General features: G+C 63.2%; 97 protein-coding genes and 2 riboswitches (1 of these 99 only partly in view). Of the genes, 56 read left to right on the top strand and 41 right to left on the bottom strand.

Annotated elements, in window-relative coordinates:
* Positions 1–2,286, bottom strand: the 5' portion of a protein-coding gene (gene polA, locus AADW18_RS13335; protein WP_337343882.1) for a DNA polymerase I. The gene continues 489 nt to the left of window position 1, outside the view; only the first 2,286 of its 2,775 coding nucleotides appear in the window; it begins with the start codon at positions 2,284–2,286; the stop codon falls past the left edge of the window.
* Between the two features lie 98 nt (positions 2,287–2,384).
* On the opposite strand from polA, the gene AADW18_RS13330 reads away from it, so the two are divergent.
* Positions 2,385–2,696, top strand: coding sequence for a DUF2782 domain-containing protein (locus AADW18_RS13330; protein ID WP_337343881.1), 312 nt, complete (start codon positions 2,385–2,387; stop codon positions 2,694–2,696).
* 196 nt (positions 2,697–2,892) lie between these two features.
* Here AADW18_RS13330 and uvrD read toward each other — a convergent pair whose 3' ends face one another.
* On the bottom strand, positions 2,893–5,085 hold the full coding sequence (uvrD, locus tag AADW18_RS13325) for a DNA helicase II (protein ID WP_337343880.1): 2,193 nt from the start codon (positions 5,083–5,085) through the stop codon (positions 2,893–2,895).
* A 223-nt stretch (positions 5,086–5,308) separates the two neighbouring features.
* Positions 5,309–5,923: a TIGR00645 family protein gene (locus AADW18_RS13320; RefSeq protein ID WP_337343879.1), complete on the bottom strand. Its 615-nt coding sequence runs from the start codon at positions 5,921–5,923 to the stop codon at positions 5,309–5,311.
* Positions 5,924–6,033: 110 nt separating this feature from the next.
* Here AADW18_RS13320 and AADW18_RS13315 point away from each other — a divergent pair, with 110 nt between their 5' ends.
* From AADW18_RS13315 to AADW18_RS13300, 4 genes are all read left to right on the top strand, one after another.
* Positions 6,034–6,735 (top strand): glutathione binding-like protein, encoded by a 702-nt coding sequence (locus tag AADW18_RS13315; protein WP_337343878.1) that lies wholly within the window; start codon positions 6,034–6,036, stop codon positions 6,733–6,735.
* 101 nt (positions 6,736–6,836) lie between these two features.
* Positions 6,837–9,080, top strand: a complete 2,244-nt coding sequence (locus tag AADW18_RS13310; RefSeq protein WP_337343877.1) for a S9 family peptidase — start codon at positions 6,837–6,839, stop codon at positions 9,078–9,080.
* Positions 9,081–9,096: 16 nt separating this feature from the next.
* Positions 9,097–9,546 carry a cytochrome c oxidase assembly factor Coa1 family protein gene (locus AADW18_RS13305; RefSeq protein WP_337343876.1) on the top strand — a complete coding sequence of 150 codons (450 nt, stop codon included), beginning with the start codon at positions 9,097–9,099 and terminating at the stop codon, positions 9,544–9,546.
* A 303-nt stretch (positions 9,547–9,849) separates the two neighbouring features.
* Positions 9,850–11,652 carry a DUF885 domain-containing protein gene (locus AADW18_RS13300; RefSeq protein ID WP_337343875.1) on the top strand — a complete coding sequence of 601 codons (1,803 nt, stop codon included), beginning with the start codon at positions 9,850–9,852 and terminating at the stop codon, positions 11,650–11,652.
* Between the two features lie 119 nt (positions 11,653–11,771).
* Here AADW18_RS13300 and AADW18_RS13295 read toward each other — a convergent pair whose 3' ends face one another.
* Positions 11,772–12,242, bottom strand: a complete 471-nt coding sequence (locus tag AADW18_RS13295; protein WP_337343874.1) for a hypothetical protein — start codon at positions 12,240–12,242, stop codon at positions 11,772–11,774.
* A 360-nt stretch (positions 12,243–12,602) separates the two neighbouring features.
* On the opposite strand from AADW18_RS13295, the gene AADW18_RS13290 reads away from it, so the two are divergent.
* The 3 genes from AADW18_RS13290 to hemB all read left to right on the top strand — a co-directional run bounded on the left by AADW18_RS13290 (position 12,603) and on the right by hemB (position 15,054).
* Entirely contained in the window at positions 12,603–13,622 is a 1,020-nt protein-coding gene (locus AADW18_RS13290; protein WP_337343873.1) for a pteridine-dependent deoxygenase, read from the top strand.
* Positions 13,623–13,691: 69 nt separating this feature from the next.
* Entirely contained in the window at positions 13,692–13,940 is a 249-nt protein-coding gene (locus AADW18_RS13285) for a hypothetical protein (protein WP_337343872.1), read from the top strand.
* Between the two features lie 124 nt (positions 13,941–14,064).
* Positions 14,065–15,054, top strand: a complete 990-nt coding sequence (gene hemB, locus AADW18_RS13280; protein WP_337343871.1) for a porphobilinogen synthase — start codon at positions 14,065–14,067, stop codon at positions 15,052–15,054.
* A gap of 239 nt (positions 15,055–15,293) precedes the next feature.
* On the opposite strand, the gene AADW18_RS13275 is transcribed toward hemB, so the two are convergent.
* Both AADW18_RS13275 and AADW18_RS13270 read right to left on the bottom strand, forming a co-directional pair.
* Complete coding sequence (locus AADW18_RS13275) at positions 15,294–16,001, bottom strand: outer membrane beta-barrel protein (RefSeq protein ID WP_337343870.1); 708 nt, start codon at positions 15,999–16,001, stop codon at positions 15,294–15,296.
* A gap of 376 nt (positions 16,002–16,377) precedes the next feature.
* Entirely contained in the window at positions 16,378–17,283 is a 906-nt protein-coding gene (locus tag AADW18_RS13270) for a TolB-like protein (RefSeq protein WP_337343869.1), read from the bottom strand.
* Positions 17,284–17,337: 54 nt separating this feature from the next.
* Here AADW18_RS13270 and aroE point away from each other — a divergent pair, with 54 nt between their 5' ends.
* The 3 genes from aroE to AADW18_RS13255 all read left to right on the top strand — a co-directional run bounded on the left by aroE (position 17,338) and on the right by AADW18_RS13255 (position 19,444).
* A complete protein-coding gene (gene aroE, locus AADW18_RS13265; protein WP_337343868.1) occupies positions 17,338–18,186 on the top strand; it encodes a shikimate dehydrogenase in 849 nt (282 codons plus the stop codon).
* A 13-nt stretch (positions 18,187–18,199) separates the two neighbouring features.
* Complete coding sequence (locus AADW18_RS13260; protein WP_337343867.1) at positions 18,200–18,562, top strand: hypothetical protein; 363 nt, start codon at positions 18,200–18,202, stop codon at positions 18,560–18,562.
* Between the two features lie 114 nt (positions 18,563–18,676).
* Complete coding sequence (locus AADW18_RS13255) at positions 18,677–19,444, top strand: ThuA domain-containing protein (protein ID WP_337343866.1); 768 nt, start codon at positions 18,677–18,679, stop codon at positions 19,442–19,444.
* A gap of 201 nt (positions 19,445–19,645) precedes the next feature.
* On the opposite strand, the gene AADW18_RS13250 is transcribed toward AADW18_RS13255, so the two are convergent.
* The 7 genes from AADW18_RS13250 to AADW18_RS13220 form a co-directional block, all read right to left on the bottom strand.
* Positions 19,646–20,695, bottom strand: a complete 1,050-nt coding sequence (locus AADW18_RS13250) for a DUF4380 domain-containing protein (protein ID WP_337343865.1) — start codon at positions 20,693–20,695, stop codon at positions 19,646–19,648.
* A 136-nt stretch (positions 20,696–20,831) separates the two neighbouring features.
* On the bottom strand, positions 20,832–22,130 hold the full coding sequence (locus AADW18_RS13245) for a DUF58 domain-containing protein (RefSeq protein ID WP_337343864.1): 1,299 nt from the start codon (positions 22,128–22,130) through the stop codon (positions 20,832–20,834).
* A 133-nt stretch (positions 22,131–22,263) separates the two neighbouring features.
* Positions 22,264–23,247, bottom strand: a complete 984-nt coding sequence (locus AADW18_RS13240) for a MoxR family ATPase (protein WP_337343863.1) — start codon at positions 23,245–23,247, stop codon at positions 22,264–22,266.
* Positions 23,244–24,422 carry a DUF4350 domain-containing protein gene (locus AADW18_RS13235; RefSeq protein ID WP_337343862.1) on the bottom strand — a complete coding sequence of 393 codons (1,179 nt, stop codon included), beginning with the start codon at positions 24,420–24,422 and terminating at the stop codon, positions 23,244–23,246. The genes AADW18_RS13240 and AADW18_RS13235 overlap by 4 nt, the downstream gene beginning before the upstream one ends.
* Positions 24,419–25,987, bottom strand: coding sequence for a DUF4129 domain-containing protein (locus tag AADW18_RS13230; protein WP_337343861.1), 1,569 nt, complete (start codon positions 25,985–25,987; stop codon positions 24,419–24,421). Before AADW18_RS13230 ends, AADW18_RS13235 begins: the two co-directional genes overlap by 4 nt.
* Positions 25,977–26,978 carry a stage II sporulation protein M gene (locus AADW18_RS13225; RefSeq protein ID WP_337343860.1) on the bottom strand — a complete coding sequence of 334 codons (1,002 nt, stop codon included), beginning with the start codon at positions 26,976–26,978 and terminating at the stop codon, positions 25,977–25,979. The genes AADW18_RS13230 and AADW18_RS13225 overlap by 11 nt, the downstream gene beginning before the upstream one ends.
* On the bottom strand, positions 26,975–27,655 hold the full coding sequence (locus AADW18_RS13220; RefSeq protein ID WP_337343997.1) for an RDD family protein: 681 nt from the start codon (positions 27,653–27,655) through the stop codon (positions 26,975–26,977). The genes AADW18_RS13225 and AADW18_RS13220 overlap by 4 nt, the downstream gene beginning before the upstream one ends.
* Positions 27,656–27,924: 269 nt before the next feature.
* On the opposite strand from AADW18_RS13220, the gene AADW18_RS13215 reads away from it, so the two are divergent.
* Positions 27,925–28,194: a YkgJ family cysteine cluster protein gene (locus tag AADW18_RS13215; RefSeq protein ID WP_337343859.1), complete on the top strand. Its 270-nt coding sequence runs from the start codon at positions 27,925–27,927 to the stop codon at positions 28,192–28,194.
* A 129-nt stretch (positions 28,195–28,323) separates the two neighbouring features.
* Here the strand turns inward: AADW18_RS13215 and AADW18_RS13210 are convergent, their stop codons facing one another.
* The 3 genes from AADW18_RS13210 to AADW18_RS13200 all read right to left on the bottom strand — a co-directional run bounded on the left by AADW18_RS13210 (position 28,324) and on the right by AADW18_RS13200 (position 30,234).
* The gene (locus AADW18_RS13210; protein WP_337343858.1) at positions 28,324–28,662 is read right to left on the bottom strand and encodes a hypothetical protein; all 339 of its coding nucleotides are present in this window, start codon (positions 28,660–28,662) and stop codon (positions 28,324–28,326) included.
* A 70-nt stretch (positions 28,663–28,732) separates the two neighbouring features.
* Complete coding sequence (locus AADW18_RS13205) at positions 28,733–29,617, bottom strand: DUF2167 domain-containing protein (RefSeq protein WP_337343857.1); 885 nt, start codon at positions 29,615–29,617, stop codon at positions 28,733–28,735.
* Positions 29,618–29,694: 77 nt separating this feature from the next.
* Entirely contained in the window at positions 29,695–30,234 is a 540-nt protein-coding gene (locus AADW18_RS13200; RefSeq protein ID WP_337343856.1) for a gamma carbonic anhydrase family protein, read from the bottom strand.
* Between the two features lie 56 nt (positions 30,235–30,290).
* On the opposite strand from AADW18_RS13200, the gene AADW18_RS13195 reads away from it, so the two are divergent.
* Positions 30,291–31,694 (top strand): coniferyl aldehyde dehydrogenase, encoded by a 1,404-nt coding sequence (locus tag AADW18_RS13195; RefSeq protein WP_337343855.1) that lies wholly within the window; start codon positions 30,291–30,293, stop codon positions 31,692–31,694.
* A gap of 125 nt (positions 31,695–31,819) precedes the next feature.
* Positions 31,820–32,587 (top strand): exodeoxyribonuclease III, encoded by a 768-nt coding sequence (xth, locus tag AADW18_RS13190; RefSeq protein ID WP_337343854.1) that lies wholly within the window; start codon positions 31,820–31,822, stop codon positions 32,585–32,587.
* A 114-nt stretch (positions 32,588–32,701) separates the two neighbouring features.
* Here xth and AADW18_RS13185 read toward each other — a convergent pair whose 3' ends face one another.
* Positions 32,702–32,959, bottom strand: a complete 258-nt coding sequence (locus AADW18_RS13185; RefSeq protein ID WP_337343853.1) for a GlsB/YeaQ/YmgE family stress response membrane protein — start codon at positions 32,957–32,959, stop codon at positions 32,702–32,704.
* Between the two features lie 210 nt (positions 32,960–33,169).
* Between AADW18_RS13185 and AADW18_RS13180 the strand changes: the two genes are divergently transcribed.
* The 10 genes from AADW18_RS13180 (at position 33,170) to AADW18_RS13135 (ending at position 42,474) form a co-directional block, all read left to right on the top strand.
* The gene (locus tag AADW18_RS13180; RefSeq protein WP_337343852.1) at positions 33,170–33,766 is read left to right on the top strand and encodes a 4'-phosphopantetheinyl transferase superfamily protein; all 597 of its coding nucleotides are present in this window, start codon (positions 33,170–33,172) and stop codon (positions 33,764–33,766) included.
* 244 nt (positions 33,767–34,010) lie between these two features.
* Positions 34,011–34,658, top strand: coding sequence for a 16S rRNA (guanine(527)-N(7))-methyltransferase RsmG (gene rsmG / locus AADW18_RS13175; RefSeq protein WP_337343851.1), 648 nt, complete (start codon positions 34,011–34,013; stop codon positions 34,656–34,658).
* Positions 34,659–34,851: 193 nt separating this feature from the next.
* On the top strand, positions 34,852–35,649 hold the full coding sequence (locus AADW18_RS13170) for an AAA family ATPase (protein ID WP_337343850.1): 798 nt from the start codon (positions 34,852–34,854) through the stop codon (positions 35,647–35,649).
* Entirely contained in the window at positions 35,649–36,548 is a 900-nt protein-coding gene (locus AADW18_RS13165; protein WP_337343849.1) for a ParB/RepB/Spo0J family partition protein, read from the top strand. Before AADW18_RS13170 ends, AADW18_RS13165 begins: the two co-directional genes overlap by 1 nt.
* 206 nt (positions 36,549–36,754) lie before the next feature.
* Entirely contained in the window at positions 36,755–37,480 is a 726-nt protein-coding gene (locus AADW18_RS13160; RefSeq protein WP_337343848.1) for a glycosyltransferase family 2 protein, read from the top strand.
* A gap of 1 nt (position 37,481) precedes the next feature.
* On the top strand, positions 37,482–37,823 hold the full coding sequence (locus AADW18_RS13155) for a lipid-A-disaccharide synthase N-terminal domain-containing protein (protein WP_337343847.1): 342 nt from the start codon (positions 37,482–37,484) through the stop codon (positions 37,821–37,823).
* Between the two features lie 190 nt (positions 37,824–38,013).
* Entirely contained in the window at positions 38,014–39,765 is a 1,752-nt protein-coding gene (locus tag AADW18_RS13150; RefSeq protein WP_337343996.1) for a DUF885 family protein, read from the top strand.
* A 352-nt stretch (positions 39,766–40,117) separates the two neighbouring features.
* A complete protein-coding gene (rpmB, locus tag AADW18_RS13145) occupies positions 40,118–40,354 on the top strand; it encodes a 50S ribosomal protein L28 (RefSeq protein WP_145704052.1) in 237 nt (78 codons plus the stop codon).
* Between the two features lie 13 nt (positions 40,355–40,367).
* Positions 40,368–40,532, top strand: a complete 165-nt coding sequence (gene rpmG / locus AADW18_RS13140; protein WP_027070918.1) for a 50S ribosomal protein L33 — start codon at positions 40,368–40,370, stop codon at positions 40,530–40,532.
* Positions 40,533–41,058: 526 nt separating this feature from the next.
* Entirely contained in the window at positions 41,059–42,474 is a 1,416-nt protein-coding gene (locus AADW18_RS13135) for an FAD/NAD(P)-binding protein (protein ID WP_337343846.1), read from the top strand.
* Here the strand turns inward: AADW18_RS13135 and AADW18_RS13130 are convergent.
* Genes AADW18_RS13130 through AADW18_RS13120 form a run of 3 tightly spaced genes read right to left on the bottom strand, consistent with a single transcriptional unit; the run spans position 42,420 to position 46,665 of the window.
* Positions 42,420–43,001 carry a gluconokinase, GntK/IdnK-type gene (locus tag AADW18_RS13130; RefSeq protein ID WP_337343845.1) on the bottom strand — a complete coding sequence of 194 codons (582 nt, stop codon included), beginning with the start codon at positions 42,999–43,001 and terminating at the stop codon, positions 42,420–42,422. The genes AADW18_RS13135 and AADW18_RS13130 overlap by 55 nt on opposite strands.
* Positions 42,998–45,373 carry a glycosyl hydrolase family 65 protein gene (locus AADW18_RS13125; RefSeq protein WP_337343844.1) on the bottom strand — a complete coding sequence of 792 codons (2,376 nt, stop codon included), beginning with the start codon at positions 45,371–45,373 and terminating at the stop codon, positions 42,998–43,000. Before AADW18_RS13125 ends, AADW18_RS13130 begins: the two co-directional genes overlap by 4 nt.
* Positions 45,370–46,665 carry an MFS transporter gene (locus AADW18_RS13120; protein ID WP_337343995.1) on the bottom strand — a complete coding sequence of 432 codons (1,296 nt, stop codon included), beginning with the start codon at positions 46,663–46,665 and terminating at the stop codon, positions 45,370–45,372. Before AADW18_RS13120 ends, AADW18_RS13125 begins: the two co-directional genes overlap by 4 nt.
* 250 nt (positions 46,666–46,915) lie before the next feature.
* On the opposite strand from AADW18_RS13120, the gene AADW18_RS13115 reads away from it, so the two are divergent.
* Positions 46,916–50,371: a PAS domain-containing hybrid sensor histidine kinase/response regulator gene (locus tag AADW18_RS13115; RefSeq protein ID WP_337343843.1), complete on the top strand. Its 3,456-nt coding sequence runs from the start codon at positions 46,916–46,918 to the stop codon at positions 50,369–50,371.
* 15 nt (positions 50,372–50,386) lie between these two features.
* Here the strand turns inward: AADW18_RS13115 and AADW18_RS13110 are convergent, their stop codons facing one another.
* On the bottom strand, positions 50,387–51,055 hold the full coding sequence (locus AADW18_RS13110; RefSeq protein WP_337343842.1) for a response regulator transcription factor: 669 nt from the start codon (positions 51,053–51,055) through the stop codon (positions 50,387–50,389).
* A 98-nt stretch (positions 51,056–51,153) separates the two neighbouring features.
* On the opposite strand from AADW18_RS13110, the gene AADW18_RS13105 reads away from it, so the two are divergent.
* The gene (locus AADW18_RS13105) at positions 51,154–51,603 is read left to right on the top strand and encodes an endonuclease domain-containing protein (RefSeq protein ID WP_346842730.1); all 450 of its coding nucleotides are present in this window, start codon (positions 51,154–51,156) and stop codon (positions 51,601–51,603) included.
* Positions 51,604–51,785: 182 nt separating this feature from the next.
* Here the strand turns inward: AADW18_RS13105 and acs are convergent, their stop codons facing one another.
* Positions 51,786–53,729, bottom strand: a complete 1,944-nt coding sequence (gene acs / locus AADW18_RS13100) for an acetate--CoA ligase (protein WP_337343841.1) — start codon at positions 53,727–53,729, stop codon at positions 51,786–51,788.
* Between the two features lie 423 nt (positions 53,730–54,152).
* Between acs and AADW18_RS13095 the strand changes: the two genes are divergently transcribed.
* From AADW18_RS13095 to AADW18_RS13085, 3 genes are all read left to right on the top strand, one after another.
* On the top strand, positions 54,153–55,538 hold the full coding sequence (locus tag AADW18_RS13095; RefSeq protein WP_337343840.1) for a DcaP family trimeric outer membrane transporter: 1,386 nt from the start codon (positions 54,153–54,155) through the stop codon (positions 55,536–55,538).
* Positions 55,539–55,551: 13 nt separating this feature from the next.
* The gene (locus tag AADW18_RS13090; RefSeq protein ID WP_337343839.1) at positions 55,552–57,225 is read left to right on the top strand and encodes an MFS transporter; all 1,674 of its coding nucleotides are present in this window, start codon (positions 55,552–55,554) and stop codon (positions 57,223–57,225) included.
* 236 nt (positions 57,226–57,461) lie between these two features.
* Positions 57,462–58,292, top strand: a complete 831-nt coding sequence (locus AADW18_RS13085) for an META and DUF4377 domain-containing protein (RefSeq protein ID WP_337343838.1) — start codon at positions 57,462–57,464, stop codon at positions 58,290–58,292.
* Between the two features lie 226 nt (positions 58,293–58,518).
* On the opposite strand, the gene AADW18_RS13080 is transcribed toward AADW18_RS13085, so the two are convergent.
* From AADW18_RS13080 to AADW18_RS13040, 9 genes are all read right to left on the bottom strand, one after another.
* Positions 58,519–59,133 (bottom strand): YbhB/YbcL family Raf kinase inhibitor-like protein, encoded by a 615-nt coding sequence (locus AADW18_RS13080; RefSeq protein WP_337343837.1) that lies wholly within the window; start codon positions 59,131–59,133, stop codon positions 58,519–58,521.
* A gap of 303 nt (positions 59,134–59,436) precedes the next feature.
* Positions 59,437–61,506 (bottom strand): tetratricopeptide repeat protein, encoded by a 2,070-nt coding sequence (locus tag AADW18_RS13075; RefSeq protein WP_337343836.1) that lies wholly within the window; start codon positions 61,504–61,506, stop codon positions 59,437–59,439.
* Between the two features lie 117 nt (positions 61,507–61,623).
* The gene (locus AADW18_RS13070) at positions 61,624–62,664 is read right to left on the bottom strand and encodes an alpha/beta fold hydrolase (RefSeq protein WP_337343993.1); all 1,041 of its coding nucleotides are present in this window, start codon (positions 62,662–62,664) and stop codon (positions 61,624–61,626) included.
* Between the two features lie 123 nt (positions 62,665–62,787).
* The gene (locus tag AADW18_RS13065; protein WP_337343835.1) at positions 62,788–63,582 is read right to left on the bottom strand and encodes a lysophospholipid acyltransferase family protein; all 795 of its coding nucleotides are present in this window, start codon (positions 63,580–63,582) and stop codon (positions 62,788–62,790) included.
* A 234-nt stretch (positions 63,583–63,816) separates the two neighbouring features.
* Positions 63,817–64,251: a hotdog fold thioesterase gene (locus AADW18_RS13060; RefSeq protein WP_337343834.1), complete on the bottom strand. Its 435-nt coding sequence runs from the start codon at positions 64,249–64,251 to the stop codon at positions 63,817–63,819.
* A gap of 130 nt (positions 64,252–64,381) precedes the next feature.
* Entirely contained in the window at positions 64,382–66,319 is a 1,938-nt protein-coding gene (locus AADW18_RS13055; RefSeq protein ID WP_337343833.1) for a phospholipase D family protein, read from the bottom strand.
* Positions 66,316–66,888 (bottom strand): YceI family protein, encoded by a 573-nt coding sequence (locus tag AADW18_RS13050; RefSeq protein WP_337343832.1) that lies wholly within the window; start codon positions 66,886–66,888, stop codon positions 66,316–66,318. The genes AADW18_RS13055 and AADW18_RS13050 overlap by 4 nt, the downstream gene beginning before the upstream one ends.
* Complete coding sequence (locus AADW18_RS13045) at positions 66,885–67,361, bottom strand: histidine phosphatase family protein (RefSeq protein ID WP_337343831.1); 477 nt, start codon at positions 67,359–67,361, stop codon at positions 66,885–66,887. Before AADW18_RS13045 ends, AADW18_RS13050 begins: the two co-directional genes overlap by 4 nt.
* Positions 67,362–67,432: 71 nt before the next feature.
* On the bottom strand, positions 67,433–68,065 hold the full coding sequence (locus AADW18_RS13040; protein WP_337343830.1) for a ParA family protein: 633 nt from the start codon (positions 68,063–68,065) through the stop codon (positions 67,433–67,435).
* 250 nt (positions 68,066–68,315) lie between these two features.
* Here AADW18_RS13040 and AADW18_RS13035 point away from each other — a divergent pair, with 250 nt between their 5' ends.
* Positions 68,316–69,797, top strand: coding sequence for an AAA family ATPase (locus tag AADW18_RS13035; protein WP_337343829.1), 1,482 nt, complete (start codon positions 68,316–68,318; stop codon positions 69,795–69,797).
* 109 nt (positions 69,798–69,906) lie between these two features.
* Here the strand turns inward: AADW18_RS13035 and AADW18_RS13030 are convergent, their stop codons facing one another.
* Entirely contained in the window at positions 69,907–71,085 is a 1,179-nt protein-coding gene (locus AADW18_RS13030) for an MFS transporter (protein WP_337343828.1), read from the bottom strand.
* Between the two features lie 258 nt (positions 71,086–71,343).
* On the opposite strand from AADW18_RS13030, the gene AADW18_RS13025 reads away from it, so the two are divergent.
* The 3 genes from AADW18_RS13025 to AADW18_RS13015 all read left to right on the top strand — a co-directional run bounded on the left by AADW18_RS13025 (position 71,344) and on the right by AADW18_RS13015 (position 74,018).
* Positions 71,344–72,006 carry an alpha/beta family hydrolase gene (locus tag AADW18_RS13025; protein WP_337343827.1) on the top strand — a complete coding sequence of 221 codons (663 nt, stop codon included), beginning with the start codon at positions 71,344–71,346 and terminating at the stop codon, positions 72,004–72,006.
* A 14-nt stretch (positions 72,007–72,020) separates the two neighbouring features.
* Positions 72,021–73,181 carry a cell division protein ZapE gene (zapE, locus tag AADW18_RS13020; RefSeq protein ID WP_337343826.1) on the top strand — a complete coding sequence of 387 codons (1,161 nt, stop codon included), beginning with the start codon at positions 72,021–72,023 and terminating at the stop codon, positions 73,179–73,181.
* A gap of 66 nt (positions 73,182–73,247) precedes the next feature.
* Positions 73,248–74,018: an NAD-dependent deacylase gene (locus AADW18_RS13015; RefSeq protein WP_337343825.1), complete on the top strand. Its 771-nt coding sequence runs from the start codon at positions 73,248–73,250 to the stop codon at positions 74,016–74,018.
* Between the two features lie 74 nt (positions 74,019–74,092).
* Here AADW18_RS13015 and AADW18_RS13010 read toward each other — a convergent pair whose 3' ends face one another.
* On the bottom strand, positions 74,093–74,905 hold the full coding sequence (locus AADW18_RS13010; RefSeq protein WP_337343824.1) for a fructosamine kinase family protein: 813 nt from the start codon (positions 74,903–74,905) through the stop codon (positions 74,093–74,095).
* A 304-nt stretch (positions 74,906–75,209) separates the two neighbouring features.
* Between AADW18_RS13010 and AADW18_RS13005 the strand changes: the two genes are divergently transcribed.
* The 4 genes from AADW18_RS13005 to AADW18_RS12990 all read left to right on the top strand — a co-directional run bounded on the left by AADW18_RS13005 (position 75,210) and on the right by AADW18_RS12990 (position 80,638).
* Positions 75,210–76,052 carry a response regulator transcription factor gene (locus AADW18_RS13005; protein ID WP_337343823.1) on the top strand — a complete coding sequence of 281 codons (843 nt, stop codon included), beginning with the start codon at positions 75,210–75,212 and terminating at the stop codon, positions 76,050–76,052.
* Positions 76,053–76,311: 259 nt separating this feature from the next.
* Positions 76,312–76,533, top strand: a riboswitch (cobalamin riboswitch).
* A 287-nt stretch (positions 76,534–76,820) separates the two neighbouring features.
* Entirely contained in the window at positions 76,821–79,172 is a 2,352-nt protein-coding gene (locus tag AADW18_RS13000; protein ID WP_337343992.1) for a ribonucleoside-diphosphate reductase subunit alpha, read from the top strand.
* Positions 79,173–79,195: 23 nt separating this feature from the next.
* Entirely contained in the window at positions 79,196–79,417 is a 222-nt protein-coding gene (locus tag AADW18_RS12995) for a hypothetical protein (protein WP_337343822.1), read from the top strand.
* Positions 79,418–79,618: 201 nt separating this feature from the next.
* Entirely contained in the window at positions 79,619–80,638 is a 1,020-nt protein-coding gene (locus tag AADW18_RS12990; RefSeq protein ID WP_337343821.1) for a ribonucleotide-diphosphate reductase subunit beta, read from the top strand.
* A gap of 139 nt (positions 80,639–80,777) precedes the next feature.
* Here the strand turns inward: AADW18_RS12990 and metE are convergent, their stop codons facing one another.
* On the bottom strand, positions 80,778–83,054 hold the full coding sequence (gene metE / locus AADW18_RS12985; protein WP_337343820.1) for a 5-methyltetrahydropteroyltriglutamate--homocysteine S-methyltransferase: 2,277 nt from the start codon (positions 83,052–83,054) through the stop codon (positions 80,778–80,780).
* 192 nt (positions 83,055–83,246) lie between these two features.
* Positions 83,247–83,491: riboswitch (cobalamin riboswitch) on the bottom strand.
* 295 nt (positions 83,492–83,786) lie between these two features.
* On the opposite strand from metE, the gene AADW18_RS12980 reads away from it, so the two are divergent.
* From AADW18_RS12980 to AADW18_RS12950, 7 genes are all read left to right on the top strand, one after another.
* On the top strand, positions 83,787–85,331 hold the full coding sequence (locus tag AADW18_RS12980) for an FAD-dependent oxidoreductase (protein WP_346842729.1): 1,545 nt from the start codon (positions 83,787–83,789) through the stop codon (positions 85,329–85,331).
* Entirely contained in the window at positions 85,328–85,879 is a 552-nt protein-coding gene (locus AADW18_RS12975) for a hypothetical protein (protein WP_337343818.1), read from the top strand. The genes AADW18_RS12980 and AADW18_RS12975 overlap by 4 nt, the downstream gene beginning before the upstream one ends.
* A 305-nt stretch (positions 85,880–86,184) precedes the next feature.
* Positions 86,185–86,373, top strand: coding sequence for a hypothetical protein (locus AADW18_RS12970; RefSeq protein ID WP_337343817.1), 189 nt, complete (start codon positions 86,185–86,187; stop codon positions 86,371–86,373).
* A complete protein-coding gene (locus AADW18_RS12965; protein WP_337343816.1) occupies positions 86,358–87,695 on the top strand; it encodes an SDR family oxidoreductase in 1,338 nt (445 codons plus the stop codon). Before AADW18_RS12970 ends, AADW18_RS12965 begins: the two co-directional genes overlap by 16 nt.
* Positions 87,676–88,152 (top strand): DUF2269 domain-containing protein, encoded by a 477-nt coding sequence (locus AADW18_RS12960; protein WP_337343815.1) that lies wholly within the window; start codon positions 87,676–87,678, stop codon positions 88,150–88,152. Before AADW18_RS12965 ends, AADW18_RS12960 begins: the two co-directional genes overlap by 20 nt.
* A 1,006-nt stretch (positions 88,153–89,158) precedes the next feature.
* The gene (locus AADW18_RS12955) at positions 89,159–89,833 is read left to right on the top strand and encodes a UdgX family uracil-DNA binding protein (protein ID WP_337343814.1); all 675 of its coding nucleotides are present in this window, start codon (positions 89,159–89,161) and stop codon (positions 89,831–89,833) included.
* A gap of 166 nt (positions 89,834–89,999) precedes the next feature.
* The gene (locus AADW18_RS12950) at positions 90,000–91,601 is read left to right on the top strand and encodes an alpha-amylase family protein (protein WP_337343813.1); all 1,602 of its coding nucleotides are present in this window, start codon (positions 90,000–90,002) and stop codon (positions 91,599–91,601) included.
* Between the two features lie 98 nt (positions 91,602–91,699).
* Here the strand turns inward: AADW18_RS12950 and AADW18_RS12945 are convergent, their stop codons facing one another.
* Positions 91,700–92,665 (bottom strand): TIGR03885 family FMN-dependent LLM class oxidoreductase, encoded by a 966-nt coding sequence (locus AADW18_RS12945; RefSeq protein ID WP_337343812.1) that lies wholly within the window; start codon positions 92,663–92,665, stop codon positions 91,700–91,702.
* 122 nt (positions 92,666–92,787) lie between these two features.
* Between AADW18_RS12945 and AADW18_RS12940 the strand changes: the two genes are divergently transcribed.
* From AADW18_RS12940 to AADW18_RS12920, 5 genes are all read left to right on the top strand, one after another.
* Positions 92,788–93,165, top strand: a complete 378-nt coding sequence (locus AADW18_RS12940; RefSeq protein ID WP_337343811.1) for a sensory rhodopsin transducer — start codon at positions 92,788–92,790, stop codon at positions 93,163–93,165.
* An 8-nt stretch (positions 93,166–93,173) separates the two neighbouring features.
* Positions 93,174–94,376, top strand: coding sequence for a D-arabinono-1,4-lactone oxidase (locus AADW18_RS12935; RefSeq protein WP_337343810.1), 1,203 nt, complete (start codon positions 93,174–93,176; stop codon positions 94,374–94,376).
* Positions 94,373–94,786 (top strand): sensory rhodopsin transducer, encoded by a 414-nt coding sequence (locus AADW18_RS12930; RefSeq protein ID WP_337343809.1) that lies wholly within the window; start codon positions 94,373–94,375, stop codon positions 94,784–94,786. Before AADW18_RS12935 ends, AADW18_RS12930 begins: the two co-directional genes overlap by 4 nt.
* Positions 94,787–95,269: 483 nt before the next feature.
* Positions 95,270–97,102, top strand: coding sequence for a YbhB/YbcL family Raf kinase inhibitor-like protein (locus AADW18_RS12925; RefSeq protein WP_337343808.1), 1,833 nt, complete (start codon positions 95,270–95,272; stop codon positions 97,100–97,102).
* 127 nt (positions 97,103–97,229) lie between these two features.
* Complete coding sequence (locus AADW18_RS12920; protein WP_337343807.1) at positions 97,230–98,078, top strand: universal stress protein; 849 nt, start codon at positions 97,230–97,232, stop codon at positions 98,076–98,078.
* Between the two features lie 148 nt (positions 98,079–98,226).
* On the opposite strand, the gene AADW18_RS12915 is transcribed toward AADW18_RS12920, so the two are convergent.
* Entirely contained in the window at positions 98,227–99,012 is a 786-nt protein-coding gene (locus AADW18_RS12915) for a TSUP family transporter (RefSeq protein WP_337343806.1), read from the bottom strand.
* Between the two features lie 177 nt (positions 99,013–99,189).
* Between AADW18_RS12915 and AADW18_RS12910 the strand changes: the two genes are divergently transcribed.
* Positions 99,190–100,476 (top strand): M20 family metallopeptidase, encoded by a 1,287-nt coding sequence (locus AADW18_RS12910; RefSeq protein ID WP_337343991.1) that lies wholly within the window; start codon positions 99,190–99,192, stop codon positions 100,474–100,476.
* A 125-nt stretch (positions 100,477–100,601) separates the two neighbouring features.
* On the opposite strand, the gene AADW18_RS12905 is transcribed toward AADW18_RS12910, so the two are convergent.
* The 5 genes from AADW18_RS12905 to recC form a co-directional block, all read right to left on the bottom strand.
* Complete coding sequence (locus AADW18_RS12905) at positions 100,602–101,000, bottom strand: YchJ family metal-binding protein (RefSeq protein ID WP_337343805.1); 399 nt, start codon at positions 100,998–101,000, stop codon at positions 100,602–100,604.
* Positions 101,001–101,167: 167 nt separating this feature from the next.
* Positions 101,168–101,776, bottom strand: a complete 609-nt coding sequence (gene folE, locus AADW18_RS12900; protein ID WP_337343804.1) for a GTP cyclohydrolase I FolE — start codon at positions 101,774–101,776, stop codon at positions 101,168–101,170.
* A 68-nt stretch (positions 101,777–101,844) separates the two neighbouring features.
* Positions 101,845–103,788, bottom strand: coding sequence for an exodeoxyribonuclease V subunit alpha (recD, locus tag AADW18_RS12895; protein ID WP_337343990.1), 1,944 nt, complete (start codon positions 103,786–103,788; stop codon positions 101,845–101,847).
* A 5-nt stretch (positions 103,789–103,793) separates the two neighbouring features.
* Entirely contained in the window at positions 103,794–107,378 is a 3,585-nt protein-coding gene (recB, locus tag AADW18_RS12890; RefSeq protein WP_337343803.1) for an exodeoxyribonuclease V subunit beta, read from the bottom strand.
* Positions 107,375–110,809 carry an exodeoxyribonuclease V subunit gamma gene (gene recC, locus AADW18_RS12885; RefSeq protein WP_337343802.1) on the bottom strand — a complete coding sequence of 1,145 codons (3,435 nt, stop codon included), beginning with the start codon at positions 110,807–110,809 and terminating at the stop codon, positions 107,375–107,377. The genes recB and recC overlap by 4 nt, the downstream gene beginning before the upstream one ends.
* A 210-nt stretch (positions 110,810–111,019) precedes the next feature.
* On the opposite strand from recC, the gene AADW18_RS12880 reads away from it, so the two are divergent.
* The 6 genes from AADW18_RS12880 to AADW18_RS12855 all read left to right on the top strand — a co-directional run bounded on the left by AADW18_RS12880 (position 111,020) and on the right by AADW18_RS12855 (position 115,302).
* A complete protein-coding gene (locus tag AADW18_RS12880) occupies positions 111,020–111,808 on the top strand; it encodes an ATP-binding cassette domain-containing protein (protein ID WP_337343801.1) in 789 nt (262 codons plus the stop codon).
* Positions 111,809–111,977: 169 nt separating this feature from the next.
* Positions 111,978–112,730: an MlaE family lipid ABC transporter permease subunit gene (locus AADW18_RS12875; RefSeq protein ID WP_337343800.1), complete on the top strand. Its 753-nt coding sequence runs from the start codon at positions 111,978–111,980 to the stop codon at positions 112,728–112,730.
* A gap of 4 nt (positions 112,731–112,734) precedes the next feature.
* Positions 112,735–113,259: an outer membrane lipid asymmetry maintenance protein MlaD gene (gene mlaD / locus AADW18_RS12870; protein ID WP_337343799.1), complete on the top strand. Its 525-nt coding sequence runs from the start codon at positions 112,735–112,737 to the stop codon at positions 113,257–113,259.
* A gap of 8 nt (positions 113,260–113,267) precedes the next feature.
* On the top strand, positions 113,268–113,921 hold the full coding sequence (locus AADW18_RS12865) for an ABC transporter substrate-binding protein (protein ID WP_337343798.1): 654 nt from the start codon (positions 113,268–113,270) through the stop codon (positions 113,919–113,921).
* Positions 113,905–114,207, top strand: coding sequence for an STAS domain-containing protein (locus AADW18_RS12860; protein ID WP_337343797.1), 303 nt, complete (start codon positions 113,905–113,907; stop codon positions 114,205–114,207). The genes AADW18_RS12865 and AADW18_RS12860 overlap by 17 nt, the downstream gene beginning before the upstream one ends.
* A 33-nt stretch (positions 114,208–114,240) precedes the next feature.
* Positions 114,241–115,302, top strand: a complete 1,062-nt coding sequence (locus AADW18_RS12855; protein WP_337343796.1) for a VacJ family lipoprotein — start codon at positions 114,241–114,243, stop codon at positions 115,300–115,302.
* Positions 115,303–115,343: the final 41 nt, after the last annotated feature.

Here is a 115,343-nt window from a genome sequence, read left to right as displayed (position 1 = left end):
ATACATCAGGCCGAAATTGATCGCCTTGGCCGCACGCCGTTCGTTGGATGTGACGTCTTCCATCTTGCGGCCGAACACTTCCGCGGCGGTAGCTTTGTGGATGTCGGCACCGGATTCGAAGGCGCGCACCAGGCCGGGATCTTCGGACAAGTGAGCCATGATGCGTAGCTCGATCTGCGAGTAATCGCAGGCGATCAGCTTGCGGCCTGGCGGCGCGACGAACGCTTTGCGAATGCGCCGCCCGTCCTCGGTACGGATGGGGATGTTCTGCAGATTGGGATCGGTGGACGACAGCCGGCCGGTGGCGGCGCCCGCCTGGTGATAACTGGTGTGCACACGGCCGGTCGTTGGGTTGACCATCTCCGGCAGCTTGTCGGTGTACGTACTGCGCAGCTTCGCCAGACCTCGGTATTCCAGAATGACTCGTGGCAGCTCGTGCTGATCGGCGATGGCTTCCAGCGCTTCTTCGTTGGTGCTGGGTTGCCCGGTCGGAGTCTTCAGCACCGCTGGCAATTTCAACTCGTCGAACAACAGCGCCTGCAGCTGCTTGGGGGAGTCCAGATTGAAGCTGCGACCTGCCAGTTCGGTGGCTTTCTGTTGCGCCGCCAGCATCCGCTTGGACAGGTCGGCGCTCTGCCGCCGCAATTCGTCGCCGTCGATCATGACGCCGTTGGCTTCGATCGAAGCCAGCACCGGCACCAGCGGCATTTCGATGTCGCGATAGACATTCAGCAATCCAGGCTCGGCAGCCAACTTCGGCGCGAGCACGCGATGCAGTCGCAAGGTAACGTCGGCATCTTCGGCGGCATAGCGCGTGGCGTCGTCCAGAGCGACCTGCGAGAACAGGATCTGCTTGGCGCCCTTTCCGGCTACCGCTTCGTACTTGATGGTTTCGTAACCGAGGAAGCGCTTGGCGAGGCTATCCATGTCGTGGCGGTTGCTGCCGGAGTTCAGCACGAAGCTCTCCAGCATGGTGTCGTCGCTGTAGCCCGTGACGTCGACGCCATGGCGGCGCAGCACCTGGAGGTCGTATTTGCCGTGCTGGCCGAGCTTTTTCTTTCCGGCATCGGCGAACAGTGGCGCCAGCTGCGCCAATGTGGACGCGCGATCCAGCTGTGTTGGCGCGCCGGGATATTCATGCGCCAGCGGCAGGTAAGCCGCCTTGCCGGGCTCCACTGCGAAGCTCAACCCGACCAGATTGGCCCGCATGGGGTCCAGGCTGTCGGTTTCGCTATCGAAAGCGAATTCGTCGGCTTGGCGCAAGCGTTCGATCCAGGCTTCGAGCTGTTCATGGGTCAATACGGTTTCGTATTCGCCGGGCGCGGACAGTTCCGCATCGACGACGGCTTCGACCTCGGTGGACGAGGCGACGCGCCCAGTACCGCGCGCGCGTCCGGGTTCCTTCTCTTGCCGTGGCGCGCCCTGCAGCGGTGCGGCAACGCCGCCGTCCAGTTCCTTGAGCGCCTGGTTGAATCCGTAGCGCGCGTACATTTCGCGAAGCGTCTCGACATGACGTTCGCGCAGGGCCAGCGTTGCCGGTCCGCCTTCCAGCGGGACGTCGGTCTTGATGGTGACCAGCTCGCGATTCAACGGCAGGCGCGGCAACGCGGCGCGCAGGTTTTCACCGATCTTGCCCTTGACCTGATCGGCATGGGCGATGATCGCGTCCAGGGTGCCGTATTCGCCCAACCATTTGGCCGCGGTCTTGGGGCCGCATTTGTCCACGCCGGGCACGTTGTCCACCGTATCGCCCATCAACGCCAGCAAATCGACGATCTGCTCCGGGCGCACGCCGAACTTGTCCATCACGGTCGCTTCGGAATCCAATCGGCTCCCGCTCATGGTGTTGACCAGCGCAATGCCCGGGCGCACCAGCTGAGCGAAATCCTTGTCGCTGGTGGAGATGGTCACTTCCATGCCTTCAGCCGCGCCTTGCAGGGCCAAGGTGCCGATCACGTCGTCGGCTTCCACGCCGTCGATGCACAGCAAGGGGAACCCCAACGCCTCGACGATGCGGCGCATGGGTTCCACTTGGGCCCGCAGCTCCTCCGGCATCGGCGGACGCTGGGCCTTGTATTGCGGATAGAGCGCGTCGCGGAACGTCGGCCCGCTGGCGTCCAGCACGAAGGCCACGTAATCGGGCTGCTCCTTCAAGGTGGAACGCAACATGTTGACCACGCCGAACAGCGCGCCGGTGGGTTCGCCGGCGGCGTTGGTCAGTGGCGGAAGCGCATGGAAGGCGCGGAAGAGATAGCTGGAGCCATCGATCAGTACGAGTCGTGTCATGGCGAGATTCTACCTCCCCCGCTTCCCACGTCAGCCATCACGGCGCGGTTCCGCCTGGCAGGCGCATAATCCCGGCATTGGTGATCCGAGGAACCGGCATGTCCCGCACGACTCTGCAATTCGCGCTGCTGTTGTCCGGCACACTGGCCTTGGCCGGCTGCGCCGTCTTTGGTGGTGCTCAAGACGACCCCGACGTGGATCTGGCCGATGCCCAGGTCGCCGTCCGCACCGAGAAGAACGGTGATGTGATCGAGGAGTATCGGGTGGGCGGGGCGCTGAAGATGGTCAAGGTGGTTCCCGCACGCGGGCCTACCTATTACCTGATCGACGAAAACGGAGATGGCCGCCTGGACAGCAGCAAAGGCGAAGGCCCGGTGTCACCGGTGTATTGGAAGCTTTACGGCTGGTAGGACGACGCACTCATTGGCCGCACATGCACAACGGTCTCCCATCCCGTAGGAGCGGCGTCCCGCCGCGAGCTTTTCGCTTTCCGCGGCAGGCATGCATCTGGGGGTAAAGCAAGAGTTCGCGGCGGGACGCCGCTCCTACAGGGTGTACGCCGAAAATGAGTGCGGGTGCGAAATCCACGTGCCGCTGGACGATCTGCTACACCGCCTGCAGATTCGCGTAGGCCAGAACCAGCCACTTGCTGCCTTCGTTGTCGAAATTGACCTGCACGCGCGCATGCGCGCCGCTGCCTTCGTAGTCGATGACGACGCCACGCCCGAACTTGGCGTGCTGAACGTTCTGGCCCAATTTCAACGCCGGTGTCTCAATGGCGGCATGGCCGAAGTCCCGCCGTGGCGCGTAGCCCGGCACGGGCCGTGATACCTGCACTCGCGGGCGAACCTCGTGCACCAGGTTCGCCGGAATCTCCCGCAGGAAGCGCGACGGAATACCGTACATGTCCTGACCATGCAGGCGCCGCGCTTCCGCATAGCTGAGTATCAGCTTCTGTCGCGCGCGGGTGATACCCACATATGCCAGCCGGCGTTCTTCTTCCAGGCGACCGCTTTCGTCCAGCGACTTGTTGCTGGGGAACAAGCCTTCTTCCAACCCTGCCAGGAACACCAGCGGGAATTCCAATCCTTTGGCCGAATGCAGCGTCATCAGTTGCACGCCGTCCTCGCCGGCTTGAGCTTGGCCTTCTCCGGCTTCCAGCGCCGCGTAGGACAGGAACGCCACCAGTTCCGTCATGCCTTCGTCGCTTTCGTCGTCGGCGATGTCCATTTCGCGCCGCACGAAGCGAGAAGCTACCGAGACCAATTCGTCCAGATTGTCCGTGCGCGAATCCAGCTGGCCACGGCTTTCGGCCGCGTAATGGTCGCGCAACCCCGACCGCATCAGTACATGATCAATCTTGTCTTTCAGCTCCAGCTCGCCGGTTTCATCGGATAAGCCGTCGATCAGTGCGAGGAATGCCGCCAGCGCGTTGCGCGCCCGCGCCGCCAAGGCCGTGCCGGTAGCGATCCGGCGCGCACCTTCCCACAAGGGCACCGCACCATCGCGCGCGCATTTGCGCACTTCATCCATGGTGCGGTCGCCGATGCCGCGCGTTGGTGTATTGACCGCGCGCTCGAAGGCGGCGTCGTCATCGCGATTCGCAATCAGGCGCAGATAAGCCAGCGTGTCCTTGATTTCGGCGCGTTCGAAAAAGCGCATGCCGCCGTAGACGCGGTACGGCACCTGTTCGGCCAGCAGTGCTTCTTCGAAGGCCCGTGACTGCGCGTTGCTGCGGTAAAGAATCGCGGCGTCGCTGATGCTGCCGCCATCGCGCACCCACTGACGGATGCGTTCGACCACGAAGCGCGCTTCGTCGATCTCGTTGTAGGCCGCGTACAGGTCGATGGGATCGCCGTCGCCGGTATCCGTCCACAACTGCTTGCCGATGCGACCTGGGTTATGTGCGATGACGCCGTTGGCGGCATTGAGGATGTTGGCGCTGGAGCGGTAGTTCTGCTCCAGGCGGATCGTCTGCGCACCTGGGAAGTCGCTCAGGAAGCGCTGGACGTTTTCGACCTTGGCGCCGCGCCAGCCGTAGATGGCCTGATCGTCATCGCCGACCACGAATACACGCCCGCTTTCGCCCGCCAATACCCGCACGAAGGCGTACTGGATGGCGTTGGTGTCCTGAAACTCGTCTATCAGCAGTTCGCCGAAACGCGTCCGGTAATGCGCCAGCAATGCCGAATTGTCGCGCAGCAATTCATGCGCGCGCAGCAACAGCTCGGCAAAGTCGACCAACCCGGCGCGATCGCATCGCTCCTGGTACAGCGCGTAGGCGCGGCGCAGCGTGTCGGTCCATACGTCCTCGCCCGGCTGGATATGCTGCGGCCGGCGGCCTTCGTCCTTCTGCGCGTTGATCCACCAGCCGATCTGGCGCGGAGGAAAGCGCGCTTCGTCCAATTCCATCTGCTGCACGACGCGCTTGATCAGCCGAAGCTGATCGTCGCTGTCCAGCACCTGGAAGGTCTCCGGCAACTTCGCTTCCTGCCAATGCAAGCGCAGCAGGCGATGGGCCAACCCATGGAAGGTGCCGATCCACATGCCGCGGCTGCCATTGCGCAGCTGCATGTCGGCGCGCGCACGCATCTCGCCAGCGGCCTTGTTGGTGAACGTCACCGCCAGGATGCCGTGCGACGGCACGCGGTGCACTTCGTTCAGCCATGCGATGCGATGCGTCAGCACACGCGTCTTGCCGGAGCCTGCGCCAGCCAAGACAAGATAATGGCCGGACGGTGCCGAAACGGCTTCGCGCTGCGCGGGGTTCAGATCATCGAGTAGGTGAGAGACATCCACCGCGGCATTTTACAGGAGCACGCGGACCTGCTGGGCGTTTTCTCCTGTAGAGCCTATGGTGCCCGTCGACCCTGATGACCCCAGTGGCGGCATAGCATCCTTGTGGGAGCGACGTAAGTCGCGACCGGATACATCAACGTCGCGACTTACGTCGCTCCCACAAGAAATTCATCCGCAATGTAGAGCGGCGCTTGCCCCGCTCTACGAAAGCATCGGCACCGAATCAATGCGCGCCGTGCTCGCCCTTCGGCTTGGCCGTGACATGCAGCATCAAACGATCCGTGTAGGCGATGCCGACCGCCGACAGAATGAAGACGCAATGGATGATGGTCTGCCACATCACGCCGGCTTCGGTGAACTTGCTGCCTGGCATCCCCAGGTCGCCGACTTCGATGAAGGTCTTCAACAGGTGGATGGAGGAGATGCCGATGATCGCCATGGCCAGCTTCACCTTCAGCATGCTGGCGTTGACGTGGCTCAGCCACTCCGGCTGATCAGGATGCCCTTGCAGGCGCAGGCGCGACACGAAGGTTTCGTAGCCGCCCACGATCACCATCATCAACAGATTGGAGATCATCACCACGTCGATCAGGCCCAGCACGATCAGCATGATCGCCACTTCGGCGCTTGGGCCTCCATCGGCCAGCTTGGCGGCCTGCTCCGCCTCGCCGCTGTGCAGGAACACCTCGCTGACCAGATGCACCAACTCCACGCCGAACTGCCAGACATACACGCCCTGCGCGACGATCAGTCCCAGGTAGAGCGGCAGCTGCAGCCAGCGGGAAGCGAAAATCAGATTCGGCAAACTGCCAAGGCGTGCGGTGGACGGCTGGGACATGTTGGGATGCTGCGTTGCGGGGATGCGGCAGGTTACCGGCACTCTGTGACGCTGCCAACCCGGCCGCCGGCGCTAAACTCGGCCTTCCCCCAATGTCGAAGCCAACGACCATGATCGACTTTTACTACTGGCCGACGCCTAATGGCCACAAAATCAGCTTGTTCTTGGAAGAGGCCGGCCTTCCATACAACATCAACCCGATCAATATCGGTGCGGGCGACCAGTTCAAGCCGGAATACCTGGCGATTTCGCCCAACAACAAGATGCCGGCCATCGTCGATCACGCACCTGCCGACGGCGGTGCGCCGGTCAGCGTATTCGAGTCCGGCGCCATCCTGATGTATCTGGCGGAAAAAACCGGCAAGTTCCTGCCTGCGGATCTACGCGGCCGCGTGGCCACGATGGAGTGGCTGTTCTGGCAGATGGGGGGATTGGGCCCGATGACGGGGCAATCCGGTCACTTCAACGTGTATGCGCCCGAACCCATTCCTTACGCGATCGACCGCTACGGGCGCGAAGTGACCCGTCTGCACAGCGTATTGGACAAGCGGCTGGCCGAGCATGCGTTCGTGGCGGGTGATGACTACAGCATCGCCGACATGGCGATCTACCCGTGGATAGCGGCGTACGACAAGCTGCCGCCGGATTTCGGCGCATTTCCGCATCTGGCCCGCTGGCACGGGAGCATCGCGGTGCGCTCCGCCACCCAGCGCGCCTATGCGCTGAAGGCGCAGGTGAACCCCGAGGCGGGAAAACCGCTGAGCGATGAGGAACGCAAGCATCTGTTCGGTCACGGTCTGGCGCCGAAGTAACCATTACCGGACGCGCCGGACACGCCCGTGACAGACTATGCCGCCACAAGCTGTCCTGGCACTCGCCGGAATGATGCCGTGATACCGAACCGAGATTTTCTATGCGCCCTGCGTTGCTTGCCCTGATGATGCTGACGTCTTCCGCCACCGCCGCTTACGCCGCGCCGCCAGTAAAAAGCGGGCTGACGTTGGAAGCCATTACCGGCAATGCGCCGCTGTCCGGTCCCACGCTGACCAAGCCGCAGATAGCTCCGGATGGATCGCGCGTGACCTTCCTGCGCGGCAAGGACAGCAATCGCAACCAACTGGATCTGTGGGAATACGACGTGGCGAGCGGGCAAACGCGCCTGCTGGTCGATTCGACCGTAGTGTTGCCGGGTCGGGAAACCTTGAGCGATGAGGAAAAGGCACGTCGCGAACGCCAGCGCATTGCGGCATTGTCCGGCATCGTCGATTACCAATGGTCTCCGGATGGCAAGGCGCTGCTGTTCCCATTAGGCGGCGAGTTGTACCTGTACGACCTGGCCAATAGCGACAAGTCCGTCGTGCGCAAGCTGACCGCCGGCGGTGGCTTTGCCACCGATCCGAAGATTTCGCCGAAAGGTGGTTACGTCAGTTTTGTCCGCGATCGCAATCTGTGGGTGATCGCGCTGGCGGATGGCCGCGAGCTACAGTTGACGTCCGACGGATCGGACACCATCGGCAATGGGATTGCCGAGTTCGTCGCCGACGAGGAAATGGACCGCCATACCGGTTACTGGTGGGCGCCTGATGATTCAGCGATCGCCTTTGCTCGCATCGACGAATCGCCGGTACCGGTGCAGAAGCGCTACGAGGTGTATCCGGACCGCACCGACGTCATCGAACAACGTTATCCGGCCGCCGGCGACCGCAACGTCGGCATCCGCCTGGGCGTCGTCGCACCAAAAGCCGAGGCGGAACCGCGCTGGATTGACCTTGGCAAGAACCCGGACATCTACCTGGCCCGCGTGGATTGGCGCGACCCGCAGCGACTGACCTTCCAGCGCCAATCTCGCGACCAGAAAAAGCTGGATCTGATCGAAACAGTATTGGCTACCGGCAAGCAGCGCACGCTGGTGACGGAAACCTCCAGCACATGGGTACCGCTGCACAACAACCTGCGCTTCCTGAAGGACGGACGCTTCATCTGGGGCTCCGAGCGCAGTGGCTACGCGCATCTTTATCTCGCCTCGGAAGATGGTGCATCGTTGGCCCCCTTGACCCAGGGAGAATGGGTGGTCGATGCGCTGCTGGCGGTCGATGAAGCCAATGGCGCGGTCTATTTCAGCGGTTCCCGCGATTCGGCACTGGAAAGCCATATTTACACTGTTCCGTTGCAGGGTGGCGATATCCGCCAGTTGTCGACGGCGCCCGGCATGCACGGGGTTGCTTTCGCGAAGAACGCCAGCGTTTATGTCGATAGCTGGTCGAACAACGAGACCGTACCGCAGATCGAATTGTTCAAGTCCGACGGCAGCAAGATCGCCACCCTGCTGACCAATGACGTAACGGATCCGGCGCATCCCTATGCGAAATACCGGGAGGCCCAGCGTCCCGTCGAGTTCGGCACGCTGACAGCCGCCGACGGCAAGACATCGCTGCATTACAGCCTGATCAAGCCAGCAGGATTCGACCCTGCAAAAAAATATCCGGTGGTGGTCTACGTCTATGGCGGCCCGGCAGCGCAGACGGTGACGCGCGCGTGGCCGGGCCGCAGCGATGGCTTCTTCAACCAGTACCTGGCGCAGCAGGGTTACCTGGTGTTCTCGCTGGACAACCGCGGCACACCACGCCGAGGTGCGGCCTTCGGTGGAGCGCTGTACGGAAAGCAAGGCACGGTGGAAGTCGCCGATCAACTGCGTGGCGTGGAATGGCTGAAGGCGCAATCGTTCGTGGATCCGCAGCGTATCGGCATCTATGGCTGGTCCAATGGCGGCTATATGACGCTGCTGATGCTGGCCCGTCATAGCGAAGCCTACGCATGCGGCATCGCTGGCGCGCCGGTGACCGACTGGGCGCTGTACGACACCCATTACACCGAGCGCTATATGAATCTGCCTCTCGTCAATCCGAACGGCTATCGGCAAGGCAGCGTCTTCACGCATCTGGACGGGCTGACATCCAAGCTGCTGCTGATCCACGGCATGGCCGACGACAACGTACTCTTCAGCAATTCGACCAAGCTGATGAGCGAACTTCAGAAGCGCGCCACGCCGTTCGAACTGATGACCTATCCCGGCGCCAAGCACGGCCTGCGCGGCAACGACCTGCTGCACCGCTACCGGTTGAGCGAAGACTTCTTCAACCGCTGCCTCAAACGCTGAGCACCCAGGAGATCGCATGAACGCATCGACGGTACCGCAACCGAACTGGTGGAGCCGCAACTGGAAGTGGTTCGTGCCTGTGCTGGCGGTGGTGATGCTGGCGCTGTTTGCCGCGTTTTTCGCTGCGATCTTCGCTTTCGTGTTCGGGATGATGAAGTCGTCCGAGCCTTATCAGGAAGCGCTGGCGCGCGCGACGTCGAATCCGCAGACGGTCCAGGCGCTCGGCGAGCCGATTGAATCCGGCTATTTCGTACAGGGCAATATCAGCACCCAGGGAGCCACCGGTGAAGCCAGTTTCGTGATCCCACTGAAAGGCCCGAAAGGCAGCGCCAAGATCTACGTGGACGCTACCCAATCCGCCGGACTCTGGGAATACAAAACGCTGGTGGTCCAGATCGAAGGCAACCATCAGCGTGTCGATTTGCTGGATGGTAGCGATCAGTTGGAAGGTCAAAGCGAGCTCTAGATAAGCCAGCTCTAGATAAGCGCGTTCCAGAGATATCTAGACCATTCTCATCGGACGCGCCTCCACCATTTTGGATCGTGACGGAATAGCAGCCGAGCCCCCAAGGGGATGCAAGCACAAGCTCGGCTCTACGCGGAGCGTGAGCTTTTAACGAGCTTGGACGGGGACTCGCCGCACCTGAGGTGACGTGGCTGGCGGCTGGCAACCGAAAACGCAACTTCGGGATAGCTGTTCCATGACTTGAGACAGGTTCGAGGTATCACTGTCTGGCGTAGTTTCCGTCCTTCAACCTGGAGAATGCTGATGAAACCTCTCGTCCTTGCGATCGTGCTGGCGCTGGCCGCGCCGGTCCCCGCCCTTGCGCAGACTGCCGCTGCCGGAACACCGGCGCAAACACCCGCGCCTTCGCCTGCCTGGGTCACCAAGAGCAACGAGTACGCGCATATCCTGTTGAACGCGCAAGCGCCATTCCAACCCGAAACGCTTAGTTTCTTCGGCGTTCCTGGTTACGACGACCAAGTCACCGACCTGGGCCCGGACAACAGCCGGCGCTTCCGCGAAGCCGTTGCGAAAGCCAGTGCCACACTGCAGGCCAGGCTTGCCACCGAACGCGACGCCAACGTCCGCCAGGATCTGGAGATCATGGTCGCGGCTGCCGCCGAGAGCATCGAAGGTAGCGAGCTGAACGAACGGCTGATGTTGCCGTGGACCGATGCGCCGCAACAGGTGTTCACCGGCATCAATGGATTGTTGTCCAAGCAGACTCCACCGGAGCGCCAGGCCAAGGCGCTGGATCGACTGAAGCGCTATGTCGGTCTGACCGCCGGCACTTCGCCGTTCACCCGGTTGGCGCGCGAACGCTACGAGGAAAAGCTGTCCAATACGGCGCTGCTGCCGCCAACCAAGCTGGAAGTCGAACGCGCCCTGGACAACGTGGACACTTACGCGGCCGGCGTACGCAAGCTGTTCGCCGAATACAAAGTGGCGGGCGCCGGGGAAGCGCTCGCGGCCATGGACAGCCAGTTCAAGGAATACACCACCTGGGTGCGCAGCACGGTGCTGCCGAAGGCGCGCACCGATACCCGCTTGCCGCCGGAACTGTATGCCTATCAACTGAAGCAGTACGGCATCGATATCGATCCCGCCATACTGATGCAACGCGCGCAACTGGAGTTCATCGAAACTCGCGCGATGATGCAGCAGATCGCGCCGCTGGTCGCCAAAGCGAAGGGTATCGACGCTACCGACTACCGCGATGTGATCCGCGCGCTGAAGACCGGCCGGATTGCCAATGATCAGCTGGAGACGCGCTACCGGGCAGTGATCGATGCCATCGACCCGATCATCGAGAAGAACGGAATCGTCGATGTGCCGCGGCGCCCCATGCAGATGCGCCTGGGTTCGGAAGCCGAAAGCGCCGCGCAGCCCGCACCGCATTTCCTGCCCGCACCGCTTATAGGCAATACCGGCCAGCAGGGCACCTTCGTGTTGCCGCTGGGCAACCCGGGCAAAGGGAACAAGGACGAACAGTACGACGACTTCAACTTCGACGCGGTGACCTGGACACTGACCGCGCACGAAGGCCGCCCCGGCCACGAACTGCAGTTCACCGCGATGGTGGAGCGCGGGATATCGCTGGCGCGCACGATGTTCGCTTTCAACTCGGTCAATGTGGAAGGCTGGGCGTTGTACGCGGAGGCGGAAATGGTGCCGTACGAACCGCTGGAAGGTCAGTTGATCGCATTGCAGTTCCGCCTGATGCGCGCGGCGCGCGCCATGCTCGATCCGATGCTCAACCTGGGACTGATCGACCGCGCACGCGCTGGGCAGGTACTGGAGAACGAGGTCGTGTTATCCAAGCCGATGGCGCGACAGGAACTGGACCGTTATACGTTCAATGCACCGGGCCAGGCCGGCAGCTATTTCTACGGCTATAGCCGCATCATGGAGTTGCGTGTGCAGACCGAGTTGGCACTGGGCGACAAGTTCGACCGGCTGGCGTTCAACAACTTCCTGCTGGACCAGGGGCTACTTCCGCCTGATCAGCTGGCCAAGGCGGTGAAGGAACAGTTCATCCCCGCGCAGCAGAAGCGCACCAAGCGCTGAATCACCGCAACCTTCAAAGAATGATGTAGGAGTGGCGTCCCGCCGCGAGCCTTTCGCTTTATCTCGCGACCTTACAGGAAGAGCTCGCGCCGGGACGGCGCTCCTACACGTAATGTCGCCTATTCCGGCTTGACCGGCGTCGGATTCGGCTCCACCACCGATGCCGGATCGACCGTCGCGCCCGGAGGAACATAGATCGCCACGCCCGCTGCGCTGCGCTGGGTGGTGGGAATGCCGATGCCGACACCGCCGGCGCTGTGGCGACCATAACTGCCAGCCCCCACCGACATGCCGACCGGTGAACCGCTGGAACCCACGCCCATCAGCACGACGCCGTTGGCACCCAGCGCGGCGGCTTCGCGTTTCAGGCGGGCGATCGCGGCATCGGTTTGTCCCTGGGTGCCGAAGCCGACCGCGCTGGTCGATTCCAGCTGCGCTATTTCGACCGATCCGACCGGCGGCGTGCGGTACACCTGGACCTGGGTCGGGTCGACTGGCGGGCGCGCCTGGCCCAGCATGACCTTGGATGTGTTGGCGCAGCCGCCCAGCAGCAGGGACAGCGCCAGCAGAGGAGCGAGTCGGAACGACATGGCGATTCTCCCAATGGATTCGACCGGATGATCCGCCGATTCGGCTGAATAATGACCTATCTGGAGGGAAGGCCGCATCAGGCGAAGCTTTTTCCTTCTCCCCTTGGGAGAAGGTGCCCGAAAGGCGGGTGAGGGAATGGCAGTGCATCGCTAGCAAGTCCGTTACAAGCGGATGCCTCACGCCCTCACCCGTCGCTACGCGCCACCTTCTTCCAGAGGGAGAAGGAAGGCACCGCCACCCTCGGGATGCACAACCACGCTCACCACGGCAGGCGCCGGAGAGTTGATTGGCGCTCGCCGGGGCAGAGGAACCCCGGCGAGTTATCATTTGCGGTCTTCCATGTACCCGCATTCCGCACGATGAGCGTTCTTCCCGACTTGCAGCGCGCCCCGTTGCGGCTGGCGGTCGACTATGTCCATGCCGCCACGCCGGGACCACTGCTGGGTCTGCCCGAAACACTGGCGGTATTCGGATTCGGCGAGATGGCGCCGGCGCCCGCAACGGTCGGCGACGCGCGCTATCTGCGCGTTCCCTTGCCTGCCTTGCAGGGTGTGGCTCCGTTCGAGGTCTGGCGCGCTTCGGGTCCGGTGACCCATGGCGTGGACGGATCCATTGCGCACAGCAGCGATGGTGAGCTGCAATTTGGCGCGCTGGAAGTGCAGGAACGGGCGGGCGACATCCTGTCCGCCAGCGAGCACGCCTACGCACAACTCAGCGCGTTCTGGCGCAGCAGCGGTTATCCGTACGTGCTGCGCATCTGGAACTATCTGGACGCCATCACCGAGGGCGAAGGCGACGCGGAACGCTACCGGCAATTCTGCGTCGGCCGCGTACGTGGGTTGGGATGCATCGATACCGCTCGCTTGCCGGCGGCGACGGCCATCGGTTGTCGCGATGGCAGGCGCGTGGTGCAGGTGTACTGGCTGGCATCGCGCTCACCCGGTACGCCCCTGGAAAATCCCCGGCAGATCAGCGCCTATCGGTATCCACGCGAGTACGGCCCGCAGTCGCCCAGTTTCGCCCGCGCGCTGCTGCCACCCGCCTCCGCGCAGGTGCCACTGCTGCTGTCCGGTACCGCCAGCATCGTGGGCCACGCTTCGCAGCACGCCGACTCCCTGAGAGAGCAGTTGGACGAAACGCTCGCCAATCTGGACAGCCTACTGGCCATTGCACGCGGGCGCACGCCGTCGCTGCCGCCACATTTCGATAGCAGCTCACGCCTGAAGGTTTACGTTCGCGATGCCGAGGACGCGGCGGCGGTCGCCGCGCAACTCAGCGCGCGGCTGGGCGATGGCGTGCCTTATCTGATGCTGCAGGCCGATGTCTGCCGGCGGGAACTGCTGGTGGAAATCGAAGGCATGCACGGCACGCCGGCTTGATCTTGCGGTGGGCGCGCCTATATTGCTGACACGAGCACGCACCGGCGTGCTAACAACGGAGTGGAAAGGATGGGACTGATCAGTCTGTTGTGGGGCATCGTGGCCATGATCTGGATGGTACTGGCGCTGATTCCCCTGTTGGGTTGGGGCAATTGGTTCCTGATCCCGTTCGCCGCGGTGGGCGCCATCATCGCCGCCGTCGGCATCCTGTTTACCTCGCCCGAGCGCCGCGGCCGCGCCAAGACTGGCCTGGTCCTCAACGGCATCGTCATCGTGGTGGGCATCGGCCGGCTGGTATTGGGCGGCGGCATCATCTGATGCCGGAAGCATGATCTTGCAGGAGTCGCCCGGCACGCCGGCGCGACTCCTGCAAGGCTGGCCTCAACCGACGCAGGCGTATCATTCGCATTCCCCACGAATGCAGCCTTCCAGGAGCCAGCGAATGGCGTACCCCTATACCCGCCCTCGCCGCATGCGCCGCGACGAATTCTCACGCAGGTTGATGCGCGAAAACGTGCTGACCGCGAATGATCTGATCTATCCGGTTTTCGTGCACGAATTGGAAGGTCGCGAAGCCGTCGCGTCGATGCCTGGCGTGGACCGTGTGTCGATCGACGAGCTGCTGAAAGTCGCCGAACAGGCTGTCGAGTTGCGCGTACCCGCGCTGGCACTGTTTCCGGTCACCGCGCCAGCAGCCAAATCGCTGCAAGCCGAAGCCGCGTGGGATGACGAAGGCCTGGCGCAACGCGCGGTACGTGCGCTTAAGCAGCGCTTCCCCGAGTTGGGCGTGATCACCGATGTGGCACTGGATCCGTTCACCACGCATGGTCAGGACGGCATCATCGACGACAGCGGCTACGTGATGAACGACATCACCGTGGAAGCGCTGGTCAAACAAGCACTGTCGCACGCGCGCGCCGGCGCCGACGTCGTCGCACCGAGCGACATGATGGACGGCCGCATTGGCGCCATCCGCGCCGCGTTGGAAGAAGAAGGCTTTGTCCACACCCGCATCATGGCGTACTCGGCCAAGTACGCCTCGGCGTTCTACGGTCCGTTCCGCGATGCCGTGGGCAGTGCGGGCAATCTGGGCAAGAGCAACAAATACAACTACCAGATGGATCCGGCCAACACCGATGAAGCGCTGCACGAAGTGGCGCTGGACCTGGATGAAGGCGCCGACATGGTGATGGTGAAACCCGGCATGCCTTACCTGGACGTGGTGCGGCGGGTGAAGGATGAATTCGGCGTACCGACCTTCGCTTACCAAGTAAGCGGTGAATACGCGATGCTCAAGGCCGCCTACGCCAATGGCTGGCTGGACGAGAAAGCCTGCACCTTGGAAGCGCTGACCGCGTTCAAGCGCGCCGGCGCCGACGGCGTGCTGACTTATTTCGCCCTGGACGCTGCACGCTGGCTGCGCGAAGGCTGAGAGCTCGCTTCACCTCCACAACGTTCTTTTGTAGGAGCGGCGTTGCCGAAGACATTGTAGGAGCGGCGTCCCGCCGCGAGCTCTTGCTGCTCTGAAGGTATTTTCTACAACGCAAACCAAGAGCTCGCGGCGGGACGCCGCTCCTACAACAGCCCGGGGTTTCTAAAGAGCTCTGGCCGCGGTAAAAAAAAACGGGAGCCCTTCGGCTCCCGTTTTCGTTGCAACCTCAGAACCTGTTCTCAGAAGCGGGCTTCGACGCCCAGCATCACCGTGTCGGCACGGTTGAACTCGCAATCATCGTAATCGTCGCAGTCGTCGTAGTTGTATTCGTCGGCATAGACGTAGGCGGTGTACGCCAGAGTGATGTTGAAGTGGCGATTGATATCCACACCGATGCCCAGTCCGGCGTAACCGCCGTCGGTGGAAAAATCACCATAGGAAGTGTCCTGATCGGCACTGAAGTAACCGCCACGCGCGACGGCGAACCAGCGGCTGTCGCCGAAGTTGAAGCGCGCGTTGGCGCCGACCGCGCCAAAGGTGGCCTCCGGGATCAAAAAGCCATCTTCGCGGGTTTCGTCGAGCCGGCCGCCGGAGATCTCCACGCCCACCTGCGCCCAGGGACCGGTCTGCCAGCGGTAACCGGCGCTCACCGCTATCGCTCGCTGCTCGATGTCGTCATAGATCCAGCCGCGCCCGCCCTGCACGCCGACGAAGAAGCCGCCCTGATCATCACCGTCATAAGCATGGGACGGCGAAGGAGCAGCGTAGGGTTGAGACTGGGACGCCACACTGGCCTGGGGCGACGCGGGCTGATCGCTCTGCACCGGAGCCTCGGTGGCCTTGTCTTTATTTCGGTACTCGTCCCATGCGGGCGAAAACGATTGTGCATTCGCGTGCAGGGCGAAGGCAGCCAGCACGAGCGGCAGGCAACGAATAGGGTATTTCATGGATGATCCTCTCCTTGGCGATATGGAATGTTTCCCAGGTCCATGCGTGATCGGACGGCCACGCCAGCGGATGCCGGCGTGGTCGAACTGGAATGTGCATACGCCCCTGCACCGGCAACGATAGCGGCGCTTTCGGCGGTGTCGATGAAAGGCGGGCCAGAACGCAAAGCCGCCCACTTCATGCGACGGAACACCCACTCCCCTGGGCGGCGGGAACATTGGAGTGCGGCATGCACGCTGTCAAGTCGGAGCAGGCCTGACACGTCCAAATTCCTTTGTAGGAGCGGCGTCCCGCCGCGAGCTCTTACCGGATTTCATGGCAATCCAATCGAAGTGCTCGCGGCGGGGACGCCGCTCCTACAGGACGAGGCAAGCATCACGGCAAGCAGCCCGCCTTGCCACGGCTGGCCGGCGCCAACGCGCGGTAGATATCCAGCTTGCCCGCCTTGGGTGATCGTGCGGAGCCGGTGACCAGGATTTCGCTGGGTTTGGAGACGTCGACTACTGGGCCAAGAGTCGCGGCTTCCGCGGTATTGAACGACAGCGTCCATGGCGCGATGTCCGAGTAGATCTTGCCGTCGCACTGCGCCATGTACAGCCGGATCGGTTGTGTTTCTACATTCTGCGAGCGCGCAAACACCAACGCGTCGCCGCCATCCAGCCAGGCCGCATCGAATTCGTCCGCAGCCGTGTTGATACCCGGTACCGGTTGCGGATCGATGAAGGCCTTGCCGTCCCAGCGTGCGACGAACAGATCATGTCTGCCGGCGCCGCCGAAACCATCGCTGGCGAACAGCAGCCAACGACCATCCACGCTAGACAAAGGCGCCCATTCGTTGCCGGCACTGTTGACGCCACTGCCGAGGTTTTCCGGCGCACCCAGGCTGCCGTCGCTGCGCACCGCGGCCCGGTACAGGTCATCGCCGCCGCGGCCGCCAGCACGATTGGAAAAGAAGTACAGCCAGCGGCCATCAGCGCTGAATGCCGGGTCGAAATCGTTGGCGGGCGAGTTGATCGGCAATGGCCGTGGATCGGTCCAGCGCTTGTCGTGCAACGATGCCTGCCATAGGTCCCAGCCACCGGCGCCGCCGTCGCGATCGGTACTGCCCCAGACGATGCGTTCTCCATCGGGACTGACGCTGGCGCGGACTTCGTTGCCGCGCGTGGACACCACGCCCATGCCTTCGATGCCGTACTCTGCCAAGTACGCTTTGGCCAGCTGCGCCGCGGCCGGGCCGCAGAGTAGACTGACCGCGATAGCCGCCGCGAACCTACGCTTCACGTTCATCGTTCCCCGCGCCTGTTACCTTTTTCCCAATCCCGTTTATACCAATCTATGTCTACTCGTCGATATGCTGTTTTTGGTCATCCGGTTGCGCACTCGTTGTCGCCGCGCATCCATGCGGCGTTCGCGCGGCAGGCGGGCATCGATCTTTCCTATGTGGCCATCGACGCGGCACCGGATGCTTTTGCCGCAGCGCTGGAGTCATTCGCGGCCCAGGGCGGCGCCGGCGCCAACGTCACCCTGCCGCTGAAGGAGTCCGCGTTTGCGCTGTGCCAGCACACCACCGAGCGCGCCCGGCGAGCGGGCGCGGCCAATACGCTGACCCGTCGCGATGGCCAGTGGCATGGCGATAACACCGACGGCGTTGGCCTGGTCCGCGACCTGACGGGCCGCCAGGGCCTGGATCTGCGCGCGCGGCGCACGCTGCTGTTGGGCGCCGGCGGCGCGGCCCGCGGGGTGGCGACCGCATTGCTGGATGCTGGCGTGGAAGAACTGATCATCGTCAACCGTACGCCTGAGCGCGCCGATGCGCTGGCCGATGCGCTGGGCGAGCCGGAGCGCGCGCATTCCCGCTATTGGGAAAGCCTGCGCGAGGAAGGCGACTTCGAACTGATCATCAACGCCACCTCCGCTGGCAGAGTGGGCGGAGACGATCTGCACCTATCTTTCACGCTGACCAATAGCCGCACGCTCGCGGTGGACCTGAGCTATGGCGAAGCCGCGATTCCGTTCCTGTCCTGGGCCAGGGCGGCGGGTTGCCGGTCCGTGGTGGATGGCCTGGGCATGCTGGTCGAACAGGCTGCGGAAAGCTTTGAGGTCTGGCACCACGTGCGTCCGGATACGGACGCGGTGTACGCCGGCCTGCGCGAACAAAATGCAGTGCTGGTAACCGCCGACTAACGGAGATCCGGGCATGGATGGAATGGGGATGCAGGTACTGACGATGGCCGGTTATCAGCTGCCGGAATTGATTGCGGCGGTGGTGGCGCTGGTGATGCTGTGGACGTCGGCACTGCCCGGGCCCGCCCGCACCAAGGGTCTCGTTGGGGCTGGATTGATGCTGTTGGCGTTGCTCTGTGGTTTCGGGATGAGTGTGCTGCAAGCCTGGATGTACTCCAGCAACGGTGCGGCTACGGATATGCAACGCTACTTCGCCTTGATGGGAATTGTCGGCATCCTGCTGAATCTCCTGCTCGCCGTAGGCCTGGTGCTGATCGCATGGGGTTTGTGCCAAGCCACGCGCCCGAGCGTGCGGAGTGCACAGGTCCCGCGATAGGTTGTCGCGGCATCTCTGCGCCGCCCTGCACGTAGAACAAAACCACATAGCTGCAGCGCCAACCGGAATAGAAATCGGCATGGGTTTGCGCGACAGTTGCGCTAGGATCGGCCCATGAACAAGATTGCGTTACTGCTCGCGCTCGCATGCGCGTTGCTAGCCGGGCCCGTCCATGCGCAACAGCAATTCAAAGTGCTGGTCGCCGCCATTCCCAACAAGTACCACCACGACTACGCCGTAGTGGCGAAGCCCTCGTTCGAGCAGATGGCGCGCCGGCATAATTTCGAATTGGTCTGGGCTTGGGATGCGCGTCCCTTCGACGGGGATCTGTCGCCGTATGCCGCTGTTGTCTTCCTCAACACGCCGGGAGAGGAACTGAAAGGCGAGCAACGGCAAAGGCTGGAGAACTATGTGCGTGCGGGCGGCGGGGTGATGGCGGTGCACCGGGCGTTGATCGCGACGCCTGGTCAGTGGCCTTGGTTCGAGCAGCTGATCGGCCGCCCTTTTCGCACTCATCCCTACATCCAGACCGGCGTGGTCAATGTGGTGGACCGCAATTTTCCCGCTACCTTTTCATTGCCGGACCGCTGGTTGTGGACCGACGAATGGTACGAATACGGAGAACCGTATTCGCACGACCTGGAAGTCGTGTTGACGGTGGACGAATCCACATACGACCCCACTTTGATCTGGCCTGGGCAGAAGGCCGAAGGCATGGGCAAACACCACCCGGTGGCGTGGTATCACCACTTCGATGGCGGCCGCGTTTTCGTCACCGCTCTCGGGCATACACCGGAGCTATATGGCGATCCGGTGTATTTGGCGCATCTATACGGTGGGATCTATTGGACCGCGACGGGGCGTGGTGTAAAGCCGAAGTAACAATCAAATTTCAATGCGCACTCTTGTGGAGCGGAGCTTGCTCCGCTGCTTTTGATCGGCTCCGGCTCTAAGGCAGCGGAGCAAGCTCCGCTCTACGAAGCGTCTTTAAGCGGCCATTCCCTATTGCTCGCCGTTGCGACGGCCTCACTGCCACTGATTCGGTACTATCGCGGGGCGCAGCTCCGCTCTACGAAAAGCCCGTCATCGCGACCGCTCATCCGCACGACAGAGCTCCGGCATTTTCAGCCGCTTGGCCGCCTCCCCACACAAGAACGCGACCTGCGCTTCATAGGTGTCCGCGCCGTCATAACCCAGTACCGTCCACGACTCTTCCGCTTCCATTGTCTGGTTCGGCTGCAGCGTGCGATAAGGCGCGTGCACTTCCATCTCCAATAATCCCTTGCTGGCGTCCAAGGTCTCGTCGAGATAAAGCTCCACTTGTCCCTGTTCCGGATGAATCAATGAACGGTCGCGATGCGTGAAGCGGATGATGAAAAGTTGATCGCCGGCAAACCCCGCCATCCATCCCGCGGACGGCTGCAGGAATACCTTGCCGCGGCGCCCGTTCATGCCGTCCGGCAGCGGCTGGCGTTCGAACGAGAACAAACCATCCCGGATGCGCGGCAGCAACTCGCCGAGCGCTGCACCGGCGGATGATTCCACACGCACGTCCTGCTTGCCCGCGACCGGCACGTAAACCCGGGTGGTCGGCGATACGCGGGTGTTGAACCAGAGATCCCAGGCGACCGGCGTATCGCGAATGTTGCGGGCCTGCACATGCAATAGCGCCGTGTTTGGCTGTTTCGGGCTCAGCGCGAATGTCTTGCGAAGTTGTACTCCCGACACTGGACTGGCTACGCCTTCCAGCACCAGGCGTTTGCTGGTGCGCTCGACGATGCGCATGTTGGCGAATGCCAGGTACGGATCCGGCGGCCAGTTCGCCTTGGCATCGCGGCGTACGGGGTTGGCGTGCTGCCGTGTCCACCACTGGCTTTGCGGTCCCAGCCAGACGTCATGGCCGAGGTAACCGATGTCGCCAGCCGTGGCGGAAACCTCCGGATCCGGTTGCGCGGTGACGGCTTCGCCGACCTTGATCAAATTGTCTCGGCCTTGCAGCGAGAATCCCAGACCGCGGCCACCCAGTTGCGGCGTGACCTCCAGGACCACGGTGCCGTTGTCCAGCCGCACGGTTTCCACCGCTGTTGCCGTCAGCGGCAACCACATCAGTACGCCAGTGAGCCAACGCTTCATGATTCCTCCACGCGGATGTCTGCGGCGCACTTTAGCAAGACCCGGGCATGAGCCCTGTAGGAGCGACGTAAGTCGCGATGAGGCTCTACCAGTAAAGCGTCATCGCGACTTACGTCGCTCCTGCAAGGTGAGATTGCTACAACAACCCCGCCCGCTTGGCCGCCAGATACCGTTCCACCAACGCGGCCGGCAATTCTTCGCTGGAGACATCCAGCACCATTACCCGGTGGCTGCGCAATGCGTCATGCGCGGCGGCGCGCTGCTCCAGATAGCGCGCAGCCGCGCCGGCATGAATGGCACCATGCAGATCATTGACGTCCCGGTCCAGGGCCTCGTCCAGCGAGCGCTCGCGCAGACTGGCGACGCAAACCAGGTGGCGCTTCTGCAACAACCGTACCGCGGCCAGCAGGTCTTCGATATCTTCGTCGCGCACGTTGGTCACCAGCATCACCAGCGAGCGCCGCCGCTGGCGCAACGACAGTTCGGTGGCGGCGGCGAGATAGTCGGTCGCCACCGCCTGCGGCTGCAGGTCGTAGCTGGCGCGCAACAGCGTGTCGATGGCGGCCATTCCTCGTTGCGGCGCTACCCAGCGGCGATCGCCGCCACTGGCGAGCAGCCCGACGGCATCGCCCTGGCGAAGTGCGAGATAGGACACCACCAGCGACGCATTGAGTACGTGATCGAAGTGACCCAGCCCATCCTCGCGCGCCAGCATGCGACGCCCTGTGTCTATCATCATCACCAGCTGCTGGTTCTTTTCGTCCTGATACTCGCGTGAAATCAACTTGCGCGAACGCGCCGTCGCTTTCCAATCGATCTGCCGCATGCTGTCGCCGACGCGGTATTCGCGCATCTGGTGAAAGTCGGTGCCTTCGCCACGCCGGCGCTTGAGGTGTGCGCCCACCAAACGCGAGGCTTGTTCCGCACTGAATAGCGCGAACTTCGTCAGTGGTGCGAAGTTGGGATATACGCGCACACGCAGCGGCGCACCGGCCACGCGCGATTGCCGCCACAAACGCCAGGGTGAATGCAGACGCAGTTGCACGCCTTGGAACCAAGCGTCGCCGCGCATATTGGGACGCAAGCGATAGCTGAAACTCGTCGCGGTGGCGGGCGCCAGCTTCAGTCGCTGCGGCAGGCCCTGTGACGGCCAGGCGCCGGGGTGAAGGTCAAACAAGTCGACACGCTGCCGCCTCAACGACTCCACACGCACGGTCACGTCGCGCTCAACGCCCAGCGGCAGCGCTTCGGGAATTTCTCGGAAGACCTGCGGAGTGGCACGGCGGCGCAGCAGCATGGCATCGGCCACACCGAGCAGCAGCAATGCTGCACCGGTGATTTGCCATGCCGCCGCGGGTACGCCGAAGAACAGCACGGCCAAGCCGGACAGCCCCCACAGGATCAACAGTGCGATCAGCAGCGGCGCGGGTCTCATAACACTTCCCTTGTGGGAGCGATGTAAGTCGCGACCGCGGTCTCGCAGACGTCTGTAAACTTTTCGCAGGTCGACATTTCACAGTCGCGACTCACGTCGCTCCCACAGTCAACCTTCACGAGAAGGCCGGCCATCATTTCCGCGGTGCTTCCACCTTGGCCAGCAATGCATGAAGGACATCGTCCGGCGATTGGCCTTCGATCTGCAGTTCCGGCGCCAGCATGATGCGGTGGCGCAACGCGGGCTTGGCGATATCGCGGACATCGTCCGGTGTGACGAAGTCACGCCCTTGCAACACCGCCTGCGCACGCGCGGCGCGGATCAGCGCGATGCTGCCGCGCGGGCCCGCGCCGAGCGAAATGCCCGGCCATTTACGCGTAGCAGCGACTACTCGCACCGCATAGTCGACTACCTGCGGGTCCACCACTACCTGCGCGGTGCCGTGCTGCATGGCGGCGATGTCGTCCGGTCCCAGCACACGGCGCACTTGCGACAGATCGAAGTCGCCGGCGGTGCGGCCGGTGGTGATGGCGTCGACCATGCGCTTCTCGTCTTCCAGCGCGGGATAGTCGATCAGCACCTTCAGCAGGAAACGATCCAGCTGCGCTTCCGGCAATGGATAAGTGCCTTCCTGCTCCACCGGATTCTGCGTAGCCAGGGTCAGGAACGGCGGCGACAACATGAAGGACTTTCCTTCGATGGTCACTTGGCCTTCCTGCATCACTTCCAGCAAAGCCGATTGGGTCTTGGCCGGTGCACGGTTGATCTCGTCGGCCAGCAACAGGTTGGTGAACACCGGTCCGCGGCGGATCTTGAAGCTTTCGGTCTTGGGGTCGTACACCGCATGGCCGCTGACGTCGCTGGGCATCAGGTCGGGGGTGAACTGCACGCGCGCGTAGGTCAATTCCAGCGCCTGCGCCAGCGCACGCACCAGCAGGGTCTTGCCCAGACCCGGCACGCCTTCGATCAGCACGTGCCCACCCGCCAACAGTGCGATCAGTATCTGATCCAGAACCTCGGGCTGCCCGATAAAAGCCTTGGCTACTTCCTCGCGTACGGCGGCGGCGCGTTCGGCGAGCGCTTCGCCGGTCAGTGGAGCGGCGGCGGTGTCGTTCATAGTCGGTTTCTCAGCTGGATCAAAGTGGAAATGCGGTCGCGGAAGGCTTGTTTGTCGTGCCCGGCGGGCGTCTGCAAAGCAGTACGTACAACGCTGTCGCTCAATCCGAAGCGTTCGGCGATAGCAGCAATCTGCGGTTCGCCGGTCAGCGCGGCGGCCACCGGATGACGACGGCGCAGGCGGGCGAGGAAGGCATTGCGCACCGCGCTATACAGCAGCACGCCGCGGCCGTAGCGGAACAGATGCTCGCCGCTGGCGCGCACGTGCTCCAGCAACGAGCGACGCTCGGCGGCCGGTGCCGGCCATTCCGGCCCGAAGCGCTGCATGCGCATCCATAGCCAGGCCAGCAATGCAGCCAGCAACGGCAACCAGACCATCCAGCCTTCGAGCAATACGCGACGGAACAGGGATGGCATCTGCGCGGCATACACCAGATGCACGGTGCCCTGGCCATAGTTCGGCGCCAGCACCTGCCGGGCCAACGCGCGGTGCGGACCATCGCGAAGGCCACCTTGGGGCGGTTTGGTCGGATCGCCGCCGAAGAGGCCCTCGCTGGGCCCGCCATTGAGCATGAAGTCGAAGTCGGCCAGCACGTCGACGTGACCCTCTTCGTAGGTCATTCGCGCATACACGAAACCATCGCTGAAATCGCCCCACGACAATTCAGGTTCGACCTCGTCGAAACCAAACCGGCGGCCGCCGCAGAACTCGATGTGCTGGTCTTCGCCTTCCACCTTGAACGGCTGGCATTCGGCCGCATCGGTCATCGGCACCACGCCCACGGCATCGAGCAGATCCGCGTACGGCGTGCCTCCACGCGTGAACGCAGGCGTGCGCACCAGCAGATGTCCGCCAGTCGCCACCCAATCCAGCAAACGGCGTGCTTCGGGCGGCGACAGCGTGCGCGGATCGTTGTAGATCAACAGCGTATCGCGCGGCCCCAGCGCGTGGTCGGCCAAGTTCAATCGCTGCCGGGCCTGAACTTTCACGCCGTCGGCCTGAAGCGTCTGCTTCAGCGCATACAGCGGGTTGTAGCCGGCTTCGCCATGGGGTGGCAGATAGAGCACCCGATCGACACGGTGGTGGGTATGCAGGAACCACGCGACCGCGGCGGCGGCGGCGACCACCACCGAGACCAGCAACGCAATCAAAGCGATACGCCGGAATCGGTTCATGCCGCCCATCCGTAGCGCTGCTGCAACTGGCCGAGCAATGCTTCGAATTCGTCCTCGGCCGGCAATCGCTGCGCGTAGGCGGCGTACTGCCAGACGCGCACGATCCGCGCAAACAGGTTGCGGTCGTCGACGTCGGGCATTCGCCGCGATGCGCGAAGGCATTCGGCTTCGGTCGCGCCAGGCGGCAACACGGTGTTGATGCGCGCGCTCATGCTTTCCACGCTGGCGCGATACAGCAGCGCCAGGGCATGGCGCGGCTTGCCTTCCCGCCACAACCGGCGCGCGGCCGCCGGGATGTTGTCAGGCAATAGCTCGGGCACCAGCAGGGCCTCGGTTTCCACTTCCACCTGGCGCGCCGCCCGACGCTTGAAGCCGCCCCGCATCCACGGCAGCCAATAGCGCATCGTCGCCAACAGCACCACGACCAGCGCCAGCGCCACTAGCCACAGCGCCCCTTCGCCGAGGAGAGCGAACACGCCCAGGATGCTCTGCAGCCATTCGGGGAGATCATCACGCTTGGGCTCCTCTTTCTCTTCCTTGATGTCCTTTCTTTCCCAAGTGGTTTGCGTGCGTTTTCCGCTCAGCAACGGATCCTGATACGCCTGGTCGGCGGCCTTGCGAAAGCGCCGATCATCCACGCGCTCCTCTCCGAACACCTCCGGCAAGGTGGGCGGAATTGGCGGCTCTTCGTTCTCGGCTGAATGCTCAGCTGAAGATGGCGACGGTGGTGGTGTATCGCGTTCTTGCGCCCAGACCGTATCCACCGTTCCCGCCAGCAGAATCAGTAAAAGCAGCGGCGATGCCGCGACAGCCAGGCGCGCACGCAATTTGCGGAACGCGATCTCCACGTCCCACGCCTCGATCTGGGTGCGCCGATTGAGATAAAGGCCAAAGCCGGCGCCAACGAAGAATGGCTCGACGATGCTGGTCGCCAGCCACAGGAATGCGTTCCAGGTCAACTGCATCCATGCCGCCGGTTGTTCGCCGATCAGCGCCCAGGCCGCCTGGAAACTGTCCGGTAGATAGCTCACCGGCAGATACATCACCACGGCAGCCACGCAGCCCAACAGCAGCGCGCTCTCGAAGTGCGCGCACACCAGCGTCAGTAGCGCCGCATTGCCGTAGGCCATGCCGCCCAGCGCACTCCGGCGCTGGCGCATGCGTTCGCCATCCACACCCTCCAGCAAATCGATAGGCAGGTACAAAGAACGCACCGGACTGAAGCGACGCCAGCTGAGGTAATGCGGCATCGGAGCCCAGCCCCAGCGGCGCTGCGCCTGCAACGTCTCACGGACGCCAGGAACCGCACCAAACACCGCGCGCGAAACCACATATAACGGAATCCGGTCGAACACCGGTTTCAGCCACCACATCAGCAGCGCCGCCAGCCAGAACAGATCGAATGCCCACGCCAGCGCGTTCAATAAGGCAAAGACCGGCAGCGTCACCAACAACCATGGTTTCCAGATGGCCGCGGCGTGCCGCCGCACCAGCGCCATGCCCAGCTCCACCGCTTCCCAGCCCGAACGCGCGCGCAGGCGGACCGTCAGTTGCTCAAGACGCATCGCCGCCGCCTCCGCGTCCACCCCGCCACAGCCATAGCAGCACCAGCGTCCACAGCACGCCCGAAACGCTGTACTTCACCACTGCCGGGATCGACTGCGTGGACGACCAGAATGCTTCGATGAAAGCCGCGATCAACAGCATCGTGGCAATACCTACGCACAGCCTGGCGCCTTTGACACCCGCCGCGACCAGCGCGTCGATGCGCCGGTGACGACCCGGCGCAATCAGGTTGAGACCCAAACGCAGTCCGGCGCCGCCGGCCAGCACGATGGCAGTGAGTTCGAATGGCGCATGCCCGGCAACAAAACGCCACAGCGGATCGCCTGAGCCGATCTGATGCAGGTGGCCGAAGCTGGTGCCGATGGACACACCATTGAAGACCAGCACCAGCAATGCACCAATGCCAGCCAGCAGGCCGCTAGCGAACGTCCTCAAGCCGATGCTGATGTTGTTGATGATGTAGCCGCCGAACATCTCCCAGTCCGTACCGCTTTCGCGACCGAGCTTGTGGCTGGGATCGCTGGGGTCGTACATGCGTTCCAGTTGGGCGATTTGCTCCGGCGTCATCACCCCATGGACCAGTTCCGGGTAGTACTGCAACAACACGAACATCAACAACAGCGGCCCCGCGAACAGCGCTGCCGCCGCCCACATGCAACCGGGTTCGCTGCGCACCAGCCGCGGGAAATCCGCCAGCAGGAATTCCGCCGCGCGCCGCCAACGCGGCGGCGGCGTGCGATACAGCATGTTGTGGCCGCGCTGCATCAGCCCTTGCAGCCGATCAACCACCGCCGGGCTATAGCCGCGCTTGCGTGCGAGCGCCAGTTGTTGGCAGATGCGGCGATAACGCGAGGGAATGTCTTCGTCGGTGGCCACACCCGTATTCGAAGTGCGGCGAGCCTCGCCCGCGTTGCTTCCGCGGGTTTGCAGCCAATGTTCAAAAGCCTTCCATTCGGACTGATGCCGGGCGACGAACTGCTCTTGTCTCATCGTCGCCCCAGCAACCAGTTGGCCATGCCGTACAACCGCAGCACACCGGGTTGTCCACGCGTTTCGGTGAGTGGTCCCGCGATGTCGGCCAGTTCAACCTGCCTGGCCGGCGTCAGCAGCGGCGCGCGCTCTCCGAATGCGACCACCGCCGCCTGTTCTTCCGGCTGTAGCACCAAGGGCGGCGCATAGACCGCATTGATCGGTGCCGGCGTGTGATCCCGCTCCTGCTGCACATGGACTACCAGCGTGCCTGCCACCATGTCGCCGAGGCGCCGGCCATGCGCATCGGCGAGACTGGCGATCAATCCCGCCGCGTAGCCGAACGGCAACATATCCACGGTACGCAACAGGTTGCGGGTGATCGCCGCCAGCCAGCCCAGCGGCGCGCCATCGGCCGACACCACCTGCAGTCCCATCGCTTTCTTGCCGACGGTCTGGCCATTCCAGGCCGCCTCCAGCACGATCGGGTACGCCCAATACACCAAGAACAGCACCATCAGATAGATGCCCCGGCCCATTTGGCCGAGCAGTCCAAGGATCATGCCCAGGATGGAAATGATGGCAATGCGGATGGCCAGATCGATCGACCACGCCACCGCACGCGGCACCGGACCGGCGGCCGGCAAATGCAGCGCCACGCCTTCGGGCGTTACGACTTCGCGATAGGTATCCAGCATCAGGCGCTCACCACGGCGGCAAAAGCCATCGGGTTGCAAAAGACGGTAAGCCACGCTTTTGTCATCGGATGGTCACGAACGACAACGGGCACCGTGGGCAGCTCACTCATCATCGCGCGCATGACACCACTCCCTGCGACAAAGCACGCTGGCGCCAAGTGCAACGTAAAGATTTGGAATTTTGCTCTGCGCTTTCCATGCGTGCTTCCCCTGTATCGGCGACTTTAACGGTCGGCGCCGAGTTTGCCCAGTCCGGCTTATAGTGGCGAATGACATCCGACGCCTTTCCCTGCCGTAGTGGCTGCGGCGCCTGCTGCACGGCGCCGTCGATCAACTCGCCGATTCCCGGTATGCCACTAGGTAAACCGGCCGGCGTGGCGTGCGTGCAGCTGGACCATACCTATCGATGCCAGCTGTTCGGCAAACCGGAACGTCCAGCATTCTGCGCGTCGCTGCGGCCCGGCCCGGAGATGTGCGGCGCCAACCGCGACGAAGCGATGGCATTTCTCTCCCGCTTGGAGCAGCTGACGCATCCCTAGGAATTTTGCGTAGGAGCGCCGTCCCGACGCGAGCTCTTCCTGTCAGATTGCGGGAAACCGAAGAGCTCGCGCCCGGTCGGCGCTCCTACAAGGATTCGGCTTGTTGGGGGCTGTCTGGCAAAAGCATTGTCAATTTGAAATTTTTATCGCAAGCACCTTGGTTCTGCCGCCGAACAGGCACACTCCTTTCTCGACAACGAGTTCCACATTCGCGGCGGATGTTTGCGCGGCTAACGCGATTGCGACGATCTCTTTATAGCCGGGATGACTCTTGTCAATGGCGAACTCCGTGGGATCGGCCGTACATCCCGTGATACCTGGGCTTGAATGTTTGAATGCAACTCCTTCTCCAAACCATCCATTCTCTATCGATGTGATCTTTCCTACCCCAACATAATCGACAGCAGCAGCCGTTTGATGGGCAAGTAGAGCGGCAACTGCAAAGGCAACGAGCTTGTGCTTACGCATCGTGTGGTTTCCTCCTTGAGGCAATCAAAAAAATCGGCAGCTAACGGGCTGAACTTGCGCCTGCTCAGCCCTACTGTTCCTTCTTCGAGAAGAAGCGCTTGACCAGCGCGCCCACGGCCACGATGCCGATCAATAGCACCTTCCAGAATTTGGCGAGTATCAGCCCAAGCTTGGCGAACAGGCCGGCCTTGGCCGCCAATCCGCCACCGATCAGCGCGGCGACGCCATAGGCGGCCACCTTGTCGGTGCTTTCGTCGAAATCGGCATAGCGCGCACCCGCGTCGAACTCGGTCATCGTCAGCAGCTGCTGCATGCCGGTTTGCACGACCGGCAATTCGGACATGCCGGCCACCGCGTTCAAGCTGAGATAGCCGCGCCGGCCCAGCACGCGGATGTCGTAGTTGACGGTATGGTCCTGATTACCTTCGAACGCCAGCTCCTGGGCCCAGTAGAGCTTCTTGCTGGCGGCGTCATATCGCGGAGGAACGGCCCAGCCCACAAGATCGACGGCGCCATAGCCGGCTTCCTTGCGCGCGGCATTCTCTTCCTGTGTGCCGTCTTTCATGCTGGCCAGCATTTCGTCGTAGTCGATCTTGGCGGCGTCTTCGTCCGACACATAGCCTTCGTCGGAATACGTGATCACCACGGCCCAGCTGCTGTCCTCCAGCAGAGTCGGCTTGGTCGGTACGATCATTCCCAATACGGTGTCGTCGGGTGGATTGCCCCACAACTGTTCCAGCACCTTGCGCGCGTCGGCTTTTTCCAGATAGCGGAAATCGGAACCCAACCGGAAATGCGCTTCGGCCTGCGGCACTGCGATCTCGCCATCGCGGAAGGCGAGGCTCTTCACCAGTTGCTCGGCAGCCGCTTGCCCGGATTCTTCCTGCGCCAACGCGGGCGCAGCCATCGACACCATGGCGGCCAATAGCCCGCCAAGCACGCTCTTCCACTTCATCGTGTTGCTCCTGTCCCCTGGCATCCCCATGCCGTGGGCGGAGTGTCACCGGCCCCGCGCCGCCGTGCAAGCCTTCCTTACGGCTCGCCGGTCAGATAGCGATCCTTCAACCGCACGTAGTGGCCGGAGGAATAATGCAGGCTCTCGATTTCCTTGTCGGAGAGCTTGCGGGCGAAGCGGGCCGGGTTGCCCAGCCACAGCTCCGCCTCGCCGATCGTCTTGCCGGGACCGACCACCGCGCCGGCACCGACGAAGCCGTATTTCCTGATGGTCGCGCCATCCAGGATGCAGGCGCCCATGCCGATCAGGCACAGGTCCTCGATGGTGCACGCGTGGATGATGGTGCCGTGGCCGATGGTGACGTCGGCGCCGATCAGGGTCGGATAACCGGCCTGGTTGTAGGGGCTGTGATGGCTGACGTGGATGATGGTGCCGTCCTGCACATTGGTGCGCGCACCGATGCGGATGTGATTGACGTCGCCACGGATGACCGTGCCGGGCCATACGGAAACGTCTTCGGCCAACTCCACATCGCCGATGACGGTAGCGGCCGGGTCGACGTATACGCGCGGGCCAAGGACGGGAAAACGGTCAAGATAGGGGCGGATGGCGGTCATCCGGTCATTGTAGCGAGCGCGGCCGCGCGGCCCCGACTACACTCCGGCGTATGGACATGCCCACCGATTCCGCCGTCACCGAACTCGCGCCCACATTGGCTCGCCTGCGCACCGCATGGCAGGCGCGGCGGCCTGACTACAGCCAGCGCAAGGACGACCTGCAGCGTTTGCGCACCACGCTGAAGCGCCGGCTGGATGAAATGGCCGACACCGTCGCCGCCGACTTCGGCCACCGCTCCCGGCACGAGACGCTGATCGCCGACGGCATGACCGTATTGAACGAGATCGATCATCTGGCCGGGCACCTACGGCGCTGGATGAAGCCGCAGCGGGTGGGCGTGGGCTGGCGGTTCTGGCCGGCGCGCGCCGAGGTGCGTGCCGAACCCGTTGGCGTGGTGGGTGTCATCTCTCCCTGGAACTACCCAGTCAATCTGGCCCTGATTCCACTGGCCACCGCGATCGCGGCGGGCAACCATGTCTATCTGAAGCCTTCGGAACACACCCCGCGCACCGCCGAGTTCCTGCGCAGTCTGTTGGCGGAGGTCTTTCCCGCGGATCGCGTTGCCGTAGTGACGGGTGGTGCCGATGTGGCCGGCGCATTCGCCGCTCTGCCGTTCGATCACCTGGTGTTTACCGGCTCCACCGCGGTCGGCCGCAAGGTGATGGCAGCCGCCGCGCCCAACCTCACGCCGGTGACGCTGGAGCTGGGCGGCAAATCGCCGGCCATCGTCTGTCGCGACTATCCGGTGGAGCAGGCGGCGGCACGATTGGCGACCGGCAAATGGTTCAACGGCGGCCAGACCTGCATCGCACCGGACTACATCCTGGTGGACGCCGATCGGCGCGATGCGCTGGTGCAGGCGTTGCGCGACCAGGTCCAGGCGCGCTACGGCGACCTGCAGGACGCAGGCGACTACACCCGCATCATCAACGATGGCCAATTCGCGCGATTGAGCGGCTATCTGGACGACGCCCGCGCGCTCGGGCTGGAGATCATTCCGCTCGCCGGCAACAGCGACCCGCAGCAGCGCTTGTTTCCACCTACGTTGGTGCTTGAACCGGGCGATGACGCGCGCGTGATGCAAGAAGAAATATTCGGACCGATCCTGCCGATCCGTTCGGTCCGCTCGGTGGACGAAGCCATCGCTTACATCAATGCGCACGATCGTCCGTTGGCGCTGTATCCCTTCAGCCACGACCGCGCCGAAGTGGAAAAGATCCTGCGCGGCACCTTGGCCGGCGGCGTCACCGTCAACGACACGGTGCTGCATTTCGGCATCAACGCGTTGCCGTTTGGCGGCATAGGCCCGAGCGGCATGGGCGCTTATCACGGTCGCGCCGGTTTCGATGCTTTCAGCAAGGCCTTGCCCATCCTGTGGCAGTCGCGTCGCGCCGGCAGCGACCTGCTGAAGCCGCCGTATTCCCGCGTGCAGCGCTTTATCGACTTCATCATCCGCTAGTAGGAGCGGCGTCCCGCCGCGAGCTCTTCCTCTCCGGTTGCGGCAGAAAGCAAAAGCTCGCGGCGAGACGCCGCTCCTACCCAGCAGGGCGCTCCTACGTCATCTATTGGCTTAGAATCCCCGACATGAAAATCGCCAGCTGGAACGTCAACTCGCTCAACGTACGTCTGCCGCACTTGGAGCAATGGCTATCGTCGTTTGCCCCCGATGTCATCGGCTTGCAGGAAACCAAGCTGGAGGACGCACGCTTTCCGGACACGGTGTTGGCAGGCCTGGGCTATCGCAGCGTGTTTGTCGGGCAGAAAACCTATAACGGCGTCGCCATCATCTCGCGCGAGCCCGTCACTGATGTGCAGATCGGCATTCCAGGATTCGACGACGAACAGAAGCGAGTGATCGCCGCGACCGTCGGCGACGTGCGCATCGTCAACCTTTATGTGGTCAACGGCCAGGACGTGGGCACCGAAAAATATGCCTACAAACTGCGCTGGCTCGATGCCGTGCACGATTGGGTGGCGGAAGAGTTGCGGCGATACCCGCGCATGGTGGTACTGGGCGACTTCAACATCGCGCCGGACGAACGCGACGTCTACGACGCGAAGGTCTGGAACGATGCACACATCCTCACGTCCACCGCCGAACGCGACCAGTTGAAACGGCTCTACGCGCTGGGCTTGCACGACGCTTTTCGCCTGCATACCGACGAAGCCGGCGTCTTCAGCTGGTGGGACTACCGCCTGGGCGGCCTACGCCGCAATCTGGGCCTGCGCATCGACCTGACGCTGGTGTCGGATGCCTTGCGTCAACAGGTCGTCGCCGCAGGTATCGACCGCGAGCCACGCACCTGGGAACGCCCCAGCGATCACACGCCGGCCTGGGTGGAGCTGCGCTGAAATCCTTGCCCCAATCAATTTCCAAACAAGTCAAAGGCCCGGCGAACCGGGCCTTTGTTTTGCCACGAACCTTGGGTGCGTCTCGTAACGCGCACGCGGCCGCAGCTAAACCATCTACCTCGCTCGTCCGCGGGTGAAAAGATTGACGATCAATAGCAATACCACCGCACCGATGAAGGCCGTGATCAGAAACCCAACCCAGCCACCGCCCAGGCCCAGTCCTAACGTTGGCAACAGCCAACCGCCCAGAAAACCGCCGATGATGCCTACCACGATATTCAAGAGCAGGCCTTGCGAGGAATCGCGTTTCATCACGATGCTCGCCAACCAACCCGCCACGCCGCCGACAATCAGGTAAATAAGAAAGTTCATGCGCTTTGTCTCCTTCCTTTGTGGACATTCCCCTTACCTCGGGGTGCACTTGGGTCAACTTTTACTTGCGTGAAATGCTTGTTAAAGAACGCTCGTTAAAAAATGACACGTGGGGTGACGTCCTGTCGGTTGTGATACATAGCGCGATTCGCGGCGATTTGCACGCCGTGGCGCATCAGGTCACGAAAATCCTCAAGTAAAAGGCGCAGCATGTTCGAACCACCTTCCGCCTCAGCTGACTGGACGCTTCACGGCATTCAGCTGTGGCTGCGCCCCCATATCGCCAGGCAGCGCGGTGAACCGACCGCGCGCACGGTGCTGGGGCCGGCGTTGGGAGTGGAGCCTTCCTCGTTACCTATCGAGAGGGACGAATGCGGTCGTCCACATCTGCGCGGGACATTCGAGAGCCATGACATCGGCTGGAGCCATAGCGGCGATGCGTTGCTGATCGCACTGGGCGATACGGTCGAACTGGGCGTGGACGTCGAACAGCTCCGCCCGCGCCCCCGCGCAATGGACATCGCGCAACGCTTCTTCCATGCAGATGAGGCGGACTGGTTGCGGGTACACGAGGAGGCGGACCGGGATTTCGCGTTCTTCCGTCTTTGGTGCGCCAAGGAAGCCGTGTTGAAAGCGCACGGTCAAGGCGTGTCGTTCGGAATGCACCGGCTGGTTTTCGCCGAACGCAACGGCAAGCTGATGCTGGACCGTTGCGACGCCGCATTGGGGCAAGCAGGCGACTGGACGCTGGATGACTGGGCGCCCAAACCCGGTTACCACGCTGCGCTGGCATGGCGCAGGCGTTGACGCGCCCCGACAGACCTTACTGAGCTCTGACAGGAAGAGCTCGCGGCGGGGACGCCGCTCCGCGCCCCGGTAGCCCTTCGCCGCGCACGATCAAAAGCGCGCCGCAGCGCGTCCGGGTGGTGAACGCTTGGGCTTCGATTGCTCTCGGTTTTTATCGCGGTCTGGGGGGAAGAGCTCGCGGCGGGACGCCGCTCCTACAAAGGCGAATTCTCCCGACGAGCGAGGCCCTGCGATACTGTGCACGATGAACGAAACCACTTTACCTGCCGACCTGCGCGATACCCTGCACCGCGGCCTGATTTCGCTGGGCCTGGACGCGGATGCGCTGGGGCCGCGCCTGCTCGACTATCTGGCTTTGCTGGCGCGCTGGAATCGCACCTATAACCTCACAGCCGTCCGCGACCCGCGCGAGATGGTCACCCGGCACTTGCTGGATTCGCTGGCCATGCACGGCCATGTCGAATCGGGCTCGCTGGCCGATCTGGGCACCGGCCCCGGGCTGCCCGGCATACCGCTGGCCATCGCCAAGCCGCAGCTGCAGGTAACGCTGGTGGAAAGCAACGGCAAGAAGGCGCGATTCCTGCGCGAGGCCGTTCGCACGCTGGGCCTGGGCAATGCACGCGTGGCGGAATCGCGCGCCGAGGCGTTGGACGAACCCGCGGGCTACGACGCGTTGACGGCACGCGCGCTGGATGTGCTGGCCGGCATCATCGAGGTCGGTGGCCACCTGCTGAAGCCGGGCGGCCGGCTGCTGGCGATGAAGGGCGTGCGCCCGGACGAAGAAATCTCGTTACTGCCGGCCGGATGGACCATGGAAGCCATCCATCCGCTGACCGTCCCCGGGCTGGTGGGCGAGCGTCATCTGGTGGTGGTCAGGCGCGATCCCGCCTGATCGCGGTGGCATGCATTACCGTGCTCGCGAGCAGGTAACCGATTGAAATACCTGGCGCGAACTTGTTTCCCTGGCAACGCCGTCGCCAGGACGGGCGCCGCATGAATACTGTCGGCAAACCCCGATTTCGCAGAGCCGGCCCCGACCCCGCATAATCCCCTACCCACCCACGTTTCCACGAGGCGCACCACGCATGGCCCGCATCATCGCGATCGCCAACCAGAAAGGCGGCGTCGGCAAGACCACCACGGCGGTCAATCTTGCCGCGGCCTTGGCGCGTGCGCCGCAGCGGGTATTGCTGGTGGACCTGGACGCCCAGGGCAACGCCACGATGGGCAGCGGGGTGGAAAAGCGCGACCTCGAAGCCTCCACTTGCGACGTGTTGTTGCAGGAGATCGAGGCCAAGGCCGCCATCGTCACCGCGCCCGAAGGCTTCGACCTGCTGCCCGGCAATATCGACCTGACCGCCGCCGAGGTCCAACTGATGGACATCGTCGGCCGCGAGCTACGCCTCAGGACAGCGCTGGAACCGCTGCGCCCGGATTACGACTTCATCATCATCGACTGCCCGCCGGCGCTGTCGCTGCTGACCCTCAATGCGTTGACGGCAGCCGATTCCGTACTGGTGCCGATGCAGTGCGAGTACTACGCGCTGGAAGGCCTTAGTGCGCTGATGGAAACCATCGAGGCCATGCGCACGCGCCTGAATCCGAAACTCGAGATCGAAGGCGTGCTACGGACCATGTTCGATATCCGCAACAACCTGGCCAACGCGGTGTCGGGCGAACTGACCACGCACTTCGGCGACAAGGTCTTCCGCACCATCGTGCCGCGCAACGTGCGCGTGGCCGAAGCGCCCAGCCACGGCCAGAGCATCGTCGGCTACGACCGCACCTCTCGCGGCGGCGTGGCATACCTGGGTTTGGCTGGCGAGATCCTGCGCCGCCAGGCTGACCGCAAGAAACAAGAAAAGAGAATGGAGCACGCTTGATGAGCGCCCCCAAGAAGCGCGGCCTGGGCCGCGGCCTGGAAGCCCTGCTCGGTCCCAAAGCCGCTGAAACGCCCCCGCCGGAAGCACAACCGGGCGAAACCCTGCGCAACCTGCCGATCCGCCACCTGCAGCCGGGCAAGTACCAGCCGCGCACGTCGATGGACCCGGGCAAACTCAGCGAACTGGCCGAATCGATCAAGGCCCAGGGCGTCATCCAGCCCATCGTGGTGCGCGAACTGTCGCCGGATAAATTCGAAATCGTTGCCGGCGAACGCCGTTGGCGCGCGTCGCAGGAAGCCGGACTGACCGAAGTGCCGGTGGTGGTCCGCGACCTGGACGATCGCACCGTCATCGCGATGGCGCTGATCGAGAATATCCAGCGCGAAGATCTCAATCCGCTGGAAGAAGCGCAGTCGCTGCAGCGGCTTATCAACGAGTTTTCGCTGACCCACGCCGAAGCCGCCGAAGCAGTCGGCCGGTCACGCGCTGCCGTGTCCAACCTGCTGCGTCTGCTGGAGTTGCCGCCTGCTATCCGCGCATTGCTGGAAGCACGCCGCCTGGAAATGGGCCATGCGCGCGCGCTGCTGACGCTGTCCCCGGAACTCGCCAGCAAGCTGGCGTCCGACGCGGCCGATCAGGGCTGGTCGGTGCGCGAAGTGGAGCACCGCGCGCAGCAATTCGCCGCGGGCAAGGTGCCGGTCAACAGCAGGAAAGCCAAGCCGGGCAAACCGACACCTCAGGCTGACATCGCCTCGCTGGAAACCGAACTTTCCGAATTCCTGGGCACCAAGGTCACCATCGCCCACGGCCGTGGCGGCAAGGGCAAGCTGATCATCCAGTACAGCGACCTGGACACCTTGGATGGCGTGTTGGAGAAGTTGCGCCCGAAAGCAGTCTAGCGACCGCGCGGAACCGTTTTCCTCGGCGCATCTTTGCGATGCATAGGTAACCGACCTGTCTCACATTTAGTCAGGGCAACACGCTTAACGGAATTCCGGCATGGCGTCATGGACAATGCGCCGCCGGACGGATTGCCTCACGCTGAGGGAACAGCACGCGATGCTGTCCCGCGTCCGCTTTCGTCCACTCTTTTTCTATTGTCCCGATGAACCCAGCGCCCGCACTCTCCGTCGTCGTACCCGTCTTCAACGAACGCGACAACGTCGTACCACTGGTCGAAGAAATCGTCGTCGCGCTGCGTACCAAGTGTGACTTCGAGATCATCTACGTCGACGACCATTCGCGCGATGACACGCTGGCGGTGCTGCAGTCGCTGAAAGCGACCGTACCGGAATTACGCGTTCTGCATCACATCCAGCAAAGCGGGCAAAGCACCGCGATCCGTACCGGCGTGAAGGCTGCACGTGGCGCCTGGATTGCCACCTTGGATGGCGACGGACAAAACGATCCGGCCGATATTCCCAAGCTGATCGCCGCGCGCGATGCTGGCGATCCGCGAACCAAGCTCTACGCGGGCTGGCGTGTCAATCGCCAGGACAGCGGCAGCAAGCGCTGGGCGTCGAAGTGGGCCAACACCATTCGCTCGAACATGCTCCGCGACGCCACGCCGGATACCGGCTGCGGCATCAAGCTGTTCGAACGCGAGGCCTTCCTGGACCTGCCCTATTTCGATCACATGCACCGTTACCTGCCCGCGCTGATGCAACGTGCTGGCTGGCAGACCATCAGCGTGCCGGTCAACCATCGCCATCGCACCACCGGCGTGTCCAAGTACAACAATCTCAACCGCGCGCTGGTGGGCATGCGCGATCTGCGCGGCGTCGCTTGGCTGATCAAGCGCAGCAAGCGCACCGCCGTGCAGGAAGTTTGAGATGGAGGACGGCCTGCTAAACCAGGAAATTCTCTGGCTGAGTTGGACCGGCCTGCATGTCACCGGCTGGAAGCTGATCGGCTACACCGGTGCATTGATGTTCGGCGGACGCTGGCTGGTGCAGTTCATCGCCTCCAAGCGCGCACGCAAACCGGTGATTCCGCGGCTGTTCTGGTACATGAGCGTGGTCGGCAGCCTGATGACGCTGAGCTATTTCCTGTTCTCGGCCAAGCAGGATTCGGTAGGCGTACTGCAGAACCTGTTTCCCGCGTTCACCGCGCTCTACAGCCTGTACCTGGATATCCGCCACCGCGGTTGGAAGCGGGACAAGGCAGAGCATTAGCGGCGGCTAGCGAAATGATTCGTCATCCCAGCGAAAGCTGGGATGACGGCCTGAGATGTTCGGTGATCTGAAGTGATCTCTTTCGATTAAGTCACCAACATCCCCAGCACTAGCCCCCGCCCACCGTTGTAATACCATCCGCTCTCCGCCGACTTCCGGAATCGCCGTCTTGAAGCGCTACTGCCTAGTCCTGCTGCTCGTCCTGGCCCCGCTGGTTCAGGCCCAGACCCTTCCATCCGCCCCTACCACCGCGGACCAGCGCTTTCAGGCGATCTACGAGAAGGAGTGGAAATGGCGGCAGGAGCAGACCGGCCAAGCCGACGAGGATGCCGATGGCAGCGGCAACAAGACCCGTTTGCCCGATGTGGATGCCGCTTCGCAAGCCGCCCGGCTGAAAGTCTGGGAGCAGGTACTGCGCGATCTGGATGCCATCGATACACACGCGCTTTCGACGGATAACCGCATCAACCTGGCCATCTATCGTCCGCAAGTGGAAAACCTTGCCGCCGAAGTGCGGCTGCGCACGTACGAGATGCCGTTCAATTCGGATTCGTCTTTCTGGTCCAACCTGTCGTTCATGGCACGCCGTCCACTCAAGACGGCTGATGACTACCGCGCCTATGCCGCGCGCCTGGCCGACGTGCCCCGCTATTTCGGCCAGCAGATCGACAACATGCGCGCCGGTCTGAAGCGCGGCTTCTCGGTACCGCGCGCGGTACTCGATGGCCGCGATGTCTCGATCGCCACGGTGTCCGAGCTGAAAGACCCGGAAACCTCGTCGTTCTACGCGCCCTACAAGAAGATGCCGGCCAGCATTCCGGCCGCGGAACAGGAACAGCTGCGCGCCGAGGGCCGCGCCGCCATCCGTGACCGGTTGATTCCGGCGTTCGGCACCTTGCTGACATTCTTCCGTCAGGAATACGTCCCGCAGGCACGCACCACGCTGGCCGCGGAAGCCATGCCTGACGGCGAAGCGTTCTACCGCCAGCAGATTCGCGAGTACACCACGCTGGACTTGTCGCCGGACGAAATCCACGAGATCGGGCTGAAGGAAGTCGCCCGGATCCAGGCACAACAGCAGGAAATCATCCGGCAGCTCGGCTTCAAGGGCAGCTTCGCCGAGTTCCTTACGTTCCTGCGCACCGATCCCCAGTTCTACGCCAAGACGCCGCAGGAGCTGCTGGACCGCGCCGCCTGGATTTCCAAGCGCGTGGATGGCGAAGTGGGCAAGTACATCGGCACCTTGCCGCGCGGCCGTTTCACCATCATCCCGGTACCGCCGGAGATCGCGCCGTTCTGGACCGCCGGCCGCGGCGGCGTGGGCACCTATTGGCTGAATACCTACAACCTGCCTTCGCGCCCGCTGTACAACCTGCCCGCGCTGACTCTGCACGAGTCCTCGCCCGGCCATTCGCTGCAAGGCGCGCTGGCGCAGGAACAGGGTGAACAACCCGCCTTCCGTCGCGAGAACTACATTTCGGCCTATGGCGAAGGCTGGGCGCTGTACACGGAGAAACTGGGCAAGGAGATGGGCATCTATGAGACGCCCTACGAGGATTTCGGCCGCCTGACGTATGAGATGTGGCGCGCCTGCCGCTTGGTCATCGACACCGGCGTCCACCACAAGGGCTGGACCCGCGACCAGGCCATTGCCTACTTGCGCGACCACAGCGCCCTCAGCGAACACGAGGTCGTCACCGAAGTCGACCGCTACATCTCCTGGCCGGGGCAAGCCCTGAGCTACAAGCTGGGCGAGATCGCCATCGTGCGCCTGCGCGAAGAGGCCGAACGGGCGCTGGGCGCCCGATTCGACATCAAGGCCTTCCACGACGCCGTGTTGAAGCAGGGTTCCGTCCCGCTGCCGGTCCTGGAGTCCCAGATCCGCGAGTTCATCGCGGCCAGCCAGGCAGGTAGCGGTGGAGCCAAAGCCGTCGCGCCGTAACGACGGCATTTTTCGTAGAGCGGAGCTTGCTCCGCTGCTTTCTCGTTTCAACCTCCCACCCGTGAACGCATTCACGAAGAGCAGCGGAGCAAGCTCCGCTCTACGCCGGCTGCCTTTTGCGCCGCAGACCGGGCCGGGGCCCGGTCTAAGTGCTTGCGGCGCAAGGGAAACCCGGGCATAATGCGCGGCTCGCTGCGTCCGGCCCGTCCGGATTTGCGGCCGGAAACGCGATTCCGGCTTGTGTCTGCAGCGGTTTACCCCCTGAATCGCGTGGCGTTTGTCCTGTCTCAGGCCGCGCCGGGGCCGCCGTCTTCCTGGCCAAGGGAGGCAAAATCTACCTTCGAGGTGCGTAATGTCCCGCGTATGCCAAGTTTCCGGCAAGCGTGTGCAGACGGGTAACAACGTCTCCCACGCCAACAACCGAACCCGCCGTCGCTTCCTGCCCAACCTGCATGAACGCCGTTTCTGGGTCGCCAGCGAAAACCGCTGGGTCAAACTGAAAGTTTCCGCGCATGCACTGCGCACCATCGACAAGAACGGCATCGACGCCGTCCTGGCCGAGCTGCGCGCCCGCGGCGAAAAGGTCTGAGGAGTAATCAAACATGGCTTCCAAGCGCGACAAAATCCGTCTGATCTCCTCGGCCAACACCGGCCATTTCTACACCACCGACAAGAACAAGAAGAACACGCCCGGCAAGATGGAGATCAAGAAGTACGATCCCGTCGTCCGTAAGCACGTGATCTACAAGGAAGGCAAGATCAAGTGACGCTTCGGCCCGCACGCGCATAGCGCGAGCGGCCTTGCCGAATCGTCACCCCGGCGCAGGCCGGGGTCCAGCGACTCAAGCCCCTAAGTTCTGCAAAAAGCCCGCCTCCAAGCGGGCTTTTTGTTTTGCGGATCCGGCATTGAGTCCGAATTCCCTTCCTCGTCTGGGGCGAAGAGACACGCTTGCGAATCACCGATGCGCATGCCGATGGGTGCCCGAGCTGTGGAAAGGTCGTGAACAGGTAGGAGCGCCGTCCCGGCGCGAGCTCTTCGCTTTTATTGTCAGCCGACAGAAGGAGCTCGCGGCGGGACGCCGCTCCTACGGTAGCCCCGCTCAGCTTGGTGTAGCCACCTAAAGGCAAACGCTGATCACCAGCACGAATTCTAATTTTTTGGTTTGGTCCGCGATGGCTTTTCGACATTAGCCGTGGCGACGACACAGTGAAAAACATCACCTAACTGTTCGCCCAAGCGAGTCATGCCCCATCGTCATAAGCGCAAATCATGTATCGCTTAAAATACCCGCCATGACGAGCACCCAGAACGAAAACATTTTCGATCTCGCCATCATCGGTGGTGGTGCGGGCGGTGTGCTCGCGGCTATTCACGCGTTGCGCATGGCGCAAGCGGCGACACGTATCGTGCTGATCGAGCCGGCTGTGCACTTGGGCGAAGGCGTGGCCTACGCCACCGGCTATGGCGAACATCTTCTCAATGTTCCCGTCCGCCGCATGAGTGCGTTCGACGACGCACCCGAAGACTTTCTTGATTACATGATGGAGCTGTCAGGTGGCGAGGTCGATCGCGCGGCGTTGGCCCATCAGTACGCGGAGCGCCGGCTTTACAGCCGATATCTGCGTGACCGTCTTGAGCGCTCGCGCGCAGCCAGCACCGCGACGTTGCAGGTCGTGCACGAACGCGTTGTCGGCTTGAATGAAAACGGCAATGTGTTTCAGCTTCACCTGCAGGGCGGCGGAAGTTTGTCCTCGCATGGTGTAGTGCTGGCGGTAGGCAATGCCTCCAAGCCGCTGCCGGCGAGAGGTGCGGGTAGTTTGCCGCCGGGCATGGTGATTTCCGCCTGGGATTTCGATGCGGTGAAAGCCATTCCCGTCAATGCGTCGGTATGCATCGTCGGTTCCGGATTGAGCATGGTCGACAGCACGCTCAGCCTTGCCGGCAACGGTCACCGCGGAAAAATCCATGTGCTGTCCCGGCACGCATTGCTGCCGCTGTCGCACAGCAAGCATGCGGTCGCCGATTTCGATGCGCAGGAACTGCTAGCGATGAACCTGCGTCAGCGTATGCGCTTTCTTCGCACCCAAGCGCACGTTGCCGTGGCGCAGGGCTTGCCTTGGCAGGCGGTAATGGAACGCATCCGGCCTCTGGGACAGTCTTTGTGGCAGTCGTTGTCGGTCGCCGATCAGCGTCGCTTTCTGCGCCATGTGGTGCGCCTATGGGACGTGCACCGTCACCGCATCGCGCCACAGGTGCATGCCTGCATCAAAGAGCTGCAAACGAGCGGCCAATTGCAGCAGCACCGTGGCCGGCTGGATGCCGTCATGCCCGCCGGCGCATGCGTTCGCCTGGTGGTGCGGCAGCGCGATGGCCACGATCAACCGCTCGACGTGGATCGCATCATCAACGCCACCGGCGTGGAAATGCGGGCGCAGACCATGCGCAATCCGCTGCTGCTGGAGCTGCTGGGCAGCGGACATGCGCAAGCCGGGCCGCACGGCATCGGCTTGCGTACCGACCGCGATGGCGCATTGCTGAATGCACAGGGTCAACCGCAACCGCGGCTCATGGCTATCGGCAGCCTGCGTATCGGCTGCCTGTGGGAGAGCATCGCGGTGCCGGAACTGCGCGGCCAAGCCGAAGCGGCTGCACGTCAGTTGCTGCGATCCTGGCCCGTGCTGTCGGAAGACACCGCAGCGGCACGATAGGCCTCTATCGCTGCGACGGCTGCGGCGATCATCTGTGCCGGCGGCGGCGCGATATCGACCGGCAGCACATCGGGTTCGGCTTCCGGCGTTTCCAGCGTTTCGAACTGGCTTTCCAGCAGCGACGGCGGCATGAAGTGGCCGGCGCGCGTGCCCAATCTCTGAGCAATAAGTTCCGGCGCGCCACGCAGGAACAGAAACAGCAGGCGCAGGCCACTGCCTATACGCAATTGCATCCGATGCGCGGCGCGCAGGCCGGAAAAAGCCAATACCACTCGCTCGCCGCGGCCTGCATGATCGCGTAGCGCCGCAGCCAGCGCTGCCACCCATGGCACACGCATTTCATCGGTCAATGGTTGCCCGCTGGCCATGCGGGCACGCGCCTGCGGGCTATGAAAATCGTCCGCGTCCAGATAACGGGCGCCATAGTGTTCGGCCAACGCGCGCGCCAGCAGCGATTTGCCGCTGCCGGACACGCCCATCACCACGATTGCCTGCACGGGCGTCAAGCTGTCAGCGGCACTCGTCATCGGCTCACCGGCAGCGTGACTTGCACGCGATAGCGGCAACCGGCTTCGATCGCGCCGATCGCAGCTTCCGCCATCGCCATGCCATCGACGCTCACCGTTACGCCTTTGCAATCCGCTTCACGACGGAACTCCACCTCGAATTCGGCACCACGGAAACGGCGCTGCACACGCGCATGCGTCCAATGCGGCGGCAGTTGCGGCGAGATGCGCAAGACATCGCCATCGCCACGCAAGCCAAACAAACCCTCGATCACGCAGCGATAAACCCAAGCCGCCGTGCCGGTGTTGAACAATTGGCTGGAACGGCCGGCGCTATCCGGATACTGGTACCACGCACCGCGGTAGTAGTTGGGTACGAATACCGGCAACTGGCCGCGCCGCAGATAATCCTGCAAATCCGGCCCGGGCAGCATTTGCCGCAGCAACCGGTAAGCGCGATCTCCATCGCCGACCTGATACAGGCTGTGGATGTAGAACGCAGCCGCATGGTTGTAGACCGATCCGTTCTCGGCCGAGCCGGGAAACTTCTGCGTCAACCGACCGACATCATCACGCATGCCGGTGTAGGCCGGCGCCAGCATCGTCACGCCGTATGGCGTTTCCAACTGCGCTTCCACCGCGGCGAGCAAGCGCGACTGACGCTCCGGATCCGCCGCGCCACTGAGCATCGCCCAGCTCTGCGGATTGAGGTAGATACGGCCTTCGGTATCGCGCGCGACGCCGAACACGACGTTGTCGTCGGTGATGCCGCGCGCATACCAATCGCCATCCCACAGGTGCGTATTCACTGCAGCATTGGCGTGTGCGGCACCGGTTCGGAATTCGACTGCCGCGTCCGCGCGGCCATGGCGTTCGCAAATGCCAGCCCACAGCGTCAACGCGTGCGCCGTGGCCAGGGTCAGCCAACCCGATACGCCCTTGCCGCGGTAGCCGACCATGTTCATCGGATCGCACCAATCACCCTGGGCGATGAAGCTCAGGCCACGTTCGTCGCGCGCCGCCAGCAGCCAGCGCATCGCGGCGGATATCCGTTCGAATACGGTCGCGGTGGCACCATCGCTGCCGGTCACCGGTTCGTCCAGCAGTGCGCTGTCGCCGGTCTCGTCCAGGTACGGCTGCAGACAGACCGGCAGCCATACGCAATGGTCGGTATGCGGAATCTGGTTGATGTACTTCAGCTCGGCGCCTTCGATAAGCAGGATGCCATCCGGCATCGCGCCACTGGCCTCCTGCTGCGACAGCGCCCGCAGAATCGCCTGGCGTGTGCTCTGCGGCTGCACGTAGGCCATGCCCATGTGATCCTGCAGATAGTTGCGTGTCTGCGGGTCGGTGGTCAGCCGGTTGGCGTCGCCGTGGTAGTACACCTGCCGCGGCAGCCAATGATTGACGAAGTGATCCAGTGCCGGCTCGGGCGTTTCGATCCGAAGACAGCCGCGACCTTGTCCCAGGTAGTGCGCATACGCGGCATCGGCCGCAGCGAATCCTTCCGCCGACAGATGGCGCGCACGCAATGCGGCGATTTCATTCTCATCGTGCGCTGGACCGAACAGGAAGCGGAAGTGCTCGTCCGCGCCGTCGGCAAGCGCCAGCCGGTACTGAAGTGCTGTCGTCGGCATTTCGTAGTGCGCCTCACCACCGGCCAGCAGTGGTCCCTGCAAGGCGCTGGGCGCGTGCAGGCCACCCTCGCCTTCGAACGCCGCCTGTCGGGTCTCCCAGCCGTCCGGTGCGCGCTCGTGCAACAGGAAGGTCAGATCCTTGAAGTCGCGATTCTTGAAATAGTCCTCGACGCGCTGGTACGGCGTGACGCTGGCACAGACGATGCCGCCCAGGGCGGACCGGTAACTTGCCGACTGGTTCATCCACGACATATAGCCGACCGGGAAGTACGGATAGACGCTGATCCGGCGCGCGCGTCCCGACAGGTTGCGCACTCGCAGCGACCACAGCTCGACCACGTCGTCGGTCGTCAGCTGCAATGACGCTTCAATCAGCAAGCCGGCGTGTTGAACCCGCCAGCCGATCCGTCCTGGCTCGGCGATGAACTCGAACGTCTCGGCCAGTGCGCGCACCGGCTCGTATGGCACCGAGAACAACGCGCCGTCGTCTTCGTCCTTGATGTAGAAGAAACGGCCCGGATGATGGGCGTAGTACGGCTGCTCCGGCTGCATGAACGTGCGCGCCTCCAGGTTCGGCGCATGCGCGTACTTGGCGGGTTCCGGCTGCATGAATTGAGCGGTGGCGTAACCGCGGCAATTGATCTGAACCATCATCCTCCGGTTCCACAGGAACGCCGATGCCAGCGGCATCGCCGTCGGCGTGGACAAGCTCACCCGTGCGCCGTCGTCACCCGCGGTGATTAGCGGCACGCTCATGGCTGCACCGCCTTGCGCGCCAGCAACTCGCTCTGTATCTGCGTCAACCGCGCGTTATCCAGCGGATAGAAACGCATCGTGAAGGCGGCGATGAACGCCACCACGCCTGGAATCACTGTCAACAACAACACGATGCCCATCTGCGACGCGTCCGATTGCGCCTGGTTGGCGATATAACCCATGCCTGCCAGCATCCACGCGATGATTGCGGACGCGAGCGCCCCGCCCAGTTTCTGCGAAAACGTCGCCGCCGCGAACGTCATCGCAGTCGCGCGCCGTCCCATCTTCCACTCGGTGTAGTCGGCGGTGTCGGCGTACATCGAGAACGCCAATGGCGATTTCGGTCCCAGTGCCAACCCTATCAACGTGTTGAGCACGAACATCACGCCGATTGCGTCCGCGGGAATAAAGAACATGGCGCAACTGAGTACGCCGACCGTGGCCATCAGCAGCACCATCAACCGCTTCTTGTCGATGTGCCGCGTCAGCAGCGGAGTGATCGCCGCGCCGATCGCCAACGCGACCGAGTAAACGCCAAGGAATTTCCCGGTCAGGTCCGGACGCTGCACGAAATACTTCATGTAGTACACCGCCGCGCCGCCGCGCATGACGATGGTCACCATGATGATCAGCGCCAGCGCGAACAGCACCATCCATGCCTTGTTGTTCAACAGGTCCTTCACGTCCTGCTTTATCGCGCTGTTCTGCTGTGGCGGCGGCGAGATGCGTTCGCGGGTGGTCAGGAAAACGGTGATGAACAACGCCGCGGCGGCCACGCCATAGACGGCCATGGTCAGCTGCCAGCCGAGCGGCTCGTCGCCGCGGCCCAGCCATTCGACCATGTCCAGCGTGCAGTAGTTGACGATGGCGGTGCCCGCGAACGCGGCGATGAAACGGAAACTGATGAGCGTCGTGCGCTGCTGGCTGTCGCCGGTAATGACGCCGGACAATGCTGAGTACGGTGTGCTAAGCACGGTGTACGCCAGCATCATCAGCGAGAACGTCACGTAGCCCCACAGCAACCGGGCACCGCCCTCGACGGCCGGCACGGTGTAGGTCAGCACGCCGGTGACCGCCATGGGCAGCGCCGCATACAGCAGATAAGGGCGGAACTTGCCCCAGCGGGTGCGGGTACGGTCGGCGATGGCGCCCATCATCGGATCGGTGATGGCGTCGATGATCTTGGTGACCAGGATCATTGTCCCGACAGCGCCCGCGGCCAGCCCCATCACATCGGTATAGAAGATCAGCAGGAACGAAGAGATGTTGGCCCAGTAGAAGTTGAATCCCATGTCGCCGATGCCGTAGCCGATTTTCTCGCGCAGGGGCAGCGGCGCGTTCGGGGATTCTGTCGTCGAGGTCACGGTTCGTGTGCTCCTGGGTTCCGGCGGATGGCAGACCCTCATTGCGGAGCGTCGCGGTGCCGTATGGGTATGCGAGCTTCCCCGATCCCGCGCCCAGCGGCAAGCTGCTGACGCACGCTTCCGCGCGCCGCCGAGCCCCGCAGTACACTGGCACCGCAGAGCAATGGGGAGGACAACCTTGGTTTCGAGCTGGCTCCTGTTGCTGGTATCGATAGGCTATGCCGCGCTGCTGTTCGGCGTGGCGTGGTGGGGCGACCGCCGCCCGATGTATCCCGACCGGCCGTGGCTACGGCCGGTGGTCTACAGCCTGGCGCTGGCGGTCTATTGTTCTTCGTGGACGTTCTACGGCGCCGTGGGCAGCGCCGTACGCAACGGTATCGGCTACCTGCCCATCTATCTGGGCCCCGTGCTGTTGCTGTTGTTCGGCTGGCGCATCATTGAGCGGCTGGCGCTGATCGCGCGTAGCGAGAACACGGTCTCCATCGCCGATTTCATTTCCTCTCGCTATGGACGCTCGCGACGACTCGCTGCCCTGGTAACGGTGATCGCGCTGATCGGCGTGGTGCCCTATCTGGCCCTGCAGTACAAAGCCGTGGCGATGAGCCTGAACGTGCTGACCGGTCAATCGGGCGATTCCCCGCAGGGCTTCTTCTCCGATCCGGCGTTGTATGTCGCGTTGTTGATGGCGCTATTCGCCGCGCTGTTCGGCACGCGCCAGGTGGATGCCACCGAGCACCACCACGGCATGATGCTGGCGATAGCGCTGGAATCGGTGGTCAAGCTGGTGGCGATGATCGCCATTGGCGTATTCGCCTATTTCTGGCTGGAAGGGCACTCCATCCACGTCGCCGACTCGGCGCGTACGCTGTTCGAGAACTCGCCGCCGGTCGGCTTCATCACCCAGACATTGCTGGCGTTCCTGGCCATCGTCTGCCTGCCCCGCCAGTTCCATGTCGCGGTGGTGGAATGCGGCGACGTCAGCGATATCCGCCGCGCGCGCTGGCTGTTCGGTGTCTACCTGGCGCTGATCTCGGTGATGGTGGTGCCGGTCGCGGCGGCGGGCATGGCGTTGTTCGGCAACGGCAGCAGCGTGGCCAACGACAGTTTCATCCTGGCGCTGCCGCTGGCTGAAGGGCGCAACGCGCTGGCGCTGGTCGCCTACGTCGGCGGTTTTTCGGCCGCGACCGGCATGGTCATCGTGGCCAGCATCGCGCTGGCGACGATGGTCAGCAACGACCTGGTCATGCCGGTACTGCTGCGGCGTGGCTGGGCGGAGCATCACGCCGAGGCGGACGTCGCTTCGCGCGTGTTGTGGATTCGCCGCGTGGCCATCCTGCTGCTGGCGCTGACTGCGTACACCTACTATCGCAGCAGCAGCAATGACAGCACGTTGGCCTCGTATGGCCTGATGGCGTTCGCGGCGGTCGCGCAGTTCGCGCCCGGCCTGATCGGAGGACTGTACTGGCGCGGTGCCAGCCGGCGCGGCGTGGAAGTCGGCATGGTGCTGGGCTTCCTGACCTGGATCTACACGCTGTTACTGCCAACGATGACCCAGGCCGGCTGGATCGGATCCGACTGGCTGCAAAGCGGACCCTTCGATCTCGCTTGGCTGCGGCCGCAGCAACTGTTCGGCCTCACTGGCTGGGACCCGCTGACGCATGGCAGCTTCTGGTCCTTGCTGCTGAATACCGGCGCGATGATGATCGTGTCGGCGCGTTGGCGCCCCGGTGTCGACGAGCGCCTGCGGGCCGCGCCTTTCCTGGATCCTTATGCGCAGCGCCCTGCCCTGGTCGCTGGCGAGTGGCCGGGCAACGTGCGTGTCGGCGACCTGCGCACGCTGGCCGAACGCGTGGTCGGCGAGCGTCATGCGCGGCGTGCTTTCGCCGAACAAGCCCAAGCTTCCGAGCGCGAACTGCAACTCAACGCGCCGGCCGATCGTGTGTGGGTGCAGTTCACCGAACGCCTGCTGGCCGCCGCTATCGGCGCCGCGTCGGCACGCATCGTGCTGACCAGCGTGCTGCGCGGCTCAGGCATGGAGCTAGGCGAAGTGGTGGCGGTGCTGGATCAAGCCGGCCAGGAGCTGCGCTTCAACCGCGAGATCCTGTCGACCACCTTGGAAAATATCAGCGCCGGCGTCAGCGTCGTGGATCCAGACATGCGGCTGGTCGCCTGGAACCGCCGCTACCAGCAGATGTTCGGCTATCCCGACGGCATGCTCTACGTGGGCCGGCCCGTCGCCGACCTGATCCGCTACAACGCGGAGCGCGGCGAGCTGAGCGAAGGCGACATCGACGAACAGATCAACAAGCGCATCGGCTACATGCGCGCCGGCTCGCCACATGTGTTCGAGCGCGTTCGCCCTGACGGTCAAGTGATCGAGATGCGTGGCCAACCGTTGCCCGGCGGCGGATACGTGACCAGCTACAACGACATCACCGATTTCAAGCGCGCCGAAACGCTGTTGCTGGAGGCCAACGAAACCTTGGAGGAGCGCGTGGCCGAACGCAGCCATGCCGCCGAGATCGCGCAGCAATCGAAGACGCGCTTCCTGGCGGCCATCAGCCATGACGTGTTGCAACCGCTCAATGCCGCGCGCCTGTTCGTTTCCGCTCTGCGAGACAGCGAGCAAGGTGCGGAACAGGAACACCTGGCCGAACGCGTGGATGCCTCATTGCGCGCGGCGGAGGAGTTGCTGGATGGCTTGCTCGATGTTTCCCGCCTGGACGCGGGCGGATTGCGTACCGAGATCAGTGATTTTGACGCCGGCGAACTGCTGCGTGAACTCGCCCAGCAATATGCGCCCGTCGCCGCCGGCCGTGGATTGGACCTGCGCGTGCATGCCCGCCTGATGCCGGTACGCAGTGACCGGCGCCTGTTGCGGCGCGTGCTTCAGAACTTCCTGGCCAATGCGTTGCGCTACACGCGCGACGGCCGCATCGTCCTGGGCATGCGCGCGCGCGATGGCGACGCGGTACTGCAGGTCTGGAATACCGGGCCCGGCATTCCACAGAACCACATGCGACAGATATACGAAGAATTCCATCGTTTCCAGCAGCCGTTCGACTGGGGCGAGCGCGGCCTCGGACTGGGTCTGTCCATCTGCCAGCGCATTTCGCGCCTGCTCAACCACGAACTGGATGCGCGCAGCGCGGTCAACCGCGGCAGCATGTTCTCCATCACGGTGCCGCGTGCGGCTGCTGTTGCCGAACACCATCCACCTATGGAACGGACCGCACCGCCCTCCGGATCGCTTGCGGGCTTGCGCGTGCTGTGCGTCGACAACGATCAGGAAATCGTCGACGGCATGCGCGCGCTGCTCGAACGTTGGCAGGTCGAGGCGCTTACCGCCACCACGGTGGATGAAGCACTGGAAAAGATCGCGGCGGCGCCAACCGTCATGCTAGTGGACTATCACCTGCACGATCGCCTGGACGGGCTGGATACGTTGGACGCGCTACGTGAAGCATGCCCTGGCCCCATCGCTGGTGCGTTGTTGACGGCCGATGGCCGCGACGAGCTGAAACAACTGTCCCGTGAACGCGGTTACCGAGTGCTGACCAAGCCGGTCAAACCCGCGTCACTGCGCGCCTTCCTGGCTGCGCATGCGACGACGCAGGCGGCGACGCCTACGTAGGCCTGGCAACGACGATCAGCCGTCATCTTCCGGGGGCAGCACGATGCCATCCGGATCCACCGCCAAGCGGCCAGCCATCAGCACGGCTTGCGTACGGTTGGTGACACCCAGCTTGCGCAGGATCGCGGTGACGTGGGCCTTGATGGTGGCTTCCGACACATTGAGATCGTAGGCGATCTGCTTGTTCAACCGTCCCGCGCCAAGCATCTGCAGAACCTTGAACTGCTGCGGCGTCAGATCACGCACACGCTGCGCCACATCGCGCTCATCGCTGCCAATGGGAGGAGCGTTGTGCGCCTCCGCCGGCGCCCAGCGTTCGCCATCCAGCACCAGGCCGATGGCCTCGCCGATGGTGTCCGAATCGGCGGACTTGGGAATGAAACCCAGCGCGCCATGATCCAGCGCGCGCCGCATCACCGCAGGCTCTTCGCGCGCCGAGACAATGACAACCGGCAGCTGCGGATGCAAGGAACGCAGGTGCACCAACGCATTGAACCCATGCGCGCCGGGCATGTTGAGATCCATCAACAGCAGATCGGCATCCGGATGCGCATCGGCCAGCACATACAACGCATCGACACTGTCGGCTTCATGCAACACCACGCCCGGCAGCACGCGCTTGACCGCACCGCGCAGCGCTTCGCGGAACAGCGGGTGGTCGTCGGCGATTAACAGTGTCGGCATGCGGGGCTCCTTCCTTGTAAAAGCAAATCCCCCCTGCCCCCCTTTTGCAAGGGGGGTGTATCCGTGGGTCCTGAAATCCCGACGCTTGTTGACCTCCCGTGGTTGTAGGTCTTCAGGCGTTCTTTTCTTACAAGAGAATCGAGATTCCCCCCTTTGCAAAAGAGGGGCAGGGGGGATTTGCTGTATCCATGCTCAGATACGAACGCTATCTCAAGCCCTACTCGCGCCGACTTCGCCGAGACATGACCGACGCCGAGCGGCGGCTGTGGCTTCATATACGCAGGAAACAGTTGCATGGGGTGCAGTTCTATCGGCAGAAGCCGATCGGACGTTACATCGTTGACTTTTACGCACCGGCCGCCGGCTTGGTGATCGAACTTGATGGAGGACAACATTTCGACGCGGCGGGAATGGCGCGCGATGCGGTTCGCGATAGCTATCTTCAGCAGTTGGGATTGCGGGTGCTGCGCTTTGACGACGGACAAACGTTGCTCGAAACCGATGCTGTGGTCGAAGCGATCTGGCAAGAGATTGTCAAAGGACGTTAGGAGCAAATCCCCCCTGCCCCCCTTTTTCAACGGGGGGAAACTTTCGTTAAGCTCACTGAGGTCGCCTAGGAGAGCTGTCCGGGCCGCTACTGCGGCCGGGCATCGCCATGTATTCAGACGAAGTGGGGAATTCCCCCCTTTGAAAAAGGGGGGCAGGGGGGATTTGCTTTTAGCCTCCCCGCTCACTTCACCTTCCGTTCCGCCACCAAAGACTCAACCACGGACGGATCCGCCAGCGTGGACGTATCGCCCAGCTGGTCCGGTGCGTTCTCGGCGATCTTGCGCAGGATGCGGCGCATGATCTTGCCGGAGCGGGTCTTGGGTAAGGCTGGTGCCCATTGCAGATGGTCGGGGGCGGCGATCGGGCCGATTTCCTTGCGCACCCACAGCACCAGCTCTTTCTGCAGTTCGTCGCTGGGCGTTTCGCCGGCTATCAACGTGACGTAGGCATAGATGCCCTGGCCCTTGATGTCGTGCGGGAATCCAACCACCGCGGCTTCGGCGACTTTCGGGTGCGACACCAGCGCGCTTTCCACTTCGGCGGTGCCGATGCGGTGGCCGCTGACGTTGATGACGTCGTCGACGCGCCCAGTGATCCAGTAATACCCATCCTCATCGCGCCGACAACCGTCGCCGGTGAAATACGTACCGGGGTAGGTGCGGAAGTAGGTGTCGATGAAACGCTGGTGGTCGCCATACACGGTGCGCATCTGGCCGGGCCAGGAATCCAGCAGCACCAGGTTGCCTTCGGCGGCGCCTTGCAGTGTTTCGCCATTGGCATCCACCAATGCCGGGCGTATGCCGAAGAACGGCAGCGAAGCCGAACCGGGTTTCAGATCTATCGCACCGGCCAGCGGCGTGATCAGCACACCGCCGGTTTCGGTCTGCCACCAGGTGTCGACAATCGGGCAGCGCGAATCGCCCACCACTTCGTAGTACCAGCGCCAGGCTTCCGGATTGATCGGCTCGCCCACGCTGCCCAGCAGCCGCAGTGAACTGCGCGAGGTTTTCTTGACCGGTGCTTCGCCTTCGCGCATCAGCGCGCGGATGGCGGTGGGTGCGGTGTAGAAGATGGTGACCTGGTGCTTGTCGATCACTTCCCAGAAGCGCGACACCGACGGATAGTTGGGCACGCCTTCGAACATAAGCGCCGTGGCGCCATTGGCCAGCGGCCCGTAGACGATATAGCTGTGGCCGGTGACCCAGCCCACGTCGGCGGTGCACCAGTAGACGTCGTCCTCTTTCAGGTCGAATACCGCTTCGTGGGTATAGCTGGCGTAGAGCAGATAGCCACCGGTGGTGTGCAGCACGCCTTTGGGTTTGCCGGTGGAGCCGGAGGTATACAGGATGAAAAGCGGATCTTCCGCGTTCATGCGTTCCGGCTCGCACTCGGCCGGCTGCGGGTCGACCACTGCATCGAACCAACGGTCGCGCGGCATTTGCATGTCCACTGCGCCGCCCGTATGGCGAACGACCAGCACGGTCTCGACAGAGTTGGTGCCGGGCAGCTTCAGGGCGGCATCGACATTCGCCTTCAGCGGCACTTTCTTGCCGCCGCGCAGTCCTTCATCGGCGGTGATGATCAGCTTGCTGCCGCAGTCGGCCACGCGATCGGCGATGGAATTGGGTGCGAAGCCGCCGAACACCACCGAATGGATGGCGCCGATGCGCGCGCAGGCCAGCATCGCCACGGCCGCATCGGGAATCATCGGCATGTAGAGAGTGACGCGATCGCCTTTCTGCACGCCCAGGTTGCGTAGTGCGTTGGCCAGCTTGCAGGTGCGCTCGTAGAGTTCGCGATAGGTGACGCGGTAGGACGGTGCATCCGGGCTATCCGGTTCGAACAGCAGCGCTGTCTTATCGCCGCGGGTGGCGAGTTGGCGGTCCAGGCAATTGACGCTGGCGTTGAGTTCGCCGTCTTCGAACCAGCGAATGTGGAAGTCGTCCAGGCCGAAGCTGACATCCTTGATCTTGGTCGGTTTCTTGAACCACTGCAGCCGTTCGGCCACCTGCCCCCAGAACGTCTCCGGATTTTCCACCGAGGCCTGGTAGTCGCGCTGATAGTCGTCCTGGCGAATGCTCGCCTTGTCGGCGAATGCCGGATCGACCGGGTAGATATCTGTCATGAGGCCTCCCAAAGACCGCCAAATTTTTTTTATCGATTGGACCTGGCTCTATTGGAGCCCGCTCTATCGGCGCAGGACAACTAGTACGTCCAAGTAATACCGTTTCAAGCCGCACCAATGTGAGCTGGTCGATTTTGACAGGAACACGCGGTTCGCTGCGAATGCGGAGCCGGCGCCTGCCGATTGCGATGGTTGAGTTTGCCGCATTCCATCATGCGGCATCGCAGCAACCGCCTTAGACCTTGGTCGTAAAACGCCGTAGCCATGGTTACGTCCGCAATCGTCACAGGGCCTGATTCACAAGGATTTAGCGCAAGTCGCCCGCGTATACGACTAATGGCGAATAGGCGCGGGCCACGCTCAAGCGCAAGTCTGCCTGGCGGCCGCCCCGCTGGCGGCCCGCGTCCATTTCCGGGAGGGGTTATGACCACACGTATCGCATCGATGACGCGGCGGCCGTTGGCGGCCGCGCTATTCGTCGCCCTTATCGCGCCAGGCATGGCCTTCGCTCAAACCGCCAAGGAACGGGCGTTGGAAGCACGTGTCGCCGAGTTGGAGCGGCAGGTGCAGATGCTGGTGTCGGCGCAGCAACAGCAGCAATCGCAGATCGCCACCACGCAGCAGCAAGTCACCCAGGTACAGGCCACGCAGGCAGCGCAGCCCGCGCCGTTGCCGGCGGGCAAACAGCCGATTCAGAACACCACCATCATGACGGCAGCCAATCCGGGAACCGTGTTCTCCTATGGCGGCTTCATCAAGATGGACGCAATGGTGACCGACACCAGCGACGGCCGCATTGCCGATGGTTCGTCCGGTCGCCTGTTCTATGTGCCCAGCACCATTCCCGTCGGCGGCGCCGGCGCGGACGGCGGCGATCCGTACGCTGACTTCCACGCACAGTTCTCGCGTTTCTGGCTGAGCGCCGATCACGTGACCGAGGGTGGCGACAAGTTCAAGGCCTACATCGAGGCTGATTTCTTCGGCGGCGGCAACAATACCCTGGTCGGCAACGAGACATCGACCAACACCTATGCGGTCAGCCTGCGCCAGGCGTACGTGACCTGGAACAACTGGCTGGCCGGCCAAGCCTGGTCCAACTTCATGGACACCGCGGCGTTGCCGGATGCAGTCGACTTCGTCGGGCCCACCGATGGCACCATCTTCGTGCGCCAGGCGCAGCTGCGCTACACGAAGGGACCTTGGTCGTTCTCGGTGGAGAACCCGCAAACGACGGTCACGCCGTACCTGGCTGGCACGCGCTTCAACAGCGGCGACAACGCGGCACCCGACGTCACCGCACGTTGGCAGGCCAAGGGTGACTGGGGCCACTTCAGTGTTGCCGGCCTGCTGCGTCAGTTCAAAGTGGCGGACGAAACCGACACTGGCGCGTCGGTCAGCGTGTCGGGCAAGTTCAACCTGGGCAAGAGCGACGACATCCGTTACGCGGTCAACGCCGGCCAGGGCATCGGCCGCTACCTGGCCTTCGGCGTGGGCAGCGACGTCGTCACCGAAGCCAACGGCGACATCAATGCACTGGACGGCTACGGCGGATTCGTCGCCTGGCGTCACGTGTTCAGCCCGAAAGTGCGCACCAACCTGATGTACTCGGCCTCGCACTTCGACAACGACGCGGCCATGACCGGCTTTGGCGTCACCGAACGCACGCAGTCGATGCATGCCAACGTGATCTACTCGCCGTTCCCGAAGCTCGATCTCGGTGCGGAACTGATCTATGGCCAGCGTTCGCTTGAGGATGATCGCGAAGGCGATCTGAAGCGTCTGCACACCCACGTCAAGTACACCTTCTGAGGGGAAGAACACCATGTCCACCACAACCGCCGCCGCGCCCGCACCGGGCGCACTGACGCAGAGCCACCGAAAGGTCATCATCGCCTCGAGCCTGGGCACCATTTTCGAGTGGTACGACTTCTATCTGTATGGCTCACTCGCGGCGATCATCGCCGTGCACTTCTTCTCCGCGCTGCCCGCGGGGAGCGCCTTCATCATGGCGTTGCTCACCTTCGCCGCCGGCTTCGCGGTACGTCCGTTCGGCGCACTCGTGTTCGGACGCCTGGGCGACATGATCGGGCGCAAGTACACGTTCCTCGTCACCATCGTCATCATGGGTATTTCGACGTTCCTGGTCGGCATACTGCCCACTTACACCTCGATCGGCATAGCGGCACCCATCCTGCTGGTGGTGTTGCGATGCTTGCAAGGCTTGGCCTTGGGCGGTGAATACGGCGGCGCGGCCACCTATGTCGCCGAGCATGCGCCGATGGGCAAACGCGGCCTGTACACCAGCTTCATCCAGACCACCGCGACGGTCGGCCTGTTCTTGTCGTTGCTGGTGATCCTGGGCTGCCGCACGCTGCTGGGCGAAGACGCCTTCAAGGAGTGGGGCTGGCGTATTCCGTTCCTGATTTCGTTCGTGCTGTTGCTGGTGTCGGTGTGGATCCGGATGAAGTTGAACGAATCACCGGTGTTCCAGCAGATGAAGTCCGAAGGCAAGCACTCCAAGGCGCCGCTGACGGAAAGCTTCGGCAATTGGAGCAACGGCAAGATCGTGCTGCTGGCACTGCTGGGCGCGACCGCCGGCCAGGCCGTGGTGTGGTACGCGGGCCAGTTCTATGCGTTGTTCTTCCTGACCCAGACACTGAAGGTCGATCCGATCACCGCCAACCTGTACATCGCGGCGGCACTGGCGATCGCCACCGGCGGTTTCATCTTCTTCGGCTGGCTATCGGACAAGATCGGCCGCAAGCCCATCATCATGGCCGGTTGTTTGTTGGCGGCCGTCACCTACTTCCCGATCTTCAAGGCACTGACGCACTACGCCAATCCGGCCCTGGAAGCAGCCGCGGCGAATTCGCCCGCGGTGGTGATCGCGGACCCGAAGGATTGTTCGTTCCAGTTCGTCCCGGGTGAGTTGAAGAGCCACGTCAAGTTCACCAACTCCTGCGACCTGGTGAAGAATCTGCTCAACAGCCGCAGCGTGCCGTATACCAACCAGACCGCAGCGGGCGGCACCCTGGCCAGTGTGCGCATCGGCGACACGGTCATCGAAAGCGTCGACCTCACCAAGGTGACGGCAGAGGAAGCCAAGGCGGAGCAAGACAAGCTGGCGAAAGCGGTCACCGCGGCTATCGACAGCGCAGGCTACCCGGCCAAGGCCGACAACGCCCAGATGAACAAACCAATGGTGCTGTTGCTGCTGGTGATCCTGGTGCTGTACGTGACCATGGTGTACGGCCCGATTGCCGCATGGCTGGTGGAACTGTTCCCCACCCGCATCCGCTACACGTCGATGTCGTTGCCATATCACATCGGCAATGGCTGGTTCGGCGGGTTCCTGCCAACGACCGCGTTCGCACTGGTGCTGCTGACCGGCAACATCTACTCGGGCTTGTGGTATCCCATCATCGTGGCGCTGATCACGTTCGTGATCGGTACGTTCTTCCTTCGCGAGACGAAGGACGTCGATATCACCAAATAAGACTCTCCTCCGTTGCCCGCTAACGCAGGCATCTTTAGCGCCGGCCCTTGAGGCCGGCGTTTTTTATTGGGCGAATTCCGGAGACCGGAAAAAGAAGGAATCGTCATGGCCAGCCATTCGGCTGTTGAGAAACGTTTCCGCTCACCGCTCTCCAATGCCTGAACCGGTGGCGCGAGTGTTCACCCCGCGCTACCCTGCGGCGCGTTGGAACTAACCAACTTCATAAGGAAATCGCCATGACCCGTGCCCTACTGCTGATGTTTCCGCTCGCCCTGGCCGGCTGCACGCACCCAACGCAGGAATCCTCTGCTCCATCGGATGCGCAAACCAGCGCCGCCACACCGGCAAGTTCCGCGACCGCGACAAACATCGATACCACGATGCTTGTCGGCCATCATTGGCAACTCACTCGTGCGGTCACTGCCCGTGGCGATCAGCGCATCGAAGCGCTGTTCCCCCGCGCCGACAAGCCACTGCAGCTGGACTTCGCCGATGGCAGGCTCAGCGCTTCCGGTGGCTGTAATGGCATGAGCGGCGCCTACACTGTCGAGAAGGGGAAGTTGAATGTCGGCACGTTGGCGCAGACTCAGATGGCTTGCGAACCGAAGCTGATGCAGGCCGATCAGGCCATCAGCGCTGCGCTGAGTGCAACACCGGATATCAGCATCGAAAACGGCGCAACGCCGACATTGATATTGCGCACCGAACCACGCGATGGCCAAGTGCTGACGTTCACGGGCAAACCCACCGCCCAAACCCGCTACGGCGGCACCGGCGAAACGGTCTTCCTGGAAGTCGCTGCGGAGACAAAGCCCTGCAACCATCCGTTGATCAAAGACAAACGCTGCCTGCAGGTGCGCGAACTCCAGTACGACGCCCAAGGCCTGAAAACCGCCGCCGGCCAGTGGCAGAACTTCTATGAAAGCATTGAGGGCTATTCACACGAAGCCGGCATACGCAACGTCTTGCGCACGAAACGCTTCAAGCGCAATCCAGTACCTGCCGACGCCTCTTCCGAGGTTTACGTACTGGACATGGTGGTTGAATCGGAAGTGGTGCAGCCGTAGGGTCTTTGCAGTCGCGACTTACATCGTCCCCACAGATCGCAGACAGCTACCTTGTGGGAGCGACGTGAGTCGCGACCGTGGACACGACGACGCATTGGACACGGATTAACTGGGATTATGCCGGATCAAAAAAGCTTTTTATCCGTGCTTATCTGTGTTGATCCGTCTCCAAAGCTTTGGGATCCCGGTCGCGACTCACGTCGCTCCCACAAGAGCGGCGACATCATCAACTGACAGCTTTCGGATTCAATGCGTACGTGCCGTGCATGGTCGCCTCGGCCAGCACATGCTGGTGCATGGCGCGGAAGACATCCGCGGCGGTGAAGCGTTCCGGCAGTTCCAGCTTTTCAGTATCCAACGCGAACAGGCGGAAGAAATAGCGATGGACCCGCAGGTCATTGAATGGCGGATACGGGCCGTCGTAGCCAAAGTAGTCGCCACCCATGTCGGCGTCACCAGCAAACCAACCGGTGTAGTCGTTCAATCCTTGTCGTGAACCCGTGGGGCCCGGCGGATTCCGCTTGCCTTTGGCGGTGATGGCGTCGCTGCTTGATCCCGCTGCAATCTCGCGCACGTCGGCGGCGATGTCGATCATGACCCAATGAACGAACTCGGTGCGCGGCTGATCGACGGGGATCTCCAGATCATCGCGGCCGACGGTTTCCGGCACGGTCGGTGCATCCGGATCGATGCACAACAATGCGAATGACCGCGTGGCCTCGGGTACGTCATCCCAGGCCAGGTGCGGATTGCGATTCGGCGCGAAACCATCGGGCTGGCCCATCGCGAATTCGGCCGGAATACGCTGGGTGTTTTCGAAACTATCGCTCCAGATACGCATGGTCGTTCCTGTTGGGTGGAATAGGGCGTGTTAACGCTACTAGGATAGGCCACGTTGCTTCCCAGTCTTACCAGGGGCTCGCTCTTGTAGGAGCGGCGTCCCGCCGCGAGCTCTTCCTGTCAGATAGCGATACAAGCAAAGGTTCGCGCCCCGGTAGCCTCTCGGCATGCGCGATCAAAAGCGCGCCGCAGCGCGCCCGGATGACGAACGGTCGGGCTTCAACTGCTCTTGCTTTTGGCGACCTGACGGAAGAGCTCGCGGCGGGACGCCGCTCCTACAAAAGCCTAACCGCACTAACAGGCCCTAGTTTTCCGGGTAACCCAACCGTACGGCCACCGGAGTCAACGCGGCGAAAGGACCGGCCAGCGCATCCGCATAGTGACGCCAATGTCCCTCCGGGAATCGCTTGGCGCCGGATGACGGCGGTGCCGGGAGTTGCATGCCCAGCGCCTCGCCAATGGCGGCGGACACCGCCGCGGCATCGTCCTTGATGGCGTCCATGCGGATCAGCCGATGCGGGTACAGGTCTTGTGCGTGCAGGTCGGCAATCTGGATGAATGATTTCGCCAGCCATTCGGCCGCGGCTTGCTGATCCGTCAGTGCCATCGGAGCCGGCGAACCGAACGCCAGCCAATCCAGAAAAGCGTCGCGCGGATCGCGCACCGCAATCAGCAACAGGCCTTCTGGCAGATGCGGCCGCAGCGCATGCAGCAATGCGTTGTCCCACCACAGCAGCCAGTCGATAAGCGAGCCGTCGGCGGCCTGACGCGACGGCAGGGCTGCACGCCATTCAGCGATCAGTGATTCGCCTTTAAGTTCACCGGAGGCCAGTGCCACGGGCGTGCGGTAGTTCTGGAAGCCATCGTGCGGCGGGTTGGGCGTGAAGCGATCGGCGCGGAGCTTGCCGCCCACAGCGCCCAACACGCCCGCTACCGATTCCACCACCGAACCCGGCGCGCCCCAGAGAAGCAGAGGTCGGGATCCGGGCGCCTCAGGCGCCGGTGCCAGTGGCGGCCACTCGCGAGGCGCGGACGTCAACGGCAGCAAAGGCAATCGGGAAGGCGCCAGCTCCTGCGCCAGTGCCGACCACGTAGCGATGGCATCGGCGAAACGACCGGCGCGGTCCTGCACGAAGCCCAGCCAGCCGCGCAGGCTCTGCTTGGCCTGCGGGTCCTGCGCGCGTGCCACCAGATCTTCTACCCGTGCGATTGCCGCGGCGGGATCGCGTTGCAACAGGCCATCGACCAGACGCTGCTCTCCACTGCTGCGGCCCGGGTCCCGTTCGACAATCCGGCGCGCGATACCTTCCGCGGCATCGGTATCGCCGGCGAAATCCAACACCGCCATCTGCGCTTCCAAGGCGGGAATGTGCGTCGGCATGGCCGACACCCAGCGTTCCACCACGGCGCGCGCTTCCGCACTGCCGACGGTTTCGAACAACAACCGCGCCAGCCACAACTCATGCGCGTCGGAGGTGGTCGCCAACGCTGCATCCAGCGTGGCACGGGCATCGTCCTGCGCGCCCAGGCGGCGCCAGGCTTCGATGATGGCCAGCAGCGTGTCGCGGTCACGCGGTTGTCCCGCCAATGAGGTGCGCAGCGACTCCAAGGCAGCTTCGTTCTGCCCGGCAGCCAGGCGCAGATGGCCGGCATAGCGATGGATGGCCGGGTGAGCGGAAGGCTCGGCCAGCAGCGGAGCGAGTTCATCGGCCGCATCGGCGGGGCGGCCTTGGCGACGAACGAGGTCGGCGATCAGGCTGTGCAGATTCTTGGCTGCAGGATTCTTCTCAACGATGCCGCGGAAGGCTTGCTCGGCGAATGCCCAGTGGCCCATTTCCATATGGATGAAGCCAAGCGCGTAACGCAGCTGCGCGTCTTCCGGTGCTTGCTGGATCGCCGCGGACACCAAACGCAACGCACGATCCGCGTCGCCGCGGCGCAGCGCGACCATCCCATCGATGGCGGCCAGTTGCGGATGATCCGGCGACACGCGCCCGGCCAGTCGGTTCAGACGCTCGGCTTCGTCCAGGTCGCCGCGGCCCAGCGCCAGCTGCGCCTGCATCAGATAGGCGCTGAACTGATTGGGGTCCAGGCCGCTGGCGGTGTTCAGCGCAACCTGCGCTTCATCGGTGCGGCGGGTACCGATCAATACGCCGGCCCGGGCCAGGTGCAGATCGGCTTCCTGCGGCGCCAGTGCGATGGCTTGGTCGATGCTGGCCAGCGCGGCTTCGGCTTGGCCGTTCTGCTGCAATGCCGCCGCCAGCCAGCGGTGGGCCTGGGCGTCGTCCGGACGTTCGGCCGCCAGCGTTTCCGCGGCGGTCAGTGCGTCGGCGTTAGCGCCGCGGCGCAGGGCATCGATGATCTTGTCGTACATGGCGCTACCGTTACTGGGCAAACGCCTATTGTAGCGGCGCGGAGCGCGCTGCCAGGGCGTGTTCGGCCATGACGGATCGTCATGGACAGTCAACCGAAGCAGGCATTGGGTCCCGCGCTACGCCGGTTGATGATCGATCATGGCGTCCGCTTGTACCGCCGCTGCATTCGTTTGAACCGCCGAGACCAGCCGTTCGGCCACCCAGCGTTCGGCGAAGCCATCGCAGGCCGCGTTCTCGATGAAACAACAATGCCCGCCCCACGGCGCGATCTCCAACTTCGCGCTTTCCGGCAGCTGCCAGTCGCGGAAGGTGGAGAACGGGATGACCGGATCGTCCTCCGCCATCAGGATATCGGCCGGCACTTGCAGTCCGGCCAGTCGCGCGCCCCCGATGGAGTAGCCCTCGAAGTAGGCCTCCAGCGAATCGAACGTGGTATGCCGGCGCACCAGCCAATCGGTGAGCGCACGGATATCCAGCGCCAGCGTGGCGTTGTCGAAGTCATGCCGGTGCGGGAACAGCTCGCGCTTGCGGATCAGCGAACTGCGCCATTTGCGGGTGAAGTACCAGTCGTACAGGGCCGGGCCCTGCTCGATGCTATCCATGGTGGATGCCGGGTCGAGTACCGGGCAGACCGCTGCCACGCGCGCCAGCGGCAGTCCCGCCATCGGCGCGCGCAAGGCCAGGCGCAATGCGAAATTGCCGCCCAGCGAATAACCCGCCACCACCATCGGTCGTGCGTCGAAGCGCGCGGAAATATCTTTGGCGGCATGCACCACTTCATCCAGGCGATTGGAATGGAACAGGTCTTCGTTGAGGTGGTGGGTATCGCCGTGATCGCGAAAATTCAGCCGGAATACTTCAAAACCACGGCTGAGCAACTGTGCGGCGGTCAGACGCATGTAGCTGGATTCGGCACTGCCTTCCCATCCATGCAACAGCAAGGCCAGTCCGCGCGATCGCTTCCCCGGTATGGCGCTATGCCAGCCCTGCAGGCGCACGCCATCGCCGCCATCGACGATATGTTCCGTGGTCATGGCACCGGTGCTGGCGAGCGCGCGCATGCCGCGCCGCAGTCGCAGCGGGCTGGATCCCAGCACCGATTGCAGATGCGGATTGCGCAACCAGCGAGGCGGAAGATAATCGGCGGCGGTCACCATGGGCGTGGAGGAGCGAGGCGTCATTGCAGGGCACGTCGGTACAGTGGCTTCGAGTATGCGCTCGCTTGCCAAGTTCCATTTTCCGCAACGGCGTGCGACGGAAAAGTAATGACGGTGCAGGTCTTATTCACTCATTGCCTTCACGATGCGCTCACGCGACAACTCAGCGATCCGGCGGCGACCATCAAGGTCGGTGACGCGGATAGGTTCCAGAAAACAGATATCGGCGGTGCGGGCGGGCTCACCCAGCAAGCGCAAGAAATTGGCGAAAAAGCTTTCCTTGGGCCCGAATGCCACCACCGGTTGCGCGCTACCGCGCGCTCCATAGCGCAACGCCACAGGCTGCACCGGAACATCGGCTTCCACCGCCGCCAGGAAGATACGCGCATGGAAAGGACCGACCGCATGACCGTCACGGGTACGGCCTTCCGGAAACACGCCCACCGAGCGGCCCGAGCGCAGCCGCTTCAGCATTTCGTGCAAGACGCCACCCAGCGATTCCTGGCTGCCGCGATGATGAAAGATGGTTTCCCCGCGTGCCGCCAGCCAACCCACCACCGGCCACGTGCGGATTTCGTGCTTGGCGACGAAGCCCATCATGCGCTGGCTGTGCAGGGCTTCGATATCGATCCAGCTGACGTGATTGGCCACGAACAGCGCGGGACCCGGAAAGGGCCTCCCCACACGGCGCAGACGGAACCCGAAGATCCGCATCAACCCGGCGGACCAGGCCCGTACCGCGAAATGCTCCAGCCGTTCCCCGTCCACGCGAATGCCCGCCAGCACCGGCACCATGCATAACAGGGTCAAAGGCAGGAATAACAACAGATGGATCAGCAGCAGCGGCACGCGGTACAGATAGCGAAACGCACGCGCCAAACCGCCGCTACCAGCGGCAGGTGTGGAGAGATTACTCATATTCGCCCACGATACCCGATGGGTGTGGGGCCGGGAATAGGGAATCGGAAATGGGAGAGCCGGAAAGCATCCGCTTTCGCCCCCTTTATCGAAGGGGGCTACGGGGGATTTGCTTTTGCTTTTGTTTTTTCAAGAACAAAAGCAAAAGCAGATCCCCCTCAATTCCCCCCTTTTTCAAAGGGGGAGGTAGAAGCAGGACGCCTCTCCGGTTTCCGCTCTCCCATTTCCCATTCCCTATTCCCCATTCCCGGCTTTCCGCACCACCGCCAGCGTAAGCCGTGAAATGCAGACCGGCTTGCCGGCCTCGTTCTCGATGCGGATCTCCCAGACCTGGGTGCTGCGACCGATGTGCAGCGCGCGAGCGGTACCGGTCACCACGCCCTCCCGTACCGCGCGCAGGTGGTTGGCGTTGATTTCCAGGCCCACCACCTGCTCCTTCCCGATATCCACGCACAGGCCACCGGCCATGCTGCCCAGGGTTTCCGCCAGAACCACCGAGGCACCGCCATGCAACAGCCCGAACGGCTGCCGGGTACGCGCATCCACCGGCATGGTGCCGCGCAGCCAGTCGTCGCCAGCCTCGGTGATGACGATGCCCAGATGACCGACCAGCGAGTCCTGGGCGTAGGCGTTGAGAGCGGCTAAGTCGATCGGGGCGCGGAAGATCATGCGAAGGTCCTGGTGGAGGGCGGGGAACGGGAGATTGGGGGAATAGCAATTCAGCGCCAAACGGCAAGACCGTGAATCATCGGACATCGGGATATTCCATTCCCGACTCCCCATTCTCAATTCCCGGCTTTCAAAGAATCGGCACCAGCCCCGCCCCAAACGCCGTCAGCACGCGGGTATACAACCACTTCGGTCCCACGTTCACTTCGGGGAAGTCGCCGACGGCGACATAGCATTGGTGGAACCGCGGGTCTTTGGCGGAAACCGGGAAAGCGCATTCCGGGCCAGGCCTGAACTCATAGCTGGTGGCGTAGCGCCATGGCCAGACGTCGAACAGCGGTAGCGCTTCGGAGACCTTGCCCAGGCTGTAGTCCAATCCGGAGAACACAGGCGGTTTGGCACGCGGTGCGATCACCCATGAATTCCCCGGGCGCATATCGCGGCGGATACTGTCCGCCAGCGCCCGCGCGAAGGCTTCGTCATCTATCACCACCGCCGCTTCGGTGTTGTAGGTTTCCGAACGCGGATCGAAATTGTGCGTGCCGATCACGCCGATTCGGTTGTCGATCACCATCGATTTGGCATGCAGGCCCATGCGCACACCGGCGCGCTTGAGCGGCAGCGGCTCGGCGGCGGCGCCGCTGCTGAGGAAGGATGGCCGCGCCTCGGTACGTTGCAACCGGCGCGTGGTTTCGCCCGACATCCCCGACGAACCAAAACCCACTGTCGTGTCGGGCAAGGGAATAGGCGGTCCTTCCGGCATCAGCGCCGCATAGTCCACCGGCGCATCCAGCGGAAATGGCTTGTACTCGAAGATCTGAAAACCGAATTCCCGCAGATAGCGCCGCTTGTATTTGAACGACATCGAATACACGACGGGGTTGTCGGTAGCCGCCAAGCTGTTGGTGGATACGATGACGCTGGGTGGCGGGCGCCGCTGGCGCATTTCGCGGAACAGATTCTGCGCCTGCTTGGACATCACCAGATACGGTGTTTGCAGCAATATTTCCGATTGGGCCTGCGCCATCAGCTGCTCCAGCTGCGGGACCGCCGATGTTCCGTTGTGAGTCGGTTCGTTGCGATCCCGCTCGCGCCGATGCTTGCGCGGCAGGTCGGCCATGTATTCGACCCGACCCACGGCGAACGCGTGCTGCACGAACTTCTCCCGGATGATCTCCGGATCGTTGGCGGCTTGCGACAGTGCATCCACTCGCTCGGGCCGCAGATAGCGTGCGGGAGGCAACAGCGGTACGCCTTCGCGCAACAGGATGCGGCCGACATCATTGAGCCGTTCGACCGGCACGCTGCGGCGTGCTTTCCAGAATGCCTCGAAGTTGGTGGCCATTTCTCGCGCCTCGGGCCCGGCCACCAACACATCGCGATCACGGAAGTTGTACTCGGCATCCCAGTCGTAATAGTCGTCCTGATAGTTGCGGCCGCCGCTGAAGCCCAACCGCTCGTCCACCAGCAATAACTTGGTGTGCATGCGCTGGTTGAAGCGGCGGAAACAGCACAGCACGCTGCCAGCATAGTCGAAATAGTTCAGCTTGGCTTTGTGGAAACTGGGGTTGTAGATGCGCAGCTCGAAGTTCTTGTGCGCGCCCGACAGCGCCGCCAGGATCTGCAGATCGGCAATGGCGGACAGTTGATCGATCAGCACCCGCACGCGCACTCCTCGGCGTGCCGCGGCCAGCAACTCATCGATGACCAAACGCGCGCTGTCGTCCTTGTCGAAGATGTAGGTCTGCAGGTCGATGCGACGCTGGGCGCTGCGGATCAGGTTGATGCGCGCCAGCAACGCGTCCTGACCCTGGTCCAGGATGACGGCGTAGTGGCGTGGCGCGGTAGGTGTGGATTCGGCGAGCGCGCGGTCGCCCAGCGCGTACAACGGCGATTCAAGTGCGCAGGCATCCGGCTGGTCGCATTGGACTTCTTGCGAACGCTCGGCCCCGGCAATGACCGCTGCGTTGGCACGCTGTTTCTGCGACAGTCCCGCGCAGGCGCTGCACAACAGCGCCAGCCACAGCACGCCACAGCGCGCGGCGAGTGAAAAAGAGTTCGGGCTCACTTCGCCTCGTCCCGCAATCTCGCGCGCAATACGAACACCACGCGGTCGTTCACCGCCAGCATCCAATCGTCCATGTCGTAATCGCTGCGCCGCACCGTACCGGTCGCCACCACATCGCACTCCTTGGCGGGCCGTTCGCAAGTCGCGGGCTCCACCGTCAGGCTTCTAGGGCGGCTGATGCCGCGGATAATCAGATCGCCCGCCAGCTCCCCGCCGTGCCGCAGCAACTCCGCATCGTACGGCTTGGACACGAATACCACCACGGGATAACGCTCGGCTCCGAAGAACTTCTCGCTGCGCGCCCACTCGGTGTAGCGCGGATGGTCGACGATCTCCACCTGCCGCGTATGCATGCGCAGGTGCACCTGCTGCCGTCCATCCGGCAAGGTCCTGACTTCACCTTCGTAATGGGGAAAAACGCCCTCCAGCTTCATACCCCAGCGCGTACGAAGCTCGAATCCCAGCCGTGTATGTTCCGGATCGAAACCGCTATTGCTGGCCGATACCGGCCAGATGCCCAACATGGTCAGCCAACAGATCGCCAGCAGGCGGCGGAGATTCGCCGTCATGGCCACCAAAATTTGGTCAGGCTGGCCACTCCGGGTTCTATCAGCTTGTCTGCCGGCAGATTCAGTACCGCCACCGATGCCGGGGGCATGCCGCGGTAATCGGTCGACTGGCCGGTGTGCATCAAGGCCACCAGCTTCTCGAAGCCGGGGTTGTGGCCGACCACCATCAGGCGATCCGTGTCGCGGTGGCCATCCAATACTTCCATCAGCTTGCCGGCGGTGGCTTCGTAGATGCCCTCTTCCAGGCGCTGCTCGACATAGCCGATGGCGGCGAGCACCGCCTCCAGCGTCTCCCTCGCTCGCCGTGCTGGCGAGCAAATCACAACATCAGGCGTCAAACCCTGCGCCTTGAGCCATTTGCCGGCCGCCTCGGCTTCGGCCAGGCCTTCTGGCGAAAGTGGGCGATCTAAATCGGGCTGCCCGGTCGTTGCCGGTTCTGCGTGCGCGTGGCGCAGCAGGATCAATTCACGCATGCAAACCTTCTCCTATACGGCTGAAACGCAGTTATGGCTTGGGATGAGAGGCCCATGGTCCGCCACCCGCGTTATGCCTTTTTGATCCACTTTAACAAAGGGTCCCAATCGGACTGGTGGTCGCGCACCTGCGCGGATTTGTAGTCGAACAGACTGCGCCCCAATCCCACCAGAACGACGTAGGCCTGGGTGTCGCGCAGCTGCGCCACCACCGGGTAAGGCCAGCTTTTCAGCATCTCCAGCGCCTGCTGGGAGGTGTTGGTCCAGGGCCGGCTGCGGTTGAGCACCAGGCCGACCGGCAGTTTGCGCTTATGGATGCGCTGCACCTTGGACAGGGTGTTGAGAAAGCCGACGGTCGCTTCGATATCCAGCGCCGAGGGCAGTACCGGCACCACCACGGCGTCGGCTTTTTCCAGAAAACTGTCCAGGTCGACGGCCATCGACCCCGCCGCGGCGTCGATCACCACCCGTTCGGCGTCTTCAGGCAGGGAGGACAACCAAGGCCGCTTCCGGCTGCCATCGATCGGCAGCACGGCGCTTTCCATTTCGGATCGGCGCTCCGCCCAACGGGTCGAAGACCCCTGCGGGTCGGCATCCACCAATACGGTTCGTTTGCCTTCCAGCGCGAAATTCGCGGCCAGGTTCGTCGCTATCGTGGATTTGCCGGCACCGCCCTTGGAGCTGGCGACCAGAATCGTCTTCATGCGCACACCTCAGTTGCCCGGGAAACCGCAGGGTACACCGGGGCAAGCGGGAACGGGGAGCCGTGGGAAGGGAATGAAGCCGCAGCGAGGTTCATTGGCACGAGGCACTGGAAATCAACGCTGCGCCCATCGTCAGCACGTGGAGCTTCGACAGTAGCGATCCGCCATTCCCATTCCCCATTCTCCATTTGCCATTCCCCGCTCCACCGCCCCACTGCTATCGTTCCGCTTCCCACGGAACGGCCACCACATGAGCGAGCTGCAGGACCTCACCGCACTGATCCGCGCCAACACGCCGCTGATCGTCATCGAAACCCAGGACGAAGGACGCGTCATCGAGTTGTTCCGCCAAGCGCTTTCGCAGGTCTGGCGCGCACTGCACCGCTGGAGCATCACCGAAGGCCTGCGCCGGCTGGATCTGGACCGCGAGGATGAGGCGCAAGGTCCGCCGGACGCCAGCGCCGCTCTGCAGGCGATCAAGCAGGCGGACCAGCGCGGCATTTATCTGTTGCTGGATTTCCATCCGTACCTGGGCTACGCCAGCAGCCAGCGCCAGCTGCGCGACATCGTGCAGCGACGCCACACCCTGCCGCACGTGCTGGTGCTGGTGGGCGCCAAGGTGGAACTGCCGTCCGAACTGGAAGCCGTGGCCGTGCGCTTCAGCCCGCGCCTGCCCGATGCCAATGCGCTGCTGAAATTGGTGCGCGAGGAAGCCGAGCACTACGCGCGCGAGAACGGCGGGCGCCGCGTGGAAGTGGATGGCGAAGCGGTGAAGCAGATCGTGCGCAATCTGCAAGGACTCAGCCTGACTGACGCGCGGCGCATCGCCCGCCAGCTGATCTTTGCCGATGGCGCATTGAACTCGAATGACCTGCCGCAATTGGCCAAGCTGAAATTCGAGTTGCTGAATCGCAGCGGCCACCTGCATTACGAATACGACAGCGCGCGCTTCGACGATGTTGCGGGCGCGCGTCGATTGAAGCGCTGGATCGAACAACGCCGCAGCGTTTTCGTGTCGGGCAATGCGCCGCCTGGCCTGGACCCGCCAAAAGGCGTCTTGTTGCTGGGCGTGCAAGGCTGCGGCAAATCGATGCTGGCCAAGGCCACCGCCGCTGGTTTCGGTGTTCCCCTGCTGCGCCTGGATTTCGGCACCCTGTACGACAAGTACCATGGCGAAACCGAAAAGAACCTGCGCGACGCGTTGGCGTCAGCCGAGCAGTTGGCGCCCTGCGTCCTGTGGATCGACGAGATCGAGAAAGGGCTGGCGACCGGTGGCGAAGACGGCGGCGTGTCGCGCCGTGTGCTGGGTTATCTGCTGACCTGGATGGCCGAACGCAAGGCGCCGGTCTTCCTGGTCGCCACCGCCAACCAGGTGCAGGAACTGCCGGCGGAATTGCTGCGCAAAGGACGCTTCGACGAAATCTTCTTCGTCGATCTGCCCAGTCCCGACGCACGGGTGGAGATACTGCGCGTGCACCTGGCTCGCCGCCAGTTGAACCCGGACGATTTCGCCCTGCCGGCGCTGGCCGCCGCTTCCGCAGGCTTTTCCGGCGCAGAACTCGAACAAGCCATCGTCGCTGCTCTCTACACCGCGCATGCGGAGCAGAAGCCCTTGGACACCGACCTGCTGATGCAGGAAATCCGCCAGTCCCGTCCGCTGTCGGTATTGATGGCCGAACAAGTGGAAACCCTGCGTGCCTGGGCGATCGAGCGTACCGTCCCGGCGGATTGAAGCACCCACAAAAAATGATCACCCGTAGGAGCGGCGTCCCGCCACGAGTTCTTCGCTTCTATCGCGATCTGATGGAAAGAGCTCGCGGCGGGACGCCGCTCCTACGAGGTCATGCGCTTGCACCATAGACCACGCCGTCTGCCGCCGCCCGCCGTTCCATCCGCAGGCTGAGCACGGTCAGACCCAGTCCCACGGCCGTTACTCCGGCAGCGGCCAGGCTCAGCATCGGGTAACTGGCGCCATGGGTCAGCAGGGTCGCGCCTATCCAGGCGCCGCCGGCGTTGCCCAGGTTGAACGCGCTCTGGTTCAGCGTGGACACCAGCAACGGAGCATCCTTCGCCTGCTGCACCGAGCGCGCCTGCAAGCCGGGGCCGCCGACAAAACCGATCAAGCCGATCAGGAAAACACCCGTCACCGCCAGTGCGGGTACGTGCATGGCGCCGGCAAATGCGACAAAGAATGCGCACAGCACCAGCAGCGCGATGATCAGCGCCGGCATCAGTTTCCAATCCGCCAGCCGTCCGCCCAACAGCGTGCCGGCGGTAGCGCCCAGTCCGAACAGCACCAGCACAAGACTGATGGCGTCTTCGCCCAGGCCCGCTTCGCTGGTCAGGATCGGCACGATGTAGGTGAAAACGGCAAAGATGCCGCCGAACCCGAATACCGTCATGCCCAGCGCCAGCAGCACCTGTGGTTCGCCCAGCACGCGCAGTTCGCGTCGCAGTTGTGGCGCCGTCAGATCATGCAGGTTAGGCACGTTGCGGGCGATGATCGCCAGCGACGCCACGCCCAGCGCCACCACTGCCCAGAACGTCGCGCGCCAGCCCAGCGCCTGGCCAAGCAGCGTTCCCAGCGGAACACCCAGGATGTTCGCCACCGTCAGCCCGGTGAACATCAACGCGATGGCCTGCGCTCCTTTTCCCGGCGGGGCGATGTGGCGTGCGACGACAGCACCGGCGCCGAAGAATGAACCATGCGCCAGCGCGGCGATTACACGCGCCACCATCAGCGTCTCGTAATTGGGCGCCAGCGCGCACAGCACGTTGCCCAACACGAAGATCCCCATCAGCACCAGCAGCACCGCCTTGCGCGGCAGCTTTGCCGTTGCCATCGCCAGCAGCGGCCCGCCTATCACCACGCCCAGGGCATAGCCGGATACCAGCAGCCCCGCCGAAGGGATCGACACGCCAAGATCGCCCGCCATTTGCGGCAGCAAGCCCATCACCACGAATTCGGTGGTGCCAATGGCGAAAGCGCTCACCGCGAGCGCGAAAAGGGGAAGCCGCATGGGTATCTCTGGGGGAAAGCGGCTCAATTGTGCACTGCACAAAATGGGCGGGCAAGGCCGGTCTTCAAACCCAGTGTTGCGTTAGTGGTCCTACAGTTGAGGAGACTCCTGACGATAAGGATTGAAGGTGTTGCTCGTCATCTCAGGCCTAGCTACGTACCCAAGTGAGAGGGCGCTTTGCTTCCCTTCTCCCCCAGGAGAAGGGAGCTATCAAACGCGCTAACGGCCCTTCATTTCACCAAGCCTTATCATGGACGCATGGCAAATCCTTCATTCCCCACTGAATCCGGTCCACTGACCCTCTCCGGCCCCGCCGGTACGCTGGAGGCGCATGTCGAGTGGCCGGAGGATGGCGTAGCAGCGCTGCCGCTGACCGCCATCGTTTGCCACCCGCTGCCGACCGAAGGCGGCACCATGCACAACAAAGTCGTGGTGATGCTGGCGCGCAGCTTGCGCGAACTCGGCGCGGTCACCGTCCGCTTCAATTTCCGCGGCACCGGTGGCTCGGTGGGGCATTTCGATCATGGCGAAGGCGAAGCCGACGACCTGCGCGCCGTCGTTGCCTGGGTGCGCGAGCAGCGTCCCGGAAATGCACTGTGGCTGGCGGGCTTCAGCTTCGGCTCCTATGTCGCGCTACGCACCAACGAAGACATCAAACCCGACGCCTTGATCACGGTCGCGCCACCGGTGGGCCGCTGGGATTTCGACCAGATCGTGCCGCCGGCTTGTCCATGGCTGGTGATACAGGGCGAAGAAGACGAGATCGTCGACCCGCAAGCGGTGTACGACTGGATTGATGAACTGAAAGATCCGCCGGAACTCATCCGCATGCCCGAAACCAGCCATTTCTTTCATCGCAAACTGATGGACCTGCGTGGCGCGGTCAAGCACGCCATGAAAGCCTTTCTTCCGGCGGCATGATGGCTTACGGGGATATGCAAGAATCACTACGGCCTTCGCAGGTCTATGCACGCGGCGCGGCCAACGGCGAATGGCAGGACGATCCGGCCCAGCACGAAGCGCTGCGCGAACTGGACCGTATCCATTTGGCGCTGCTCGAAGACACGAAGGAAGGTTGGCTGGATCGGCTTTCCTCGCTGTGGAAGAAACCCGAACCGGTGAAGGGTCTGTACCTGTGGGGCGGGGTCGGCCGCGGCAAGACGTTCCTGATCGATCTGTTCTACGACAACCTGCCGCTGCCCGCACTGGCTGCCACCGGCGGACCCGATTTGCCATTGCCGCACACCCGGCAGAATGGCGAGAGCGGCAAGTACCGCACCCACTTCCATCGCTTCATGCGCAGCGTGCATGAGCGCCTGCGCGAACACGCCGGCCAGAGTGATCCGCTGGCGAGGATCGCGCAGGAGTGGCGCGAGAAACTGCGCGTGCTGGTGCTGGACGAATTCTTCGTTACCGACATCGGCGACGCAATGTTGCTGGGCCGTCTGCTGGAGCGGCTGATCGCCGAGGGCGTGACGCTGGTGACCAGTTCCAACACACCACCGGAGAACTTGTACAAGGACGGGCTACAGCGCGACAGCTTTCTGCCCGCCATCGCATTGATCCAGAAGTACTGCGTGGAAGTGCACGCGATGGGTGCCGAAGACTATCGCCTCCGTGCGTTGACTCGCTCACCGGTCTATCGCGCACCGCTGGACGACACGTCCGATACCTGGCTTTGCGAACGCTGGAAAGAGCTGACCGCGGGCGGCGCCGTTCGCGACGGCAACATCGTTATCGAAGACCGCAAGATACCGGTGCGCGGGCGAGGCAAGGGCAGCGCCTGGTTCGATTTCGCCGCGCTCTGCGAAGGGCCTCGCGGCACCAGCGACTACATCGAGATCGCGCGCGAGTTCCACACCGTTCTACTGGGTGGCATCCCACCCTTCGACCGCAGCAACGAAGACGCCGCGCGTCGCTTCGTCAACTTGATCGACGAGCTCTACGACCGCCACGTCAACCTGGTCTGCACTGCCGCCGCACCGCCAACGGCGCTGTACTCCGGCACCCGTTTGCAAGGTGCGTTCGAACGCACCGCCTCACGCCTGATCGAAATGCAAAGCACCGAATATCTCGCCACCGAACACAAAGCGTGAAGCACGCCTCATAACCCACCTGTGGGAGCGACGTGAGTCGCGACCGTAAGAATAAACTCCCCGCAAATGCCCCACACCACCCACGACATAGTAAAAACCCTCGTCCCGCTGATCGCCGAGGCGGATTCCGTCGCTATCCTGACCGGCGCCGGCATGTCCGCCGAAAGTGGCATCCCCACGTTTCGCGGACAACACAACAGCCTGTGGTCGCAGTTCGATCCGCAGCAGTTGGCGACGGCCGACGCCTGGCGTGCCGACAAAGCGCTGGTCTGGGGTTGGTACCGCTGGCGGATGGCCATGGTGCGGCATGCCAAACCGCATGCCGGACATGTTGCGCTGGCCCGATTGGCCACGCGTGCCAGCATCACGCTGGTGACGCAGAACGTCGATGACCTGCACGAACGCGCCGGCAGCCAAGTGTCCGCACACGTGCATGGCAGCCTGTTCGCCTTGCGCTGCTTCGACTGCGCGCAACCCTATACGGCTCCTTTGGACCCGATGAAACCGCAAGCAGCCGTGCTGCGTCTGACGCCGCCCACCTGCCCTCATTGTGGCGGCGATATCCGCCCGGGCGTCGTGTGGTTTGGTGAAGCCCTGCCCGAGTACGCCTGGGCACGCGCGGAAGCCGCCGCGGACCGTTGCGACCTGATGCTGGTCATCGGCACCTCCGGCCTGGTCTACCCTGCCGCGGGCCTGCCCGCGGTGGCCCAGCAACACGGCGCGAAGGTGGTGGAGATCAACCCCGACGACACCGCGCTCACACCGCACGTGGACATGCATTGGCGCACGACCGCGGCGGATGCATTGCCGCTTCTGCTGAAAGAGATGGGTGGTTAAAACAGAATCCCATGCCCATGTAGGAGCGGCGGGACGCCGCTCCTACATGCATAGGTGCGTCTTACATGACGGTGTCACGCGGTTCCTGCACGGCTCATGGCATTGCGCACGGCCTGCAAGTAGCTGCTGCCGAACAGGTTGAGATGATTGAGCAGGTGGTAGAGGTTGTAGACCGGAATGCGTTCGCGCCAATCGCTGCCGATGCCTGCTTCCGACTGATACGCATCGAAGAACACCGCAGGCGGTTCGCCAAACAATGTCAGCATCGCCAGATCGGCTTCCGCCCAGCCGTAGTGCACGGCGCCAGCGTCGATCAACGCCAGTTCACCGTCGGCGCAGGGATGCAGATTGCCCAGCCACAGGTCGCCATGCAGCAACGCCGGTGGCTGCTTTGGAATCAACGCAGGTAACTCGGCGCAGATCCGCTCCACATTCGAACTATCGTTGGCACCGAGCAGTCCGGCATCACGCGCACGCCGTGTCTGCGGTAACAACCGGCATTCGGCGAAAAAGCGCCAGCCATCCTGCATGCGTGTATTGCGTTGGGCACTGTCGCCGCACCAGCCGTCGCGATCCAGCCCGAATTCTTCCGCAGTGCATCGGTGCTGACGCGCCAGGGCGCGGCCCGCGCGCTCCCATGCGGCGCTGCCAGGCCGACCGCGCCCCAAATTCTCGATCACCAAAGCATCTTCCGCCACCGCATGCACCCGCGGGACACGTAGGCCGCCCACGGTTGCCAGCAACGTCAGTCCATGCGCTTCCATGGCGAAGAATCCAGCCTGCGCCGAGCGGCGACGTTTGATCACCGCGTGTTGGCCGTCTTCGAGCGCCTGCCAGTGCAACCCATCGGCCAAGGTTTCGATACGTGAGCGGAGGGACGCATCCATGCGGCGATTGTGTACTGACGCCCGCGGATAATCTTTTCGTAATTTTTTCCGAGTCTGCAAGGTCTGAGCGGTGGCGCTTCAACTTTGAGACGCCGGTAGGATTCTTGGAAATCCGACGCGGAAAATACGCGGCTTTGCCCTTGTGCTTGCATTTTTTTCATCACAAGCTAACAACCAGTAGTTGGGATTACACGCCCGAAAATCTCGGAAGACTCTCATTTATGTATTCGCGTTTACGCGGGACATGGGAGGAAGACGGACGGCCCGGCGCGTGCGTGCGTAGCGATCCACAGGGGAAAGTGTTTTGAGAAGGGTCAAGTTGCAGGACACGTGCGGCAGCGGAACGCACGGCCTCATCAGAGGTCACGGGCGCGACAGAAGCGATGGCACAGCCCCGCGGTTCGGCCAAGGGCGGCGAACGCAGCGGGAAGACAACGCAACCATTCACCAACAGAGCATCCTGGTCGTCGAAGACCATGAGGAAATGCGGGAACAGATCCTGATTCCCGGGCTGCGTGATTGCGGTTTCAGGAGCGTGACGGGCGTGGGAAGCGCCAAGGAGACGTATCGCGCCGTCCTTACGCAATGCTTTTCCCTATTCCTCGTGGACATCGGCCTGCCGGACGAGAGCGGCTTCACGCTGACCCGGAACCTGCGCGAGGCGACCGATGCGGGCATCGTGATGCTGACCGGTGGTGGGCACACCAAGGCGCAGTACGTCCAGGGACTGAACGATGGCGCGGATGCTTATTTGCTCAAGCCAATCGACATGGAACTGCTGGCAGCAACGCTGCGCAGCGTGCTGCGAAGACAGATGGCTTCCCATACGCCGCCGACCACGGCGGCAGAAGCCCCAAGGACCTGGCGCCTGGATCCGGAAGGCTGGGCGTTGATATCGCCCGGCGGCGTACGGGTACATATCACCGGTAACGAACGCGTCTTGATCGAGCCGCTTATTGCCCGCCCAGATAACGTTATATCCAGGGAAGAACTCGTCGCCCGTTTCACCCACAACATCTACGATTTCGATCCGCACCGGCTGGAAGTGATCGTCCACCGCCTGCGCCAGAAAGCCAGCAAGTTATCGGGAGAGGATTTCCCCCTGCGCGCGGTTCGCGGCACGGGGTATGTGCTTACTTCGGGGTAGTTTTTCGCGATCGCGATCTACCATTCTCATACACGTAGGAGCGGCGTCCCGCCGCGAGCTCTTTCCTCAGATCGCGATAAAAGCGAAGAGCTCGCGGCGGGACGCCGCTCCTACAGTGGCTTTTCGAATCACTGCCGCCTTCCCCATGACCTCATCTCGATTCTGATTTGATCTCATAGGCGACGACCGTCGTGAAACCCTCCTCGCGAAAACATTTCTGTTCCACACTACATTTGGTGTTGACTGATAGGTGACACCACACTATGTTGTGCCCGTCGGTTCCAGCGACCACACCGCTGGATGAAAAGGGAAGCCGGTGCGGCTCTGAGGAGCCAATTCCGGCACTGCCCCGCAGCGGTATGTGGAAACGAACTCGCCATTGGCACTGAGGCACGGACCTTGGGAAGCGGCGGGCTAGGGGGAAAGCAGAAGCTTTCCGCGTCCACGAGTCCGAAGACCTGCCGACAGCCGCGCGAAGCACACCGCGCGGTGCCGGCCGCGGAATCTCCGGGGGGAGATGGCTGGTGAAGCAAGGCCAGCCGCGGAACCTCCGCTGTCGCTGACCTTGCGACGCCGCTTTCCCATCCTGTCGATTCACCGGCCCTGCGCTGCCCTGCGAGGGACGGGCCGCTGCGTGCATCGCATGGAGGAATACCCGTGAATCAGACCCTGTCCCAGACCGATGCGGCCGCCGTGGCCGTTGCCACCGGCGAAGACCCGTCCGTCAACAATACGTTCCTGCTGACGCCGCCACCCACCGCCACCGCGATGAGCGTGACCAAGCGCAACGGCAGCCGCGAACCGGTGGACTTGAACAAGATCGTGCGCGCGGTGCAGCGCAACTGCGAAGGGCTGCACGCCATCGATCCGATGCGCGTCGCCACGCGCACCATCTCCGGTTTGTACGACGGCGCCAGCACCCGCGAACTGGACGAGTTGTCCATCCGTACCGCCGCGCTGCTGACCGCCGAGGAACCCGAGTACAGCCGCCTGGCCGCACGCCTGCTGGCGGGGTACATCACCAAGGAAGTGACGGGACAGGAAATCCATGCGTTCTCGCAATCGATCACGCGCGGCCATGAGGTCGGCCTGATCAACGAACGCCTGCTCGGGTTCGTGCAGACCAATGCGCGCAAGCTCAATGATGCGTTGGATGCGTCGCTGGATCTGCAGTTCGACTATTTCGGTTTGCGCACGCTGTACGACCGCTACCTGCTGCGTCACCCGCACACGCGCAAGGTGATCGAGACGCCGCAGCAGTTCTTCCTGCGCATCGCCTGCGCATTGAGCGAAGACGTAACGGAGGCCTTGGCGCTGTACCGCCGCATGGGCAACCTGGATTACCTGCCCAGTTCGCCGACATTGTTCAACTCCGGCACCACGCATGAGCAGCTGTCGAGTTGCTTCCTGTTGGATTCGCCGCAGGACTCGCTGGAATCCATCTACCAGAAGTACGGCGACATCGCGCAGCTTTCCAAGTTCAGCGGCGGCATCGGCGTCAGCTATACGCGCGTGCGTTCGCGGGGCTCGCTGATCAAATCCACCAACGGCCATTCCAACGGCATCGTGCCGTGGCTGAAGACGCTGGATTCCTCTGTGGCGGCGGTGAACCAGGGCGGCAAGCGCAAGGGCGCGGCTTGCGTATATCTGGAACCGTGGCATGCCGACGTCGAGGAGTTTTTGGAGCTGCGCGAGAACACGGGCGACGAAGCGCGCCGCACCCATAACCTCAACCTGGCCAATTGGGTGCCGGATCTTTTCATGAAGCGGGTGGAAGCCGATGCGGACTGGTCGCTGTTCGATCCGCGCGTCGTGCCGGAGTTCACTGATCTGTATGGCGAAGCATTCGAGCGCGCGTACGAACAAGCCGAAGCGCAGGGCAAGGCGATCAAGTCGATCAAGGCACGCGAGCTCTATGGCCGCATGATGCGCACGCTGGCACAGACCGGGAACGGTTGGATGACGTTCAAGGACAAATGCAACCGCGCCAGCAACCAGACGTTGCGCGCTGGCAATGTGATCCACCTGTCCAATCTGTGCACGGAAATCCTGGAAGTGACCTCGGCCGAAGAGACGGCGGTGTGCAATCTGGGTTCCATCAATCTGGGCCGGCATTTCGACAGCGATCCGGAGACCGGCTACGGCGCGTTCGATTTCGACAAGCTGGCCGAAACCGTGCGCTTGGCCGTGCGCCAGTTGGACCGAGTGATCGATCTGAATTTCTACCCCATCGAATCCGCACGTCGCGGCAACCTGCGCTGGCGCCCGGTTGGTTTGGGCGTGATGGGCTTGCAGGACGTGTTCTTCAAACTGCGACTGCCTTTCGACAGCAGCGAAGCGCGCGCATTATCGGCGAAGATCGCCGAGACCATCTATTTCCATGCGCTTGAAACCTCGGTGGAACTGGCGCAGGAACGCGGCAAGCATCCCTCCTTCGCCGATACGCGCGCGGCCGATGGCGAACTGCAGTTCGATGCCTGGGGTGTGACGCCGGAGAATCCCGAGCGCTGGGACGCGTTGCGCGAACGGATCAAACAACATGGGCTGCGCAATTCGCTGCTGATCGCCATTGCCCCGACCGCCACCATCGCATCGATTGCGGGTTGTTACGAATGCGTGGAGCCGCAGGTCAGCAACTTGTTCAAGCGCGAAACCCTGTCCGGCGATTTCCTGCAGATCAATCGCTACCTGGTGGAAGAACTGAAAAAGCTGGGCCAGTGGACACCGGAAGTCCGCGATGCCATCAAACAGGCCGAAGGTTCCATTCAAGGTATCGCGCAGATCCCGGAAGCGCTGCGCCATATCTATCGGACTACCTGGGAGGTCCCGATGCGTTCGCTGATCGACATGGCCGCAGACCGTGGCGCCTTTATCGATCAGTCGGCCTCACTGAATCTTTTCATGGAGAGTCCGAACATTGGCGCCATGTCGTCCATGTACATGTACGCATGGAAGAAAGGCATCAAGACCACGTATTACCTGCGCTCGCGTCCGGCCACCAAGATCGCCAAGACCACGGTGGGCCAAGCATCGACGGTAGCGCCCCCGCCGGAGTACACCCCGTCGGAAGCCATCGCCTGTTCGCTGGAGAATCCGGAAGCCTGCGAGGCCTGCCAATGAGTTGAACACTGCGGGAGGCTGCAATGAAGCGGTATCTGGATCTGAGTGGCGATTCCGGGGTAGTGGCTTATGAGTTGCGCCCGGATGCCATCAAGGTGAAGTTCCGCGGTTCGGACCGTGTGTACGTGTATAGCCACGCCAGTGCGGGCGCCACCCATGTCGCCCGCATGAAGCGGCTGGCAGAAGCGGGAAGGGGACTGAGTACCTACATCTCCCGGCATGTGCATGATCGTTACGAGCGGTGATGCGGATTTTCAGCACGTCCGCAAGGAAGCAAGGAAACAGCAGACTTCGAAAGACAGAACCCCCCTCCCTCCGGGAGAGGGGTTGGGGTGAGGTACGGCGGAGTGACGATCGTTCACCGCCACTGCCCTCGCCGTACCCTCATCCGCCCCTGCGGGGCACCTTCTCCCGGTGGGAGAGGGAACAACGAGAAGCACGCATACATGTCCACCCAACCCCGCCAACTCCTCCTCGATCCCGGTTTCGAACTGACGCTGCGCCCCATGCGCTATCCGCAGTTCTACGAGATGTATCGCAATGCCATCCGCAACACCTGGACCGTGGAGGAAGTGGACTTCGCGCTGGACACCAACGATTTGAAGCATAAGTTCGGCCCTGCCGAACGGCACCTGATCGAACGGCTGATCGCGTTCTTCGCCACCGGTGATTCCATTGTTTCCAACAACCTGGTGCTCAACCTGTACCAGCACATCAACGCACCCGAGGCGCGGATGTACTTGTCGCGCCAGCTGTACGAGGAAGCGCTGCATGTGCAGTTCTACCTGACCTTGCTGGATACCTATCTGCCGGATCCCAACGAGCGCGCCAAAGCCTTCGCGGCGGTGGAGAACATTCCATCGATCCAGCGCAAGGCCGCCTTCTGCTTCAAGTGGATCGACTCGCTGCAGGGCATCCACCGTATCGAAACCCGAGAGCAGCGCCGGCAGTTCCTGCTCAACATGGTCTGCTTCGCCGGCTGTATCGAGGGCTTGTTCTTCTTTGGTGCCTTCGCCTACGTCTACTACCTGCGCTCGCGCGGCCTGCTGCACGGGCTGGCCAGTGGCACCAACTGGGTGTTCCGCGACGAAAGCTGCCACATGGCGTTCGCCTTCGAAGTCATCCGCACCGCGCGCGAAGAAGAACCCGACCTGGTGGACGATGATTTCAAGGCGCAGGTGGTACTGATGCTGACCGAAGCGGTGGAATGCGAAGCCGCTTTCGCCGAGGACACACTGTCGGGCGGCGTCGCCGGCTTGTCGTTGAAGGATATGCGTCAGTATCTGGAATACTGCGCCGATCAGCGCCTGGCTCAGCTGGGTTTCGCCAAACACTTTGGCGTGACCAACCCGTTCCCCTTCATGGATCTGCAGGACGTGCAGGAGCTGACCAACTTCTTTGAGCGCCGTGTGTCCGCGTATCAGGTGGGCGTGGAAGGCGAGGTCGGCTTCGACCACGCGTTTTGAGGGTATAGCTGTATGTTCTTTTGTCTATTGCCTCCAGCTGACTAGAGGCATGTCCTTGTGGGAGCGACGTAAGTCGCGACGGAAACATCCAGATGCTTCCGTCGCGACTTACGTCGCTCCCACAGGAAGCTTGGCTTGCCTAGGCGGCCCGCATCGCCTTGGCGGCCGACACCATCGCCAGTAGCGCGGCTTGGGCTTCCGGCCAGCCGCGGGTTTTCAATCCGCAGTCGGGGTTCACCCATATCTGTTCCGGCGCCAGCACTTCTCGGGCTTTCTGCAGCAGCGCGCGCATTTCGCCGCCGTCGGGAACCCTGGGCGAATGGATGTCGTAGACGCCGGGACCAATCTGGTTCGGATAGCGGAATTTCACGAACGCTTCCAGCAGTTCCATGCGCGAGCGCGATGTCTCGATGGAGATGACGTCGGCATCCATCGCCGCCACCGCTTCGATGATGTCGTTGAATTCCGCGTAGCACATATGGGTGTGGATCTGGGTTTCGTCGGCCACGCCCGACGCGGTAATGCGGAAGCATTCCACCGCCCACGCCAGGTAAGTGGACCAATCGCCGCGCCGCAGCGGCAGGCCCTCGCGCAATGCTGGTTCGTCGATCTGGATGACACCTATGCCCACGGCCTCCAGGTCGTTCACTTCATCGCGTAATGCCAGGGCAATCTGCCGGCAGGTGTCGGCGCGCGCTTGGTCGTCGCGGACAAAAGACCATTGCAGCACCGTCACCGGACCGGTCAGCATGCCTTTCATCGGGCGGGTGGTCAGCGATTGCGCATGCTGCGTCCAGCGCACCGTCATGGGAGCCGGGCGCTGCACGTCGCCGTAGATGATCGGCGGCTTGACGCAGCGAGAACCGTAGCTCTGCACCCAACCGTTGTGGGTGAAGGCGAAGCCATCGAGCTGTTCGCCGAAGTATTCCACCATGTCGTTGCGCTCGAACTCGCCATGGACCAGCACATCCAGGCCGATCTCTTCCTGCACCTGGATGCAGCGCGCGATTTCGGCGGCGATGAAAGCGTCGTAGTCCGCATCCGAGAGCTTCCCCGCCTTGTTCTGCGCACGTGCATGGCGGACTTCCGGCGTCTGCGGAAATGAGCCTATCGTCGTGGTCGGATAAGCCGGCAATCTCAGCCATGCCTCCTGCCGTGCGCGGCGTACATCATGCGGCGATGAGCGCCGGGACGCGCCACGGTCCAATCCGGCCAGGCGTGCCGCCACTTCGGGACGATGCACGCGTGGCGAACGCCGGCGCGATTCCTGGCGTTCGCGCGCCAGCGCCAATGCGGCGCCAGCGGTCGCGACGCCGTCCAGCGCGTCGGCGAGCGTACGCAGTTCTTCCAGTTTCTGCCGCGCGAATGCCAGCCAGTCGCGTAGTTCGGTATCCAGGCCGGTTTCGCCGCTGACGTCGATCGGAACGTGCAGCAACGAGCACGAAGGCGACAGCCACAGATGCTCTTCGCCGACGTGGCCTTGCGCATATTTCGCCAGGATCAGCGCGTTTTCCAGATTGGTCCGCCAGACATTGCGGCCGTCGATCAAACCCGCCGATAGCACGCGCCCCTTCGGCAGCACTTTCAGTACGTCGTCCAGCTGATCCAGGCCGCGCACAAGGTCGATGTGCAAACCATCGACGGGAAGCGTTGCCGTCAGCGAGAGATTGTCCGCCAGCTTGCCGAAATAGGTGGCCAGCAGCAGTTGCGGCCGTTCGACATCGGCCAGTGCCGCATAGGCCGCGCGATACGCGGCCTGTTCGGCAGCACTCAAATCCAGCACCAGGCAGGGCTCGTCGATCTGCACCCACTCGGCGCCAGCGCGCTTCAACTTGGTCAATAGTTCCGCATACACGGGTAGCAGTTTGTCCAACAGCGCCAGCGGCTCGCTGCCATCCACCGTCTTGGACAACCGCAGGAAACTCACCGGACCCAGCAGCACCGGTCGGGCGCGATGGCCCTGCGCAACAGCTTCCAAAAGCTCGGCGACGGGTTTTTCGCCGCGCAGGCGAAACGCCTGCTGCGCGTGCAGTTCCGGCACAAGGTAGTGGTAGTTGGTGTCGAACCATTTGGTCATCTCCAGTGCCCGCAGGTCGACACCATCCTTTTGCCTGCCGCGTGCGAGGGCAAAGTAGCCCGCCAACGGATCGGCATCGGCCAATGCGCGGTAGGCGCCAGGAATGGCGTCGAACAGGAATGCGGTATCCAACACGTGGTCGTACAACGAGAAGTCATTGCAAGGCACGGTGTCCGCACCGGCCTGCTGCTGCAGGTTCCAATGGCGCTGCCGCAGCTCGCGCGCGGTAGCCAGCAGCGCTTGCCCTTGCGTATCGTCTTGCCAGTAGGCTTCCAGTGCGCGTTTCAGTTCTCGCTTGCCGCCGATGCGGGGAAAGCCGAGCGTGGTTACTTGGGTCATGGTGCGTTTCCTCATGCGTTTTTCGGATGAGAAACGAAGGAACGGCGCGCTGATCGAACCACCGCGCAACGACCTCCGCCCCCGCGGGCGAACCGGAACCGCTTTAGCAACGCGCAGGGAATCGCACACGGGCAGTCGCACGCGGGCGTTCCCGGTGCTTCCCCTCGGAAGTTCCAGGTCAAGCGGAAGATGGTTAGGTCTTCCGGCCGGGGCAGGTCTTCGGGCTCATGGACGACGCGTTGCGCTGTTGCGAAACGCGAACCTACTATTCGCCGCTTCCCGATCCGCGAGGATCAGTGCGATTGGCGAAGTTCGTTTCCAAATACCGCTGCGGGGCAGCGCCGGAATTGGGGCAGACAGGCCCCGCACCGGCTTCCCTTTCAATTCCATCTCTACATCCGGATGAAGAGATGGAAACCTCGGCAGGCGCAAATTACGCCGCTTGTGCGCTGGCGTCAAGCGCCTGATATGTGGCGTCTTTGTGGGAGCGGTGTCTCCGCCGCGGGCTCTTCCGTGCAAACGGTAAAACGGGCAAAAAGCTCGCGGCGGGACGCTGCTCCTACCAAGGAATTCGCATATGGAACTTGCGCGCTAGCTGTCGTGGCGGCTCGCGCCGTCTTTCGCATTCACTTCTCTTCCACGCCGCGTTGCGCACTGTGGGGCTGCCAATACATCGATAAGCACACGCCTTCCTACAAAACGGTGATGGCGTTCGCCTGGGAGGTAACAACGATGACGACGGCGCGCACGCTTCCTGTCTGGGGTTCGTTGACCGGGTTTACCGAGGCGCACTTCGTGGACAGGGCGCCCGTTGGGCAACAGGACGTGGTGGTTATCGGCGCGGGTATTGCCGGGCTGAGCACCGCGGTTTGCCTGGCGCGCGAAGGGCGGCAGGTCACCGTGATAGATCGCCAAGGATTGGGCGAAGGCGAAACACTGCGGACAACCGCGCACTTGGCTTCGGCGCTGGATGATCGCTTCTATCAACTGGCGCGCTGGCACGGCGAAGTCGGTGCGCGGTTGGCGGCGGCCAGCCATGTTGCCGCGATCGACTGGATCGAAGACATCGCGACGTCTGCACTGCGCGATTGCGGGTTCCAGCGAGTACCCGGGTTTCTGTTCCCGCATGACGGCAGCTGCAAGCCGCTACAGCAGGAGCTGCGCGCCGCGCGCCGCGCCGGTTTGCGCGTCGACTACCTGGAAGAAGGACTGCCCGAACTGCCAGGATTCGGCCCGATCCTTCGATTCGAGGACCAGGCCCGCGTCGATATCGCCAGCTATCTCCTGACGCTGGCGGAAACGGCACAGGCCAGCGGCGTGCGGTTCCACCGCGCGCGCGTCGGCGAAGTGCAAGGCGGTGCGTCACCGGCGCTGGTTTTGGACACCGGTGAGCGGATAGCGGCCGCCGCCGTTGTCGTCGCCACCAACGTACCTTTCCACGAAACGGTCGCCCTGCACACCAAGCAGGCGGCGTATCGAACCTATGTGGTTGCCGGACGCGCACCGCGAGGCGCCGTGCCCGATGCGTTGATGTGGGATGACGGTGATCCTTATCACTACGTCCGCCTGCATGATCCCGGCGATAACCCGGATGAAGTGGTTGTCATCGTTGGCGGCGAAGACCACAAGACCGGACAGGAAGACGACCCGACGGCCTATGTCCGGCTGCAGGAATGGACGCGCGAGCGCTTTCCCGCCGTTACCGGATTCACCCATGCCTGGTCCGGCCAGATCATTGAACCCGCCGACGGCCTGGCGTTCATCGGGGCGGACGCGGGCGGCATGGACAACGTGTATGTCGCCACCGGCGATTCGGGCAACGGCATCACCCACGGCACCATCGCCGGACTGTTGATCAGCGACCTGATTCAGGGCCGAGAGAATCCTTGGGCCGAGTTGTACGATCCGCGTCGCAAGATCGTGAAGAGCGCCGGCGAATGGATGCGCGAGAACGCCAACGTGGTGCTGCAGTATCGCGACTGGATCGCGCCTGGCGATCAGCAGCGGCTGGACGAACTGGCATTGGGCGATGGCGCGGTGATCCGGCGTGGTTTCCATCGCGTCGCGGTCTATCGCGATGGCAGCGGGGCGTTGCATGCCTATTCCGCACGATGCACGCACCTGGGCTGTGCCGTCCGTTGGAGCGCCACCGAAAAATCCTGGGATTGCCCCTGCCATGGTTCGCGCTTCGATGCGGTCAGCGGAAAGGTGCTCAACGGACCGGCGGAGGCGCCTTTGGCGTCGTTCGAACTGGAAGACGCCGCCATCGCTTCGTGATTGACACTGTGATCGAAGCTTCGCCGCAAGCGCTGATCTACGGCGGCTATCTGCTGTGGCTGCTGGCCGGTGCAGGCGATTTCCTGTGCCACTGGCGCACCGATCTGCCGCGTACCTCAGGACTCAGGGAATCGGGGATGCATTTGCTGCAGCTGGCTGTCATCGGTTCAGGGCTGGTGTTGTGGTTAGCGCTGGCGCCAAGCTTGTCGCTGCTGTCGATCGAAATGCTGCTCGTGGCCCTGCATGCGGTGTTCGGTTATCTGGACACGCGGCAGGCCTTTGGCCGTCGCGTTATCTCGCCGATCGAGCAGCACGTGCACAGCATCCTGGACATGGCGCCGATCATCGCTTTCGGGATCCTGCTGGGGTCGGAGTGGCCGGCGGCCTGGCAGCGCGGATGGACGCTCGTGGCGCGCCAGCCACCTTTCGCGGCTGCGGTCTGGTTCTTGGTGCTGGCGCCGGCGCTGCTGTTGTGCGTTCTGCCGGCGCTGCTGGAATTCCGCGCTGCCTGGGCGGCGCGTGGACGGAGGCTTCGCCATGCATGGTGAGCCGTCCCGCGCGTCGTTGCCGCACCAGGCTTGCCGCACACAATCCCGCGGCAAAGGCGGCATATGTCAGCAGCATTCCGCGCGCCGAAAGATGCCGGTCGAAACCGGGATTCAGGCGCGGAGGAACGACATAGTAATCCACCACATAGGCGATGGCGGCCGTCGCGGCCGCCTTGCTCGCCAGCATCGGTGCCGGCTGACTCCTGCGTGTCGCAAGTTCGTACCAGTACGCCCAGAAAACCGACATGGCATGGTGGATCGTGTAGCCGGTGGCGGTATGGTTCAGCGATGGACGATGCTTGTGCTTGGCTGGCTCACCCCATATCCAATGGCTGGTCGCATTGGTGCCACTGCTGGCCGCGCCGGTCCCGCGATGGCTTAGCCAGGAGATAACCGCGGTGGAAACGACGCTCGCCAAGGATCCCGAAATGCAGGCACGCCGCAGCAACGTCCGTGAACCTGCCATGGGAGGCAACCGATGCGCGTCCTGGTGATCGGTGCCAGCGGGCTGATCGGTGGTGCGCTGGTCCGGCGGCTGGTGGAGGCGGAACATGCGGTGGTCCTGGGCGTGCGCAAGGAAGGCAAGCTTGAAGTGACGACCGCGGCACGCTTTGACGGCCTGCCGACGGTTCACATCGACTATGCACGACCCACCATGGCCGAAGCTTGGCGGCAGCGCTTGGAAGGCATCGACGTGGTGGTCAATGCAGTCGGCATCTTCCGCGAACAAGGGAATCAAACTTTCGATGCACTGCATGTGAAAGCACCGCTCGCCTTGTTCGATGCCGCCGTTGCAGCGGGTGTGCGCCGCATCGTTCAGATCTCGGCGCTGGGTGCGGATCCGCGATCGCCGTTCGCTTATTTCTCCTCCAAAGGCCGCGCCGATGTCGCATTGATGGCATTGCCAATCAGTTCCGTGGTACTGCGGCCTTCACTGGTGTTCGCGCCCAGCGGCGCCAGCAGCCGCTGGTTCATGTTTTTGGCCGCGCTGCCGCTGACGCCACTGCCTGGCGGCGGAGAGCAGCCCATCCAGCCGGTGCATCTGGATGATCTTTGCGACGCGGCAGTGCATCTGATCGAAGCCACTCCCGGCAGCGATAACCGCGACGGTGATGGTGCCGCGATCGGAGGCGTGGTCGACATCGTCGGCCCGGCTGCGCTGTCGCTGCGCGCCTACCTGGCCACGCTGAAACGCCGTCTCGGCTTCGGAGGGATATTCGTTCCGATTCCGCGGATGCTGGCGATTGGCGCGGCGCGCCTGGCCGCGCGCTTTCCCAACACGGTCATGACACCCGAGGCACTGCGCATGCTGGAGCGCGGTAATACCGCCAACCCGCAGCGGTTCACCGAGGCGCTGGGCCACACACCACGGGCAGCGGCCGATTTAATTGCCGACGATCAAGTCCCCGCCCTCCGCCGGCGGGCTCAACTGTCCTGGCTGGTGCCACTGATGCGCGTCACCGTGGCGGCGATGTGGCTGGTCACTGCGTGGGTGTCGTTGTTCGTCTATCCGCATCAAGCCAGCCTTGCGCTGCTGGCGCGTAGCGGGTTGGAAGGCGAACTGGGTATCGCCGCCCTGTATGGCGCCGCGGGTTTGGATGCGCTGCTCGGCGGCGCCACGTTGTTCGCGCGCCGACGGCGGTGGGTCTACCGTGCGCAGCTGGCATTGATCGTGTTCTACACAGCGATCATTAGCCTGTACCTGCCCGAATACTGGGCGCATCCATATGGACCGGTGCTCAAGAATCTGCCCTTGCTGGCCATGATCCTGGCCTTACACGAACTGGACGACGCGCATGGACCTGGTAGTCGTTAAATTCCTGCACATCCTATCCTCGACGTTCCTGTTCGGGACAGGCGTTGGCACGGCGTTCTATCTGTTCTTCATCAGCTGGAGCCGCGACACGCATGCCGTCGCGGTAGTGGCACGGTATGTGGTGATAGCCGACTGGCTGTTCACCGCGACGACCATCGTGTTCCAGCCGTTGAGCGGGTTGTACCTTGCGCACAAGATGGGCCTGCCACTGACAACACCGTGGCTGTATTGGTCGGTGGTGCTTTTCCTGTTCGCGGCGCTGTGCTGGTTGCCGGTGGTGTGGTTGCAGATGCGGTTGCGGGATATTGCAGTGGCTGCGGATCTGGCGGGCACCGAGTTGCCGAGGAAGTATTCGGCGTATCTGGGGTGTTGGGCGGCGTTGGGTGTGCCAGCGTTGATTTCGTTTTTGTTGATTTTCTTTTTGATGGTGGCTAAGCGGTTTCCGTTTGGTGGGTAGTTTTTGTTCTTTGAACTTTGGCGCTGGCGCGGGTGACTTATCGGAACGGCTGGTTCACGCGCTTGCAGCGGGCGTCACTTTCTTTGCTTGTGCAAAGAAAGTAACCAAAGAAAGCACACCCCTGGCGGCGCGCCCTTCGGGTGCGTGTCGCCGGTGGGAATTTTCGGAAGGCACATCCATGTACCTGCCGAAAACGCCGCGCGTCCTGCGCGGCGCCCCAAGGGGTTGTACCCACCGGCGCCACCGCGCCTTAAGGGGGACCCCAAAAGCCAAGTGCAGAGGCAGAGGCAGAAGCAGAAGCAGAAGAAAAAGCAATCGCCTTTTTGCTGTAGACACGTCGTTACGGTTTTTTTCTTCGACCTTGGCTTTGCTTTTACTGTTGCCTTTGCCTTTGCTCCGCTCTCGCTCCTTGGGGCCCCGTTTAGGCGCGGCAAGCGGGACGGGTTAAACCCCGCAGGGGCGGCGCACAGGAGGTGCGTCGTTTTCGGCAGGCACTGGGTGAGCCGAATTAAGGCAAAGCACTGCTTTGCCCCGGCGAACGGGCAAGCGCCAGAGGCGTGCGCCTCGGTCTTGGGAGCGAAGCGAGCAAGTGCCTTCCGAAAATTCCCGGCCCGATTGCGAACCCGAAGGACGCGCTGCCCGGGGCGTGTTGACCAGCCATTCGGCTGTTGAAGAGCGCCTCTTTTGGTTATTTTTCTTTGCACGAGCAAAGAACAAGTGACGCCCGCTGCAAGCGCGTGAATCATCCATCCCGAAAAGCTACCCGCGCCAGCGCCTAGACGTCCCATCATGACCAGGCACAAAGTTTCAGGAGATCGTCAAAGAGCAAAGAGCTCGCGGCGGGGCGCCGCTCCTACCTGTTTCGATGATGTTTATGGTCATTCATCCATCTTGGGGTGAATTACTTTTACACAGCGTTGATGCGCGCTGCGTTGTGATGATCTTCTAGGGAACCGTCATGACAGGAGTCCTCGGTTCCCCAATCGCTTCGCAGGAGCGAATGCTGATGCCGCGCAAGCGCCTTCCCGATGATGAGTCCGCGCCCCTGCTGGCCAAACCAGTCGATCACATCCCGGAAGGATCGCTGGAGCTATTGCGTGAGCAGGCTCAAGATTGCCGCGCCTGTCCCTTGTGGCGCAATGCGACGCAGACGGTGTTCGGTGCGGGGCCGCCGGATGCGCGCGTGATGTTCATCGGCGAGCAGCCTGGATCGCAGGAGGATATCCAGGGCAAGCCTTTCGTCGGTCCGGCGGGAAAACTGTTGCACGAAGCTTTGACCGCGGCCGGTATCGATCCTGCCACGTTGTACGTGACGAATACCGTCAAGCACTTCAAGTACGAGCGCAGCGGCAAGGTACGCTTGCACAAGCGCGCGAATGCGGCTGAGCAGGCGGCGTGCAGGCCTTGGTTGGCGGCGGAGATGTTGCGTCTCAAGCCGCGCTTGGTCGTCGCATTGGGCGCGATGGCAGCGCAGACCTTGTTTGGCAATCAGTTTCGGCTGACACAGGAACGCGGCCAGTGGCGCGACATCGGCACCGGTACCCGCGCGATGGCGACGTGGCACCCTGCCGCCTTGCTGAGAATGCGACCGCCCGGTCGGGAAGTCGCACGCACGCACTTCTTCCAGGATATCGCCGGCGTTTCCGATGCGTTGCGGCGGAAGCTGCCCAGAAAGCGTTGATGCATGCATGTTCTGCGTCGATTGCGTAGCGCGCGCTGTGCGCACGACATGATGCCGGATCATGCGCATAGCGCACGCTACATGTCGACGCAGCATCCACAACTCCATCACTTTCTTTTAGCGCTGCGCGGGTTACCAAGACAAGCCACTCATTCGGCTTTCCCGCATGTGGCATCACGACGCGTTGATCTACCAGGTAGATCCTTCTCTCTTTCTCGACTTCGACGGCGATGGTCGCGGCGATCTGCGTGGTCTGGAGAGCCGGCTTGAACATATCAGCGCCATAGGCGCCAGCACGCTATGGCTGCTGCCATTCTATCGATCGCCCTTCCGTGACGGTGGCTATGACGTGTCCGACCATCTCACGATAGATCCACGCTTCGGCGATATCGCCGATTTCGTTGCGATGATGGAACGTGCGGAATCACTGGGTCTGCGAGTGCTCGTCGAACTGGTGATGCAGCACACCTCCGACCAGCATCCCTGGTTCCAGGAAGCGCGCAGCGACCGTGCTTCGCCGTATCGGGACTACTACATCTGGGTCGACGAGCCAGAGCCAGCGGAAGTGAAGCCGATCTTTCCCGGCGTGGAAGACAGCATATGGGCGTGGGACGAACAGGCTGGGCAGTTCTATCGCCACACCTTCTATTCGCACGAACCGGATTTGAATCTGGCCAACCCGCGCGTGCGCGAAGAGATGTACCGCATCATGGCGTACTGGCTGCGCTTAGGCGTGGCGGGGTTCCGGGTCGATGCGGTGCCTTACATGATCGAGCGAGCCAAGGCCGCCGACCCGCGCGAGGACGGTTTGTGGTTGTTGGACGACATGCACCGCTTCGCCTGGCAGCGCCGTCCCGGCGCGATCATGATGGGCGAAGCCGATGTCGAGGTGAAGAAGTACCGGGAGTACTTCAGCGACGGCGACCGCCTGACCCATCTGCTGGATTTCTGGACCAACAATCATTTCTTCCTGGCGCTGGCGCGCTGCCGCGCCAAACCACTGGTGGAAGCCTTGCTACGCAATCCGACGCCAACACCGCGCGCGCGGCGCGCGGTTTGGCTGCGCAATCACGACGAACTGGACCTGGAACAGCTGTCGAAACGCGACCGCAACGCGGTGCTGGAAGCGTTCGCGCCACAGGAGGACATGCGTATCTACGGACGCGGCATTCGAAGACGGCTGGCGCCGATGCTGGAAGGCGATGTCCGTCGATTGGCGATGACCCACGTGCTGTTGCTCTCCTTGCCCGGCACGCCGATCCTGCGCTACGGGGATGAGATCGGCATGGGCGATGATCTGAGCCTGAGCGAACGCAACTCCGTCCGCACCGCGATGCAATGGTCTGATGTGGAGAACGGTGGATTCTCAGCCGCCGACGCGTTGCAGGTGCCGATCATCCGTGATGGCCCATTCGGATTTTCGAAGATCAACGTGGAATCGCAGTTCTGGCGCAAGGATTCGCTGCTGTCGGTCGTCCGTACCGCCAACCATATGCGGGTCGCCATTCCCACCTTTGGCGGCGATTGGCGACCCGCTCGTCTGGATCAGGATTCAGTCTTCGGCTTGCGCTACGACGATGACGAAAGCGGATCGGACGTCATCACCCTGGTGAATCTGTCCGCGGACGCGGTGGAGGTGCGGCTGCAGGAAGAAGGGGTGGAAACGATGACCGATGCGCTGAGCGACGCTGACTACGAGCCGATTGTTGACGGCGTGGTGCCGATCAACGGCTATGGGTATCGGTGGTTGCGGAAGCCTTATTCGTAGGTGTCCGTTGGCTGGCGCCGAAGATGTAGGAGCGGCGTCCCGCCGCTCCTACCGGATGGGTAGCCTGCGCCGAAGCTTCATCGGTTGGATGTAGGCAATTACCCGACGCCAAACCCGGGCAAAACATGCTCACCGAAATCGTCAATGAAACGACGCTGCTCCCGATTCACGTTGTGCAGGTACAGATGATCGAACCCCATCTCGGCGTCGTCCTGCAGCCACGCCAGCTGACGCGGTAGATCGCACGACACCCTTACCGCTCGCCGAATATCCTCCTCGCTCACCGATTCGGCTGCCGCTTCGTACTGCGCGGGCGTCTTCAGCTCCTGCGACGTCTTCGGCGGTAGTACATTCGTGCGCCATTGCTCCAGGGCGCCATCCAGCGCGGCCTGCTCGCTCTCTGCGTAGGACAGCTTGACCTGCAGGTACATCGGCTTGCCTTCGCCGCCGCCTTCGCGGAATGCATCGACCAACTTGCGCATTTGCGCCTTGGGTTGGCTGATGGTGATCAAACCATCGGCCCAGCTGGCGGCCCAGCGCGCGGTCGCTTCGGTCAGGGCCGCTGCCAGCAGCAACGGCGGTTCCGGCGGCAGTGTGTACAGCTGCGCCTTCTCCATCTCGATGGCGCCATCCCAGCTGACTTCCTCGCCGCGCCACAGCGCGCGCATCGCCGCGACGGCTTCCTGCAGGCGCTGATTGCGCTGCGATTTGTCCGGCCATGGCTCGCCGGTGATGGCTTCATTGAGCGCCTCGCCGCTGCCCGCCGCCAGCCAGAAGCGGCCCGGAAACATCTGGGCCAGCGTCGCTGCCGCTTGCGCCACGACGGCCGGGTGATAGCGGCCCACCGGCGAGGTCACCACGCCGAACGGCAGCCGCGTCACGGCCATGGCGGCGCCCAGCCAGCTCCAGGCATGTCCGCTGTGGCCTTGTGCATGGCTCCACGGGTGGAAGTGATCGGAGCACATTGCCACATCGAACTTCATCCGCTCGGCGTGCTGTACGAGTTCCAGCAGTTCACGCGGTGGGAACTGTTCGTGCGAGGCGTGATAACCGATCCGCGGCATGATGATTCCAACCGGAAAAAGGCGCTGGATTCAGGATAGGCAGCGCGCGTTAACGCCGCGAGAGCGGGCGGCGCTTTCATCTACACATTGCCTACGGATTGGCCGTGATACATAGCGGAATCATGAACGGAGCCATCGGACGCAAACGCTGGGCGATCGCGGAGGGTTATATCCCGGGTCGGAGCAATGGGCCGGAACCGGAGCTGCAGAGCCATGAGACCTGCTGCATTCTCAATGCCGGCGAACGCAAGGCGCATATCGCCATCACCCTGTATTTCGAGGACCGTGAGCCGGCAGGTCCCTATCGCGTGCAGGTCGACGCGCGACGCACCCGCCATCTGCGCTTCAACGACCTGACCGATCCCGAACCGATTCCGCGCGACACGCCATATGCCAGCGTCATCGAGTCGGATGTCGAAATCGTCGTCCAGCACACCCGGCTGGATTCACGCCAGGCCGAGAACGCGCTGATGACCACGATCGCCTTTGCGGTGGATTAGGGCCTGCCATGGCCAGTGCTACCTGGCGCAACTGGTCAGGCAGTGTGGCGGCGCATCCGCGCACCTCTCATTACCCTCGGTCGGAGGACGAACTCGCCGCTCTGGTTCGGCGGCTACGGCAGCGATCGGGATGTGCACGCGTTGTCGGCACCGGGCACTCGTCCACCGGCATCGTGGAAGCGCAGGATGCACTGATATCGCTGCGCCAGTACAAAGGCGTCATCACCGTGGATCGCGCCCGCCGCCGCGCCACCGTACGCGCGGGAACCCCGCTGGACGAATTGGGCGAGGCGTTGTACGCGCATGACCTGGCCTTGCCCAACCTGGGCGACGTGGCCACGCAGACGATAGGTGGTGCCGTAGGTACCGGTACACATGGCACCGGCAGGCGATTGCACAACCTGTCGCAGATGATGATCGCGGTGCGGCTGGTGGACGGCGACGGCAATCTGCACGAGGTCGGCGCCAATGAACCCCACAAGTTGCATTCGCTGCGCGTGAGCCTGGGCGCGCTGGGCATCTTCACCGACATCACGCTGCAGCTCGTGCGCAGCTACAACATCGAGCGACGCGAATACGCCGCTGGCACCGATGACGTGCTGAAAGACTGCGACCGCTTGATGGCCGAGAACCACAGTTTCGATTTCTATTGGTATCCACGCCGCGACGACTGCAAGATCCGTTTGCTCAATCCCCCCGGCGGCGGCACGTTCGATCTTCCTTACGCACGCTTGCTGGATTGGCATGGCGGCTACGGGCATCAGGTCATCCCGACGCACAGCGGCATCCCACATCATTTCGAGGAATGCGAATACGCGGTGCCTGCCGAAGACGGTGTGGCCTGCTTTCAAGCGGTACGCGAGCGGGTGCTGGACAGTTGGCGCAGCATCGTCGGCTGGCGCGTTCTTTTCCGCACCGTGGCCGCGGACGACAGCGACCTCAGCCCGGCCCACGGGCGTGATGTGGTCACGCTGTCGCTGCACCAGAACAGTTCGCTGCCTTGGCGAGATTATTTTCGCGACATCGAACCTATTTTCCTGGCCTACGGCGGCCGTCCGCACTGGGCCAAGAAACATGGGCTACAAGCGCGCGACCTGGCACCTCGTTATCCGCGCTGGGACCACTTCCTGCGCATGCGCGAGCGCTTCGATCCCGCGGGCACTTTCCTCAACCGCCATCTGCGCGAGCTGCTAGGGGTAACGTCGGCATGATTCCCGGCACGCCATTAACCATCGCACCGGTGGGAAAGCTTCGATGGGCAGTTTCCGCTGGTTGCGCGCCCTCTCGCTCGAATGGACCGGAACCTGCATTCACCAGCCGCGATCAGTTCAGCGTGCTCAATACCGGGTCCACCATGGCTAATCTGCGTATCCGCGTGCTGTATGAGCGGCACTCACCGGTGGGATTCTATCGGCTGACGATAGCGGCTCGGCGCGTGCGTACCTTCCGCGTCAACGATTTGATATTTCCGGAAGCGGTGCGACTGGACGAGCCCTATGGATTGTTGATGGAAAGCGATTGCCCGGTGGTGGTGCAGTTCACACGGCAGGACACTCGCCAGGCAGCGAATGCCAGCATGATGGCCATGGCGTTTTTCGATATACCTGGTCGTTCTTTGTAGCCCTCGTCATTTGCGTACTAACTAAGCGCATCGCTTCAGCTTTCCCTTCCCGTTTCGGGAGAAGGTGGCGCGCAGCGACGGATGAGGGCATGACATTTCCGCTTGTAGTGGGAGCCTGATGGCAAGTCATTGCCAATCCCTCATCCGCCCCCGTATCAAGTACGGGGCAGGCTCTTCGGGCACCTCGCTTCGCGCCCCGGCCCTGCGTAGCACGCAGGGCGATCAGGCATGCACGAGCCTTTGGCTCGTAAGCCGCATGCCTTCACCCCGGAGGGAGAAGGGAAAGAGCCCTCGTTGACAAATCCTTGCCGCACAAACAGGTAAAAACTCCATGCATAACGAATGCCGATGTGCGGCGTGATACATGGCGTCGCGTTGCGACAACGCAGCAGCGCACATGCCAGCTGCGGCAAAAACCAATCCAAGTGGCGCACTCGCTCTCGGCATCATTCTCCCGTCTCCCCTCTTGCCGAGGAGGTCGCCATGCACCCGATCACGTCGCCGCGTACCGGCTTGCCATCGACCAGACGACCCGGATCGTACGGTTGGCTGTTAGCGCTCTGTTGCAGCGCAGCCGTAGCGCAACAGGGCGACGGTACGGATACTTCCGTTACCGGACATATCTTCAAACCCGCTTTGAAGGAAGCTAGCGCCGAACGGATCGCTGCACTGAAGCTACCGACCGGCTTTTCCATCGCTCCCTTCGCCACGGGTTTGAAGAACGCCCGAATACTGGCTGTTTCCGACACGGGTGATGTGTATGTCGCTCGGCGAGACCAGGGTGACGTGCTGTTGCTCAAGGACGCGGACAACGATGGAAAAGCCGATGGCAAGCCCATCACCGCTGCCCATCGTCCGGGTGCCCACGGTCTGGCGATCAACGACGGCGTGCTTTACCTGGCGACCGTCAACGAAATATTTCGCGCCGATATCCAGCCTGATGGCCGGCTAGCGCCGCTGACGCTATTCGTGAAAGACCTGCCCGATGGCGGTCAGCATCCCAATCGCACGCTGGCCTTCGGCCCTGACGGCATGCTGTACGTCAGCATCGGCTCCACCTGCAACGCGTGCAACGAGACCAATCCCGAGAGCGCCACGCTGCTGCAGGTCCAACCCGACGGCAAGTCCCGCAGCATATTCGCCAGCGGACTTCGCAACACCATAGGATTCGACTGGCACCCGCAGACCGGTCAGCTATGGGGCATGGACCACGGCATCGACTTTCTTGGCAACGACGTGCAGAAGGAAGAGTTGAACCTCATCGAGAAGGGCAAGCGCTACGGCTGGCCGCACGTCTATGCAGAAGGGGGCATCGATGCGCAAAGCACACCACCAGGAAACATCAGCAAACAACAATGGAAACAACTGAGCACTCCGATGACGCTGGGCTACACCGCGCATGCCGCGCCAATGCAGATGGTGTTCTATCGCGGCGGTGCATTTCCCGCTGAGTACCAAGGCGATGCGTTCGTGGCGATGCGAGGTTCATGGAACCGCAAGCCAGCGTCCGGTTACGAAATCGTGCGCATCCGTTTCGCAAACGGGAAGCCGCAGCGGATCGAGCCGTTCGCCACCGGTTTTCTGAGTGATGGTGGCACCACGCATTTCGCACGGCCGGTCGGGTTGGCGGTCGCCAAGGATGGTGCGTTATTGATGAGCGATGACGCTAACGGCGTCATCTACCGCATCGACCACGACGGACCTGAGAAGAGTCAAGCCATGACACCACAAACTTCAAATCAACCGCGCAAGAACGATCAAACCCAAACCGACCGCGGCCCCTTGGCTGCGGCGCGTCCAGAAACTCACGTTAGAGGCGGGCAAGCCAAAACCGACTTGTCGGTTTCATCCGCGGCCTGGAAATCCGGGCAGGCCATCCCGGCCCAGTACAGCGAGTACGCCGACGGCGTTTCGCCGCCTATTCGATGGAACGCGGTGCAAGGTGCTGCCGCTTACGCGCTGATCGTGGAAGATCCTGACGCGAAACAGATCAAGCCATTTACCCATTGGCTGGCATGGAACATTCCCGCCAGCACGACCGAACTGCCGGAAGGATTGCAGGAGCAGCTGCGGCTGACCGAACCCGAAGGCGTCCTGCAAGGCGCGAACGACCGTGGCTCGCCAGGTTATTTCGGACCGCGGCCACCGGAAGGCGATCCGCCGCATCACTATCACTTCCAGGTGTTCGCACTGGATCGACCGCTCGACCTGCCGCCTGGCGCCGACCGCAATCAATTGCTGTCGGCCATGCAGGGGCACGTACTCGCCAAGGGCGAATTGGTGGGCACTTACCAGCAGCCGGCAGCCGGGAAGTGAGTGAAGCGAATTCATGCAGTCTTCACGGCGGCTTTCTCAGAACGGTAATGCGGCCAGGATCAACATAGCTGGAGGAGGCGCCTGACCCGTAACGCCCTGTATCGAGCCATCGAATCGGAGGCCCACCATGATCCGGACCATCGTCGTCCCCAACACCGCTACCGCGGGCGATGCAGATGCGCTCAACACTGCCATCGATCTGGCGACCAACCTGGGCGCTCATCTGCTGGTGCTGGAAATAGTGAACCTGCCGGTGCCGGCGACGGGCGCCTGGGGATTCATGCCGGACGCGGCCATGAGCGATGTCTATCAGCGCTTGCGTGCCCGGGCCGAGGACAACGTGACGCGGATACGCGCGAAGTTGGAGCCCGAGCCACTATCGAGCGATGTCGGTGCGGTCGAGGCGCTGTTCGTCGAGCCGTATCGGATGGCGGCCCACTGCGCGCATGCCGCGGATTTGGTAGTAGTCGCGGGGGGCGGAGCCGACAGCACGGAAGCCAAGATCACGCATTCCTATTTCGCCAGCCTGCTGCTGGAATCGGGCAGGCCAGTGCTGGTGGTACCGCCTCGCTGCGACGTCGCGCTACCGCCACGCCACGTGGTGGTGGGCTGGCGACCCGGCCGCGAGGCGACCCGCGCGGTGCACGACAGCTTGCCGCTGCTGGTATCCGCCGACACCGTCGATGTACTGGTGGTGGAACCTGCCGGCGCCGAACCCGACGATGAAGAAGACGACTTCTCGGGAGCGGACATCGTGGAGCACCTGGCACGTCATGGCGTTGTCGCGAACTGGGTTGTGCGCGAATCGCATAGCCAGTCCGTCGCATCCGTACTGTTGGAGCACGCGCAACTCTCGCAAGCACAGCTGATCGTTGTGGGAGGTTATGGCCACTCGCGCCTGCGTGAATGGGCGGTGGGCGGCGTGACGCGCGAACTGCTAAGCGAGGCGATGTTGCCGGTGTTGTATTCGCATTAGCCGACCAACTTTCCGCAAACCCATGTAGGAGCGCCGTCTCGGCGCGAGCTTTTGTGTCTATCGCGATCTGACGGGAATAGCTCGCGGCGGGACGCCGCTCCTACGCTGTTTCGATGATGATCTCGCCGCTCATCAAAAGGGCGGGACCTTACCAGCCCAACCAAACCCGCAACGGATGCGCCGGATCCGCCAGCAAACGGATCGCCAGCGCCACCGATACCGTCACCAGCAACGGCTTGACCACCTTTGCTCCCTGCTTCATCGCAAACCGCGAACCCAGATACGCGCCGATGAACTGCCCCGCTCCCATCACCAGCCCCACCTTCCACAACACCGCGCCATGAGCGAGGAACACCGCGAACGCACCCACGTTGGAACCGAAGTTGAGGAACTTGGTATGCGCCGTGGCCTTGAGAATGCCGTATCCGGCCAGCGCGACAAAGCCCAGCATCAGGAAAGACCCGGTGCCGGGGCCGAACACGCCATCGTAGAAACCAAGTAGCGGCACGAACGTCAGGCCGAAGACGAACGGGCTCATCTTCCGCTGCCGGTCCAGCTCACCGATGTTGGGCTTCAGGCCGAAGTACACCGCAATGGCAATCAGCAGGAACGGCAGCGCGGCCTTGAGTACGCCGCCCGGTACCACTGTCGCCAGCAACGCACCTAGCGCAGCGCCCAAGCCAGCCATCAGCACCATGGGCAATTGCGCACGCAGATCGACATGGCCATGGCGCGCATAGGCCCAACTGGCGGAACCGGAACCGAATAGCGATTGCAGCTTGTTGGTGCCCAGCGCCTGCAGCGGCGGGATACCTGCCAGCAGCATGGCGGGAATGGTGATCATGCCGCCGCCGCCGGCGATGGCATCGATGAAGCCGGCCAGCATGCCGGCGAAAAACAGCAGCAGCAGAGCCTGCAAGGCGAGTTCGTGCATGGAAATCCGGTGTGGGGTGACGGCCGATGCGCCGCCATCGGCGACAAGGCCACACGGAACGCGTGCCTATCATACGTCCCACACGTGCCGCTATCCGGTTAGCATCACGGCATCCCTGTTTGGAGTCCGATGATGCGCATTGCTTTTCGATTTGCTGTTCCCTTGCTGGCCGCGTCGATGGCGTGCGCACTGTCTGCCCAGGCGCAGGACACTACGGCCGAACAGCGCCCGGAAGTTGCCGCCGCCGCCCAGAAGCTGCAAGCCAAGGTGCTGGCCTGGCGCCGCGACTTCCATCAGCACCCGGAGCTGTCGAATCGAGAAGAGCGCACTGCCGCCAAGGTCGCCGAGCACCTGAAAGCGCTGGGCCTGAAGCCGAGGACCGGCATCGCTCATCACGGCGTGGTGGCGATCATCAAGGGCGGCAAGCCAGGACCGCGTATTGCGCTGCGTGCCGACATGGACGCGCTGCCGGTGACCGAGCGCAACGACCTCCCCTTCGCTTCCAAGGTCACGTCGACCTACCGGGGCGAAACCGTGGGCGTGATGCACGCCTGCGGCCATGATGCGCATACCGGCATCCTCATGGGCGTGGCCGAGGCGCTGGTGGCGATGCAGGCCGATCTGCCTGGCGAAGTGATGCTGATCTTTCAGCCCTCCGAAGAAGGCGCGCCCACCGGTGAAGAAGGCGGCGCGGCACTGATGCTGAAGGAAGGACTGTTCAAGGATTTCAAGCCCGAAGCCGTGTTCGGCCTGCATGTGTTCTCTTCCGTCCCCGCCGGGCAGATCGGCGTGCGCCAGGGACCGCTGATGGCCGCATCGGACCGCTTCGCCATTAAGGTAATCGGCCGTCAGACGCATGGGTCGCGGCCCTGGGGCGGTATCGATCCCATCGTGGCGGCCGCTGATTTGATCGGCAGCGCCCAGACCATCGTCAGCCGCCGCACGGACATCGCCAAGCTGCCGGCGGTGGTGACCTTCGGCGCCATCAAGGGCGGCATCCGCTACAACATCATTCCCGATGACGTGGAGCTGGTAGGCACCATCCGGACCTTCGATGAGGGCATGCGGCAGAAGATCTTCGCCGACCTGAAAAACGTATCCGAGCACGTGGCCGCGGCGCACGGCGCCAAGGTCGTGGCCGAGGTGCCGGACCAGCCAGGCAACCCGGCCACCATCAACAATCCCGAGCTGACCGCGCGCATGTTGCCCAGCCTGCAGGCCGCGGCGGGCAAGGAGAACGTGATCGAGCCGCCGCTGCAGATGGGCGCGGAGGACTTTTCGTTCTACGCGCTGGAAGTGCCTTCGATGTTCTTCTTCGTCGGTTCGACGGCCAAAGGCATCGATCCGGCGACTGCTCCCAGCAATCACTCACCGCAGTTCATGCTGGATGAGTCTTCGCTGGATCTGGGCTTCCGCTCGTTGATGCAGGTGGCGTTGGATTACCTGCATGGTGGAAAGTCGTAGGCCTTGTAGAGCGGAGCAAGCTCCGCTGAAGCTCCTCGTAGAGCCGAGCTCGCTCGGCTGCTCTTCGCACGGATCTCGGAATTCCTCAAGAGCAGCCGAGCAAGCTCGGCTCTACGAGAGCGTGTTCAGAGATGATCGCCGTCGACGTATAGCCAACGGCCATCCTGGCGAACAAAACGACTACGTTCGTGCAAGCGCACCGCGGGGCCGCCGCCGATGCGGTAGCGGGCAACGAATTCCACTTCCGCCGTGTCCGGGCCGGTGATGCGGTGGTGCTTCACGCTGAGGCCCAACCAATTCGTCGATCCGCCTGCCTCTTCCAAATGCAGATCGACCGGACATGTCTCCGGGTGCCAACTTGCGCGCAAGTAGGACTCATTCTTCAACACGAAAGCGCTGTAGCGCGAACGCATCAGCGCTTCGGCACCCGGTGCCGCTTCGCCGGCGTGGCAGCGGCCGCAGCAGTCGGCATACGCCAAACCGGAGTCGCAAGGACAAGTGGAGTGATGGATGGGCTTCGACATGCCTTGCGTATTGCTGCATCAACGACAGGGGATACTGCCGACAGGCAACAGCTCTTGTAGGAGCGCCGTCCCGGCGCGAGCGCTTTACTTCTGTTGCGATCTGACGGGAAGAGCTCGCGGCGGGACACCGCTCCTACAAAGCGGGCGCTCCCACCGGCGGGGCGCTTCTACCGTCCGCCGTTGCCGGCCTTGATGAACTGCAGGAATTCCAGACGCGTGCGGGCATCCTCGCGGAACTCGCCGAGCATCTTCGAGGTAACCATGCTGACGCCGCGCTTGTGTACGCCGCGGGTGGTCATGCATTCGTGCGCGCCCTCGATCACCACACCCACGCCGCGCGGTTGCAGCACGTCCTGGATGCACTGCGCGATTTCCGCGGTCATCTTTTCCTGCACCTGGAAGCGGCGGGCATAGACGTCCACCACGCGTGCCAGCTTGCTGATGCCCACCACTTTGCCGTTGGGCAGATAGCCGACATGCGCCTTGCCGATGATCGGCGCCATGTGGTGCTCGCAGTGGCTTTCGAATTCGATATCGCGCAGCACGATCATTTCGTCGTAGCCGGCGACTTCCTCGAACGTGCGTGCCAGGTACTCGCGCGGATCGATCTGGTAGCCACTGAACCAGTCGCGGTAGGCCTTGGCTACTCGCTTGGGCGTATCCAGCAAGCCCTCGCGCTCCGGATTCTCGCCGGCCCATTCCAGCAGCACACGCACGGCGTCTTCTGCCTGCTCCTGGGTGACGTTGGGGGGAATGGGTTTGCTCTTGGGGCTCATGGGTAAGGACTCCCGCACGGGGGCGTGATGTTAACGCATTAGGGCATGCGATCCGTTGGCGGGGCTGGCTAGACCAGTCTTTCCGCCAGCCCGGCGACGCGCTGCGCCTGCCGGGACAGCGCCGCTCGCAGGATGTCCTCGTGCGCGAACAGGTGCACCTGCCGGCGCGCGCGGGTGATCGCGGTATAGAGCAGTTCCCGCGTCAGCGTGCGCGCATCCTGGCGCGGCAGCACCACCCAAGCCTGGTCGAACTCGGAGCCTTGCGCCTTGTGCACGGTGAGCGCGAAAGCGCTGAGATGAGCGGGCAAGGCGGCGGGATGGAAGCCGCGCACGCCGTCGCCGCCACCCGGGAAGAACACCGCGGTGGCGCCATCGGTCTGGCGCAGGCAGATGCCGACGTCGCCGTTGAACAATCCGTGCCGATAACTGTTCTCCGCGATCAGCAGCAAGCGGCCATGAAAATAGACATCGCGATGGACGCCCGCCAAGGCTCCCTCGATCTGTGCGTTCAATGTGGCGGCCCCCTGCGGACCTTCGCGCAAAGCCGTCAGCAGGCGAAGGCGGTCGGCTAACACCAGCGCCGCGGCGGGGTCGGTTTCGGCTGCCATGCCGCGCCAATGTGCCAGCAGCAACTGGCGTGTGGCGGATGCGAGTGGACCGGCGGCGTCTTCATGGAAGTCGACGCCGCGCAGGGATTGGCTGCGCAGCAGTGATAACGCAGCGTCCGCGTCGCCGTTGCGCACGGCATCCGCCAGCGGCGCCAGATCGAGTTCTTCGGACTGGCGATAGCCGCGTTGTAGTTGGACACGATGGCCGAAGAGGGGGGGCAGGACCTCATTTGTGGGAGCGATGTCAGTCGCGACCATAGTGCTGGAACTATCAAGTACTTCTTCCGCGAATAGATCCACCTGTCTGGGAGTGTCGCTGGCTGCGGAAGATTTCCGGTCGCGACTGACGTCGCTCCCACAACCAGAGATCCCCAGCAATCGCGCCAGTCGTTCCGCCAATCCTTCCGGCAACACATCCCCATCACCCGCGGCATCGCCGATCGCTGCCAGCACGTCGCCAGCTTCCACCGATGGCAACTGATCGCGATCGCCCAGCAAGATCAGGCGCGCTCCATTGGGCACGGCATCGACCAGCTTGGCCATCAGCGGCAGATCCACCATCGAGGCTTCATCCACCACGATCACGTCGAACGGCAGTGGCTGGTCGGCGTTGTGGCGGAAGTGCGGGCTGCCTGGCCGGCTGCCGAGCAGGCGATGCAAGGTGCTGGCCCGCTGCGGCATCGCTGCGAGCCATGCGGGGCGAAGACCGGATAGCCCGTCCAGTTTCGCCAAGGCGGCATGCAGGCTCTCGGACATACGGTCGGCCGCGCGTCCGGTGGGTGCCGCCAATGCGATACGCGGTGCGGCACCCTGCGCATCGGCTTGCGCGATCAGCAGCAACAGCAGCCGTGCGATGGTGGTGGTCTTGCCGGTGCCGGGACCGCCGGTGATCAGCAGCAACGACTGCACCAGCGACAACGCCGCCGCGCGCGCCTGGCGGTCGCCCTGCTCCGCTTGCGGAAACAGTTCGGCGAACAACGGCTGCACGGCGGCAAGATCGGTGCTTGCGAGCGATTGCGATGCCAGCCGCTTCAACCCGGCGGCGAGCGCGCGTTCGTACTCGCGGTAACGGCGTAGATAAAGCAATCCGTTTTCCAGGACCAACGGTGCGGTCGGGTTCGCGATGTCTTCCGACGCTGGCTCGCTTATCCATTGCGACGCGCGCCAGGCAGCGATCCAATCGTCCGCGTCCGGCAGATCTTCCGCATGCCCAAGCAGCCAATGCGGCCGTGCGGGATCGAATGCCGCATGACCGGCGCTGACCGCGAGCGACGCCAATGCCGCGCCCAGCAACACGCGCTCATCGGTTTGCGGATCCAGTCGCCGCAGCGTGTCGGCCAAGGCCAGATCGACGGCACGCAGGCGATCGCCAAACGTGGATGTGCCCGGAGTCGGAAACATCATGGCGCTCATGCGGCGGCTTCCAGTGGCGGGACCAGCAACGCATCCACCGCCTCGACCAGCGCGCGCGGAAATTGCGGAACGAACACGCCGCGTGCGGGATCGATAACGTCCAGGCCACGGCAGAAGACATAACGAACGCCACCGAAATCGCGGTCGTAGTCGTATTTCCCGCCCAGGCGCAATTGCATCCAGCGATGCACCGCCAACGTGTACAGCAGCGCCTGCAGGTCGTATTCGCTGGACGCCATGGTCTGTGCCAATGCATCCGGATCGTATGAAGGCAGGTCGTTGGATTTGTAGTCCATCACGTAGACACGGCCGGCATGGCGGTAAGTCAGATCGATCTTGCCGTTCAGCAGTCCGGTGAGCTGCGTCCATACACCGAAATCGTGGCGATCCATCGCCAATCCATACCGGTGCAGAAGATCGAGAAAGGCCTGCGTGGTGGCGCCGCGCAGGGCCAAGTGGAATTCCAGTTCGGCGATGCGCGCTTCCGGCGGCAGGTCGCACAAACGGACGCCTTCGGGCATCGGCGTGTTGAGGGTGCTTGCGATCAGCGGCGTCAGTTCGTGGATGCCGGCTTCGTGCTGCTTTTCCGGATAACCCTGACTGTTCAAGGCATCGATCAGCGGCTGGATCTGCCCATGCGGTGGCAATTCGCTGACGTGACCGCACCAAGCGGCAAAGTCGACGCGTTCCAGCGCGTGATGCAACGTATTGCCGAAGCGGGCACCGCCAAACTGACGTGGGCGCGGCGGTGCGGTGGCCGATGGTGCCTCGTCGTCCGCGGGACGCGCTTCGATCATGGCGCTGGCGCCATGCGGTTGTTGTTTGTGCAATTGGCTGAAACTATGAATCCACCAATCGCGATGCAATCTGCGCTGTGCGATGCGCGGCTCTGGCACCGCCAGCACCGGCGCGGCAGGCAGGCGCGGTGGCCGTTCCATCGGTGGCAAGCCGCTGCTGATGACAGCCGCGTTGCCCAACGCATCCAGCGTTTTCGGCGCAGGCCCAGGCGCTTGCAACAGGCGATGCAATGAGGCGTTGCGGTGCTGCGACAGCGGACCGCAACACAGCCACAGCGCTTCACTGGCGCGGGTCAGGCCGACATAGAGCAGCCGCATGTCCTCGGCGCTTTCCTCATCCAGATGCGCCTGCTTGGCATCGTTCCAAGCCGGCGCGCCGTCGAACGTCTGCGTGGTCGGCCACTGCCGCACACGCTGTCCGCTGGCATCGGTGTACATGGCCAGGCCATTGAGCTTTTCCTGCCGGCCGATGCCGACGAAAGGAAGATAGACCAGCGGGAATTCCAGGCCCTTGCTCTTGTGCAGCGTGAGGATCTGTACGCGCCCGGCATCGGACTCCAGCCGCGGCTGCTGTGCTTCGTCGTCGCCATCGGCATGGACGATGTCGTAGCGCAGCGCGTCCAACTGCCCTTGCGTACCCAGGTTGCGGCCGGCCGCCGACTGCATCAGTTCGCCCAACTGAAGATAGTTGGTCAATCGGCGTTCGCCGCCGGCCTGTCCCAGCAAACGCTCGGCGTTGGCTGCCAACACTTCGGCCAGCATCGCTTGCAGGCCATGCCGCTCCCAGCGCGAACGCCAGCTCACCAGCGATTGCTGCCATTGCCGCAGCAGGTCGCCTTCTTCATCCAGCACGGCGATATGCGCGGCATCCCAGCCCAGCAGCGGCGTCGCCAGCGCGGCCCGCAGGCGGCGATCGTCGCCGGGTGCACGCAGCGCCAGCAGCAACGTCAGCAGATCCTGCGCTTCTTCGCTTTGGTAGAGGCTTTCCCGGCCGGAAGCCACCGCGGGAACACCACGCAGCGACAGCGCATGACGCACGGCGGTCGCTTGGCGGTGATCGCGTACCAGTACCGCGACGTCGCGCGGCTGCAATGGCCGCATCGATTTGCTCAAGCGGTCCTTGATAAGCGCGCGGCCCGCCTGGGCCTGTTGCAAACGCTGCAGGATGGCATCGGCGCAGAGTTCGGCCGCCATATGCACGGAAACCGGCTTGGTGTAATCCTTGCCGGTGTCGGTCGGCGGGACGACATGGAAGTGGATCGCCGGTGCGGCTTGCCCATCCAGCAGGAAATCCATGTCCGCCGCATTGCCGCCGGGATGCGTGGGCAGGAAATCGATGCCCTCGCCCAATGCGCCAGGTGGAGCGCTTTCGAATAGTGTGTTGACGGCGCGAATGACGCTGGGCCGTGAACGGAAGTTGCGGTCCAGCGTGGCGCCCTGCTGCGCAGTTCCAGCGGCGGCGACATAAGTATTCACGTCGCCGCCGCGGAAGCGATAGATGGCCTGCTTCGGATCGCCCACCAGCACCAGACTGCCATCGCCGAACAGGCGCGCGAAGATGTTCCACTGGCGCGCATCGGTATCCTGGAACTCGTCTACCAACACGCAGGGAAACTGCTCGCGCAAGGCGCCGATCAGGTTGGCCGATGCGCGTTCGTCGGCGACCGCCGCATGCAGTTCGCCGATCAAGTCGTCGTAGTCGCGGACATTGAAGGCTTCCTTGCGCACGCGCTCGCGACGCAACGCGTCGGCTCGCAGCGCGTGCAGCCGTTGCAGATCACGCGCCTCCTGCCAATGCTCCACCGCTGTCAGCGTGTCGATGACCGGCTCGAAGGTAGCGAACAACGGCGACTGCGGCGTCTTTCCCGCTTTGGCCTTGAGCGTGCCTTTCTCCAGCACCGCAGGCAGGTATTTGTGCAGCTTGGGGTGCACGGCGGAAGGCGGATTCGGCGAAGCCACCGCTTTTCTCAGCCACTGCCAGAGCGAGACGACGTGATCGGCCTTGTACTCATTGGCCTTGAGTACGGCATCGGCGATGGCGCGGCCGACGACTTCGCATGCCGGCTCGCCATGGACCGTGAACGATTCGCAGACCTGTCGCCAGGCGTGTGCCAGCGCGGGACGCGGGTCGACCAAGGCCGGCGGCGGTGGCGGCAACAATGGCTCCGGCGCCAATAGATCGCGCAGTGCGCGGGAGATATCCTCGACCCGGCCGAACTGCCGATGCAGGAAATCCGCACCTTCGGTATCGCGCGAAAAAGCGCGCCACAGATCGGCGGCCAATCGTTCACGCGCCGCCGTATCGGCCGTTTCCAGTTCCGAAGCGATCAGCGGCTGACGTGTATCCAGTGCGTGTTCGCGCAGGACGCGTTGGCAGAAACCGTGGATCGTGGCGATGGCGGCCAGATCCATTTCGCGCAGGGCCCGCGCCAAGCGTTGGCGCAGCGCCGGTAACGATTCGCGTGGCTCACTTAGCAAGGCTTGATGCAGCAACCGGCGCAGCATCGCGGTCTCGGGCGCATCGCCTTCCCGCGTCTCCGGATCACAGTCTTTCCACGTATCGGCCAGCTCCACCGCTTGCCTCAACCGCAGGCGCACGCGTTCGCGCAATTCCTGGGTCGCGGCGACGGTATAGGTCACCGCCAGGATCTGCGGAACGCGCAGCCGGTCGACGATCACCGCGCGCGCGAACAATCCCGCCAGCGCATACGTTTTACCGGTGCCCGCGCTGGCTTCGACCAGGCTGCGTGCATGCAGATCGGTGTCGAATACGGCGTCGCTCATGGCAGCGTCTCCGCATCGAACGGCTGGCCTTGTTCCAGCGCACTGAAGATGCAATGCGAGAGTAGTTCGAAGGCGTCGCGCGCATCGATGTCACCGTCCAGGAACGGATCACGCCCACGCAATGCGATCCGCGTTGCCGCCTGCGCTTCCCCAGGGCCACCGAAATCGCCCTCACCGCCGCCCCATATTTTCTGCGCTTCTTCCAGCGCGCGCTCATGGTCCTGCTGAGCCAGCGCCCACCATGCGTGGCCACTCTTGGGCAGAAAATACAGAGGAAAGCGCGCGGCGTGCCGACGCAATGCCGCCAGCGCTTCCAACGCGGCGCGTGCTTGCGCTGGCGGCAGCGGATCGCGCACGGCGATGCGCGGCGATGCGCCTTTCTTTTCCACCGACAGCTCATGCAGCGCCAGGCCTTGCGTGGACGCCACGAGCCAATCCAGTCCATGCCGCAACGCATGGCCGCCGTGGCGGCCCGTCGGATTGAGTGCGCCACGGAAGAGACGATCGCCATGTACTTGGTCCAGCGTTCCGGCCAACAGGTTATTGCCCAGTGTGCCGTCACCCAGCGCCAGCTCGAATGGCAGGGCTTCGCCGACACCGGTAAAGCCCTCCCCTATCGCCGCTTCAGCAAATGGCGCCACTTCTTCGACGATGCTCCGCAGAACGGCGCGTCCGTCCGCACCCGGCGCCAATAGCCCGCGTGCCAACAATTCGGTTTGCAGAGACGCGGGTTCCGGTGCCACACCGGCACGACGCCAAGCATCGAAGACCATCTGCCGCAGCCCATAACGGCTCAGCGCATCCGGCATGCCAAAGGGTTCGTGTTCCAGTGGCGGCGTTTCTTCCTCCGGCGGGCGCAATCCCAATCCGGCTTGGAGATAGAACGCGTGCGGCCGCATCAACGCATCGCGTAGCTGCGCCAGCGACAGGACGGTTTTTTCATCCGTCTCGTCGCGCGGCGGCAGAATCGACGCGAATATTTCCCGTTCGGCACGACCGGTGCCGGTATCGGCACCCGCTGCCGGATGCCAGCGCGCGTCGAAGCTGAAACGGCGCGCGTCACCACGACTTTCCTCCGGCAGCGCCGCGCCGAACGCGGCGGGCGAAAACGGCTGCAATGCATGCCGCACAATCAACTGTTCGCGCACGGCTTCCGCGGCGCCCTGGTGATAGCGCACCGCGGTGTCCAGCAGTTCCGACACCAGCACCGAAGGTTCACGCCGGCTACCGTCGCGCGCATCCATGCCTATCCAGCTGACATAGAACGCACGGCTGGCCGACGAGAACAGTTGCAGGAAAAGATAGCGATCGGCATCGCGCCGCGAAGGATCGCCGACCCGTCGATCACTACCTTCCAGTGCCTGGTTGATGCGGTTGATCGGGTCGCGGCCGTCGCGTCCGGGAAACGCAGCCTCGTCCATGCCCAGCAGGCAGATCACCCGGAACGGGATCAGCCGCATCGGCACCATTCGTCCGAAGCAGACACCACCGGACAGGAACGGCGCACGCGCGTCGCTGCCGGCCAGCTCGGCCTGGAAGTGGTCCAGCACCACGCGGTGCGCGACAGAATTGTCGAAATCGGCGAGCGCCGCGCTGTCGGCGAAATCGGCGACGGCTTTGTGCAGGCGTTCAAGGACGGCGCGTTCGCTGTCTTCGCGTGGCTCGGCGGCGAACACGGCCGCCAGCAATTCGGCCAGATGATCGGACCATTGCTTCGGCGTGTGCGGACCCTGGAGACGCGCGCCGAAACTGCGCAGCGCCGCCAGCAGGCGCACCAATGCATCCAGCGATTCGGTGGCCTGGCCTTCCAGCTCCGGCCACGGCGCAACCCTTTGCCCCATACCTGCTGAAACACCGCCGATCAGCTCGTCATCGCCGCTGGCCATGCCCAACAACAGGCGATCCACGGCGAATTCGAAGGTGTACTCGTTCGGCTCGCGCATGGGGCGAACGGATTCACTCTCCAACCCGGGCAAATCCGCCGGCGTCAGATGGCGCGCGCGGTCGGCACCGTCCAAGCCCCAGCGCGCGCCAGCCGCCTGCAGCCAATCCTGCAAACGCGCGCGGTCGGCATCTTCGATATCGAAGCGCTGCGCCAGTGCCGGCACCGCCAGCAGGTCGATCAGATCCGGCAAGGTCAGCGGCTGCAGAGGCAACTTCAACAGCCGCAGAAAGGCTTCCGCGACCGCGGCGGTAGCCAGCGGACTGGTGTCGGCGACGGTGTAGGGAAGTTCGCGCGCACTACCCAAAGCACCGCCAAACACGGCTTCCACATGCGGCGCGTACGCGTCCACATCCGGCATCAGTACCGCGATGTCGCGCGGATTAAGACGCTCGCGACCTTCGGGCGCTTCCTGTTCCAACAGCGCCCGGAGCTGATCGTGCAGCACCTGCACTTCGCGCAAGCGTGTATGGCAGGCATGGAATTGCAGACTGGGGTCGTCCGTTGCGACTTGCGGGCGCGGCCAATGACCGTCGCCACTGTCGCTAACCAAAGGCGCGCGGTTCTCCAGCACGTCAGCCTGGATGCGGCCCAGCAGTAGATCGTCGTAAGGCTCGCTGAAAGCAGGAGCCTCGAAGCGTGCGCGAACCGTTTCGCCTCCGCCCAACGCGGCGATGAAGTCGCGGCCGGCTTGGCCCCACGCGGCCAGCAATGGATTTTCGCCGCCGAAGCGGTCGTCCTGATCGGGTTTGTAGTCAGCGGCCCAGCGCGACAGGTCGCCCCAGTAAACCCGCGACGGGGTGTGCAGGTAGAAGTGCTGTTCGCCGGCGCGCGCCTGGCTGGCGATCACCTGCAACACATCCGGCGAGATGTTCTGGCAGGCGAACACGAACAGCCGCGGCGGCAATCCGGCCGGCGCTTGCGTGCCTTGCGGACCGAACTTTTGCAGATACTCGCCGATGCGTCGCGCACGATGTCGGCGGCCGCGACCGATCCGGTGCCATAACGTTGCCTGGGCGTCGTCGCGCGGCGCGCGGTGCTCCCACGCCAATAGCTGATCGCGGCGCCAGGCTTGATATTTCTCGAAGCTATCGGCCAGGGCGCTGGCCAACGACCAGCGGTAACGCGGATCGGCATGGGCGGCAAAGCCGGCGAATTCGGCCGGCGGATCGCTTTCAAGTTCGCGCAACAAATGCCAGCGCAGCACTTCCGGCATCAACCGGTCGCCACGCGGCGCCTCACCCTGATTGGCGTCCAGGGCCAGATCGACGAACTCGCCCGGCGTCAGGAAGCTGACGTTGGCGCAGATGCCGAGCCGTTCTGCCAGCGCCTGCTGCAACCAGCGGCGCATCGAGAACTGCGGCACCAGCACGACTTCCTGGCGCCACCAGTCGTCCGCGCGGCCACGCAGCCCGCTGGCCAGCACGGCCGCCAGCACATCGAGATCATTGGAAGGATAAAGACGGAAATCGTGGGGCAGCCCCTGCATCCGGCCATGATGCCGCAGCCCAGTCGCAATTGCAGAGACTCGGAAGTGATGCCACTTGGAAGATGCCGCAGTCCCGCCACGCGCGTTAAACGACTATGGCCAAGCTTAAACAATAATCAAACTCTTCGGTGCAGGTTTTGTTCAGGCGTTAGCCGTGAAGCTAACCCGTTGTTTTTCCGTTAAACCAAATCCGCAACCGAATCCGCGAACATGACGTCTTCCGACATTCCCGCCGTTCGCCTGTCTGGTGTCCGCCTCGACCGCGGCGGTCGCACGATCCTGCACGACATCGCCTTCGCGGCGCCTGCGGGCAGCATCACCGCGATCCTGGGACCCAGCGGCAGCGGTAAGTCGACGTTGCTGGCAGCGCTGACCGGCGAGCTTCCGCCTACGGCCGGCACGGTGGAGGTGTTCGGCCAGACCGTGCCGCAACAAAGTCGCCCTTTGTTGGAGATGCGAAAAAGCATTGGCGTACTGTTGCAGGGCAATGGCTTGCTGACCGACCTGTCGGTGGCCGACAACGTCGCGCTGCCGTTGCGCACCCATACCAAATTGGCGGACGCGCTGATCCGCCGCATCGTCGCATTCAAACTCAATGCGGTGGGGCTGCGCGCCGCGGCTGACTTGTATCCGCGCGAGCTTTCCGGCGGCATGGCCCGCCGCGTCGCGCTCGCCCGGGCACTCGCATTGGATCCGCCGCTGATGCTTTATGACGAACCGCTGACCGGATTGGATCCGATTGCCAGCGGCGTGATCATGAGCCTGATCCAACGCCTCAACGCGACCTTGGGACTGACCAGCATCATCGTCACCCACCACGTCCACGAAACCCTGCCCATCGCCGACCAGGCGGTGGTGATCGCCAATGGGCAGCTGGTGTTCGCTGGTACGCCAGCAGAACTGGAGAACACCGCCGATCCATTGGTCCGCCAGTTCCTGCGCGGCGAACCGGACGGGCCGATTGCCTTCGATACGGCCCAACGGACGGAGGCGGCATGAGCCAACGAATTTTCAGCGCAGCTGATTTGAGCCCCCTCCCCTGCGAAGGCAGGGGAGGGCTGGGGAGGGGTTGCGTGGACATGCGGAAAACATCCCAGCACCGACTCAACCCCCTCCCACCCTCCCCCTGCCTTCGCAGGGGGAGGGGCACACACATGGAGGCTTGTTGATGCCTTTCGTTGCCGCCACTCGCTCGCTAGGCCGCGCCGGGCTGTTTTCGCTGTCGGTATTCCGCGCTTCCAAGCCCACGGGCGATTTTTTTGCCGAGCTGACGCGCGAGATCTACAAGATCGGCGGGCGCTCGCTGCCTATCATTGCCGTGGGTGGCGCGTTCGTCGGCCTGGTGCTGACCCTGCAGGGCTACCGCACGCTGACCACGTTCGGTGCCGCCGATGCGCTATCGACGCTGCTGGGCTTGTCGCTGTATCGCGAGCTGGGTCCGGTGCTGACGGCGTTGCTGTTCATTGGCCGCGCCGGTAGTTCCATCGCCGCCGAGCTGGGCCTGATGCGTGCCACCGACCAGATCAAGGCACTGGAACTGATGGCGATCGACCCGGTCGCCAAGGCCGTCGCGCCGCGCTTCTGGGCCGCGGTGCTGACGGTGCCGCTGCTCACCGGCTTCTTCTGCAGCCTGGCGATCAGCGCCAGCTATTTCGAAGCCGTGCATGTGCTGGGCCTGGACAACGGTACGTTCTGGTCGGCGCTGCGCAACAGTGTGGATTTCTGGGACGACTTCGGCGTGGCGCTGCTGAAGTCGGCCGTGTTCGGCGGCACCGCCGCGCTGGTCGCTGCCTACGTTGGTTTCCACGCCGAACCCACTATCGAAGGCACCTCGGTGGCGACCACCCGCGCGGTGGTCAATGCCTCGCTGCTGGTGCTGATGTTCAATTTCGTTCTTTCCGCTTTGCTGTTCCGGAGTTAATGCCATGTCCATTCGCGGACCCCGTCTTGAATTCGCCGTCGGCGCGTTCCTATTGCTGTCGCTGGCGTCGCTGCTGGTGCTGGCGCTGGCTTCCACCAATCAACGTTTCGGTTTCGGTGGCAGCAGCTACGAGCTGAAGGCGCGCTTCACCAATCTTGGCCAGTTGCGCAAGCAGGCGCCGGTGAAGATCGGCGGTGTGGTGATCGGACAGGTGGCTGACATTCAGCTGGACCCGGTCAAATACGACTCCGTCGTGACGCTCTCCATTGATGGCCGATACAAGGACCTGCCGGGTGATACCTCCGCCGGCATCTTCACCAGTGGTTTGCTGGGTGAAAACTACATCGGGCTGTCTCCGGGCGGCGATCCGGAAGTGCTGAAGTCCGGCGATGAGATCGCCTTCACCCAGCCAGCGGTCGACCTGCTGCAACTGGCCGGCAAGTACATGTTCAGCGGCGGCGGCAACACTGGCACTACCCCGGAAGCAACGCCGCCACCTGCTCCCTCTGAAGAAGTTCCCCAGCCTTGAGGCCTCTTATGAAGCATTCTCTTTTGTCGGTTGTTTTCGCTTCGGCCCTGGTGGCCGCGGCACCCGTTCCGGCCGCCTTTGCGCAGGCCGCGCGGACGCAGGCTGCGCCCAGCGCTGCCAGCCAGTTGGTGCTGGCCAGCAGCACCCGCATCCTGACCACGCTGGAACAGCGCCGCACCGAGTTCAAAGGCAATCCGGCGGCGCTGCGCGAGTATGTCTCCAGCGAATTCAACACGCTGTTCGATCGCGACTATGCCGGCCGGCTGGTATTGGGCATGCACGGCCGCGGCGCTTCGGATGCGGATATCAAGCTGTTCGCCGATGCGTTGAGCGACAGCCTGATGACTCGCTACGGTTCGGCGTTGCTGGACTTCAATACGCGCCTGAAGGTACGGGTGAAATCGGAAACCGCCCTGCCCGGCGGCCGCGGCGTGAAAGTATCCAGCGAAATGATCCGTCCGGATGGCGATCCGGTGCCGGTCGACTATCTGCTGCGCCAGGTTGGCGGCAAGTGGAAGATCTTCGACGTGATGGTGGAAGGCGTGTCGTTCGTGCAGACCTTCCGCAACCAGTTCGATGCGCCGCTACGTCAGAAATCCATTCCGCAGGTCGCCGCCGATCTGCGCGCCGGCAGGATGCAGGTCAGTGGCGACGTCAACTGACGCTGGCGTCAGCCGCGACGGCAGCGCACTGGTATTCACCGGTGCGCTGGACCGTGCCGCCGCCACGCGCTTGTGGCGGCAGGCTTCGGCAGCGTTGCCCGGCACGCAACGCTTCGTCCTGACCAACGTCACTACCGTCGACAGCGCCGGGCTGGCATTGTTGGCGGAACTCGCCGCGCGCCTGCGTGCTACTGGCAACTCCCCGCAATTCGATGGCGAGCCCGCGGGCCTGGCAGATCTGCGGGCAGCCTATCGATTGACGCCGACGCTGGATTATCCGGCGTAGAGGCAACCCCCCACGTTAGCCCAAGGAACCGGGATGAACCTGTTTCGCGTCAGCACCGTTGTACTGTTCGCCGCGCTGGCTTCGGCCTGCGCTTCCGCACCGCCTGCTGGCTCGTCCGCGTCGTCGGCCGAGCCGGTGGTCATCGACAGCACGCCTGGTAACGGCGAGTCCCATAACAGTGCGCCTGTTGATGGCAGCTCCGTAGCCGAAGCCGCGCCGCCGACGGCCGGCGATCCCGTGTCTGCTCCCATGGGCGAGGCTGCGACAGTCGAGACGCCTGCCGCCAACGGCAACACGTCCGCGGAGCAGGATTTCGCCGCTATCTACGGTCAGGAACCTTACGACCCGATCGCCGATCCCACACTGCCAGCCGCGGCGCAGCTGCCGAAGTCCTACGACCCTTGGGAGAAGTACAACCGCAAGGTGCATACGTTCAACAACGCGGTAGACCGCACCATCGCCAAGCCATTGGCTCGCGCCTATGTTGAAGCGGTTCCCCGTCCGGTCCGCCTGGGCGTCAGCAACTTCTTCGACAACCTGGGCCAGCCACTGACCCTGGTCAATCAGCTGCTGCAGGGCAAACCGAAAGCCGCCGGGCAGACGCTAGGGCGCTTCGTGTTGAACTCGACACTCGGTATCGGCGGCCTGTTCGATCCGGCCACCGATGCCAAGCTACCTCGCGGACGGGAAGATTTCGGGCAGACGCTGGGCGTATGGGGTTGGCGTCAGTCGCGCTATGTGGAACTGCCGCTGTTCGGACCGCGCACCGTGCGCGATGTCCTGGGTCTGGCCGGCGACATGCCGCTCAGCCCGGTGCGGCAGATCGAACAGGACAAGACCCGCATCTTCCTGCAGGGCCTGAATCTGGTGGACACGCGCGCGCAATTGCTGTCGCTGGACAGCCTGCGCGACGGCGCCGTGGACGACTACACCTTGGTTCGCGATTCGTGGATGCAGCGCCGCGCCTATCAGATCGAAGGCAGCAAGCAGGGCGACAACGAAGATTCGCTGCCCGATTACCTGTTGGACGAGAACAACCCGACGGTGCCGGTGGACGCCATGCCGATGCCCGATATCTCCACGCCGGGCCCTTGAAGCGCGACACCTATCATCGGTATTTGTAGGAGCGGCGTCCC

Origin of the sequence: Pseudoxanthomonas sp. CCNWLY206-1, assembly GCF_039710385.1 — a bacterium.
Lineage (GTDB): Bacteria > Pseudomonadota > Gammaproteobacteria > Xanthomonadales > Xanthomonadaceae > Pseudoxanthomonas_A.
This window is presented reverse-complemented; position numbering and strand designations above follow the sequence as displayed.

Bases quoted from the DNA above. Each gene is read 5' to 3' on its own strand.
- AADW18_RS13330 (WP_337343881.1), top strand. From the start codon at position 2,385: ATGTCCCGCACGACTCTGCAATTCGCGCTGCTGTTGTCCGGCACACTG.
- AADW18_RS13320 (WP_337343879.1), bottom strand. From the start codon at position 5,923: ATGTCCCAGCCGTCCACCGCACGCCTTGGCAGTTTGCCGAATCTGATT.
- AADW18_RS13315 (WP_337343878.1), top strand. From the start codon at position 6,034: ATGATCGACTTTTACTACTGGCCGACGCCTAATGGCCACAAAATCAGC.
- AADW18_RS13310 (WP_337343877.1), top strand. From the start codon at position 6,837: ATGCGCCCTGCGTTGCTTGCCCTGATGATGCTGACGTCTTCCGCCACC.
- AADW18_RS13305 (WP_337343876.1), top strand. From the start codon at position 9,097: ATGAACGCATCGACGGTACCGCAACCGAACTGGTGGAGCCGCAACTGG.
- AADW18_RS13300 (WP_337343875.1), top strand. From the start codon at position 9,850: ATGAAACCTCTCGTCCTTGCGATCGTGCTGGCGCTGGCCGCGCCGGTC.
- AADW18_RS13295 (WP_337343874.1), bottom strand. From the start codon at position 12,242: ATGTCGTTCCGACTCGCTCCTCTGCTGGCGCTGTCCCTGCTGCTGGGC.
- AADW18_RS13290 (WP_337343873.1), top strand. From the start codon at position 12,603: ATGAGCGTTCTTCCCGACTTGCAGCGCGCCCCGTTGCGGCTGGCGGTC.
- AADW18_RS13285 (WP_337343872.1), top strand. From the start codon at position 13,692: ATGGGACTGATCAGTCTGTTGTGGGGCATCGTGGCCATGATCTGGATG.
- hemB (WP_337343871.1), top strand. From the start codon at position 14,065: ATGGCGTACCCCTATACCCGCCCTCGCCGCATGCGCCGCGACGAATTC.
- AADW18_RS13275 (WP_337343870.1), bottom strand. From the start codon at position 16,001: ATGAAATACCCTATTCGTTGCCTGCCGCTCGTGCTGGCTGCCTTCGCC.
- aroE (WP_337343868.1), top strand. From the start codon at position 17,338: ATGTCTACTCGTCGATATGCTGTTTTTGGTCATCCGGTTGCGCACTCG.
- AADW18_RS13260 (WP_337343867.1), top strand. From the start codon at position 18,200: ATGGATGGAATGGGGATGCAGGTACTGACGATGGCCGGTTATCAGCTG.
- AADW18_RS13255 (WP_337343866.1), top strand. From the start codon at position 18,677: ATGAACAAGATTGCGTTACTGCTCGCGCTCGCATGCGCGTTGCTAGCC.
- AADW18_RS13250 (WP_337343865.1), bottom strand. From the start codon at position 20,695: ATGAAGCGTTGGCTCACTGGCGTACTGATGTGGTTGCCGCTGACGGCA.
- AADW18_RS13245 (WP_337343864.1), bottom strand. From the start codon at position 22,130: ATGAGACCCGCGCCGCTGCTGATCGCACTGTTGATCCTGTGGGGGCTG.
- AADW18_RS13240 (WP_337343863.1), bottom strand. From the start codon at position 23,247: ATGAACGACACCGCCGCCGCTCCACTGACCGGCGAAGCGCTCGCCGAA.
- AADW18_RS13235 (WP_337343862.1), bottom strand. From the start codon at position 24,422: ATGAACCGATTCCGGCGTATCGCTTTGATTGCGTTGCTGGTCTCGGTG.
- AADW18_RS13230 (WP_337343861.1), bottom strand. From the start codon at position 25,987: ATGCGTCTTGAGCAACTGACGGTCCGCCTGCGCGCGCGTTCGGGCTGG.
- AADW18_RS13225 (WP_337343860.1), bottom strand. From the start codon at position 26,978: ATGAGACAAGAGCAGTTCGTCGCCCGGCATCAGTCCGAATGGAAGGCT.
- AADW18_RS13220 (WP_337343997.1), bottom strand. From the start codon at position 27,655: ATGCTGGATACCTATCGCGAAGTCGTAACGCCCGAAGGCGTGGCGCTG.
- AADW18_RS13215 (WP_337343859.1), top strand. From the start codon at position 27,925: ATGACATCCGACGCCTTTCCCTGCCGTAGTGGCTGCGGCGCCTGCTGC.
- AADW18_RS13210 (WP_337343858.1), bottom strand. From the start codon at position 28,662: ATGCGTAAGCACAAGCTCGTTGCCTTTGCAGTTGCCGCTCTACTTGCC.
- AADW18_RS13205 (WP_337343857.1), bottom strand. From the start codon at position 29,617: ATGAAGTGGAAGAGCGTGCTTGGCGGGCTATTGGCCGCCATGGTGTCG.
- AADW18_RS13200 (WP_337343856.1), bottom strand. From the start codon at position 30,234: ATGACCGCCATCCGCCCCTATCTTGACCGTTTTCCCGTCCTTGGCCCG.
- AADW18_RS13195 (WP_337343855.1), top strand. From the start codon at position 30,291: ATGCCCACCGATTCCGCCGTCACCGAACTCGCGCCCACATTGGCTCGC.
- xth (WP_337343854.1), top strand. From the start codon at position 31,820: ATGAAAATCGCCAGCTGGAACGTCAACTCGCTCAACGTACGTCTGCCG.
- AADW18_RS13185 (WP_337343853.1), bottom strand. From the start codon at position 32,959: ATGAACTTTCTTATTTACCTGATTGTCGGCGGCGTGGCGGGTTGGTTG.
- AADW18_RS13180 (WP_337343852.1), top strand. From the start codon at position 33,170: ATGTTCGAACCACCTTCCGCCTCAGCTGACTGGACGCTTCACGGCATT.
- rsmG (WP_337343851.1), top strand. From the start codon at position 34,011: ATGAACGAAACCACTTTACCTGCCGACCTGCGCGATACCCTGCACCGC.
- AADW18_RS13170 (WP_337343850.1), top strand. From the start codon at position 34,852: ATGGCCCGCATCATCGCGATCGCCAACCAGAAAGGCGGCGTCGGCAAG.
- AADW18_RS13165 (WP_337343849.1), top strand. From the start codon at position 35,649: ATGAGCGCCCCCAAGAAGCGCGGCCTGGGCCGCGGCCTGGAAGCCCTG.
- AADW18_RS13160 (WP_337343848.1), top strand. From the start codon at position 36,755: ATGAACCCAGCGCCCGCACTCTCCGTCGTCGTACCCGTCTTCAACGAA.
- AADW18_RS13155 (WP_337343847.1), top strand. From the start codon at position 37,482: ATGGAGGACGGCCTGCTAAACCAGGAAATTCTCTGGCTGAGTTGGACC.
- rpmB (WP_145704052.1), top strand. From the start codon at position 40,118: ATGTCCCGCGTATGCCAAGTTTCCGGCAAGCGTGTGCAGACGGGTAAC.
- rpmG (WP_027070918.1), top strand. From the start codon at position 40,368: ATGGCTTCCAAGCGCGACAAAATCCGTCTGATCTCCTCGGCCAACACC.
- AADW18_RS13135 (WP_337343846.1), top strand. From the start codon at position 41,059: ATGACGAGCACCCAGAACGAAAACATTTTCGATCTCGCCATCATCGGT.
- AADW18_RS13130 (WP_337343845.1), bottom strand. From the start codon at position 43,001: ATGACGAGTGCCGCTGACAGCTTGACGCCCGTGCAGGCAATCGTGGTG.
- AADW18_RS13125 (WP_337343844.1), bottom strand. From the start codon at position 45,373: ATGAGCGTGCCGCTAATCACCGCGGGTGACGACGGCGCACGGGTGAGC.
- AADW18_RS13120 (WP_337343995.1), bottom strand. From the start codon at position 46,665: ATGGGATTCAACTTCTACTGGGCCAACATCTCTTCGTTCCTGCTGATC.
- AADW18_RS13110 (WP_337343842.1), bottom strand. From the start codon at position 51,055: ATGCCGACACTGTTAATCGCCGACGACCACCCGCTGTTCCGCGAAGCG.
- acs (WP_337343841.1), bottom strand. From the start codon at position 53,729: ATGACAGATATCTACCCGGTCGATCCGGCATTCGCCGACAAGGCGAGC.
- AADW18_RS13095 (WP_337343840.1), top strand. From the start codon at position 54,153: ATGACCACACGTATCGCATCGATGACGCGGCGGCCGTTGGCGGCCGCG.
- AADW18_RS13090 (WP_337343839.1), top strand. From the start codon at position 55,552: ATGTCCACCACAACCGCCGCCGCGCCCGCACCGGGCGCACTGACGCAG.
- AADW18_RS13085 (WP_337343838.1), top strand. From the start codon at position 57,462: ATGACCCGTGCCCTACTGCTGATGTTTCCGCTCGCCCTGGCCGGCTGC.
- AADW18_RS13080 (WP_337343837.1), bottom strand. From the start codon at position 59,133: ATGCGTATCTGGAGCGATAGTTTCGAAAACACCCAGCGTATTCCGGCC.
- AADW18_RS13075 (WP_337343836.1), bottom strand. From the start codon at position 61,506: ATGTACGACAAGATCATCGATGCCCTGCGCCGCGGCGCTAACGCCGAC.
- AADW18_RS13070 (WP_337343993.1), bottom strand. From the start codon at position 62,664: ATGGTGACCGCCGCCGATTATCTTCCGCCTCGCTGGTTGCGCAATCCG.
- AADW18_RS13065 (WP_337343835.1), bottom strand. From the start codon at position 63,582: ATGAGTAATCTCTCCACACCTGCCGCTGGTAGCGGCGGTTTGGCGCGT.
- AADW18_RS13060 (WP_337343834.1), bottom strand. From the start codon at position 64,251: ATGATCTTCCGCGCCCCGATCGACTTAGCCGCTCTCAACGCCTACGCC.
- AADW18_RS13050 (WP_337343832.1), bottom strand. From the start codon at position 66,888: ATGACGGCGAATCTCCGCCGCCTGCTGGCGATCTGTTGGCTGACCATG.
- AADW18_RS13045 (WP_337343831.1), bottom strand. From the start codon at position 67,361: ATGCGTGAATTGATCCTGCTGCGCCACGCGCACGCAGAACCGGCAACG.
- AADW18_RS13040 (WP_337343830.1), bottom strand. From the start codon at position 68,065: ATGAAGACGATTCTGGTCGCCAGCTCCAAGGGCGGTGCCGGCAAATCC.
- AADW18_RS13035 (WP_337343829.1), top strand. From the start codon at position 68,316: ATGAGCGAGCTGCAGGACCTCACCGCACTGATCCGCGCCAACACGCCG.
- AADW18_RS13030 (WP_337343828.1), bottom strand. From the start codon at position 71,085: ATGCGGCTTCCCCTTTTCGCGCTCGCGGTGAGCGCTTTCGCCATTGGC.
- AADW18_RS13025 (WP_337343827.1), top strand. From the start codon at position 71,344: ATGGCAAATCCTTCATTCCCCACTGAATCCGGTCCACTGACCCTCTCC.
- zapE (WP_337343826.1), top strand. From the start codon at position 72,021: ATGCAAGAATCACTACGGCCTTCGCAGGTCTATGCACGCGGCGCGGCC.
- AADW18_RS13015 (WP_337343825.1), top strand. From the start codon at position 73,248: ATGCCCCACACCACCCACGACATAGTAAAAACCCTCGTCCCGCTGATC.
- AADW18_RS13010 (WP_337343824.1), bottom strand. From the start codon at position 74,905: ATGGATGCGTCCCTCCGCTCACGTATCGAAACCTTGGCCGATGGGTTG.
- AADW18_RS13000 (WP_337343992.1), top strand. From the start codon at position 76,821: ATGAGCGTGACCAAGCGCAACGGCAGCCGCGAACCGGTGGACTTGAAC.
- AADW18_RS12995 (WP_337343822.1), top strand. From the start codon at position 79,196: ATGAAGCGGTATCTGGATCTGAGTGGCGATTCCGGGGTAGTGGCTTAT.
- AADW18_RS12990 (WP_337343821.1), top strand. From the start codon at position 79,619: ATGTCCACCCAACCCCGCCAACTCCTCCTCGATCCCGGTTTCGAACTG.
- metE (WP_337343820.1), bottom strand. From the start codon at position 83,054: ATGACCCAAGTAACCACGCTCGGCTTTCCCCGCATCGGCGGCAAGCGA.
- AADW18_RS12980 (WP_346842729.1), top strand. From the start codon at position 83,787: ATGACGACGGCGCGCACGCTTCCTGTCTGGGGTTCGTTGACCGGGTTT.
- AADW18_RS12965 (WP_337343816.1), top strand. From the start codon at position 86,358: ATGCGCGTCCTGGTGATCGGTGCCAGCGGGCTGATCGGTGGTGCGCTG.
- AADW18_RS12960 (WP_337343815.1), top strand. From the start codon at position 87,676: ATGGACCTGGTAGTCGTTAAATTCCTGCACATCCTATCCTCGACGTTC.
- AADW18_RS12955 (WP_337343814.1), top strand. From the start codon at position 89,159: ATGCCGCGCAAGCGCCTTCCCGATGATGAGTCCGCGCCCCTGCTGGCC.
- AADW18_RS12950 (WP_337343813.1), top strand. From the start codon at position 90,000: ATGTGGCATCACGACGCGTTGATCTACCAGGTAGATCCTTCTCTCTTT.
- AADW18_RS12945 (WP_337343812.1), bottom strand. From the start codon at position 92,665: ATGCCGCGGATCGGTTATCACGCCTCGCACGAACAGTTCCCACCGCGT.
- AADW18_RS12940 (WP_337343811.1), top strand. From the start codon at position 92,788: ATGAACGGAGCCATCGGACGCAAACGCTGGGCGATCGCGGAGGGTTAT.
- AADW18_RS12935 (WP_337343810.1), top strand. From the start codon at position 93,174: ATGGCCAGTGCTACCTGGCGCAACTGGTCAGGCAGTGTGGCGGCGCAT.
- AADW18_RS12930 (WP_337343809.1), top strand. From the start codon at position 94,373: ATGATTCCCGGCACGCCATTAACCATCGCACCGGTGGGAAAGCTTCGA.
- AADW18_RS12925 (WP_337343808.1), top strand. From the start codon at position 95,270: ATGCACCCGATCACGTCGCCGCGTACCGGCTTGCCATCGACCAGACGA.
- AADW18_RS12920 (WP_337343807.1), top strand. From the start codon at position 97,230: ATGATCCGGACCATCGTCGTCCCCAACACCGCTACCGCGGGCGATGCA.
- AADW18_RS12915 (WP_337343806.1), bottom strand. From the start codon at position 99,012: ATGCACGAACTCGCCTTGCAGGCTCTGCTGCTGCTGTTTTTCGCCGGC.
- AADW18_RS12910 (WP_337343991.1), top strand. From the start codon at position 99,190: ATGGCGTGCGCACTGTCTGCCCAGGCGCAGGACACTACGGCCGAACAG.
- AADW18_RS12905 (WP_337343805.1), bottom strand. From the start codon at position 101,000: ATGTCGAAGCCCATCCATCACTCCACTTGTCCTTGCGACTCCGGTTTG.
- folE (WP_337343804.1), bottom strand. From the start codon at position 101,776: ATGAGCCCCAAGAGCAAACCCATTCCCCCCAACGTCACCCAGGAGCAG.
- recD (WP_337343990.1), bottom strand. From the start codon at position 103,788: ATGATGTTTCCGACTCCGGGCACATCCACGTTTGGCGATCGCCTGCGT.
- recB (WP_337343803.1), bottom strand. From the start codon at position 107,378: ATGAGCGACGCCGTATTCGACACCGATCTGCATGCACGCAGCCTGGTC.
- recC (WP_337343802.1), bottom strand. From the start codon at position 110,809: ATGCAGGGGCTGCCCCACGATTTCCGTCTTTATCCTTCCAATGATCTC.
- AADW18_RS12880 (WP_337343801.1), top strand. From the start codon at position 111,020: ATGACGTCTTCCGACATTCCCGCCGTTCGCCTGTCTGGTGTCCGCCTC.
- AADW18_RS12875 (WP_337343800.1), top strand. From the start codon at position 111,978: ATGCCTTTCGTTGCCGCCACTCGCTCGCTAGGCCGCGCCGGGCTGTTT.
- mlaD (WP_337343799.1), top strand. From the start codon at position 112,735: ATGTCCATTCGCGGACCCCGTCTTGAATTCGCCGTCGGCGCGTTCCTA.
- AADW18_RS12865 (WP_337343798.1), top strand. From the start codon at position 113,268: ATGAAGCATTCTCTTTTGTCGGTTGTTTTCGCTTCGGCCCTGGTGGCC.
- AADW18_RS12855 (WP_337343796.1), top strand. From the start codon at position 114,241: ATGAACCTGTTTCGCGTCAGCACCGTTGTACTGTTCGCCGCGCTGGCT.